Annotated in this window: 101 protein-coding genes, 4 tRNA genes and 2 other RNA genes (1 of these 107 running past the window's edge); 44 read left to right on the top strand and 63 right to left on the bottom strand. The window is 45.0% G+C overall.

Annotated features, from left to right (window positions below; translation table 11 throughout):
* From ACFOEE_RS15715 to fabB, 4 genes are all read right to left on the bottom strand, one after another.
* Positions 1 to 314 carry the 5' end (the start) of an aspartate-semialdehyde dehydrogenase gene (locus tag ACFOEE_RS15715; RefSeq protein ID WP_377126346.1) on the bottom strand. The gene continues 703 nt to the left of window position 1, outside the view, so the window shows 314 of its 1017 coding nt (coding positions 1-314); its start codon is at positions 312 to 314; its stop codon lies beyond the left edge, outside the window.
* A gap of 15 nt (positions 315 to 329) precedes the next feature.
* Positions 330 to 1457 carry a 4-phosphoerythronate dehydrogenase gene (locus tag ACFOEE_RS15710; protein ID WP_377126343.1) on the bottom strand — a complete coding sequence of 376 codons (1128 nt, stop codon included), beginning with the start codon at positions 1455 to 1457 and terminating at the stop codon, positions 330 to 332.
* A gap of 171 nt (positions 1458 to 1628) precedes the next feature.
* A complete protein-coding gene (locus tag ACFOEE_RS15705; protein ID WP_377126340.1) occupies positions 1629 to 3764 on the bottom strand; it encodes a TonB-dependent receptor in 2136 nt (711 codons plus the stop codon).
* A 237-nt stretch (positions 3765 to 4001) separates the two neighbouring features.
* Positions 4002 to 5216 (bottom strand): beta-ketoacyl-ACP synthase I, encoded by a 1215-nt coding sequence (gene fabB / locus ACFOEE_RS15700; RefSeq protein WP_377126337.1) that lies wholly within the window; start codon positions 5214 to 5216, stop codon positions 4002 to 4004.
* A gap of 192 nt (positions 5217 to 5408) precedes the next feature.
* Here fabB and mnmC point away from each other — a divergent pair, with 192 nt between their 5' ends.
* Entirely contained in the window at positions 5409 to 7394 is a 1986-nt protein-coding gene (gene mnmC, locus ACFOEE_RS15695) for a bifunctional tRNA (5-methylaminomethyl-2-thiouridine)(34)-methyltransferase MnmD/FAD-dependent 5-carboxymethylaminomethyl-2-thiouridine(34) oxidoreductase MnmC (RefSeq protein WP_377126334.1), read from the top strand.
* Between the two features lie 58 nt (positions 7395 to 7452).
* On the opposite strand, the gene ACFOEE_RS15690 is transcribed toward mnmC, so the two are convergent.
* On the bottom strand, positions 7453 to 8307 hold the full coding sequence (locus tag ACFOEE_RS15690) for a flagellar protein MotY (RefSeq protein WP_377126688.1): 855 nt from the start codon (positions 8305 to 8307) through the stop codon (positions 7453 to 7455).
* 254 nt (positions 8308 to 8561) lie between these two features.
* Here ACFOEE_RS15690 and rnt point away from each other — a divergent pair, with 254 nt between their 5' ends.
* Entirely contained in the window at positions 8562 to 9242 is a 681-nt protein-coding gene (gene rnt / locus ACFOEE_RS15685) for a ribonuclease T (RefSeq protein WP_377126331.1), read from the top strand.
* 39 nt (positions 9243 to 9281) lie between these two features.
* Here rnt and ACFOEE_RS15680 read toward each other — a convergent pair whose 3' ends face one another.
* Positions 9282 to 10913 carry a DUF342 domain-containing protein gene (locus ACFOEE_RS15680; protein ID WP_377126328.1) on the bottom strand — a complete coding sequence of 544 codons (1632 nt, stop codon included), beginning with the start codon at positions 10911 to 10913 and terminating at the stop codon, positions 9282 to 9284.
* Positions 10914 to 11157: 244 nt separating this feature from the next.
* Between ACFOEE_RS15680 and ssrA the strand changes: the two genes are divergently transcribed.
* Positions 11158 to 11514: a transfer-messenger RNA gene (ssrA, locus tag ACFOEE_RS15675) on the top strand.
* A 310-nt stretch (positions 11515 to 11824) separates the two neighbouring features.
* A complete protein-coding gene (locus tag ACFOEE_RS15670) occupies positions 11825 to 14563 on the top strand; it encodes an AAA domain-containing protein (protein WP_377126325.1) in 2739 nt (912 codons plus the stop codon).
* Between the two features lie 158 nt (positions 14564 to 14721).
* On the opposite strand, the gene ACFOEE_RS15665 is transcribed toward ACFOEE_RS15670, so the two are convergent.
* Both ACFOEE_RS15665 and ACFOEE_RS15660 read right to left on the bottom strand, forming a co-directional pair.
* Positions 14722 to 15786, bottom strand: a complete 1065-nt coding sequence (locus ACFOEE_RS15665) for a hypothetical protein (RefSeq protein ID WP_377126322.1) — start codon at positions 15784 to 15786, stop codon at positions 14722 to 14724.
* A 320-nt stretch (positions 15787 to 16106) separates the two neighbouring features.
* On the bottom strand, positions 16107 to 17027 hold the full coding sequence (locus tag ACFOEE_RS15660) for a LysR substrate-binding domain-containing protein (protein WP_377126319.1): 921 nt from the start codon (positions 17025 to 17027) through the stop codon (positions 16107 to 16109).
* 124 nt (positions 17028 to 17151) lie between these two features.
* Between ACFOEE_RS15660 and ACFOEE_RS15655 the strand changes: the two genes are divergently transcribed.
* Positions 17152 to 17589 carry a VOC family protein gene (locus ACFOEE_RS15655; protein WP_377126316.1) on the top strand — a complete coding sequence of 146 codons (438 nt, stop codon included), beginning with the start codon at positions 17152 to 17154 and terminating at the stop codon, positions 17587 to 17589.
* Positions 17586 to 18179, top strand: a complete 594-nt coding sequence (locus ACFOEE_RS15650; RefSeq protein WP_377126313.1) for a glutathione S-transferase family protein — start codon at positions 17586 to 17588, stop codon at positions 18177 to 18179. The genes ACFOEE_RS15655 and ACFOEE_RS15650 overlap by 4 nt, the downstream gene beginning before the upstream one ends.
* A gap of 112 nt (positions 18180 to 18291) precedes the next feature.
* Here the strand turns inward: ACFOEE_RS15650 and ACFOEE_RS15645 are convergent, their stop codons facing one another.
* Entirely contained in the window at positions 18292 to 19176 is an 885-nt protein-coding gene (locus ACFOEE_RS15645; protein ID WP_377126310.1) for a LysR substrate-binding domain-containing protein, read from the bottom strand.
* 169 nt (positions 19177 to 19345) lie between these two features.
* Here ACFOEE_RS15645 and ACFOEE_RS15640 point away from each other — a divergent pair, with 169 nt between their 5' ends.
* Entirely contained in the window at positions 19346 to 20515 is a 1170-nt protein-coding gene (locus ACFOEE_RS15640) for an MFS transporter (RefSeq protein WP_377126307.1), read from the top strand.
* 159 nt (positions 20516 to 20674) lie between these two features.
* Here ACFOEE_RS15640 and ACFOEE_RS15635 read toward each other — a convergent pair whose 3' ends face one another.
* Together ACFOEE_RS15635 and ACFOEE_RS15630 are read right to left on the bottom strand one after the other, a co-directional pair.
* Positions 20675 to 21289 carry a response regulator gene (locus tag ACFOEE_RS15635; protein WP_377126304.1) on the bottom strand — a complete coding sequence of 205 codons (615 nt, stop codon included), beginning with the start codon at positions 21287 to 21289 and terminating at the stop codon, positions 20675 to 20677.
* Positions 21289 to 22419, bottom strand: coding sequence for a sensor histidine kinase (locus ACFOEE_RS15630; protein ID WP_377126301.1), 1131 nt, complete (start codon positions 22417 to 22419; stop codon positions 21289 to 21291). The genes ACFOEE_RS15635 and ACFOEE_RS15630 overlap by 1 nt, the downstream gene beginning before the upstream one ends.
* A 171-nt stretch (positions 22420 to 22590) precedes the next feature.
* Between ACFOEE_RS15630 and ACFOEE_RS15625 the strand changes: the two genes are divergently transcribed.
* Positions 22591 to 22893, top strand: coding sequence for a hypothetical protein (locus tag ACFOEE_RS15625; RefSeq protein WP_377126298.1), 303 nt, complete (start codon positions 22591 to 22593; stop codon positions 22891 to 22893).
* 137 nt (positions 22894 to 23030) lie between these two features.
* Here the strand turns inward: ACFOEE_RS15625 and ACFOEE_RS15620 are convergent, their stop codons facing one another.
* The 5 genes from ACFOEE_RS15620 to ACFOEE_RS15600 all read right to left on the bottom strand — a co-directional run bounded on the left by ACFOEE_RS15620 (position 23031) and on the right by ACFOEE_RS15600 (position 26799).
* Positions 23031 to 23318 carry a helix-hairpin-helix domain-containing protein gene (locus ACFOEE_RS15620; RefSeq protein ID WP_377126295.1) on the bottom strand — a complete coding sequence of 96 codons (288 nt, stop codon included), beginning with the start codon at positions 23316 to 23318 and terminating at the stop codon, positions 23031 to 23033.
* Positions 23319 to 23323: 5 nt separating this feature from the next.
* A complete protein-coding gene (locus tag ACFOEE_RS15615) occupies positions 23324 to 23575 on the bottom strand; it encodes a hypothetical protein (RefSeq protein WP_377126292.1) in 252 nt (83 codons plus the stop codon).
* Between the two features lie 686 nt (positions 23576 to 24261).
* Complete coding sequence (locus ACFOEE_RS15610) at positions 24262 to 25119, bottom strand: hypothetical protein (protein WP_377126289.1); 858 nt, start codon at positions 25117 to 25119, stop codon at positions 24262 to 24264.
* A gap of 118 nt (positions 25120 to 25237) precedes the next feature.
* Complete coding sequence (locus tag ACFOEE_RS15605) at positions 25238 to 25924, bottom strand: hypothetical protein (protein ID WP_377126286.1); 687 nt, start codon at positions 25922 to 25924, stop codon at positions 25238 to 25240.
* 161 nt (positions 25925 to 26085) lie between these two features.
* On the bottom strand, positions 26086 to 26799 hold the full coding sequence (locus tag ACFOEE_RS15600; protein WP_377126283.1) for a hypothetical protein: 714 nt from the start codon (positions 26797 to 26799) through the stop codon (positions 26086 to 26088).
* Between the two features lie 159 nt (positions 26800 to 26958).
* On the opposite strand from ACFOEE_RS15600, the gene ACFOEE_RS15595 reads away from it, so the two are divergent.
* From ACFOEE_RS15595 to ACFOEE_RS15580, 4 genes are all read left to right on the top strand, one after another.
* A complete protein-coding gene (locus ACFOEE_RS15595; protein ID WP_377126280.1) occupies positions 26959 to 27516 on the top strand; it encodes a recombinase family protein in 558 nt (185 codons plus the stop codon).
* Positions 27517 to 27571: 55 nt separating this feature from the next.
* Positions 27572 to 28537: a hypothetical protein gene (locus ACFOEE_RS15590; protein WP_377126277.1), complete on the top strand. Its 966-nt coding sequence runs from the start codon at positions 27572 to 27574 to the stop codon at positions 28535 to 28537.
* Positions 28538 to 28547: 10 nt separating this feature from the next.
* On the top strand, positions 28548 to 29165 hold the full coding sequence (locus ACFOEE_RS15585) for a hypothetical protein (RefSeq protein ID WP_377126274.1): 618 nt from the start codon (positions 28548 to 28550) through the stop codon (positions 29163 to 29165).
* Between the two features lie 233 nt (positions 29166 to 29398).
* Positions 29399 to 30022 (top strand): hypothetical protein, encoded by a 624-nt coding sequence (locus ACFOEE_RS15580; RefSeq protein ID WP_377126271.1) that lies wholly within the window; start codon positions 29399 to 29401, stop codon positions 30020 to 30022.
* Between the two features lie 92 nt (positions 30023 to 30114).
* Here the strand turns inward: ACFOEE_RS15580 and gmtX are convergent, their stop codons facing one another.
* The 5 genes from gmtX to ACFOEE_RS15555 all read right to left on the bottom strand — a co-directional run bounded on the left by gmtX (position 30115) and on the right by ACFOEE_RS15555 (position 36084).
* On the bottom strand, positions 30115 to 30753 hold the full coding sequence (gene gmtX / locus ACFOEE_RS15575; RefSeq protein WP_377126268.1) for a gamma-mobile-trio protein GmtX: 639 nt from the start codon (positions 30751 to 30753) through the stop codon (positions 30115 to 30117).
* A complete protein-coding gene (gene gmtZ / locus ACFOEE_RS15570; RefSeq protein WP_377126265.1) occupies positions 30746 to 33334 on the bottom strand; it encodes a gamma-mobile-trio integrase GmtZ in 2589 nt (862 codons plus the stop codon). The genes gmtX and gmtZ overlap by 8 nt, the downstream gene beginning before the upstream one ends.
* The gene (gene gmtY / locus ACFOEE_RS15565) at positions 33331 to 34800 is read right to left on the bottom strand and encodes a gamma-mobile-trio recombinase GmtY (protein WP_377126262.1); all 1470 of its coding nucleotides are present in this window, start codon (positions 34798 to 34800) and stop codon (positions 33331 to 33333) included. The genes gmtZ and gmtY overlap by 4 nt, the downstream gene beginning before the upstream one ends.
* A gap of 187 nt (positions 34801 to 34987) precedes the next feature.
* Positions 34988 to 35084: signal recognition particle sRNA small type (gene ffs, locus ACFOEE_RS15560), an RNA gene on the bottom strand.
* A gap of 124 nt (positions 35085 to 35208) precedes the next feature.
* The gene (locus ACFOEE_RS15555; RefSeq protein ID WP_377126259.1) at positions 35209 to 36084 is read right to left on the bottom strand and encodes a DUF3014 domain-containing protein; all 876 of its coding nucleotides are present in this window, start codon (positions 36082 to 36084) and stop codon (positions 35209 to 35211) included.
* 278 nt (positions 36085 to 36362) lie between these two features.
* Here ACFOEE_RS15555 and ACFOEE_RS15550 point away from each other — a divergent pair, with 278 nt between their 5' ends.
* A complete protein-coding gene (locus tag ACFOEE_RS15550) occupies positions 36363 to 37508 on the top strand; it encodes a patatin-like phospholipase family protein (RefSeq protein WP_377126685.1) in 1146 nt (381 codons plus the stop codon).
* A 40-nt stretch (positions 37509 to 37548) separates the two neighbouring features.
* On the opposite strand, the gene ACFOEE_RS15545 is transcribed toward ACFOEE_RS15550, so the two are convergent.
* Entirely contained in the window at positions 37549 to 39522 is a 1974-nt protein-coding gene (locus ACFOEE_RS15545) for a cation:proton antiporter domain-containing protein (protein ID WP_377126256.1), read from the bottom strand.
* A 186-nt stretch (positions 39523 to 39708) separates the two neighbouring features.
* Between ACFOEE_RS15545 and ACFOEE_RS15540 the strand changes: the two genes are divergently transcribed.
* Positions 39709 to 40635, top strand: a complete 927-nt coding sequence (locus tag ACFOEE_RS15540) for a GGDEF domain-containing protein (RefSeq protein ID WP_377126682.1) — start codon at positions 39709 to 39711, stop codon at positions 40633 to 40635.
* Positions 40636 to 40667: 32 nt separating this feature from the next.
* Here ACFOEE_RS15540 and ACFOEE_RS15535 read toward each other — a convergent pair whose 3' ends face one another.
* The 19 genes from ACFOEE_RS15535 to rpsB form a co-directional block, all read right to left on the bottom strand.
* Positions 40668 to 41015: a hypothetical protein gene (locus tag ACFOEE_RS15535; RefSeq protein ID WP_377126253.1), complete on the bottom strand. Its 348-nt coding sequence runs from the start codon at positions 41013 to 41015 to the stop codon at positions 40668 to 40670.
* A gap of 51 nt (positions 41016 to 41066) precedes the next feature.
* Complete coding sequence (gene tilS, locus ACFOEE_RS15530; RefSeq protein WP_377126251.1) at positions 41067 to 42422, bottom strand: tRNA lysidine(34) synthetase TilS; 1356 nt, start codon at positions 42420 to 42422, stop codon at positions 41067 to 41069.
* A 99-nt stretch (positions 42423 to 42521) separates the two neighbouring features.
* Positions 42522 to 43478 (bottom strand): acetyl-CoA carboxylase carboxyl transferase subunit alpha, encoded by a 957-nt coding sequence (accA, locus tag ACFOEE_RS15525; protein WP_377126248.1) that lies wholly within the window; start codon positions 43476 to 43478, stop codon positions 42522 to 42524.
* A gap of 15 nt (positions 43479 to 43493) precedes the next feature.
* Positions 43494 to 46985, bottom strand: coding sequence for a DNA polymerase III subunit alpha (gene dnaE / locus ACFOEE_RS15520; RefSeq protein WP_377126245.1), 3492 nt, complete (start codon positions 46983 to 46985; stop codon positions 43494 to 43496).
* A 21-nt stretch (positions 46986 to 47006) separates the two neighbouring features.
* The gene (gene rnhB, locus ACFOEE_RS15515; RefSeq protein ID WP_377126242.1) at positions 47007 to 47606 is read right to left on the bottom strand and encodes a ribonuclease HII; all 600 of its coding nucleotides are present in this window, start codon (positions 47604 to 47606) and stop codon (positions 47007 to 47009) included.
* On the bottom strand, positions 47596 to 48750 hold the full coding sequence (gene lpxB, locus ACFOEE_RS15510) for a lipid-A-disaccharide synthase (RefSeq protein WP_377126679.1): 1155 nt from the start codon (positions 48748 to 48750) through the stop codon (positions 47596 to 47598). The genes rnhB and lpxB overlap by 11 nt, the downstream gene beginning before the upstream one ends.
* Before the next feature lie 77 nt (positions 48751 to 48827).
* The gene (gene lpxA / locus ACFOEE_RS15505) at positions 48828 to 49598 is read right to left on the bottom strand and encodes an acyl-ACP--UDP-N-acetylglucosamine O-acyltransferase (protein WP_377126677.1); all 771 of its coding nucleotides are present in this window, start codon (positions 49596 to 49598) and stop codon (positions 48828 to 48830) included.
* Between the two features lies 1 nt (position 49599).
* A complete protein-coding gene (gene fabZ, locus ACFOEE_RS15500; RefSeq protein ID WP_377126239.1) occupies positions 49600 to 50052 on the bottom strand; it encodes a 3-hydroxyacyl-ACP dehydratase FabZ in 453 nt (150 codons plus the stop codon).
* A gap of 12 nt (positions 50053 to 50064) precedes the next feature.
* Entirely contained in the window at positions 50065 to 51102 is a 1038-nt protein-coding gene (gene lpxD / locus ACFOEE_RS15495; protein WP_377126236.1) for a UDP-3-O-(3-hydroxymyristoyl)glucosamine N-acyltransferase, read from the bottom strand.
* Positions 51102 to 51620, bottom strand: a complete 519-nt coding sequence (locus ACFOEE_RS15490; protein WP_377126233.1) for an OmpH family outer membrane protein — start codon at positions 51618 to 51620, stop codon at positions 51102 to 51104. The genes lpxD and ACFOEE_RS15490 overlap by 1 nt, the downstream gene beginning before the upstream one ends.
* A gap of 11 nt (positions 51621 to 51631) precedes the next feature.
* Positions 51632 to 54103, bottom strand: a complete 2472-nt coding sequence (gene bamA / locus ACFOEE_RS15485; protein ID WP_377126230.1) for an outer membrane protein assembly factor BamA — start codon at positions 54101 to 54103, stop codon at positions 51632 to 51634.
* Between the two features lie 69 nt (positions 54104 to 54172).
* Positions 54173 to 55525, bottom strand: a complete 1353-nt coding sequence (gene rseP / locus ACFOEE_RS15480; protein WP_377126226.1) for a sigma E protease regulator RseP — start codon at positions 55523 to 55525, stop codon at positions 54173 to 54175.
* A gap of 3 nt (positions 55526 to 55528) precedes the next feature.
* The gene (gene ispC, locus ACFOEE_RS15475) at positions 55529 to 56728 is read right to left on the bottom strand and encodes a 1-deoxy-D-xylulose-5-phosphate reductoisomerase (RefSeq protein WP_377126223.1); all 1200 of its coding nucleotides are present in this window, start codon (positions 56726 to 56728) and stop codon (positions 55529 to 55531) included.
* A complete protein-coding gene (locus ACFOEE_RS15470) occupies positions 56725 to 57594 on the bottom strand; it encodes a phosphatidate cytidylyltransferase (protein WP_377126220.1) in 870 nt (289 codons plus the stop codon). Before ACFOEE_RS15470 ends, ispC begins: the two co-directional genes overlap by 4 nt.
* A 21-nt stretch (positions 57595 to 57615) precedes the next feature.
* Complete coding sequence (locus ACFOEE_RS15465) at positions 57616 to 58377, bottom strand: isoprenyl transferase (protein WP_377126217.1); 762 nt, start codon at positions 58375 to 58377, stop codon at positions 57616 to 57618.
* A 100-nt stretch (positions 58378 to 58477) separates the two neighbouring features.
* Entirely contained in the window at positions 58478 to 59035 is a 558-nt protein-coding gene (gene frr, locus ACFOEE_RS15460; protein WP_377126214.1) for a ribosome recycling factor, read from the bottom strand.
* A gap of 18 nt (positions 59036 to 59053) precedes the next feature.
* Positions 59054 to 59791 carry a UMP kinase gene (gene pyrH, locus ACFOEE_RS15455; protein WP_377126211.1) on the bottom strand — a complete coding sequence of 246 codons (738 nt, stop codon included), beginning with the start codon at positions 59789 to 59791 and terminating at the stop codon, positions 59054 to 59056.
* Positions 59792 to 59935: 144 nt separating this feature from the next.
* The gene (tsf, locus tag ACFOEE_RS15450; RefSeq protein WP_377126208.1) at positions 59936 to 60787 is read right to left on the bottom strand and encodes a translation elongation factor Ts; all 852 of its coding nucleotides are present in this window, start codon (positions 60785 to 60787) and stop codon (positions 59936 to 59938) included.
* Positions 60788 to 60891: 104 nt separating this feature from the next.
* The gene (rpsB, locus tag ACFOEE_RS15445) at positions 60892 to 61620 is read right to left on the bottom strand and encodes a 30S ribosomal protein S2 (protein ID WP_377126205.1); all 729 of its coding nucleotides are present in this window, start codon (positions 61618 to 61620) and stop codon (positions 60892 to 60894) included.
* A gap of 280 nt (positions 61621 to 61900) precedes the next feature.
* Here rpsB and map point away from each other — a divergent pair, with 280 nt between their 5' ends.
* The 3 genes from map to dapD are packed head-to-tail and all read left to right on the top strand — an operon-like array spanning position 61901 to position 66150.
* On the top strand, positions 61901 to 62686 hold the full coding sequence (gene map / locus ACFOEE_RS15440; RefSeq protein ID WP_377126202.1) for a type I methionyl aminopeptidase: 786 nt from the start codon (positions 61901 to 61903) through the stop codon (positions 62684 to 62686).
* An 11-nt stretch (positions 62687 to 62697) separates the two neighbouring features.
* The gene (gene glnD, locus ACFOEE_RS15435; RefSeq protein ID WP_377126199.1) at positions 62698 to 65316 is read left to right on the top strand and encodes a [protein-PII] uridylyltransferase; all 2619 of its coding nucleotides are present in this window, start codon (positions 62698 to 62700) and stop codon (positions 65314 to 65316) included.
* Between the two features lie 9 nt (positions 65317 to 65325).
* On the top strand, positions 65326 to 66150 hold the full coding sequence (dapD, locus tag ACFOEE_RS15430; protein ID WP_377126196.1) for a 2,3,4,5-tetrahydropyridine-2,6-dicarboxylate N-succinyltransferase: 825 nt from the start codon (positions 65326 to 65328) through the stop codon (positions 66148 to 66150).
* A gap of 64 nt (positions 66151 to 66214) precedes the next feature.
* Here dapD and glnB read toward each other — a convergent pair whose 3' ends face one another.
* Positions 66215 to 66553, bottom strand: a complete 339-nt coding sequence (gene glnB / locus ACFOEE_RS15425) for a nitrogen regulatory protein P-II (protein WP_377126193.1) — start codon at positions 66551 to 66553, stop codon at positions 66215 to 66217.
* A 129-nt stretch (positions 66554 to 66682) separates the two neighbouring features.
* Here glnB and ACFOEE_RS15420 point away from each other — a divergent pair, with 129 nt between their 5' ends.
* Together ACFOEE_RS15420 and ACFOEE_RS15415 are read left to right on the top strand one after the other, a co-directional pair.
* A complete protein-coding gene (locus ACFOEE_RS15420; RefSeq protein ID WP_377126190.1) occupies positions 66683 to 67231 on the top strand; it encodes a GspH/FimT family pseudopilin in 549 nt (182 codons plus the stop codon).
* 78 nt (positions 67232 to 67309) lie between these two features.
* Positions 67310 to 67846, top strand: coding sequence for a GspH/FimT family pseudopilin (locus ACFOEE_RS15415; protein WP_377126187.1), 537 nt, complete (start codon positions 67310 to 67312; stop codon positions 67844 to 67846).
* A 210-nt stretch (positions 67847 to 68056) separates the two neighbouring features.
* Here ACFOEE_RS15415 and ACFOEE_RS15410 read toward each other — a convergent pair whose 3' ends face one another.
* The 13 genes from ACFOEE_RS15410 to murJ form a co-directional block, all read right to left on the bottom strand.
* Positions 68057 to 68473 carry a type IV pilin protein gene (locus tag ACFOEE_RS15410; protein ID WP_377126674.1) on the bottom strand — a complete coding sequence of 139 codons (417 nt, stop codon included), beginning with the start codon at positions 68471 to 68473 and terminating at the stop codon, positions 68057 to 68059.
* The gene (locus tag ACFOEE_RS15405; protein ID WP_377126184.1) at positions 68460 to 71513 is read right to left on the bottom strand and encodes a PilC/PilY family type IV pilus protein; all 3054 of its coding nucleotides are present in this window, start codon (positions 71511 to 71513) and stop codon (positions 68460 to 68462) included. Before ACFOEE_RS15405 ends, ACFOEE_RS15410 begins: the two co-directional genes overlap by 14 nt.
* Complete coding sequence (locus ACFOEE_RS15400) at positions 71514 to 71987, bottom strand: pilus assembly protein PilX (RefSeq protein ID WP_377126182.1); 474 nt, start codon at positions 71985 to 71987, stop codon at positions 71514 to 71516.
* Entirely contained in the window at positions 71975 to 72967 is a 993-nt protein-coding gene (locus ACFOEE_RS15395; protein ID WP_377126180.1) for a PilW family protein, read from the bottom strand. The genes ACFOEE_RS15400 and ACFOEE_RS15395 overlap by 13 nt, the downstream gene beginning before the upstream one ends.
* A 1-nt stretch (position 72968) precedes the next feature.
* Positions 72969 to 73520: a type IV pilus modification protein PilV gene (pilV, locus tag ACFOEE_RS15390; protein WP_377126177.1), complete on the bottom strand. Its 552-nt coding sequence runs from the start codon at positions 73518 to 73520 to the stop codon at positions 72969 to 72971.
* 97 nt (positions 73521 to 73617) lie between these two features.
* Positions 73618 to 74310, bottom strand: a complete 693-nt coding sequence (locus tag ACFOEE_RS15385) for a LytR/AlgR family response regulator transcription factor (RefSeq protein WP_377126174.1) — start codon at positions 74308 to 74310, stop codon at positions 73618 to 73620.
* Positions 74307 to 75326, bottom strand: coding sequence for a sensor histidine kinase (locus ACFOEE_RS15380; RefSeq protein WP_377126171.1), 1020 nt, complete (start codon positions 75324 to 75326; stop codon positions 74307 to 74309). The genes ACFOEE_RS15385 and ACFOEE_RS15380 overlap by 4 nt, the downstream gene beginning before the upstream one ends.
* 18 nt (positions 75327 to 75344) lie before the next feature.
* Positions 75345 to 76274 (bottom strand): 4-hydroxy-3-methylbut-2-enyl diphosphate reductase, encoded by a 930-nt coding sequence (ispH, locus tag ACFOEE_RS15375; RefSeq protein ID WP_377126168.1) that lies wholly within the window; start codon positions 76272 to 76274, stop codon positions 75345 to 75347.
* Complete coding sequence (gene fkpB, locus ACFOEE_RS15370) at positions 76274 to 76714, bottom strand: FKBP-type peptidyl-prolyl cis-trans isomerase (RefSeq protein WP_377126165.1); 441 nt, start codon at positions 76712 to 76714, stop codon at positions 76274 to 76276. Before fkpB ends, ispH begins: the two co-directional genes overlap by 1 nt.
* Positions 76711 to 77217, bottom strand: coding sequence for a signal peptidase II (gene lspA, locus ACFOEE_RS15365; RefSeq protein ID WP_377126162.1), 507 nt, complete (start codon positions 77215 to 77217; stop codon positions 76711 to 76713). The genes fkpB and lspA overlap by 4 nt, the downstream gene beginning before the upstream one ends.
* Positions 77218 to 77226: 9 nt before the next feature.
* Positions 77227 to 80052 (bottom strand): isoleucine--tRNA ligase, encoded by a 2826-nt coding sequence (gene ileS / locus ACFOEE_RS15360; protein WP_377126159.1) that lies wholly within the window; start codon positions 80050 to 80052, stop codon positions 77227 to 77229.
* A 44-nt stretch (positions 80053 to 80096) separates the two neighbouring features.
* Positions 80097 to 81023, bottom strand: coding sequence for a bifunctional riboflavin kinase/FAD synthetase (gene ribF / locus ACFOEE_RS15355; protein WP_377126156.1), 927 nt, complete (start codon positions 81021 to 81023; stop codon positions 80097 to 80099).
* A 74-nt stretch (positions 81024 to 81097) separates the two neighbouring features.
* Positions 81098 to 82675, bottom strand: coding sequence for a murein biosynthesis integral membrane protein MurJ (gene murJ / locus ACFOEE_RS15350; RefSeq protein WP_377126153.1), 1578 nt, complete (start codon positions 82673 to 82675; stop codon positions 81098 to 81100).
* Between the two features lie 480 nt (positions 82676 to 83155).
* On the opposite strand from murJ, the gene rpsT reads away from it, so the two are divergent.
* Positions 83156 to 83416 carry a 30S ribosomal protein S20 gene (gene rpsT / locus ACFOEE_RS15345; protein WP_377126151.1) on the top strand — a complete coding sequence of 87 codons (261 nt, stop codon included), beginning with the start codon at positions 83156 to 83158 and terminating at the stop codon, positions 83414 to 83416.
* A 66-nt stretch (positions 83417 to 83482) separates the two neighbouring features.
* Here the strand turns inward: rpsT and ACFOEE_RS15340 are convergent, their stop codons facing one another.
* Together ACFOEE_RS15340 and ACFOEE_RS15335 are read right to left on the bottom strand one after the other, a co-directional pair.
* Positions 83483 to 83635, bottom strand: coding sequence for a hypothetical protein (locus ACFOEE_RS15340; protein ID WP_377126148.1), 153 nt, complete (start codon positions 83633 to 83635; stop codon positions 83483 to 83485).
* Between the two features lie 234 nt (positions 83636 to 83869).
* Positions 83870 to 84253: a response regulator gene (locus ACFOEE_RS15335; RefSeq protein WP_377126145.1), complete on the bottom strand. Its 384-nt coding sequence runs from the start codon at positions 84251 to 84253 to the stop codon at positions 83870 to 83872.
* A gap of 93 nt (positions 84254 to 84346) precedes the next feature.
* Here ACFOEE_RS15335 and ACFOEE_RS15330 point away from each other — a divergent pair, with 93 nt between their 5' ends.
* The 3 genes from ACFOEE_RS15330 (at position 84347) to smrA (ending at position 85802) form a co-directional block, all read left to right on the top strand.
* Positions 84347 to 84808 (top strand): hypothetical protein, encoded by a 462-nt coding sequence (locus tag ACFOEE_RS15330; RefSeq protein ID WP_377126143.1) that lies wholly within the window; start codon positions 84347 to 84349, stop codon positions 84806 to 84808.
* Between the two features lie 96 nt (positions 84809 to 84904).
* Positions 84905 to 85153: a hypothetical protein gene (locus ACFOEE_RS15325; RefSeq protein WP_377126140.1), complete on the top strand. Its 249-nt coding sequence runs from the start codon at positions 84905 to 84907 to the stop codon at positions 85151 to 85153.
* 67 nt (positions 85154 to 85220) lie between these two features.
* On the top strand, positions 85221 to 85802 hold the full coding sequence (gene smrA / locus ACFOEE_RS15320; RefSeq protein ID WP_377126137.1) for a DNA endonuclease SmrA: 582 nt from the start codon (positions 85221 to 85223) through the stop codon (positions 85800 to 85802).
* Between the two features lie 74 nt (positions 85803 to 85876).
* Here smrA and ACFOEE_RS15315 read toward each other — a convergent pair whose 3' ends face one another.
* Both ACFOEE_RS15315 and ACFOEE_RS15310 read right to left on the bottom strand, forming a co-directional pair.
* Positions 85877 to 86014 carry a hypothetical protein gene (locus ACFOEE_RS15315; RefSeq protein ID WP_377126134.1) on the bottom strand — a complete coding sequence of 46 codons (138 nt, stop codon included), beginning with the start codon at positions 86012 to 86014 and terminating at the stop codon, positions 85877 to 85879.
* A 120-nt stretch (positions 86015 to 86134) separates the two neighbouring features.
* Positions 86135 to 87055: a 2-hydroxyacid dehydrogenase gene (locus ACFOEE_RS15310; protein WP_377126131.1), complete on the bottom strand. Its 921-nt coding sequence runs from the start codon at positions 87053 to 87055 to the stop codon at positions 86135 to 86137.
* A 127-nt stretch (positions 87056 to 87182) separates the two neighbouring features.
* Between ACFOEE_RS15310 and ACFOEE_RS15305 the strand changes: the two genes are divergently transcribed.
* The 5 genes from ACFOEE_RS15305 (at position 87183) to ACFOEE_RS15285 (ending at position 94049) form a co-directional block, all read left to right on the top strand.
* The gene (locus ACFOEE_RS15305) at positions 87183 to 88901 is read left to right on the top strand and encodes a lysophospholipid acyltransferase family protein (RefSeq protein WP_377126128.1); all 1719 of its coding nucleotides are present in this window, start codon (positions 87183 to 87185) and stop codon (positions 88899 to 88901) included.
* Between the two features lie 206 nt (positions 88902 to 89107).
* Complete coding sequence (locus tag ACFOEE_RS15300) at positions 89108 to 91198, top strand: TonB-dependent receptor plug domain-containing protein (RefSeq protein ID WP_377126125.1); 2091 nt, start codon at positions 89108 to 89110, stop codon at positions 91196 to 91198.
* 159 nt (positions 91199 to 91357) lie between these two features.
* A complete protein-coding gene (locus ACFOEE_RS15295; RefSeq protein ID WP_377126122.1) occupies positions 91358 to 91636 on the top strand; it encodes a peptidylprolyl isomerase in 279 nt (92 codons plus the stop codon).
* Between the two features lie 95 nt (positions 91637 to 91731).
* Positions 91732 to 91995, top strand: coding sequence for a GrxA family glutaredoxin (locus tag ACFOEE_RS15290; protein ID WP_377126119.1), 264 nt, complete (start codon positions 91732 to 91734; stop codon positions 91993 to 91995).
* A 140-nt stretch (positions 91996 to 92135) separates the two neighbouring features.
* Entirely contained in the window at positions 92136 to 94049 is a 1914-nt protein-coding gene (locus ACFOEE_RS15285; RefSeq protein ID WP_377126116.1) for a DEAD/DEAH box helicase, read from the top strand.
* A gap of 74 nt (positions 94050 to 94123) precedes the next feature.
* Here ACFOEE_RS15285 and ACFOEE_RS15280 read toward each other — a convergent pair whose 3' ends face one another.
* The gene (locus ACFOEE_RS15280) at positions 94124 to 95326 is read right to left on the bottom strand and encodes a M23 family metallopeptidase (RefSeq protein WP_377126113.1); all 1203 of its coding nucleotides are present in this window, start codon (positions 95324 to 95326) and stop codon (positions 94124 to 94126) included.
* A gap of 206 nt (positions 95327 to 95532) precedes the next feature.
* Positions 95533 to 97101, bottom strand: coding sequence for an AbgT family transporter (locus ACFOEE_RS15275; RefSeq protein WP_377126110.1), 1569 nt, complete (start codon positions 97099 to 97101; stop codon positions 95533 to 95535).
* A gap of 341 nt (positions 97102 to 97442) precedes the next feature.
* Here ACFOEE_RS15275 and ACFOEE_RS15270 point away from each other — a divergent pair, with 341 nt between their 5' ends.
* From ACFOEE_RS15270 to ACFOEE_RS15260, 3 genes are all read left to right on the top strand, one after another.
* Positions 97443 to 98288 carry an HDOD domain-containing protein gene (locus ACFOEE_RS15270; RefSeq protein WP_377126109.1) on the top strand — a complete coding sequence of 282 codons (846 nt, stop codon included), beginning with the start codon at positions 97443 to 97445 and terminating at the stop codon, positions 98286 to 98288.
* Positions 98289 to 98376: 88 nt separating this feature from the next.
* Positions 98377 to 98970 (top strand): hypothetical protein, encoded by a 594-nt coding sequence (locus ACFOEE_RS15265; protein WP_377126106.1) that lies wholly within the window; start codon positions 98377 to 98379, stop codon positions 98968 to 98970.
* A 313-nt stretch (positions 98971 to 99283) separates the two neighbouring features.
* Positions 99284 to 99862 carry a substrate-binding periplasmic protein gene (locus tag ACFOEE_RS15260; RefSeq protein WP_377126103.1) on the top strand — a complete coding sequence of 193 codons (579 nt, stop codon included), beginning with the start codon at positions 99284 to 99286 and terminating at the stop codon, positions 99860 to 99862.
* A gap of 7 nt (positions 99863 to 99869) precedes the next feature.
* On the opposite strand, the gene uvrB is transcribed toward ACFOEE_RS15260, so the two are convergent.
* Positions 99870 to 101867 carry an excinuclease ABC subunit UvrB gene (gene uvrB / locus ACFOEE_RS15255; protein WP_377126100.1) on the bottom strand — a complete coding sequence of 666 codons (1998 nt, stop codon included), beginning with the start codon at positions 101865 to 101867 and terminating at the stop codon, positions 99870 to 99872.
* A gap of 3 nt (positions 101868 to 101870) precedes the next feature.
* Positions 101871 to 103235 (bottom strand): MATE family efflux transporter, encoded by a 1365-nt coding sequence (locus ACFOEE_RS15250; RefSeq protein WP_377126097.1) that lies wholly within the window; start codon positions 103233 to 103235, stop codon positions 101871 to 101873.
* A 1102-nt stretch (positions 103236 to 104337) separates the two neighbouring features.
* Here ACFOEE_RS15250 and ACFOEE_RS15245 point away from each other — a divergent pair.
* The 13 genes from ACFOEE_RS15245 to ACFOEE_RS15185 all read left to right on the top strand — a co-directional run.
* Positions 104338 to 104414: transfer RNA gene (locus ACFOEE_RS15245), tRNA-Asn, on the top strand.
* A gap of 21 nt (positions 104415 to 104435) precedes the next feature.
* Positions 104436 to 104512: transfer RNA gene (locus ACFOEE_RS15240), tRNA-Asn, on the top strand.
* Positions 104513 to 104537: 25 nt separating this feature from the next.
* Positions 104538 to 104614 (top strand) — tRNA-Asn (locus ACFOEE_RS15235).
* Between the two features lie 22 nt (positions 104615 to 104636).
* Positions 104637 to 104713 (top strand) — tRNA-Asn (locus ACFOEE_RS15230).
* A 288-nt stretch (positions 104714 to 105001) separates the two neighbouring features.
* A complete protein-coding gene (locus tag ACFOEE_RS15225; RefSeq protein ID WP_377126094.1) occupies positions 105002 to 106945 on the top strand; it encodes an EAL domain-containing protein in 1944 nt (647 codons plus the stop codon).
* Positions 106946 to 107176: 231 nt separating this feature from the next.
* On the top strand, positions 107177 to 107758 hold the full coding sequence (gene rsxA / locus ACFOEE_RS15220) for an electron transport complex subunit RsxA (RefSeq protein ID WP_377126091.1): 582 nt from the start codon (positions 107177 to 107179) through the stop codon (positions 107756 to 107758).
* Entirely contained in the window at positions 107758 to 108312 is a 555-nt protein-coding gene (gene rsxB / locus ACFOEE_RS15215) for an electron transport complex subunit RsxB (protein ID WP_377126088.1), read from the top strand. The genes rsxA and rsxB overlap by 1 nt, the downstream gene beginning before the upstream one ends.
* 9 nt (positions 108313 to 108321) lie before the next feature.
* Positions 108322 to 110928 carry an electron transport complex subunit RsxC gene (rsxC, locus tag ACFOEE_RS15210; RefSeq protein WP_377126085.1) on the top strand — a complete coding sequence of 869 codons (2607 nt, stop codon included), beginning with the start codon at positions 108322 to 108324 and terminating at the stop codon, positions 110926 to 110928.
* Complete coding sequence (rsxD, locus tag ACFOEE_RS15205; RefSeq protein ID WP_377126082.1) at positions 110925 to 111983, top strand: electron transport complex subunit RsxD; 1059 nt, start codon at positions 110925 to 110927, stop codon at positions 111981 to 111983. Before rsxC ends, rsxD begins: the two co-directional genes overlap by 4 nt.
* Positions 111980 to 112618, top strand: a complete 639-nt coding sequence (gene rsxG / locus ACFOEE_RS15200) for an electron transport complex subunit RsxG (protein WP_377126079.1) — start codon at positions 111980 to 111982, stop codon at positions 112616 to 112618. Before rsxD ends, rsxG begins: the two co-directional genes overlap by 4 nt.
* On the top strand, positions 112615 to 113310 hold the full coding sequence (locus ACFOEE_RS15195; protein WP_377126076.1) for an electron transport complex subunit E: 696 nt from the start codon (positions 112615 to 112617) through the stop codon (positions 113308 to 113310). Before rsxG ends, ACFOEE_RS15195 begins: the two co-directional genes overlap by 4 nt.
* Positions 113311 to 113320: 10 nt before the next feature.
* Positions 113321 to 113953: an endonuclease III gene (gene nth / locus ACFOEE_RS15190; protein ID WP_377126073.1), complete on the top strand. Its 633-nt coding sequence runs from the start codon at positions 113321 to 113323 to the stop codon at positions 113951 to 113953.
* A 638-nt stretch (positions 113954 to 114591) separates the two neighbouring features.
* On the top strand, positions 114592 to 115343 hold a 752-nt coding region (locus tag ACFOEE_RS15185), incomplete at its 3' end, for a CHASE domain-containing protein (RefSeq protein WP_377126070.1).

The raw sequence follows: 115343 nt of genomic DNA, 5'->3' as shown, positions 1-115343 counted from the left end.
TCGTAGTCGTAACGAAATTGCGAGGTATTGTCGATTACCACACAGCCTGCTTCTGCGGCAATCGGTGCGTATTGCTCAGAAACACTCGCGCCTGCTGAAAACAACGCAATATGCGCATTGGCAAAATCAAACTCAGCCACATCCAACACGGTCAATTTTTTTCCGTTGAACTCAACTTCGTCGCCTGCGCTGCGGCTGCTTGCTAATGGATACAAGGTATCAACCGGAAAACGACGCTCTTGTAAAATTTCGATAATTTGTTTGCCTACCAGGCCAGTTGCACCTAAAACGGCAACATTGTATTTCTGTGACATGGATGTCCTCGTCGGTTAATGTGTTGCTACCACCGCAAAGCCGAGCTGCGCTAATACTGGCGCAAAATCGTTTGCATTGGTTATGGTCAACGTGCTGAATTCACGTCTAACAGGATAATTCTTTCTTAAATAATCAAAGCCATCTGCCGCTAAGCGGCTACGCAATAAGCCATCATCACGGCGCACATCGTAAATTAAATGCACCAAACGGCCTAAGTCGGCGTCTGTGAATGTTGCTTGCAACTGGCATGCAGTTACAGCTGGCTCAGGTAAAAACGCTGCCAATGCTTTATCTGCGTTTAACCCTTGTAATTGACACCAAGCTTGATAAAGCATTTGCGTGCCGCGAGCTTTGCCCTCTAAGGTGTGGCCAGCAATATGGACCGTAGCAAAACGCACATAAGCTAACAAATCGGTTAGGATATGCGGCTCGTTTTCCCACACATCAAGCGCCACTTGCCAGCCTGCACCACGCTGCAAATGTTGTAATAACGCTTGGTTATCTATCACATCACCTCGGCTGGCATTGATAAGCCAAGCATTTGGTTTCAGCCTTGCTAAACGCTGTGCATCTATTAAGTGCTTGGTGCAATGTGCACCGGTTTTCACTAACGGCACATGGCAAGTGACAATATCAGCCTCTGCCAATACCGTGTCCACATCCACGTGCTCTGGCAAAGAGCCAGCCTCATGACGTAACGGGTCGCATAACAACAATTTCATACCTAAGCTTGCGACTTTTTCACGTAAGCATTGGCCGATATTACCTACCCCAATAATACCTAAAGTTTTTCCCGCAAGTGGCGTGGCGTTTTCTTGGCTAAACGCCAACATCACGCTAATCACGTATTCCGCCACTGCAATGGCGTTACAACCCGGCGCACTGCTAAAAGCGATACCACGCTCGGCTAGATACACGCTATCAACATGATCCACACCAATGGTCGCGGTGCCAACAAATTTCAGTTTATTGGCATTTTGCAACATCGCGGCATTGACCTTAGTGACAGAGCGCACCAACAAGACATCAACGTCAATTAGTTGCTCAGGCGTGAGGCTACGGCCATCAAAACGGGTAACTTCACCAAATTCGGCGAAAAATGCTTCAACCAACGGCATATTCTGGTCGGCAAGGATTTTCATAAACGCTCTTTGTTATTTAGGGGCATGCTGTTAGATGGGTTATTGTAACCGAATAGCGAAAAAAAGGCAGGCGTTAAGCGATACAAATAAGAGGCATGGTAACTGGGAAAAAGTTGCAGATACGTGCCAGTAAAGCACACGTATCCACACTTAGGTTATCTAAAAATTAACTTAGAAGCGGGTTTTCACTCCCAAATTTACCGTGCTGCCGACACCTTTGACGTTATAGCTGCCATAGGCATACGATTGTGATTTTGCTGGATAATAGTCGAGGTTAAAGAGGTTATGTACCGCAAAGTAGCCTTGCCAATTGGCTGCAAATTGATAGCTGCCACTTAAGTTAGTCACAAAATAGCTGTCAACCGGCGCTTGATCCGCCACATACTTACCAGCACTATTTGGCGCAAAACGCTTACGATCACCGACATAAATGCTATCTAAATTTAGGGTGAGCGCATCGGTTGCTTGCCATTTTAGCGCTAACGTTGCCTTGGGTGCGCTTATCTGCCGCGCGCCTAAATAAGTGTCGGTATCGGTTTGTTTACCTTCCACATAGCTGTAGCTCGCCGTCATCGACAATGCTGGGGTAAATTTATGGCTTAACAGTGCCTCACCACCCCAGATTTCTTGTGGCGCACGTACTGGTTCGTAAATGCCAGTTTGCGCGTTAAATTTGTTGGAAGTGCCGAGCTCTGAGGTGCTACGAAATAGCGCCAACTCAAAGCGCGTGGTGCTGAATTGTGAACTAAAGCCCAGTTCATAGTTGTCGATAATAGCCGCTTCAGTTTGAATATCCGCGATATCGGTTACGGTTGCTGCGCGTAGCAACAAGCCTAGATCAGAAATATCGGCACCCTGTGAAATACTAATAAACGGACTAAAATACGCGTGCCAGTTATATTTAAGGCCAAGGTTATAGGTGGTCGCACGGTAATCTAAGGTGTCCCCTTTGACTTTTACTGCGGTTGAACATTGTGTTGGCGACGAGCAAAGTTTCAGGGTTTCATAATCATCAACCTCTAAGTCGATGTTTTCCTGCCTTACCCCAGCCTTTAACACTAAATCTTCGCCAAACAACCACTTAGATTGCACAAAGCCCGCCAAACTTTTCATGGCCATTTCTGGCACCCACATGCGGCCATCAACTAAAGGTTGCGAGCTGGTGTCTTCCAGCGCATCAATACCATAAATTAAAGTGGTGCTAAAGCCATCAAATTCAAAGCGCGAATTAAAGGTGGTACGCAAACCGGATTTTTCTGAGCGAATAATAGATTGGCCACCATCTAAACCTAAATCGGGATTAGCCAAACGCGGTGAGTAGAAGAACACGTTTTCAATGGTTTGCTGATAAACATCAATATTCAACTGGGTATTGTCAAAAAGCGCGTAATCAACGTACTTTAAGCTAAAGTTAGTGTTGCCATCGGGGCCTTGTGGCTTACCTTGTTTTTGTAGCTCCACTGGGACATGAATGGCATAGGTTTTTTCGCCACTATTGATGTCATTAACCACATCACCTAAATCGGTTTTTTGCTGCGAGCTATATTGGTTAAAGCTCACCGTTAGGCTTTTATCTTGGTCAAAATCGTACCCGACCTTAACAAAGACGTTTTCCGTTACCGCATCCGACAATCCATACTGCAAGCCTAAAATATCGCCTTCGGCGTCACGTTGTACGCCGTTTTCTTCATAACTAGCACTGACTAAGTAGTTGAACTGGTTGATTTGACCTTGCACTAACCCCGCAGCCCGCACACCTGCCGACTCAGCGGTTTTCACCGCACTAAAACGGCTGCTTAAACTTGCTTCGCCACTTAGCGCACTGCCAGCGCTGGCCTTTTTGGTAATAAAGTTGATAATCCCGCCCGCTGCGCCGTTACCATAAATCGACGTTGCCCCTTTGATGACTTCAATGCGCTCAATGGCACTGGGGTCAATGGTGCGTACATCCAAAGCACCGTTTCGTAGTGGTGTCGATTGCGGTACACCGTCTATCATCACTAACGGATTGCGGCCACGTAAGGTTTGCCCTGAGTTACTTGAAGAGCCCGTATCCGCTGCTAAACCCGGCACCAAATTCGCTAGTATGCTTTGCATTTCAGGATTAACGAGCATTTGCGCCTGAATATCCTGCTGAGTAATGATAGTAATGGACGCTGGGACTTCGTCCATACTTTCTGCCACACGTGAGCCTGTTACTACGATGCGCTCTGGAGGGATATCAGACTGCGAGTGAGTGTTATCAGCGTAAAGTGTGGTATGAACCATTAAGGCAAGTAAAGAGACAGAGGTAGTGCCAAGGCGCATGGCTGGTTTCCTTTTAACTATGATTGTTATTTGCGCGGGCATACTAAAACAGCAAGTTAATTATTGCAAATTGTTCTCATTGTTATTTTTACTGCAATATTTACCACGTACAGAAAACAACTACGTTGCAAGGTATTCAGGTGCCGATATTGCGGCGAAAAGACAGGAAAATCATGGATAAACAACAAACAAAAAAGCCAGGCTGAGCCTGGCTTTTTAGTGATTTTATCGCAACATTTATGCTTTGTACTTTTGCATCACCAACGTAGCGTTAGTACCACCGAAGCCAAAGCTGTTAGACATGACGATATTCAGCTCTGCGTCACGGCGCTCAGTTACGATATCTAAGCCTGCCGCTTCTGCGTCTAGCTCATCGATATTGATAGAGGGCGCCACAAAGTTATTTTCTAACATTAGCAATGAGAAAATCGCTTCATGCACACCAGCTGCACCTAATGCGTGGCCTGTCATCGACTTAGTTGAGCTGATGGCAGGTGAATTATTACCAAACAATTCTTTGATGGCGCCTAGCTCTTTCACATCACCAACAGGCGTTGAAGTGCCGTGGGTATTTAAGTAATCCACTTTACCATTCACGGTCGCCAATGCTTGCTTCATACAACGCACCGCACCTTCGCCTGATGGTGCAACCATGTCAAAACCGTCAGAGGTTGCACCGTAACCAACGATTTCTGCATAAATGTGCGCGCCGCGCGCTAACGCGTGCTCAAGCTCTTCAACTACCACGATACCGCCGCCGCCAGAAATAACAAAACCGTCACGGTTAGCATCATAAGTACGTGATGCCTTTTCTGGTGTTTCGTTATATTTGGTAGAAAGCGCGCCCATCGCGTCAAATTCCATGGCTAATGTCCAGTGTAGCTCTTCACCACCACCGGCAAAGATCACATCTTGTTTGCCAAGTTGAATTTGCTCAACTGCGTTACCGATACAGTGCGCAGAAGTCGCACAAGCTGAACTGATTGAGTAGTTTACGCCTTTGATTTTAAATGGCGTTGCCAAACATGCAGAAGTGGTACTCGCCATAGTACGTGGCACCATGTATGGTCCGACTTTCTTCACGCCTTTCTCACGTAAAATGTCTGCCGCTTCAACTTGGTACTTAGATGAACCACCACCTGAGCCAACGATGAGGCCAGTGCGCTCATTAGAGACTTGATCTTCTGCTAAACCTGAATCAGCAATAGCTTCTGCCATTGCGATATAAGCGAATGCCGCAGCATCGCCCATGAAACGGTGGGCTTTACGGTCAACAAACTCTTTCACATCGATATCAATTTTACCCGATACTGTGCTGCGTAAGTTGTATTCCACAAACTCAGGGTTGTGTGCAATACCGCTTTTGCCTGCTTTTAATGATTCTAGTACTTCTTGCTTGTTGTTACCGATGCTCGAAACCACACCGATCCCCGTAATAACGGCTCTTCTCATGGGAATTCCCTTAGAAATATACTTAATTGCAATTATTTTACGCTGAAACTCACTGCAAAGTGGTCAGCTTTCCAGCGTACAACCGTAAACTGAAATGCACTTTATAAATAACAACGGACGAAAGCAAAGAAAACTCGTAAAATAGTCGAACTCTTTGACTTAAATTAACCACTTTGGGGATAACTTGCGGCCATGATTGAACACGCCAAGATCCATTTTAACGAGCAAGGCACGCCTGTTGCTGATCTGTTTGACGACGTGTACTTCAGTAATGATGATGGCCTCGCCGAATCCCAATTTGTCTTTTTTACGCAAAATCGTATCGCAGAGCGATTACAAAACCATGACCGTGACCAATTTGTGATTGCGGAAACCGGATTTGGTACTGGTCTGAATTTTTTAATGGCTTGGCAACAGTTTAATGCACTTAAAGCCACTTGCCAGTTACCACGCCTACATTTTATTTCGTTTGAAAAATTTCCACTAACCCAAGCCGCCTTAGTACAAGCATTGCAAGCTTGGCCAGCTGTTGCGGAACTGGCTAACAAACTGTGTGCACAGTACCCGATGGCATTACAAGGTTGCCATCGCCTCGAATTTAATGACGGCGAAGTGGTACTTGATTTATGGTTTGGCGATGTAAAACAAAGCTTGCCGCAGCTTAGCTATGCGCGTGATGGTATCGTCGATGCGTGGTTTTTAGATGGTTTTGCGCCAAGTAAAAACCCCGAAATGTGGACAGCCGACCTGTTTACTGCCATGGCAAACTTAAGCCGCCACAGCGCCACTCTTGCCACTTTTACCGCTGCGGGTTTTGTTCGTCGTGGTTTGCAAGAGGCGGGTTTTACTATGCAGAAGCAAAAAGGCTACGGCAAAAAACGTGAAATGCTAGTTGGCAGCCTTAGTGCGCCTACTAGCAAAGGTACTGAGCGCCCGTATGCTGCCCACTCCCCTCGTAGCTTAGCCAATGTTGCCATTATAGGCGGTGGCATTGCCACCAGCAGCTTGCTCTATAGCCTGTGTAAGCGCGGCAAAAAGGTCAGTTTATTTTGTAAAGACAGCACCTTAGCACAAGGCGCCTCACACAATCGCCAAGGCGCGGTATATCCGCATTTACAAGCAGACTTTACCCTGCAAAGCGAAATGTATGCGCACAGCTTTTTATACGCCAAACGCCTGTACACGCAGCTTTTGACTGACGGCTTTCATTATGCCCATGATTGGTGCGGCGTGCTCATTCAAGCAGTCAGTTCAACCATTGCAGAGCGCCAAGCCAATATCATTGCCAAAGGCAGTTGGCCAAATGCGCTTATTCGCGCTGTAGACCTTGATGCGGCCGATAAGTTAGCAGGTGTACCCACAGGTTACAGTGGTCTTTTTATTGAACAAGCTGGTTGGGTAAGCCCTCCAGAACTCACCCAAGCCTTGTTTACCAAGGCTGCGAGTTTAAGCACCATTCATAGCCACTTTAACACTGAGATTAAGCGCCTTGAACAAACCACTGAAGGTTGGCTACTACATAGCAAAGACGCAAGCTTTGGCCCATTTAGCGATGTGATTGTTGCAATGGGCGAACATAGCGATGCTTTTATCCAAACCGCGCAATTGCCGCTTCATGGCGTGCGTGGGCAAGTCTCGCATATTGCTGCCAGCCCAAGTTCAAACCAGCTAAAAACTGTGCTGTGCCATAAAGGTTATTTTACTCCCGCACTAGATGGCCAACATTGCATGGGCGCCACTTTCGATAAACACAGTAAATCGCGCGCGGTGACTGAGGCTGACAACGACACCAATCGCAAACAGCTAGAAGGCTTTTACGGCACTGAACCTTGGTGCCAAGAATTAGGCGCTATAGTGAATGCCAAAGCTGCGGTGCGCTGCTGTTTTTACGACCATTTACCTATGTTAGGTGAAGTCATCGACGAGCAAGATTACGAGCACGCTTTTGCCAATTTACGTAAAGGTAAGCAGTTTGACTTTGCCCCGCTACAGCGACCACAGCAAGGACTCCATGTTTTTACTGGGCTAGGTGCGCGTGGTTTATGCTCAGCGCCTTTGCTCGCTGAACACTTAGTGGCAAGCTTGCTTGGTGAGCCTCGGCCATTGTCTCATCGCTTAAGCGAAGCGACCCACCCCGCCCGCTTTGTGATCCGCGCACTACTTAGAAAAGAACGTTAACCGCAAAAATAAACAGGGCTACCAATGCAGCCCTTTTATAGTTGTAAGTTCAATGTGATTAAGGGCGCGCGAGTTGAATAACCACGCGGCGGTTTTTACCACGGCCAATCACGGTCTCGTTGTCCGCGATATGGCGTTTTTCACCAAATCCTTCGGTATCGATGCGTTTTTCTTCCACTCCTAATGCCACCATATAATCTTTGATGGCTTTAGCGCGCTTTTTCGACAAGGTTAAGTTGGTTTCACGGCCACCGTAGCTGTCGGTATAGGCTGAGATCTCAATCATCGCAATTTCTGGGTCGTTTTTAAGATACTCGCCTATCATATCCAAGCGCTTTTGCGAGTCTTTGGTCAGCTCGCTAGAATTGGATTTATAATTCATCACGGTAAAGGCAATGTCTTCAAAGCTGTATGGCAGTAGCTCGTCACGGCATTGCAAAAACGCCCAATATGCTTGCTTAAAGTTGACCGACGACAAAGCGACGCTCACTTGGTCAACGCTATTTTGCCAATCTTTATAATAAAAGGTGGGGAAATTGCCCTTCTCTAACTCAGTGAGCATTTCCCAAGCGTTGGCATTGCCAAGCTCACCATCAAATTTTTTCAGTAACTTCATGGTGGCGAAGTCGCGCGCAGGTAAGCCGGCGCGCCATGCAGGCGGTACAGACTGGACACCGGCAAACTGATAGCTCTCGGGCCGCACAACCATATCAAGATTGAAGTTCAAATCTTTGTTTTTACTGGCTTTGACTGAGAATATCGCATCACCATAATAAGGCACTTCATGCTGAAGCTCGCAGGCTAAACGCTTGCTTTTATTGACGTTCCAATGCGAGGTGTCAGCAGTGGCGGAATATTGCCGCATTGCAGCAGCAGTATTTAAACTCACGCTGCCGACAAGCATACAGAGCATCGCGGAGATAACCTTTTTTGCTGCACGATTATTGAGAGTTTGCCGAATATACTGCACTTTTATCACCTATTTGTTTCACTATCTGCTCGTCAGAGAACTGCCAGATGTGCTCAGACACGCCTAACTATATCGTGATTATGCAATAGCTGTGCCTTGATTTTCAGTTATCTGACCAACTGGGGCTGGTCAATCACTGCATAACTTTGCGATAATACCGCGCTCTACTAAGCAAAAACTAGCAGCAACCAACAGTTATGACGCATACTGAGCCAACCACTACCCTTTTTGCCAAGCGCTTTCGCGGCTTCTTTCCTGTCGTTATCGACGTTGAAACCGCAGGCTTTAACAAAGATACTGATGCGCTGCTAGAAATTGCCGCCTCTACCTTAAAAATGGATGACAACGGCCTACTTAGTATAGATCAAACCATTCATTTCCATGTTGCACCATTTGAAGGCGCCAATATTGAGAAAGCCGCAATAGAATTTAACGGCATTGACCCGTTTTCACCACTGCGTGGAGCGGTTGACGAAGACGAAGCCATTAAAGAAATTTGCAAATTAGTGCGCAAAAAACAAAAAGACGCGGGCTGTAGCCGCGCGGTCGTCGTGGCGCACAATGCCGCGTTTGATCATGGTTTTTTAAATGCCGCAATAGAGCGCTGCCATATCAAGCGTACACCGTTTCACCCGTTTGTCAGCTTTGATACTACGTCGTTAGCTGGCCTTGCTTTGGGGCAAACAGTGCTGGCCAAAGCCTGCCTTGCTGCGGGGATTGAATTTGATAATAAACAAGCACATAGCGCACTATACGACACTGAACGTACCGCTGAATTATTCTGTTATATTGTAAATCGTTGGCAAGCATTAGGCGGTTGGCCTTTAGCCACAGTTGATGATGGCACTGAAAACGAAGCCGAAAGTTCAACTGAGTAAGCGAACTGATTTAGTCTAAATTGAGCGTACCCCACTGCGCTAGGTAGCAAATTGTTGGGTGATCTTACCCTCATCCAACTTCAGCATATGCGGTGGGTAAATGCGCGAAAACAGCATACAGTCCCGCGCAATTTTTAACTCCACCCCAGGGTGCATCAATTCGTTGACTTTCACTCGACTCATCGCCAACAAACGTTTGATTTTTTGCTGCACCAACTGAGTATTGCGACGATTACGCGCCATATGTAACGAGAGTTGCTTTTCACCAGCAGCCAACTTTTGCAAATACATATCGCGCTTGGTTGATTTAGGTGATTCATGCGCCTTTTGTTTAGCTTGCTGTAGCGCTACGGCTTTGGCTGCCAATAACTTTTCAAACTCTTTAAACTGCTGCTGCTTTTCACGCAGTGAATGCCAATCTTGCGCAATTGAAATACGCGTGCGAGTGCCAGATGGTGCGCCAATTTCACCGGTTTCAATACGCATCGCATCAAGGATATTGCCGCCGATGATTTTACCGCGTGGCGTTTCGCCTTTACCAACCCGAATAAGGCGCCGCGAGCTTAAGTCGCAGTGCAAAGCTTGCTTATCAATAAACAAGTCTTGCTCGCTGTGGATTTTACAATACTGAGCGTAACCAATAGAAACCGTGCGTTTGGCGTTAATCGAGCAAGAAAACGGCTCACCTTCCCCGCGCTTACGGCCTATGGCACCAAGTACCACAGTGATCGCACCATCACACTCAAGCGATGCCGATTCAACAAAACCAATTACCGTAATATCGCCGCTGGCTTTTACTTTCATCCCATCTTTAATATCACCGCTGACAATCACGCTACCATCAAACTCGACATGACCGGTGGTTACATCAATATTTTCATAGCACAGCACATCGTCAACCCGCATACCACGTGGCTGCGCCACCGGCACACCTTTGGCATCGGCAATTAATAAATTTGGATCACTGGGGTCGATGCGCGTACCGTCGAATACTTGAATTTCAAAATCGCGCCCAGGTTTTGGCGCTACGGTATCGCCAAACACTGTAAAACCTTCTTCGCCCGGTGTAGCTGGCACCCGTTTCATCAGGGGAGTACCCGGTTTAACCGTAATAATAGCGCCTAAGTCGCGCATATCGACTTTGCCACCATCGCGTTCTTGGGGACTGAGAATTCTGTCCTGCGCTGTCATACACAACCGCACAAAACGCGCATCACAACCATCTTTTGGCCGTTGTCCATGGGCAACAATCGCGCTATAGGTAGTGCCTGCTTCTAACTCTAACTGCTGGCCTAGGAATTTATCGAGCGCCTGCCGGTTAACACCGCGCACCACACCCGCTTGTTTGAGAATAGTTTGGGCTTGGTCGACATTGACCAGTTTGCCACCAAAAGCCGTGGTGATACGTGCTTCTGCAAGCATATTGTTATCGCTAACACGCACCGTCATTTGCGCATTCACTGCATTCGCGATAACCAAGGAGGTTTTGCTTTGGTCGTGACTAGGATTAAACAAACTACCAATATTGGCATGGATCAGCTCAAAATCGGCATAAGCAGACTGCTCCAGCAGCTCAACAAGCTGAGCACTGGTAACTGGAAACCCCGATTCCTTCGGATGACTAACTAGGCTTAATTGCCCTGATTGTTCATCGAAACTAAACAGCGACATGCACAAACTTCCGATCAAAGACTCGATTTTGTTATTGTTATATACTGCTTGGGCTATTTGAGCACAGATGTATGACATTGTTAAGCATTTGCAATTACACAATGATACAAAATATAAATGATTGTAAACAAGAGTAGCACACAAATTAGCCAAGTGACTCAAATAAAACAAATTACCGATAAACGTGCTTGAGTTGCGTCGCTAAACTCAGCTATACTTGCTTTACCAATCTGAACAAGATTCAGGGGCCGATTAGGATTCGACGGAATTCAAGAAGCCTGAGGTGCATGTCGAGGACGCGGTTGGCCTCGTAAAAAAGCCGCATTTAAAGTAATCGCAAACGACGATAACTACGCTCTAGCGGCATAATAGCCCGCTAGCACTCTCCCAAGCTCTCTTGTGGGCCTGGATTTTGAGTGTCACCCTACACAAGATCGCTACGGAAACCCTGGCCGGGGTTGAAGGGTTAAACTGAAGCGGCCTCGCCTTTATTAATCGTGTCTGCCCGAGTTTTAAAGGTTAACCAATAGGCAAGACTAAGCATGTAGGACCGAAGGTCGAGGCTTTTCGGACGGGGGTTCAAATCCCCCCGGCTCCACCAAATAAAAGCAAGTTAAAACAGCCAGTTAGAGAGAAATCTTTAACTGGCTTTTTTGTTTCTAGCATCATAGTGTCCACATCGTGCCCACATTTTTTTAGAGTGGCAGCAAAAAGAGAAGCGAGATTTAGGGTGATATTTATTACCCTTACGTAAAAACTTTACCGCGAATAACTTCAATGTTTTTGGTCATGCTACCGCCCAGCTGATATCCGACGATTTAGATCACAACTTTGAAAACCAAGTGTCATTTCCATTGTATTAACTTAACATACGCATCGCTAACACTTTACTTTCTAGGAATGCTATCAACATGGATGAATATCAGTATCTTATTCTCACTTCGTACCTCGGAAAGTGGATTGATAAAACGAATGAAATCAAATCCCTTACACCATATCGTTCTGGTTACAATGTCGAGTATAAGGACGGCATTTATAAATATGGCCACTCGAAGATAAAAGTCCTTACTAAACCTGAAATCGTTGCTGTTGGCGATCATGATATTTTTGTCTATGGCAAACCATTAAGAACAGGCACATACACAGTTTTAAAGTTTACAGATTACTTTTGTGTGTTTATTGACGGCAACAAAACGCACTATCCAATTGCAGCAGTTTCTTTTGTGAAAAATATTGCCCAAACACAAAAAACATTGGAAATAGTTAAGTACTATGCAAAGCTTGCTCATCTGAAAAAAGATGAAAAAGGCTCTCAACATTTACATTATTATTACTCCAATAAACTCCGACTTATATCTGATGATTCAATAGCGGCAAGATTTATAGACAGCTGTAGTCCCTGCTATATTACACACAACGAAACGCTTATTTTTCCATTTGGTATTAATCTTTCTCAACGTCAGGCATTGAAAAACGCTTTAAACTCACAATTAAGTTTAATTCAAGGGCCTCCAGGTACAGGTAAAACTCAAACTATCTTAAATCTTATTGCCAATTTGATCATGCAAGGTAAGTCTGTTGCTGTTGCTGCGGGTAACAATTCTGCCGTAGCTAACGTACATGAAAAACTTGAAAAGTCTAATCTTGGCTTTTTAGCTGCGGTGCTTGGCAGTAAAAAGAACGTCGATGCTTTTTTTGAGAACCTCCCTACAAGACCTGATATGTCTGAATGGCATATTCCACCCGCTCAACAATCGTCTATTAAAAAAATTTTGGCCGAGCTAGATACGCGGATAACAGAGCTGCTAGAAAGTAAAAATCTCCTCGCAAAAGAAAAGTCGTACTTAGATAAGTTGACTCTGGAGAAAAGATATTTCGACAAAAACTTTGGAAGTGTTCCCTTAGAGTTAGACAGATTGTCAATCTTTCAAAGGTGGCAAACTCCCGCAATACTCAATTTTATGGCGGACTTTGAATACCACTCTCAGTTTGACATCTTAACTTGGAAGACCAAACTTAAATGGCTATTCAAATATCGCATATATAAATTTAGTGAACTAAACGACTTCGAACAAGATGCATTCAAACGGCTCATTAGTAAATTTTATCAATCAAAAATAACGGAAACAGAGCAAGTTATATATTTACTTGAACAAAAACTTGACACTGAAGGCTTTGAAACTCTTTTAAAAAGACAGAGCGAACTATCCATGAGGCTTTTCAAATCATTCATTGCCAACAAGTATTATGGTAAAATTTTTAAATCAACCACGCCAGATAATTATAACAAACAAGGACATCAAGATTTTATAATACAGTTCCCTGTTACTTTGAGCACGACGGACTCCTTAATATCAAATAAACCAAACACGGCTTTGTTTGATTTTTTGATAGTAGATGAAGCTTCGCAGGTCAACCTACTCTCTGGTTTTTTGGCGATGTGCTGTGCTAAAAATATGGTTGTTGTAGGAGACATCAAACAGCTTCCGCATATAGCAGAAGAAGAGCTTAAGATAGATATCCACTGTGAGTTTGGGCAAACATCACCTTATGATTATAAAAGAAACAGTTTACTTGCTAGCCTAACCAAACTATTTCCCTCTAGCCCAACAACGCTCCTCAAGGAGCACTATCGTTGCCATCCAAGAATCATCGAATTTTGTAATCAGAAATACTATGGTGGTGAACTTGTCGTTATGACCGAAGGGCATTCCGAACCATTCAAAGTCATTAAGACTGAGAAGGGAAATCATGCAGCACCTGTTTTGGATAGCAAAGGATTGATTAACCAGAGAGAAATTGATGTTATTGAGCAAGAAGTCCTACCAATAGAATTGGCCCATACCTCGCCTGAAAATATTGGTGTGATCACCCCTTATCGTGCACAGGCGGATAAATGTAGCGCCCATTTCAATCAAATTGGTATAGACGCAAATACTGTACATAAATTTCAAGGTCGTGAAAAAGATGCAATTATTTTTACCACCACAGCAAATAAAATAAATCGACACATAGACCAATCTGAATTAATCAATGTTACAGTGTCCAGAGCAAAAAATCGTCTTACTTTTGTTTCATCACAAAATCTAATAAAAGAGCATGGCACCAATATTGGCGACTTAATGCGCTATATTGACTATCAATCGGAGAGCCAAACAATATACGAAAGTGAAGTTGTTTCAATATTCGACTGCTTGTACCGAGAGTATTCAGAAAAACTAAACACATTTATGAGCAAAGTAAAACGAAATTCAGAATTCCTTTCTCAAGACTTAATGTCAACATTGATTGATGAACTACTTAGTAGTGGGAATTATTCATGCTTAACATATAAAAAGGACTACTCGCTAGCATTCCTATTTAGTCGGTTCGACGTGTTTACAAATCAAGAAGCTCAGTTTATCCAACATCCTTCTAGCCATGTCGATTTTATCTTTTATAACACTATGGACATGCTGCCTGTGCTAGCAATAGAAGTTGATGGTTATAATTACCATGACCTCAACCCACTTCAACTAGATAGAGACGCGATTAAAAATAGCATTTTCAACAAAGCAAAAATACCGCTATATAGGTTTTCAACCAAAGGTAGCACAGAAAGAGAAAAGTTAGTTGAGTTACTATCTCCTTGGAAAGTGTCCACGGATTAAATACGACATTCATAGGTAAAGTCTAAAACTTGCTGTAGCACAACAACTATAATTCATAAAATTTTAATACAGTTTTACGCACACTTCGCCTCCAGTCATCTAGAAAATGCGATTAGGTTAGGGCCAAACATTAAAATTTGAAAAGTATCTGTCCAATCTTATAGTTTGGGCAATAAATAGCCTGCATCGTGGTCTGGCGCATAATATCTTAAAGTTCTGTGATAGCATATTATTAATGCTTGCTTTGTTTCGTAATAGTTCAGGTAAAGTTGTGCTTTAAGCTCTAATGTATCACATGATAACTCTTTCGTGGCTACAAGATTTGACCACGCACGAGCCACAGCGTTGGTAAGTTTGGGAAAGTAGTCAATCATCCGCTCTTTATTCAAAAGTCGATAGCTCTTTTCATCTTCAGACAATAATCTGTGAATCAAATCTGAAACTGAAGTTTCTGGATTGATTCGTAATATTTCGAACCCACCTTCTGCAGGCTCCAGCCAAATATACTCGCCATTTCGGAAACCTACTTTTCTAGTACTTGTAAGTGCTTTAGAAATTTTATTTTCGAATTCTTTTTTTTCCTCTATTGTCATTTCGCTAAGTAATAAAGTAGATTCATAACCTAAAAGAAAAAACAAAATTTCGTCCCTTGCCCGTAACGTTCTTGACGCTGACAAAACTGACATTGCAAAAACTTCCTTCTGATGCTCTCTCGGAATAACGTATATAAAGTATTGGAGAACTATTGCAGCAACTATCGAATAAGAAACATTTGTAAGAAAATTAGAAAAATCAAAGAAACAAACAAACAATGTTAAGTTAACACCCAATATCAATGAGTTTTGATTAATCTCATCATCTGTAAGAAAGGCACGAAGAAAGCGCCCAAAAGACCTCTTAACTCTAGCTAAAACTCCGCACTTTGGATTTGAACTTAAAACACAAACAAAATACTCACTAAAAAACCTCCTTGGATTTGCGATTAAATATTTTACAACAAAGTTAAAACAAAATAAAAACAACACATACAAGGCATATTTTAAATAACTCACTTCGCTTCCATCTATTAAATTGCCGAAAATATTAATAATGAAGCTTTCCAATTGTGGATGAGAAAGTATAAATTCTACCAAACCAATTAAGAAATATAGAATGGAAAATGTGATAGCCACAAATATAGTTGCAGCGATTTCAACTGTTACTGACCGGATATTAAACGACATAAGCTTGCAGATGGTAACGGAACATTAACCACATACTGCCCACATTCGTTATACCGAGCAAGGTACAAACAGATTACACCAGATTACAGGCCATTGATTTAATTGTAAGTTATTGTTTTTAAAAGGCAGGTAATATGAGCGAAGCATTTTCAAAAGGACGTCCCCCCGGCTCCACCAAATAGCACGACTGAAACCCCATTAAAACACTTGATTTTAATGGGGTTTTGTTTTTTGTGGTGTTTGAACAATGTCTCTATGAGAACTATAACGGGGCATGATATGTCCCGTTATAGTCCCGCATATTTGAAGGCTTAGCTTTGTCATATTTTAGCGTCACTCAATGCGCCCACACTCTCCCTTATCCTCGGTACGGCAAAATCTAAAAAACAACGCATTTTTAGTGGCATTATACGTTTTTCGCCATGCACTAGATGGATAGGAACGGGAGCAGGTTCGTATTCGGGTAAAATCAGCGTCAACGCGCTCGATTGTAACGCCGCATAAACTTGGTAATGCAATTGCTGGGTTACCCCAACACCGTCGATGGCGGCTTGTAGCGCGCATTCACCATTGGTGACCTCTAAACGTGAGGTAATAACAGGTGTTATGGTCTTTTGTGTTTCTGGGTGTTGGTACTGCCAATGCGGTGTTGGCATTGCACTTTTAATGGTAATACAAGGTAAATGTGGTAAATCAGCTGGGCTTACAGGTTGCACGTATTGGCTTAGCAACTGCGGGCTTGCACAGGTAACCGTGCGTATTGTACCTACCGCGGTGGCGTATAAACTGCTGTCGGGTAGTGCACCAATGCGCACCGCCATATCGATATGTTCATCAAGCAAATGCAAATTTCGGTCAGATAAATTGAGCTTAATATTGATATCAGGGTAAGCGGCTAAAAACTCGCTTACCACTGGCAATACATGTAGCCGACCAAACATCACTGGCGCGGTAATAACCAGCTCCCCTTTGGGAGTTTGATATTCTCCCAGTGCGTGCTGCTCAGCCTCGGCAACTTGTTCTAAGATGCGTTTGGCTGCTGCTAAATAACCCTCTCCCGCATGGGTTAAAGTAAGCGCTCGCGTAGTACGTTTTAACAGACTCACGCCAAGCTGCTTCTCAAGCTCAGCCACTTTACGGCTCAAGGTGGCAAGTGGTATATCCATTGCCTTGCTGGCCGCAGAAAAGCTCCCCTGTTCAATCACTTTGACCAACATCGCCATAGCAGCCAGTTTGTCCATTGATGCGCCCCGCTTTTATTATTCCAATTATTGAGAATATGATTCTTAATTTAGCTAGATTATCTTTAATTTTGTTGTATGTCATATTTCTGCATGTTGAAAACACCATATTATTGGAATTGTAATGACAGTAACGAATCCCATTCCTCACCCAGCCATGGCACTCAGTTATGACCATGTTGGGATCCGCGTCTCAGACCGTAAAGCCGCGCTCGCCTTTTATGAGCAATTGGGTTTTAAAGAAACGTTTCACTTTGCCGATGGCGAAGCGAATGAAATGGTTACCCCGGCTGGGGTGCGCATTAACCTTATTTTTAATGGTGCAAAGCAACCAAAGCAGCACAATGTGTTGTTAGACGCGCCAATCAAACTACCGGGCATCACCCACCCCGCCTTTATCGTGGCAGATCTCGCTCTGTTACAAACTTGGCTAGAAGCACAGCAAATTCACATCACCGAAGGGCCAAAACAACTTGGCCCACGCCGCATTACGCTGTTTATTCGCGACCCAGACGGTAACGTGCTGGAATTTAATCAATTATTAGAACAGGAACCAACATGAAACTCTATGACCTTACGCTTTCTGGCAATTGCTACAAAGTCCGGCTGTTTGCTGCCTTAGCCAATATAGATTTAACCTTAGTGGCGGTAGATTTTATGGCGGGCGAGCATAAATCAGCTGAGATGTTGGCTTTAAATCCGTTTGGTGAAATCCCCATTTTGGTAGACGATAAAATCGTCCTGCGTGATGCGCAAGCTATTTTAGTGTACCTTGCCCATCGTTATGGTGGCGAAGCATGGTGGCTAGGTGAGGCACATTTACAAGGGGAAGTAGTGCAATGGCTGAGTGTGGCCGCCAATGAAATTCAGCACGGCCCCAATACTGCCCGTTTAATTGAAAAATTCAACGCGCCAAAAGATAAACACCGCGCCATCGCGCAAAGTAAGCAAATACTGACGTTACTTGAGCAGCATTTGTCAGCTAACTCGTGGTTAGCAGCTGGTCGCCCTACCATAGCTGAATGTGCCGTATTCCCTTATGTGGCATTAGCTGAGGAGGGCCGCATCAGCCTTGCTGCCTACCCAAAAGTGAATGAGTGGCTGTTGCGCGTCAAGCAACTACCTAATTTTGTCGCCATGCCGGGAGTGTAATCGGCGCTTAGATGGCAACGCACAACAATTGTCATTTCAAAGCCAGCCAAGTTTAAACTTGGCTTGCTTTACCCTCTGCCGAGGTTGATTAAATCTAGCGTGGACACTCAGGTTACAAACTGAATTTATCCGCAAAGAAATCAATAAATGCCTTGATGCGAGAAGCAACTGCAGAGTTTTTGTAATACACCGCATGGATCTCTTCCCTTGGATTTGGGCTCATCACGCTATTTGGCAAGACTTCCACCAGCCGATTGTTGTCTAGATCTTTGCGGATCATAAAATTAGATAACAGTGCAATGCCGTTACCGTTTAGCGCCAACTGCCTGATGGCCTCGCCATTACTTGCGCACAACGTGGCTTTCATTGCAATATCTTGTTTTAAATACCAATTATTTAATTTTGGCGCGTCAGCAAAACCGATCAATTGATGCTCCTGTAACTCATCAAGCTGTTTAGGAGTGCCATATTTAGCGAGGTACCGCGGGCTTGCGACCATATGCAGTGTGCTGCGGCCTAGTTTTCTGGCGTATAAATTGGAGTCCGCCAACTTGCCAATGCGAATGGCCACATCGGTTTTCTTTTCAATCAAGTCCACAATATTTTCATTGGAGATCAAATCCAATTGTAACTTTGGGTAGTGACGTTGAAAGTCTTCAACATAGGGTATAACTTGGTGAAACAAAAATGGACTGGCGGCATCAACGCGCAATTTGCCTTGCGGCTTACCTTTAAGATTATTTAGCGCTTCCTCGCCACGGTGCAGTAAATCTAGGCTGTCTTTTGCATAATGTAAAAAGACATGCCCAGCCTCAGTTAGCTCTACGCGTCTGGTACTGCGGTTAAATAACACTACCCCTAACTCTCGCTCAAGCCGCGCGATAGCCCGAGATACCGTCGCCACTTGGCTATTCAGTAAATTTGCCGCACCACTAAAGCTACCGCAGTCCACCACAGTGATAAAATGTTGTAGATCTTCAGTTTTAGATTTAGCCATAACCACACGTTTCACTTTAGTTGATTTAATGCAGTCTATCGCAAGAAATGAAATAAACTAAAGCCGATTATTACACTTTTAACAAAATTGTTTTGTCTCTGCAGCCATTTTTCACCCTGCCGGTTTGCCACACAATTTGCCTTACTTTAACCTTGTGAGGAATTAAATTATGCCGCTGGCATTACTTGCGCTGACCTTAAGCGCCTTTGCAATAGGAACCACTGAATTTGTAATTGTTGGGCTGGTGCCAACAATCGCAGCAGACTTGGGGGTTTCTTTACCTTCGGCTGGCCTTTTGGTCAGTCTATACGCTTTGGGCGTCGCCATTGGTGCGCCTGTTCTGACCGCTTTAACTGGGCGTTGGCAACGTAAATCCGTGCTAATCACCCTAATGGCGTTATTTGTGCTTGGCAATCTCTTGGCTTGGTATGCCCCGAGCTATGAAATGCTGGTGCTGGCACGCGTTATCACTGGGCTTGCACATGGCGTATTCTTTTCTATTGGTTCAACCATCGCCACCAGCTTAGTGGCAAAAGACAAAGAAGCCAGCGCAATTGCCACTATGTTCACAGGTTTAACTGTTGCGCTGGTCACGGGTGTACCACTCGGTACTTGGATAGGCCAAGAGCTAGGCTGGCGCGCGACCTTTTTAGTGGTGTCATTACTTGGCCTTATTGCACTGATTGGTAGCGCACTGTTGGTGCCAAATAATTTAAAACAAGCAACCCCAGCGAAAATTTCTGAGCAGCTTAAGGTATTAACCCAGCCAAGGCTACTTTTAGTGTACGCCATGACTGCGGTCGGTTACGGCGGCACTTTTGTCGCTTTTACTTACCTTGCGCCTATCTTAGAACAAGTGTCAGGCTTTGCTTCAGGCTCCATTGCTTTGATCATGCTAGTGTATGGCGTATCGGTCGCTTTTGGGAATATTTGGGGCGGTAAACTGGCTGATAGGCTAGGTCCAATAAAAGCATTACGGTTTATATTTTCAGCACTTGCGCTGGTATTGCTGACTTTTACCTTTACTGCCAGCAACCAAATTGGTGCGGTGTTAACGGTATTGGTTTGGGGGGCTTTTGCCTTTGGTAATGTACCGGGCTTGCAAGTATATGTGGTGCAATTGGCAGAAAAACATACACCAAATGCGGTGGATGTCGCATCAGGGTTAAACATCGCCGCATTTAACGTGGGTATTGCATTTGGTGCCGTCGTAGGTGGGGTCATTGTTGAAGGCATGTCGTTGACTGACACGCCTTGGATAGGCGCCATCATCGTGGTTATCGCCTTACTGCTAACCAAACTCTCAGGCGCATTGGATGCCAAAGCCCAACTCGCGTGATTGAAACGGATGGGGCTCTGCCCCATCACCGACGTAGTCTTTGTCGCTTGGCTTTTAACTTACCTGTAAATACTTAAACTGAATGCTGCTCGCAATTAAACGCTAACTGATTTAAAACCCATCGCACCAGTCTAGGCCAATACAGTGCCTTAAATCTGCCTACACCAAAGATTCATTAATGGCTTTGATCACCGCTTGCGTGCGATCAGCGACCTCTAACTTAGCCAAAATGGTTGAAACATGATTGCGAATAGTTCCTTCCGAATTGTTTAACGTGCTCGCAATGGCACGGTTTGATAACCCTAGCGACATACACTTCAGCACTTCAATTTCTTTTTCGGTTAGTAACGTCGGCTGTGGCTTTTTGGCTTGTAATAAATAGCGGGTTAATGCTGGTTGCAATACTTGTTGCCCATTGCACACCGCTTTTATCGCACTAAGTAAATGTTCGAGTTCGGCATTTTTTAAGATATAACCCATTGCCCCTAAATTAATGGCCTCGACCAACACATCGCAATCTTCAAACGTAGTTAGGATAAGCACAGGCGTTGAGTTGTTTTCGCTGCGCATCGCCTTAAGTACTTGCAAACCATTCATATTTGGCATGCGCATATCTAACAGCACTAAATCAAAGCTTTGTTGGGCCAAATAGTTTAAACAAGCAACACCGTCTTCCGCCATGGCAGTAACACGCACTTGCGCGTCCAATTCCAATAAGTTTTTTAAGCCAAGTCGCACCAAGGTTTGGTCTTCTACCAATAAACACTGGATCATTATGCCGACTCCAGTGGAGTTTTGGTCAAAGGCATGCGTATCTCACTGAGTAATTTGTCATCAACCAGCTGCTGACGAAAAGTGCCTTGTAGCATATTTAAACGCTCACTTAACCCTTTTAAACCATTACCAAATTTCGGCAAAGTTTGCTCTTTGTGGTTATGTACGGCAGTTGCGACGATTTCCTGCTGACCATCGTTATGCGCTAGGCTGAGAGAAAAGGTGATCTGCGTTGCTTGGGTATGTTTTAGGGTGTTGCTGAGCATTTCTTGGCAAAAACGGATTAAACATAACGCCTGCTCTTGTCCTACATGCTCAAGTTCAGGTGCTAAGTTTAGTTGCGCTTGCAAATTTGGCACGGCAGTTAAAATTGGCTGCAAGCTGCTCTTTAATAGCCCAATATCTTGACGCTGGGCCGTAACAATTTGCCGCACCTCAGCCAATATTTCCTGACTCAACGCATGGCAATTGGCCACATTTGACTGCAAGTCTGCAGGCGCTGTGCGTTTTAAAAAATCAAAGTTAATTGCCAACGCCGTCAGTTTATGGCCGAGAGAATCGTGTAGCTCTCTAGAAATGGCTAACCGCTCTTGCTCTGCGCTCATTGCTGCCATCATACTTTGAGTAGCTTTAAGTTCTTTGTAGTTTTGTCGCGATTGGTAATGCATATTAAGGCTTTCAACAAAACGTCGGCTGACAATGCCATTTACCAATGCAAAGCCGCCCCAAATGCCAAGCGTTAACCAAGGGATATTGCCCTGCCAGTAACTCAAGTTTATTGCGCTATATAATCCAAGCATTAGCGCCACACTCAAAACCATCATCAATGGCCGAAAATGCACGCTAAATAGCGAGGTAAACATCACTAAATGGATCAGCACTAAGCTGGTTTGCGTAAGAGGTAATAACCCCGCAATTAAGACAAAATACCCTATGGCAGCAGGCACTATGTATTGATTAGGGGCTTTAATGACCCACCACAATAACCCCAAGATGAGTAAATGAAGGGGTACTTGTAACGCAGTTAATACATCTAAGGAGCTAAAAAATAAACAGGCAATTGTCACAACAAGCCATGAAGCTAAAGTTGATAAACGCCAATCCATTGTGTGTTGTACAGCTTGTTGCATGGTGATGATTTAATTATTATTTTCTTTGTTACACAAAAGTATGGCAAATTTGAGCCGGTGCGAACAGTGCCAAATGTCATAGCGACTCATGACCTTACACACTGTTGTTAAGCGTACACTTCACGTACTCTAACATAAAACTGCTAGTCAAATTAACCTAGGAATAAGTTTATGGCCACAACCGACCTGTATTCTTCAACGGCCACGATTCAAATTGGCGCTGCCAAGGCGGATGGTAAACTATCTTTAACTACAACTTATTTGCAGTTTGAGCCTTTCAACAAACAATTGCCATTAGGCCCCTACCAGTTTGCACGTAGTAATATTATTAATGCTGAGAAATGTTTAGGTAAAGGCGCTGGTTTTTTACCGTTAACCACCGATGCATTTAGAGTGACTTTTCAAGATGGGAAAACCATTGAGTTTATTGTTGCCGACGCACAAAGTTGGTTAAAGCAACTAAGTCAAAAATAAGCTAGTAACAGCACTTAACTCTAGAGAAGTTATCGCTTTATTGGCCTGCACAAAGGTAAGCTTGCTATGTTGAGTCTTGCCCTTAACAATGATTGCTAAAATCAGCGCGACATAAAGTCGCGCCCACAGCGGCAAGATCACGCTTTTAAGCGCATTTTTCGCTCATCGGTGTAGTACCACCATGGCTTTGGATCTTCCCCTGCCATAAAGCGGGTGACTGACATATAAACGTCGATAACACAAGGGTCGTGTACCGCTGCGGTTATTTCACAAAGCTGTTCATACATTGCAAACGGGCATTTATCGATTAGCTGCTCTGGCTTATGAATACCTAATAGTTCAAGGTCTCCTGCTCCGGCTTTGCCAATATTAGGCAAATCAGTGAGTTTAACTAAGCGATTGCGGTCTACTTTGCTCGGGTTCATATCATTTACTTAACTGGAATTGAGTGATGTGTACCCACACCTAGCGTCAAAGTTGGCGTAAGCAAAAATGTATCGGTTAGCTTGTACTTTTTAGCCAGCTCAGCACTTAAAACCGTATTTTTTGCTGTTACTGCTCGCCCACGCAGCTCGATATCTTGCTGCCAATTATTAATACTGAATCCTACACTGACTTCAGCAGCCGCAGGCAATGCGGCTAATAACGCAAACAAGGCCACGCACGTTAGTACATTTTTCATCTTAAATTATTCCTTTAAAATTTTGATGTTGTATAAAACAATAAAGTTACTGATATAGCAACAACTTAGTGAACAGTGCAATTATTTTCTATGCAACCATATCTAGTCCTTCTTGGGCTAGAAGTAACGACTATGCCGATAGACCTTAACTGGCTAGGCTGAATGCTGAGGAGTGGGTGGATTACCAATCAATAAGCCTGAATTATCTGTTTTAACCTGCGCAAGAACTTTGACTAACACGGTAACTAAACCAATTAGTGCTGAAGAGTTTTAGTAGATTAGTATAAGAAGTGCTATTGATCTAATGAACTAAGAATTAGTTTTTTACTTTAAAAAGATAGGAATTAGTACAGATTAGTATACTTTTGGAAGCTATTAATAAGGATTACACTTCAAACAACAGCTGTAGTTTGAAGTGACTTACAAATTTATAGTGGAAAGTGTACCAAACTCACAACAACCATATAAAACAATAATATATGGTAGTAGAAAATTAGTTACCTAAAAACGAGGCCAGAAGAATGACAGTTCAAGATTATTTGGCATTTTGACGTACTATGTGCCAGAATCGAACTGTGGGAACGATGTATCGAGATGTGAGCAACGCCCCCACAAAACCTGACCATACCACCTTAAACACAAAGCTCAACGATGGAATGAAAAAGACTAAGCGTTAGGCATCCCTCTTAACCGCGTTTAAATGGCTGACCATCTAACCAACAATTCCAGTTCAGATAACCATCATCAAATTTAATGAACTTGATTAAAACCAATTGTAAGAGCATACGCAAAGGGGATAAATAATCTACTAACTTGAAGACATCGCCATTTTTAGCAACTTTTTCAAGCTGCCCATTATGGAACAAGCCGTTTCTTAAATGTACATATGTCATGATTGATTTATAGGGAGAGTCGAGATTTTCCTGCTTTACGTCAAAACCATAACCAACCAAAACACGAGTTATCGGTGTCGCACAATTTTTAGAACTATAATCATCTTCAATTGCTCGGCAAAATGATTCAAGCCCCGAAAACAGAAGATAATAAGATACATCAATAAAGCTAGCACGCCCTCTAAAGACCTCAATACACCGAAAAAAGGCACCTCTGAAAGCTATATTTTCCGGTGTAGTTTCAGATAACAAAACATTTAAGGACTTGTTTATGAATACCTCACGTGAATTTTCACCAGATGCATCACTCATAATTACGCAACCACCACCATTTCGCCTAAAGTGCCCTCGCACTTCCTTGGCGAAATCATCACCAAGACGTTCATAAGTTTCGTTACTTTGTAACTGATTTGTGATTATCACGTCCCTTTGATCGATGAAAGACAATACTGCTTCTAAATTAAAGATCAATAACCTTAACTCATATGGGCACTTGTCAGATATTTCTAAGAATGCCGTTAAATGATAACAATGCTGATCCGATGCTAACTTCCTAACTAGGGTGGACTGACTGTATAAGGGGACTATTCTACTTCCATAAAGCTCATAAATTTTCTTACATTCATAGCCATAAATCCCGATTCTGATCATTTTATTACTCCATAGTTAGAGAATACTACTAACGCATGATTCAGAGGCAAATGATTATTGGCTACAACCGCGACGCAGGAGCAAAGCCAACTGTTATTTTACCTGCTGAAATGACTTATTAGGTATTAAATGCACCTTTACCAAGCTCAGCCAGAACAACCACATTATTTCTTAAACCTAAGATATTACTTAAGACCATCGCTGCTAAGGATACATAAAGAAGAAGTTTGTTTATTGCCTTTTCTCGACCAAAATTGTCAGCTTCGTTTCCTCCGACATAACCTATACTTTCATCGTTTGGATCCAATACGTTAGGCTTAGTTGAAGGAGTTACATGCGTAGCCAATTCACATAACTCTGAGTACGCTTCTCGGGAAACTGGACAAGGTATATTTAAACCTTCTAAAGCTTTTCTTACTGCCGCTGGACCAAAACTATTAATCCTATCAGATTTGGATGAGCGCACCCACTTTTCATAGATCTCTTCAGATTCATTTAACAAAAACATTAGATTAACTATTTCAGCAATACTACGAGTTAAATTCAAAGATTCATCATAAAGATGATCCGAGATCAATCGAAAGGAAGCTAGGCCGTGATTAAAACACCTACCAGCGATAGATTTAACGATATATTTACTATTCCCATAATTTTTTTCATTTGTGGCAATTTGACTAAGGATATAAAGACTATTTTCGAATAAAGTAGATTTGTTCACTCCGAAAACGTCTCGATAAATTATTTTTCGTCCATTCATCTCTGTTTCTATGTGTTCATAGAAGCTTGGTGCAAGATTATTTTCCATGATTATACCTAACAAATTATTAGTAAGACCGTGTAAGGTTGAATACCTTGCAAGGTAGCTATTTTTCAAAGACTACTTCACCTTAACATATTGAAAAGATAGTAAAAGGAAAATGAATGGATTGCTTTTGAAAGACTATAATTCGCTCTTTCACGTTACCTCTATCTATTCTGAAGCCTATTCACTATCCACCTATAGCTGCATGGCTTTAGCTCAACTAAATCAGCCTCACGCCTTTCAGAATTAAGCCCATCAAGTTGCTCAAGAAACAGGTCATAGACCTTCTGATACCTCACCACCGTGTGCGTGCGCAAGTATTCGTTTATCACGTCATCAATGAGGTCATGCACTTCTTGAGGCAATTGCTTAGTGCGATTACCTTTGGCTTTATGCCGTGGCATTAGTGCATGTTTATCCCAGCCGCTTTCCACAAAGGTTTTGTTCCAATGGGCTAGCGTGCGCCATGACGGTGGGCTGCTGTCGTTTATTTCAACCGCTCTTTGGGCAATATACGGGGTTAACCATTTCTCGGTATAGGCTGGAACGCTTCGCTCAGTTGCGCCTTGCACATACTTATAACGTCGCTCCATTTCTTTTTTGGATGCAAGGTCTTCGACTGCTTCCGCTTTAGGCTTTTTGACGTTACTGAGTGGTTTAAAGGTTAGCTTGGTGGGCAGTTCTCGCCGTGCGATGGTTCTGAGCTGACCGTTTGACACCAGTTGCTCAAGCCTTGGCTTTTCAAAATTAAACCGCCCACCGCTTTCAATATCCGTCAACACCACATCGGTACCCGCAATACTTTCAATTGCAAAGTAAGAGCATGAATGCTCTGATAGGCGTTTTACTAAAATCAGGTCGGGGTTTTGCAAGTCCATTGTGGTGGCATTTCCTAAAACGACGGCAAAGCATAAGTTCAAATAGCGTATACCCTAATTGAACACCACCAAAACAGGCTAAAAGTGTTCATTTAGGGTGGTTTAAAGCGTTAGTACGCACTATGTTTATTTAGTCTAGATGCTAAATGAACAATTGCCATGAGTAAGATTGGATATGCGCGAGTTTCGACCACAGATCAGTCTTTAGATTTACAAGTAGCCAAACTCGAGGAAACTGGTTGTGACAAGGTGTTTACCGATATGGCATCAGCGTCGAATACCAAACGCGATGGGTTTCAAGCCCTGCTTGGCTACCTTCGTGCTGGTGACACCTTAATTGTGACTCGAGTCGACCGTATCGCCCGTTCCGTACTCGACTTACAAACCTTAGTAAACCACCTAAAATCCAACGATATTCAGCTACAAGCGCTAGAGCAGCCCATCTCAACCGACTCTGCCTCAGGCAAAGCCTTTTTAGATATGCTTGCCGTGTTCGCAGAGTTTGAACTCAATATCAGAAAAGAGCGACAGCTCGAGGGCATTGCAGCCGCTAAAAAAGCGGGTAAATACAAAGGCCGCAAGCCAATATCCGACAACACCAAACAAAGCATTTTATCGCTACGCGCAAAATCTACACCAGTCAGCCAAATAGCAAGCTCTGTAAAGGTTTCAAGAAATACGGTTTATAAAGTCATCAATCAAGATATTAACAAATGAATTAACTAGGTATAACATATTGAACTTTGCTATCTGCTTGTGAAAAGGAATAACAGTGGAAGTATTGATACCATTTGCTAAAGATAAAAATGGCTCGCTCGCGTTTGTTGATGAAGTAGAAAGCGGTTTAGAGTGCAATTGTTTTTGCATCAGCTGCAATATGCCTCTTTCCGCGCACAAGTATAAAACGAACATAAGACGCGATCACTTCAAACATGCACCGAAGGTAAACTCCAAAGATAAGCCATGTGAGATAAGTTATAAACGCGCTATTTTTTGGTTGTGCCGTAATATACTTGCTACAAATACTAGCATTCGTCTTCCTAGATATATCGGTTATCCAAACAGCGATAAATCCGATGAAGGCGTGCTGATCACTGGTGAAAAGGTATACGAATATCAATCTAAAGTAACATTTAACCCAGCCATTGAAAGCGCGCAAAACGAAATTGCTGTCCTACACACCAATGACTTCGACATCACCCTTGTTTTAACACTAGAAAGTAGTGCTTACCAATTTAGCTCAACATACAACCAAAAGTCCGCCATTGTAGTTGTCGACGTTGAGGATTTTAGAAAGTATGTTGAAGGCAAAGTAAATGGCTACAGAAATCAAGTTGAATCTGAATTACTTGAGAAGCTAAGCATCAAGCATTGGCATTTCCACCCACAGCAAACACAAAGGTTTACAGAGTTTTATCGTAGTAAAAATCAAAAAATACAACTCGCTAAAAAGGAACAAGCACAACGTAAGTGGGAGGAACAACAGCAATTGGCAGAAGAGACCGAGCCGTTATATGACCCAGTTTATGGATTTCAGCAAAACCCCCGCTATAAAAGAAAACCGACACGGGCTTTTAGGGATATTATTGACCTAAACCCCGCGCCAAAACAATACGAAACAAGGTGGTTTAGGTGTGGCTACTGTACGAATATTTGGCAAAGCTCAAGTATAGATATTCCTTATTCTGTTGATGAAACACCGTGCCCATCTTGCGATCACCTAATCAGAATAGGTTAAGGCAAACGACATGATTAACGACAAATCAAAAGCCCTACTTGAGCAAATGAGAATTGACGCTGATGAATACTTTAAAAGCTTACGTAAAAAGTTTGGTAGTGACTATAGGGTATTCGCAGACGTTTTAGATAGCTTTGATTGCAAGTCAAAAACGGAGCCAAAATCCGCTTTTAGAGATTTTTGGCAGCAAAAGTACACTTCTTACCCCATAGAATCAGAACTGTGTAATTCGGCTTTTGAGCTTTTTAACAATTTAAAACGGTTTTACTCCGGAAGTGTATTTGAACTATTCAAAACCAAGCAAGTTGAGTGGGGAGCACCACCAATCAGAATTAAACGCGAAGATGTACCTCCTAACTCAGATATTGAGCAGCTTGAAGACGAAGTAACGATATACCGTGGTTTATCACCCGACGAGTTTGCAAGTAAAAACTTCGCACAGTCTTGGACTATAGACTATGAAATAGCTAGACGCTTTGCTCATGAAATATATAAAGATAAGATTCAAGGCATAGTTGTTAAAGCGGTTGTACCAAGAAGCAAAGTTATCTATTTTGATGCGAAGGATAATGAACAAGAAGTGATTATTGAATATGGTGCAGTAAGAACGGTTAAGAAAATGGGTTGAACACAAGTTACCACTGAGAACTATAAATTCTGACGTCAAATGGCTGAACTTTGTTTAAAGTAAATTTAACAACCCCCCTTGACTAGAAAACAAAATTTGTTAGGCTTAGTTTAGCTGAGAGAACAGCTGACCTAGCCACGTTGGTGAAAAAAACACATACATACATTTTTATTTTAATTTCTATTAACTTAGAGTTTAGTGGCGAACTGTAAATAAATATAATAGGAATTATTATGTCATTTCATGACCTACCTATAATTGCTAATGTTAAACTTCAAAGTAGTATAGTCCGTTTTTCATTGAGAAACTTTTCTAATAGCCACTTACCGACGTGTACAAATTTTCAGGAAATTTGGGTAAAATGCATAGGTAATTTTCATAGTTGGCAAGACTTCATCAGAAAGATAAAAGGCTACTCGGATGACCGCTCTGAAATTGTTCTGGCGAACAAAGATAACTTTTACGCTATCGTTAATCGCTTACAAGCAGAACTCCCGAATTATGGTATAGCTCAACTTAAATGGGCTGTAGCCTCCTCATTCGTGAACAAGCAAAAAGTACATACTAGCTTGATAGAACAAGCCATAATGAGGAAGTCTATACGAGATCTTAATATGCTTGAAGAACATGTAGAGTTGGGTTTTTTAGAACCGAGCAGTGACAATGTAGCTATTATATCTCAGCACCTATTTACCCCAACTGAGTTAGGAAAATATGCAGCAGGTATAAGTTTAGAAATAACACAAAAGCGACCCCTATCTCATGTTCAGTTAGCACGCCTTGGACTTTCCTCCACACTTTGCCGACTTGAAACTATCAGTTCTTCGGTAACTATCAGTTGGGGATACGAAGCGTAGCATTAAGTTATGAGGTTTATGCTCTCCGGCATAAACCTCATATTATGACTCTGCGTTAATGATCCGAATGAAAAATTGTTCGCTATTTTAATTTAAACCACCTTCCTCAACCCATTCACATATCCACGCTTATAAATTTCGTTCCCATCAGCATCTTTGACTTGCCCTGTGGGCATAACTTCCCAGCCTTGTTTATTGAAAAACGCATCAGAAATTGCTGCTTTTATTGCTTCAATTTCCAGCGGTACCAATTGTTTGTTTTCAAGTGTGGTGTTGGTTTTATCGCCTTTGGTTCTGTCTATAAACAAGTCTGAGTTGGCTTTTAATGTGTTGAGCTGGTCACGGTATTTGTTACGTTCTGCAATCAGTGAGCCTACAACAGCTCTAATCACTGGATCGTCGATAGCATCGAGAATATGTTGGTCGTTGCTGTTCAATAACTGCTTTTGGCGCACTGAGAGTGGCTTTTTACACGTTGTGCCTGCATAGGCTGCCCAAGCCTCAATTAATTGCTGAAAATGCTTTCCTGTGCGATTACGGATGGTTTGTGTTGATGGACCCCCTTGTTCTTTTGACAACCGCCCGACCGTTGCCATAGAAAAGTCAAGAGGCGTTATCTTACTTTGTTGCTCAAGCACAGCATTCAATACCGTTAAAGCATTGGCGGTTCTTGTGGTGGCACTTGCGCATAGCTCTTGCAGCACTAGGGTTGGGTCAACTGGATTAGCCATTTTTCTTCACTCCTAAAGTGGCTGTTGCCATGTTTGCTAATGTTCTGATGCTAATGCCTGTGTTACTTTCAATCGCTTGTACACCTTGCTCTAGTAGGCCTGCGTCTTTCAAGTAAGCTTCAGTATCAAGGTAAGTTGAAAGCATTGTCATGGCTTTGCTTTTGTCTGGCTCTTTAGTGGCATTTAGCATGGCATTGACCATCATATTGCCAAGCTTAAGCTGTGCTTCGTCGTCAAGCTGCATCAGGATTGGTTGGTAGCCCATACGCATTAGCATGGTGTTTAGCATGTTTGATCTGTGATTAATGGCCGTGGTTTTCTTTAAATCGTCTTTTAAGTCTGCAAATACTTCTGCGTCATCGCAGATTTGGATCAGCTGCCGAAATTCAGATTTCGTGTCTAAAAAGCTGAAAAATGGTGATATGTCTTGTGCCGAGCCAAGCGCAATCACTTTGTCTTTGTGGTCGTGCTCTTCACGGTTTTGCTCAATGCTTAGCACCTTACGGATCACCTGAAAACACGCTACTAAGTCTTTGCAGTATTCATCGGCTTCGGTTTTGTGTCGCTCAATACGCCTGTCTATGCTGTTTAGCTGGTCACGCTTGCTAAATGGAGTGCTGTTTACCTCGCAAAAGTATTCTTCATCCAATAAGCTCGCTTGCTCGCCCTCAAGTTCCGCAGCAATTTTGGCCGCTTCCGTGGCGTGATAACTTAGGTTGTTAAAATGGGCCGTAAGCGATTGAATATAGCGGATGCTGGTAATAAACCAGCGGCAGCGAATACAGTTCTCAATGCCATGGGGCACTTGCGCGTGTAAATCGGCTTGGTTTCGATTCGCTTTTTTTAGTTTATCGCCGCCATTCCAACACCCTGCAATAGAGGCATGTTCAACCAAGGGCGAGGTGTTGCCTCCCGCTAAACAAATGCCTATCGACTTTTCTTGCCACCCAGCAGGATTGCGCACTCTCAATGCAGTTTGTAGCGATTCAATATCTTTGAATGCGGCTTGCAAGCCGATTTCTTCAATGGATTTATTGGCCAAGAATGACTGCAAGCTATCGTCTTCTTTGTCGATTATTTTGCCTTCAGCCTCACGCATTTTCTTGGCCATCATCACAGGCGTGAGTTTGGTGTAGTGCAAAGTCATGATCAAACGACTGTGGCCAACCAACAGCTTTGACAATATCGGTGTGGGTATTTCCCCCTCAATGGCGTAGCAAGTGATCAAAGAAACGCGTAATGCATGCAAAGGAAATAGCGGCCTTCTGGCATTTTTAGGGTCAACAAAATGCACTTTGGCACCATCTCTTAAAGTATGCTCTTTTTTCGCCACATCGTGCTCGAGTTGGGCAAGCAAAGCCACCCAAAGTGCGTTAACATAACCATCTGTAATTGGCATGCGCCGTTCGCGCTTACGATACGCAGCGGCATTGCGAAATAAAAAGCAAATATCACCAATTTCACTGCGCTGAATTTTGGTTTTAGTGCTACCAAAGTGTTTGTAGTCTAAGTCGTAAATAGAGGTAGGTTTGCTGATTGGGTTGTACTTTTCTTGCCAGTTTCTTAGCTTTTCTAACCAATACAACACCTCTTCGTGTTGCCATGGGATCACGTATCCCCGAGTTAATTCGTCTTTGTTCCTATCTGCGGTTTTATTGGTATTGATATACATGCCCGCCATTACATCACCAATATCTGGTGTAATAATACGGTGAAACACGCCCTTTTGCCACGGGCGCTTATCACTACCTTCAGCAAAAGGGTGTTCCGTATTCATTTGCCATTCGCCATTGCTGTACCGCCATGTATCAGCCTCACCCGAATCCAGCATTCGCACCTGAAAGGTTCGCAAAGGTAACTGCAATTTAAGGTATAAAGCCATAGCACGAACGGGCGACCAAATTAAGTAAATGCTGTCACCCTTTTCTAGGGTTCTAAGTGCACCATCTATTCTTACTTGTCGCCTTTTATCTAAAATTCGTTTTTGCCAAACACAATCAGGGTCTGCTTTATCTATCGCCGACTCATTAACCAAAATCCAGTCTTTGAGATGATGGGCATTAGTGAAGAAAATCTCACTGTAATTTATAGCCCATAGCCATTGTTTAAAGTGACCTCGAGGCGCGGGGCATAATATGCTGCGCAGTTGTTTAATGTAGGCATAGGGTAAGGCGTTATAGACTGTCTCCTGTCGTCTTACAGGGTTTTGCTCTTTATCAAATGGGTTTTGGAATAGTGGCACAGGATCGCCATTATCATCTGGCTCTGAGTAGTAAGTGTCAATAATCCAATCAATAAAGCGGCATACTTCGTTATTTTGCCTAACACGATAGCCTTCATTCAGCTCAAACGGCATAAGGAACTTGTTGTAGTCTTGATCTGTTAGCGTAAAAAGCTCAATGGGGTCGGTAATAAATCGCGGTACTAGGTACTCATCTAAAAAGCGTGCGATAGCTGCGCGTGAATGGTCAATGCCATATTGCTTTTGTTCAAGCCAAGTAGAGGCCAGCTCCCGCCATGTTTCCCAGCCTGAGCCATTTTTCTTAATAAACCAATTAAACTCATAATCCTGTGTTTTCATGGTTTATATCTCCTTAATTTAGGGTACTTACCGCTAAATAACCCGTCAGGGTCAATATCTTCAAAGCCAGATTCCATCACGTTTTGCCAGCTCACGCTGACGTCTTCTTTAAACTCGGCATAGTGTTGGCCATCAAGGTTTTTTGACGCTCTTTCACATGCCAACGTCACATCTCTAATACTAGGTTGGGTATATACAGCTTGTGATAACAACGAAGCATGGTGGAGTGCCTTTTTGATCAGCCTTGGATCAATGCCCGCGCTCGACATACGTCTGCCATAAGCATGACGGTGGGCATGTGGAGTTCGTCCTTCAGGTTTTGACACGACAAGGTTGATACGAGCCATGGCCGCTTTATAACTTTGGTTAAACGCGTTTAAGGTGAGCGATTGACCTTCGTGTGTTTGTGAAAAAGACACAAATGCGTATGGGTGCATTCTTGGCAACGGTAATAGGTAAAGTAAGTATTGCTGCCACAACTTGGCAAATAGCTCACCGTAAAAGGCAGGAAACCAGTGCAGTTGAATGTAGTTTTCGTCATCATCAACTACTTTGGTTTTCCAGCCAATTCGGGCGGTACCCGTCATGCGGTTACGAGGAATTAAGTTAAAGTTCTCAGACAAATACGCTGCGCGTGTTTTTTGTCGTTTGCGGCCAGTCCAATTATTTGGTGCTCTGCCATCTTCAGGATGATATAAGCGTACTATTACACCGCTTGGATTTTCTGGGTCGTAAAACACATCATCTACCCAAAGGTGCAAAGCATCACTTTCTCGTACACCGGTGCCATGCATCAGCAGCACAATAAGCTGATCACGCAGTGCCACACGCTTATCTCTGGCTTTGCCTAAACCTTGAATAAAAAAGGGTTTAAACAGCTTTTCGGGAAATGAAATGGCATCACCGTCAACCTTTAGCACATCCTTTTTGCCACGTACTTTACGCACGGTTTTTAGCACACTGGGTAAAGGGTTGCTTTTGATATGGCCTAAAAAGTTGTACTGGTTACGTTTGTACCATGCAGCATAGTTAAGGCGTTCTTGATGAGAGCTGGCTTGTTCAAACGGGTTTAAGCTAGTTGTATTTCTGTTATTGGCGAGCCAATCCGTTAAGCCATTTAGCGCCGATAAAAGTTGATTTACGTTTGCTGTAGAGCGAGGTAGCCAATATAAACCCGATGGATCATTCCCCTCTGGGCTAATAGTACCCAACGATAAACGCATTACAAATGATTGAAATAACTTGCTGGCGTCTGAAAATAATCCTGTGTTGGCTTCCATGTACTCGAGCAACAGTTGGCAAGCAAACGTAATGCGATTCATCCATGGCAAACTTTTAATGTGCGACTGACTTATAACGTAATCAAGTAAGGGATCGAATACACCATATTCGCTAAGCAACACAGGTACTTCAATCAATAAACCTGAATTATCTGTTTTAACTTGCGCAAGAACTTTGACTAACACGGTAACTAAACCAATTAGCGCTGAAGAGTTTTAGTAGATTAGTATAAGAAGTGCTATTGATCTAATGAACTGAGATCTAGTTTTTTACTTTAAAAGAATGGGAATTAGTATGTTTTAGTATAGTTTTGAGTGCTATAAATAAAACTTATACTTCAAACAACAACAGCAATGAGGATTTGGGTGGCAGTCTTACCAGCCACATCCCGGCACACAAGTCATACGCTGTGGCTGCTTCGTTCCCGACCTGACCAGGTTCACGTACTATTGTTGCGAGAGGACCAATAAGACTACCATTGAGAGCCATCTTTGGCGCGGTGGACATTATCGCGAGTTTCACGCTGAGATTCAAGGAAAAACATGATTAAAAAGGCTAATTGCCGAAATATCCGCCAGTTAGCCTTTTTGCTGTTATTGTTCTAGTGCTTGTTGCATGGCTTTTAGCGTGGTTTTTAGCTTGGTCATATTCTCAGGGCCCATGCGTAAAAATTGCTTTTGTGCCGCTGACAATTGTTCCCACTCAGGGTATGCATATTTGTAGGTGACCGAGTCTTTAATCAATGGTACTGGTGTTTTTGGAATTGGCGTGTCCAGTAATTCCTTAATGGCTTCGTTCAGTGTTGGGCGGAATTTATCACCTTCGTAGCCAATTTCTTCATAGGCGGTGATAAATAGCGGTTCGTATTCTTCGTACAAACGCACCAACTGGGCGCCACTCATACCAGTAAGCATATTCACGTAAGGTGTATAGCGCTCATAGCTGTTTGGGTCGATAATCACAATATCACCATCAAGAGCTGTGAATTTACCTAAGGGCTCAACTACTGGGCTATGCTTTTTAGCCACATCGCCTTTGGCAAGGTTATCAACGAAAACCACAGTTCTGCGGATCACATCATCAACTGCGACAAGTTTTATCGCTTGCTCCGTAAGGCGCTGTTTCACTTCTGCGAGTATGGTGGTATCGCTGTTATCCAACGTCGGTAATGGTGGCTTGACTGGTGCTTCTGGCTCACGCTGCGGTAGCGGTTCACTTGGCGTTGGCTCTGGCAAGGTTGGAGTCGGCTCATTCGTTGTGGGCAAGCTTGGTTCCGTGGGCTCTGCGACGGGTTCTGTTACTTTATTTACCACATCTTCTAGCACAGCTGATTGGTTAACAACGGGTTCGCTTTGTTTGGATAAAACATAAGCAATAACGACAGCCAAAACGACAAGCACCATGGCGGCAAAAAATAATTGTGTTTTTTTGGCGTTCGCTGCATTCGAGTTGGATTGGTGTTGAGACATGAAAACTCCCTAAATTTGGACTAAAGACCGACGAAAGTGCGCTGGAGGTTCTGCTTCTCTTAGCATAAACTAAAATTAAATCATAAGGTAAAGATAGATAACAAAACTGTCTTGCGTTAGTTTAGTGTATATCATTGGATTTTTAACGTACGCTTAATTACCACCTAATTTGTAATTAAATTGCACTATCAGTGCCTTTGCTATACCGCCACACAAGCGCAAGTATGACAGTGGTGCTAGGTTACGATAATTCAGTTCACTCTCATTACATGGTATCTATGGGTAGAAAGCAACTAAACCAAGATAAACCCACCATCGCGTTATTATTAACTGGTGGTGGCGCTCGGGCGGCATATCAAGTTGGGGTACTCAAAGCATTAGCTCTCAGTATGGCTCGTACCGCTCCTATTCCATTTCAAATCATTAATGGCACCTCAGCTGGGGCAATCAACTCTTGCGCACTCGCTTGTTATGCGTCTTGTATGCATTTAGCTGTGCGAAAAATCGAGTGGGTATGGAAAAGCTTTCATACGGCTATGGTTTATCGCAGTGATTTCTGGGGGGTGTATCGCCATATTACCCGCAACATGTTGCGCAGCTTTCAGTCGGAGCATTTAAACCACCCACCCGCGAGTTTACTCGACAACGCACCGCTACGCCGTTTGTTATCGGAGGTGCTCGATTTAGCAAGAATAGAACGTAATATTCATCGTAACTTTCTTGATGCGATTTCTGTGACGGCTTCCAGTTATTCCACTGGCGAATCCGTGGCGTTTTTTCAAGCAAACAGCGCTGAGCCTTGGCAACGTGCGCGTCGTAAAGGCCAGCAAATGCCGCTGACAATTGACCATTTGATGGCATCAAGCGCCATTCCTATGGTGTTCCCAAGTGTTCGAGTTAAGCATCATTATTACGGTGATGGTTCTATCCACCAGCTCTCGCCTCTTAGCCCTTCAATTCATTTAGGGGCAGAGAAAATCTTTATTATTGGCGTCGACCAACCCAAACCCACCACACCAGTTGGCTATGAGCCGCATTTTCCTGGTATGTCGGCAGTTGCAGGCCATTTGCTCGACACTATTTTTAGCGACACATTGCAGTCTGATTTAGAACGACTGGAACGTATAAACCGCACTATAGATAAACAACCAACACAACAAGGTAGCAGCGAGCTGAAAAAAATCGAGACTTTGGTGATAAACCCGTCAGCCAATTTTAACCAACTGGCGTTGGATTATTTTGATGATATGCCTTTGGCGATTCGCTCATTACTGCGTTTAATCGGCGTGAAAAATACCACTCAATCAAGCTTACCGAGCTATTTGCTGTTTGAGAAAACCTATACCCAACAATTAATCGAGATAGGTTATCAAGATGGATTAGCTAAATTGCCTGAAATTAGGGCTTTTTTAGAGCTTGATTAACATTAGGGCCTGTTAACCTTTGCCGTTTGTTTTTATAGCCCTAGGGCAAGCCGTCTAGCAGGAACTGTTCAGCGCGCTCTACCCGCCGTGGTTTGCCTTTCAAAAGCACAATGTCGTTCGCTAAAATTTGCGTATCGTCACTCGGCTGTGCGATTTCTTCGCCATTGCGCCGTAATGCAGAGATCTCGACACGGCGCTGCTCTAGCGCTAATTCAGCTATGGTTTTATTGACCGCATAGGCATGTTCAGGTAACGCAATGGCATGCAAAAACTCCAGCCGCTCTTGTTGGTCAATCTTGAGTTCGTCTGCGTCGCCAGCAAAAAAGCCATGTAAAAAGGCATAGCGGTTTTGCCGCTCTTTACTGACTCGGCGCAAGATCCGCTTCATTGGTACACCAGACATAAACAATACATGCGAAACCAGCATCAAGCTGGCTTCGAGTGTTTCTGGCACCACCTCAGTGACACCCGCTTGTTTTAATTGTTCAAGCTGGCTGTCGTCGCGCATCCTTACTAAAATTTTTACCTCGGGCGCAACACGGCGAACGGCATCAATGATCTCAAGGCTCTTTTCATAATCAACAAAAGTGATGATCACCAAACGTGCTCGTTCGATGCCTGCTGACTTTAAAATCGCTTGCTGCCCTGCATGACCAAATAACACAGTTTCACCACCCGCTTTGGCTTCTTGTACCAAGTGCGGATTAAGTTCTACGGCCACATAAGGAATGGCTTCGGGTTTTAAAAAGCGCGCTACGGTTTGCCCAACACGCCCAAAACCGCAGATAAGCACATGGTTGGCAAAGGTTTTTGCGCCCATATTTTGTGGCAGCTCGGCTTCTTCTTTATTGCTAGGCTGGATGAGCCAATCCAAAATAATGTCGAGCTTACTTATCAAATGAGGTGTACCCGCCATCGACAGTACCCCTAAGGCTATCAGGAATGAAGCAGTATCTGGGTCAAGGAGATTGTGTTTGCTGGCCAAGGCTACTAGGACAAAACCAAACTCGCCCATTTGCCAAAGCTTAAAGCCAGCTGCCAACGCATCACGGCGGCGCTCTCCCATTAGCTGAGCCGCTGCTGCTAAAATCACGACCTTGCAGAAGAATAACGTTAAGAGGGCAAGCAGCACATAAGGCCACACCTGCGCGACGTATGTTAAATCCAGCTGCATGCCTACGGTGACAAAAAATAGCCCCATCAAAATATCGCGAAATGGCCTGATTTCAGCTTCAAGCTGATGACGATAATGACTTTCGCCTAACATCATCCCAGCTAAAAATGCCCCAAGTGCCATCGATAAACCAAACGAGTAAGTGAGCACACCTGCGCACAATGCCACTAAAATAGTGGTTAACACAAATAACTCATCAGAGCGAGCTAGCGCTATTTCACTGAATACTTTAGGTAGTAACCACTTACCTACAGCGAGCAGAAAAACACAAATCGCGGCGCCTTTTGCGAACGCAAACAACAGCGCACCGACTATATCTTGGCCATTGGTCTTTGCCAGCAGCGGCAATGCAATGAGTAAAGGCACTACTGCAATATCTTGAAACAGCAATACCCCAACAGCGAGCTGCCCACGGCGTAAATTCAGCGATCCCGACTCTTTTAGTAGCTTTACCACCACCGCAGTGGAAGACAGCGCCATTAAACTGGCGATGGTAAAGGCCGTAAGGAGGTTGTAGCCCAACATGGTTAAAATCAGCATGCCAAGCAAAGTGGTAGTCACAACTTGTAAGGTGCCTAGGCCAAACACAATATTGCGCATTGCCATTAAGCGCGGCAGCGAAAATTCAAGGCCAAGGCTGAACAACAAAAATACGATGCCAAGTTCTGCGATTAAGTGAATTTCATCGCTGCTGGTCATCCAACCAATACCGTGGCTACCAGCAATAAGCCCGGTAACCAAATATGCGAGGATGGCAGGTAAGCCGATACGTTTGAATAACCATACCAAGAATACCGCAGCGCCAAGCAAGGCGAACACTTGCGTAAACACACTTTGCAAACCGCTTTCCCCCGTCAAATGCACGTCACTTTATTGGCAGCCATAAGCGTGTTTTTTCAAGATTGCCGCGCTGCAACTGCAAGCCTTGTCTTTAACTATAGCAAGCAACTGTTTTATATCCAGTTTAAAAAACTGGCACGTTATTCGCTTAAAACCATACGAAAGTTGTACTTAGGGGGTTATTCTATGGAGAACGTCCATATTCTGGCACAGCGTATGTCAACACGTGGCGATTTCTTGCCGTTTACGGCAACACCGTACTTGCCGCACAAGCAAGAAGGGCATCACGCTGGCCATCAATTTACCGAACAGCATAAACTGGTTGAGCGTCTGCAAACTTCGCTTGATCTTAATGAGCTGATCACCATTTTTGCCGAGTTTGCCGCTAAAGTGATCCACTTTACTGGCATGCAGTTTCATTGTTCGATTGGTGTATATCAGATGCGCGATGCCAAACTCGACACTACACCGGTGTCGTTTGAGTTGCATCTCAACAACAATGAACACTTAGGACAGCTGGTGTATTTTAGCCAGTATCCTATCAGCGCAGGTGTTGCAGATAAACTTGGCAAGTTACATAGTTGCTTGTTGTATCCACTGCGTAATGCGCTGATGTATAACCGCGTGTTAAAACTGGCGACCAAAGACTCCTTAACTGGATTAAATAATCGCAGTCAATTTAACGATATGTTAGCGCAAAAAATCGAGCGTACGCGTCGTCAACACCGACCTTTTAGTTTGATGTTGTTGGACTTAGATAACTTTAAACAAGTGAATGATGTACATGGTCACAAAGCGGGAGATGAGGTATTGGTCGAGTTTGCTGAGCTACTCCAAGCTAGCATTCGTGCCACCGACTCAGTGTTCCGTTTTGGTGGTGACGAGTTTGCGATTCTCATCGACGACCCATCACTGACAACCAATAAAGTCGTCGCAAAACGTATTATGCGTGCGGTTGAACATTCTGCCTTGTTGCAACGCTTTGGTGTCACCAGCAGTATTGGTTATACCTTGGCAGGCAGCCAAGATTGCGAAAATGACCTGTTTGCTCGCGCAGACAAAGGCTTGTACCAAGCTAAGGCTGCGGGTCGCAACTGCGCTCGCGGGGTATAATGAAAGGCAGTCCGGTAACCCCCCGGGCTGTTTTAGGCTTGGCTTTTAAGCTTACCGTAACCTGCTAAAGTGAGTGTAATACCAAGGAAGAAACCGCACACTCCATAAGCCAGGGCTAAAAACGAGGGCAAATGCGCGAAAATCACGAAAATCAGTGGCATCAGTAAGGCTAAGATAAAAAATACCCCTCCTTTACCACGCCAATAAGCCAATAATGTCAAAGCCGCTAAACCACCAAACCCAAGCCCTTGTAATGCTACACCGTAATGTTGTGCCAAAGCTGCGCGGTCAATCAGTATGACGATTAACATTAACACCAGCATCAGGGCAACGCCCTGTGGTGCTTGTCGAATAAGCCCAAAACCTACCTGAGCATGCATGAATTACCCCTAGATTCTATATCTGGTTTGGCTCGTCGAATACAAGCCAAACTATGTTGATGCTATACAGCGCCATTGTACACCATCTAGCCGAGCATGCGCATGGCTAAAGCCGACTCCGATAATTTGCACCGGTGTCTCGTTATAAAACACCACAGGTACCCGAGGTCGCAACCAAGGCGCTACACCAGCGTCCTTTAACCAGTGTTTAATAGTGTTACTGCCCGGTTTGTGCGCTAAGTGGATACGCAAAAGCGGCACATCAAAACGAATTGAGACTATCTCATCGTCCTGTGGCAAGCGCATGCCAGTGCCCTGCTCACGCTGTAACGTCCGTCCATCAGGCAAGGTATAGCTCGGCATGTCAGGCCAATTGAAATCCGCCAAATCTGCTTGCGGCTTTACCACAAATAGACTTTGCCGATAGCGCCTAAGCATAATGGCTTGCTCGGCAAACTCACTGGCACGGCCGACTTGAATTGCCAATTCCGCATCGGCCTTTGCGCCTAAGGCTTGATCCAGAATTTGATTAAGCACAGCTTGCGAAGGCATTTTAAGACCATGAAATGCCAAAAAAGCCCGCACTACATTCGCTTGTCGCGCTCTGCTCATTGCAGCTAACGGCGAGAGCCGTAAATGCTGCTGTTGCAAACACTGTTGTAAATCAAGCTGACTATACTCAGCCAATAGTTCACTTTGTTCACGCAGTAATGCCGCAGCGCGGGTCACAGATGTCAGTAAGCCCGGTTGCACACTTTGCCACAATGGAATAACCCGATTGCGCAAAAAGTTACGGCTGTAGCTATCGTCTTGATTCGACTCATCTTCAATATGCGCGATATTGGCTAACGCAAGCAGTTGTTCAATTTCGCTACGCGTTACCTCAAGCAAAGGGCGAAAACAGAGACGGCCACTGGCTAAACGCCTTTTGCTTGCCATGGCGGCTAAGCCGTCTAAACCTGCGCCACGCTGCAGTCGCAGTAAAAAAGTTTCTAACTGATCGTTGGCATGATGACCAAAGACTAACGCATGATTTGGGCTGGCATTGGTGTCGAGTGCCTGGTAGCGCAGCTCACGCGCTTGCTCTTCTAAGCTTTGCCGTGGCACTTTATGTACAGTGACTGATACAGCTTGAAAAGGCACTTGTAGCGTTTGGCATGCCGCTGCACAGTGCGCTTGCCAAGCACTAGCATTGGGCGATAAGCCATGGTGCACATAAATAGCCTCAAATGCGATCCCGTGACTTTGGCATAGCGCACCATAGAGATTGAGCAACAACATCGAATCAGCACCACCCGATAAAGCTAAGGTTAAACCTTGGCAATCGGTTTCTTGCTGCATAAAACGGATTAACTCGACCTCTAAGGCACGATAGATTGCAGATTGAGTAAGTGCGCTTGATACCATGAACAATAAAACAAAAAAGCCGCTATTAGGCGGCTTTTTCTCATGTTTTAGGCTTTGGTGCAACTAAACTGTGTCAGCGAAGTGCACAGCGCTTGTCGATTAGCAATAACCAAAAGACATCAAACGCTTGTAACGTGCATCGAGCATTTCTTCAGTGCTAAGTGCATCTAAATCCGCTAAATCACGCTTCAGCTGTGCTTTTAGGTTTTTCGCCATTGCATCATAGTTGCGATGCGCGCCACCTAAAGGCTCATCAATAATGTTATTGATAAGGTCTAATTCTTTCACACGGCTTGCCGAAACCCCCATGGCCTCTGCAGCTAGTGGTGCTTTCTCAGCGCTTTTCCAAAGGATTGAGGCACAACCTTCTGGCGAAATGACCGAGTAAGTGCTGTATTGCAACATGTTCACGCGGTCACCCACGCCAATTGCCAATGCGCCACCTGAACCACCTTCACCAATGACGGTACAAATCGTTGGCACTTTAAGTGCAGCCATAACTTTTAAGTTACGCGCAATTGCTTCACTTTGACCGCGTTCTTCAGCGCCTACACCTGGGTATGCACCTGGCGTGTCGATAAAAGTGATGATAGGCATTTTAAAACGCTCTGCCATTTCCATTAAGCGTAATGCTTTACGGTAGCCTTCTGGCTTTGGCATACCAAAGTTACGTTTGATTTTCTCAGCCGTGTCACGGCCTTTTTGTTGACCAATGATCATCACAGGACGGCCGTCTAAACGCGCCACACCACCTAAAATAGCCGGATCATTAGCAAATAAGCGATCGCCTGCGAATTCATCAAACTCAGTGAATATACGCTCGATGTAATCACGCGTATAAGGGCGAAGTGGATGACGGGCTAATTGAGAAACCTGCCAAGCACCTAAACCTGCGAATATTTTCTTAGTAAGCTCAACATTTTTCTCTTTTAGTTTGCTGATCTCTTCTTCAAGGCTTAGATCTAAGTCACCCACACGGCTGACACTTTGTAACTCTTTAATCTTTGCTTCTAGCTCCGCAATTGGAAGCTCAAAATCAAGATAATTGAGGCTCATGCTCGAAACTACCTTTTAGTTAAATTCTAATTCTATTTCTTGTGCCGCCAATCTAGATAAGCGATGGATCAAATCATCGCTGGGCGTCACACACCATTCTGTACCGAGTGTTAACTCAGCCCACGCATCGGGGCGTTGGTAACCAATTTTTATTGGACAAGTGCCAAACTTGTAGGGTTCCAGCACTTTCTTTAAATTTTCAATGAAATTCGCGTTTATTTGCGTCATATTCAGCGTCATTCTTAACGCTTTAATCCGCTTTTCGCGCGCTGTTGCCAAAGTACAGACGTCTCTGGCGGTCATTGTAATGCCACCAGAGAAGTTATCAAAGCTGACCTGTCCTGATATTACCAAGATTTGGTTAATTTGCAGCAAATCTTGGTACATTTCGAACTGTTCTGGGAATAAGCGTACATCAAGTCGGGCGCTCTTGTCATCCAAAGTGATCAATCCCCATCGATTTCCTTTCTTATTTATCAAGGTTCTGGCATTGATCACTAAGCCTGCCGCCGTCGCTTGCACGTCACGCGCGGTGGGCTGCAAGTCAACCAAGCGCCCAGAGGTATAGTATTTTAACTCTTTGCGATATTGATTGATGGGGTGCCCGGTAAGATAAAGCCCTAATGTTTCTTTTTCGCCTTCCAACCATTCATTGTCCGACATTTTCGGCACTATCACGAAGGCGTTTGCCACTTCTTCTGGCTCCACCGCCAAGAGCCCAAACAAATCACTTTGTCCTAACGCTTCGGCTTTATGGTGCTGCTCGGCGGACTTCATCGCATCCATTAGACTTGCCAGCAAAATGGCTCTACCACCTTGGGTTTTATCTGGCCCAAGTTGGTCAAGTGCACCGGAGTAAATCAGCTTTTCTATCACGCGGCGGTTCATTTTTTTCAAATCAACCCGCGCACAGAAATCAAATAAATCTTTAAACGCCCCGCCACTTTGTCGCGCTTCTAAAATTGCTTCGACTGGGCCTTCACCAACGCCTTTGATAGCGCCAATGCCATAGACTATCTCGCCTTGCTCGTTCACTGCGAACTTGTACGCACCAGTGTTGACGTCCGGCGGCAACAGAGTGAGTTTCATGTTCTCACACTCGTCCACCAAGGTGACGATTTTGTCGGTATTGTCCATATCCGCAGACATTACCGCGGCCATAAACTCCGCTGGGAAATGGGTTTTCATCCACAGCGTTTGATAAGACACCAGAGCGTAGGCTGCCGAGTGCGATTTGTTGAAACCATAACCTGCGAACTTTTCTACCAAGTCGAAAATTTTCATCGCCAGTTCGCCATCAACGCCGTTTTTCACCGAGCCCTCTTCGAAGGTCGAGCGTTGCTTCGCCATTTCTTCAGGTTTTTTCTTACCCATAGCACGGCGTAATAAGTCAGCGCCACCGAGACTATAGCCCGCCAGTACCTGCGCAATCTGCATAACCTGTTCTTGATACAGGATAATACCGTAGGTAGGCTCAAGAATTGGCGCTAAGCTTTCGTGCTGATATTGCGCATCCGGATAAGAGATCTCTTCGCGACCGTGCTTACGGTCGATAAAGTTATCTACCATGCCTGATTGCAGTGGCCCCGGACGGAACAAGGCTACCAAAGCTATCATATCTTCAAAACAGTCTGGCTTTAGGCGCCTAATTAAGTCTTTCATACCGCGCGATTCCAGCTGGAATACCGCGGTGGTTTCCGCGCGCAGTAACACTTCAAAACTTGCCTTGTCATTCAGTGGAATGGCGGCAATATCCACCGACTTTTTGCCTTCACGCGCTAAGCGCGCATTAGCCATATCCAGTGCCCACTGCAAAATGGTTAAGGTACGTAGGCCTAAGAAGTCAAACTTAACTAGACCTGCGGTTTCTACATCGTTTTTATCGAACTGGGTAACTGGGAATTTACCTTCTTCATCGCAGTAAATAGCGGCAAAGTCGGTAATGGTCGTTGGCGAAATAACCACACCACCGGCATGTTTACCGGCATTACGTGTACAACCTTCCAATTTGCGACACATATCAATCAGGTCGCGGACTTCTTCGTCGTTATCGTAGGCTTCTGGCAGGCGTGGTTCAACTTCAAACGCTTTGGCGAGTGTCATACCCGGGTCGCCCGGCACTAATTTTGAAATTCGGTCAACGAAACCATAAGGGTGACCAAGTACCCGGCCTACGTCTCGAATAACCGCTTTGGCGGCCATAGTACCAAAGGTGATGATCTGCGATACCGCATCACGACCATACAGCGCCGATACGTGGTCGATTACTTCGTCACGGCGGTCCATACAGAAGTCGATATCAAAGTCCGGCATCGAAACCCGCTCAGGGTTTAGGAAACGTTCGAAAAGTAAGTCAAATTCGAGCGGATCTAAGTCAGTGATTTTTAGCGCATAAGCCACTAACGAGCCCGCACCAGAACCCCGCCCAGGTCCTACTGGGATATTGTTGTCCTTACTCCACTGAATGAACTCCATAACGATCAAGAAGTAGCCGGGGAACCCCATCTGGTTGATACAGTTAAGTTCAATTTCCAGCCGCTCATCGTATTCACCGCGGCGCTCTTTGCGCACCGCTTCGTCAGGGAACAAGAACTGTAACCGCTCTTCCAAACCATCGCGGGAAACTTTAACTAAGAAATCTTCAATTTTTAGGTCGCCGGTCGGGTAATCCGGCAGGAAGTATTTACCAAGCTGTACTGTCACGTTACAGCGCTTGGCAATTTCCACGCTATTTTGCAGTGCTTCAGGAATGTCGCTAAACAACTCTGCCATTTGTTCAGCGCTTTTAAAATATTGTTCCGCAGAGAAACGTTTTGGACGTTTTGGGTCATCGAGCGCATAACCATCATGGATAGCCACGCGAATTTCATGCGCTTCGAAATCTTCCGCCTTTAAAAACACCACTTCATTGGTCGCAACCACTGGTACCCCAGTTGCACTGGCTAATGCAACGGCACTATGGAGATATTCTTCTTCTTGCGCGCGGCCAGTGCGGTGTAATTCTAAAAAGTAGTGGTCGGCAAAGTGAGTTTGGTAAAACGCGAGCGTTTCTTGTACCAGCGCTTCGTTGCCTTTGAGTAGTGCTTTACCGACATCGCCATCTTTGGCGCCGGAAAGTAAAATCAGCCCGTCTTTGTATTCTTCTAGCCAAGCTTTATCCACCATAGGACGATGCATTACATAGCCGCGGCGATACGCTTTGGAGATCAATAACGTGAGGTTTTGATAGCCAGTATTATTTTTTGCCAGCACCACAATACGGCATGCTTCTTCTGGAAACTGCTCAGAGCGCAACCATAAATCAGCGCCAATTATGGGCTTAATACCAGCGCCATGCGCTGCGCCATAAAAACGTACCAAACCGCACAAGTTCATTTGGTCTGTGATGGCAAATGCAGGCATTTGCAGTTGTTGTGCGTGGCCGACGATTGGCTTGGTCTTTGCCAAGCCATCTACCATTGAGAAATCACTGTGGACCCGTAGATGCACAAACTTTGGTTCAGCCATTATCTCTCCTGGTCAAACAAATTAGCCATTAGCCTGCGCAGCCAGCACCTGCTGCACAGGTTTAAAACTGCGACGATGATGCGGTGTTGCACCATACTTAGCCAAGGCTTCAAAATGTGCTTTAGTTGGATAGCCCTTGTGCCCTGCAAAACCGTATTCAGGATAAGCGCTATCCAGCTCTAACATTTCTTGGTCGCGAGCCACTTTGGCAAGGATAGACGCAGCACTTATTTCAGCCACTAAACTATCCCCTTTTACCACAGCTTGCGCTGGCACAGTTAAGCTTGGCAGGCGATTGCCATCGACAAACACAAATTCTGCTGGAATATGCAGTCCTGCAACAGCACGGGTCATTGCCAACATAGTGGCGTGGAGAATATTGAGCTCATCAATCTCAGCCACTGTCGCTCGGGCAATACAATAGCTTAACGCTTTGGCTTTGATCTCTTCTGCTAGTTGCAGACGCTTTTTCTCACTAAGCTTTTTCGAGTCAGTCAGACCCACAATCGGCTTAGTGGGGTCCAAAATTACCGCAGCGGTGACCACATCTCCCACCAGCGGACCACGGCCAACTTCATCCACGCCTGCAATTAGGCGCACATTGGGTCGTTCAATTTGCATCTATAAGCTCCTTTACCGCTAAGGCGGCTTGTTGGCTGGCGTTACAACGAATACTATCGTGAATGGCAAGGAACTTGGCTTTTAACGCCGCATTGTCACCGCGTAATAAAGGCAACAGCGCATCAGCCAATGCATCTGGGTTGCAATCATCTTGTAAAAACTCTGCCACCAAGGCACTGTCAGCCAACAAGTTCGGCAACGAGAAATACTTGATATTGAATTTAAAGAAAGTGGTAAAAATCCAATAACTCAGTGGTTTAAAGCGATATCCCACCACCATAGGCTTTTTGTAAAGCATAGCTTCTAAAGTGGCCGTACCTGATGCCAGTAAAATCGCATCCGCCGCTTGCATCGCCAAGTCGGATTGCCCCTCCAACAACAGCGGCTTAAAACTCGGTAATTCCGCCGCCAACGCTTGGCAAAATTGCTCGCGTCGTGCCGCATTAACTAACGGTACCACTACTTTCAAATTAGGTAGGTGGATCAGCAACTTTTTCACCGTTTGCAAATACGGCGTGCTTAATAGGCCCACTTCTGAACCTCGGCTGCCGGGCAGTAACGCCAGTACGGTGTCTTCTTGCTTTAATCCTAATGCGTCACGCGCCGCTTGAGTATCGTTATGGAGAGGAATTTCGTCAGCTAAGGTATGACCAACGAAAGTACAAGGCACTTGATGCTTATCGTAAAAGGCTTTTTCAAACGGCAGTAGTGACAACACTAAATTGGTGGCTTCAGCGATAGTAAAAATACGTTTTTCCCGCCATGCCCACACTGACGGGCTGACATATTGAACAGTTTTGATCCCCGCAGCTTTAAGCGGTTTTTCTACCCGCAGGTTAAAATCGGGCGCATCAATGCCGATAAACACCGCGGGGGGATGATCAATAAAGTATTGTACTAATTGTTTACGGATCTTGAGTAAACGCGGCAAGCGCCCTAACACTTCAATCAGCCCCATGACCGCGAGTTCTTCCATATCGAACAAGCTTTCACAGCCTTCGGCCTGCATTTTAGGGCCTGCGATACCGACAAATTTGGCGTTAGGATAATGCTGCTTGAGTGCGCGGATAAGGCCTGCACCTAAAATATCACCTGAATGTTCCCCGGCTACAAGGCCAATAGTAAGCGGTGCTGTTGTCGTCATCATGTTGTGGTGTCTGTATCTATAAACAAAAACGCCATACGAACTCTGGTATGGCGTTGTGGTGTCGGGACTTGAGATTAACGTATGATCCCACGTTCCGAGGTCGCCAGAAAGTCCAGCATCAATTTCACACTTGGGAATTGTGCTGCCTCGGCCTGTAATTCTACGCTCGCTTGTTCTAAGGTCAAACCTTTACGGTATAAGGACTTATAAGCGCGGCGAGTTGCCATGATCTCTTCCGAAGAGAAACCACGACGCTTCATCCCTTCAGTATTGATAGCGGCTGGTTGCGCTGGCGTACCTGTTGTGGTTACAAACGGTGGTACGTCTTTGTTTACCCCAGAGTACATACCGATAAAGGCATGCGCACCAATTTTACAAAACTGATGAACACCGGTATTACCTGCCAGAATAACCCAGTCACCGACGTGAACGTGGCCTGCTACACTGGCATTGTTAGCAAAAATAACATTACTGCCAATCACCGCATCGTGCGCAACGTGGGTATAGGCCATAAATAGGTTGTTTGAGCCAATGCGCGTAATACCTTGGTCTTGAATGGTACCACGATGGATAGTGGCGCACTCACGGATGATATTGTTATCACCTATGATAAGCTGTGTTGGTTCATCCTTGTACTTCTTATCTTGGCAGGCTTCCCCTACCGAAGCAAACTGATAAATATGGTTGCCAGAGCCAATCGTCGACGGGCCTTTGATCACCACGTGTGATTCGATGATACAGTTATCACCTATCACCACATCATTACCAATATAACTGTAAGGGCCAACTTTGACGTTGGCACCCAGCTTCGCGCCTGACTCAATAATTGCGGTAGGATGGATCACGCTATAGCTCTCTTCTTGCACACATTAATTCTGCGCTACACACTATTTTGCCATCGACTTTCGCTTCGGTAGCAAATTTCCACATGTTGCGGCGCTCCTTCAAGAACTGCACATGAAGATGCATGGTATCACCCGGTGTTACTGGGTGTTTAAAACGTGCATCATCAATCGCTGCGAACAAGTATAGTTCATTGTCGCCACGATTCTCGACTGTTTTAAAGCCAAGCAAACCCGTTGCCTGTGCCAATGCTTCAAGAATTAAAACACCTGGGAAAATTGGCTGTTCCGGGAAGTGGCCGGTAAAAATTGGCTCATTGGCCGTCACGTTTTTAATCGCGTGCAGGTATTCGCCCGGTTTGTAATCCAACACACGGTCTACCAATAGCATTGGGTAGCGGTGTGGCAATAATTTCAAGATTTCTTGAATATCAAAGCTATTTAATTCGTTAGCCAAAATAGCATCCTTTTATTCAGGGTGTTTAAGTTGCTCAACTTGGTTTTCAAGTGCCTTAATACGGGCCTTGAAATCCGATAAATTGCGTAAGTGAGCCATGCTTTTGCGCCATTCCAAGTTCGTGCTGTGCGGCACACCGGAAGAATAAACGCCTGGCTCAGTGATGGAACTAATCACCATACTCATACCTGTGATAATCACTTTATCACAAATCTCATTATGGCCATTAATGGCAACCATACCGCCGATTTGACAAAACTTGCCTATTTTCACACTGCCAGCGAGCACAGTTGCTCCCGCAATCGCGGTGCCTGAGCCAATTTCGACGTTGTGTGCAATTTGGCATAGATTATCTATGATCACGTTGTCGTGCACGATAGTATCGTCAATTGCGCCACGATCAATCACGGTATTGGCACCCACTTCTACATGATTGCCAATGATCACTCGGCCGACCTGAGGAATTTTAATCCACTGGCCTTTTTGGTTGGCATAACCAAAACCATCACTACCTATCACCGCCCCAGATTGAAATAAGCAGTCACTGCCAATTTCAACTTCATGGTATACGGTCACATTTGCCCACAGTTTCGTGCGGGCGGCTATTTTGGCATACTTTCCGACAAAGCAGTTAGCACCAATCTCAACCTCATCACCAATTTCTGCACCAGATTCAATGACAGCGTTAGCACCAATGTGTGCGCTTGGGCTGATTTTCGCATCGGCTGCAATACTGGCACTGGGGTGCACACCACTGGCAGCAACCGGAGTAGTATCAAGCTTTTGAGCGAGCAATGCATAAGCGGTATAAGGGTCTTTCGTCACTAGCTTATTGCCGGTGAAATATTCCGCTTCATCAGGCGAGAGGATCACCGCACCGGCTTGCGTGGTAGCAAGCTGACCGCGGTATTTTTTATTGGCCAAAAACGCAATCTCTTGCGCGGTTGCTTTTGCGAGTGTCGCGATACGGCAGATGACGGCATTACCGTCACCTTGCACTTGAGCATCAATCCACTCTGCGAGTTGAGCTAGGGTGTACTGCTTGGTCATTATTTCTTGCTTACTACTTCTACAACTTGCTCAGAAAGATCGGTTACTTTCTCTGGGTTGAAGTAAATTGTTGCGTCTTTTAATTTTACTTCGTCAAACTTACCTTTTTTCGCTACTTCATCAACAGCGTCAAGGATAAGCTTTTGTACTTTAGTCAATTCTTGACCTTGGCGAGTTTTCATTTCTTGCTCAAGTGGACGACCTTTTTCAGCCAGTGTCTTTTGCATATCCTGAATTTTGTCGCGCAACTTGTCTTTTTGGTCGTCGCTCATGGTGGCAGATTCACGTTTGAACTTTTCTGCTTCAAAACGAATATCGCCTTGGATTTTTTCTAACTCCTGACGACGCTCTGCAAACTCAGTTTGCAATGCTTGCTCAATTTTCGCCATTTGTGGAATTTGTTGATACACCTTTTGCATATCTACAATGCCGACTTTGTGTGCAAGTGCACTTGCCGAAGTTCCCATTAGTAAGGTTGCCATCAAGGCCAAAGCTGAGGTTTTAGCTAATTTGTTCACGTAAAGACTCCTTAGAAAGTGTTACTAATGTTAAAGCTAATCGTTTTGGTGTCATCATCTTCTTCTTTTTTAAGCGGATAAGCAAAACTGATTAGCATCGGACCCATTGGAGAGATCCATTGAATAGATAAACCGGTCGACGCACGGTAGCGTGATGGGTCTGAGTAGTCATCAATTTTCGCGAGCTGATCGCGTTGTAATTCGGTATAACGGCTTAAGTCGAACTCAGTGTCCCAAACGTTTGCTACGTCCACAAAGAAACTGGTGCGTACTGAACCTGATTTGTCGTCATCAAGGAATGGCGTCGGTACTATCATTTCGACGCCAGCCACCGCTTTAGCGTTACCACCGATACGACCTGACGGCAACAATACATCAAATTGCTCATCGCCACCTAATCCACTTGTACTACCGCCATCGGGCTGAGGAGTCCCAGGGATAAGATTCGGCCGACGAATAATTGCTCGCGGTAAAATGGTGTTACGGTCAAAGCCACGCAGTTCCATTTCCGTAATACGGAAAAACTCTTGGAACGGTAGGGTTTGATCTGCGCCATTGGTGCTGCCATAACCATTACCATAACCCAGTGCTGCTCGCGCTGAGAATACCCAGCGATGGTCGTTACTGATTGGCCAATAGAAACGCGAATCGTAATTGAGCTTGAAAAAATTCAAATCTGAGTTAGGTGTCGTAGCCATCAATGACAAGCTTTGGCGCGAACCATCGGTTGGGAACATCCCGCGGTTAACCGTCACACGTGACCAACCCACGCTCAACTCATATTTGGTAAACTCAAATGGCGCATCTGGGTTGTTAGGATCGGTAAAGCTTTCACGAAGTACACGGTTTTGTTCAAACTCTGTGATGTTATCAAGCTCTTCTTCTAACCAACGCACACCGAAGTTGATGCGGTTGATGGCATCAATTGGGAAACCTAGGTTGGTACCAAGGCCATAAGTTTTAGAGTTATAGCCAACGATACCAAACTTGCTACCGTCAAATTCGTTATAGAAAATACTGCTACCTTGCGACACGCCGTCTGGCGTGAAATACGGATCGGTATACGACACGCTGTAGCTGCGCGAGCCGCGTGAAGTATTAATATTAAAACCAACTTGGTTACCCGTACCAAGGAAGTTAGACTCACTTACGCCAATGTTAAATTGCAGACCCGCGTACGAGCCATAAGCAAGACCGGCTTGGAAACTACCCGCAGGTTGCTCTTTCACTTTAAAGTCAACGTCGACTAAATCGTCTTGGCCCGGCACAGGCTTGACATTAAATTCCACGTTTTCCATATACGGCAAACGTTGAATTTGTAATTTCGAGCGCTCAAGTTGCTGGTTTGACAGCCACGCACCTTCAAGCTGCGTCATTTCGCGGCGTACTACTTCATCTGCAGTATTGTGGTTACCTTCTACCACAATACGACGCACATATACGCGCTTGCCTGGATTCACCGACAGCGTAAGCTGAACTTCTTTGTTTTCGTCGTCAATGTCAGGGATGGTACGTACTTCGGCGTTAGCATAACCAAAACGCGCTAAATACCCTTTGATGAATTCTTCTGAAGCCGTGACGATTGAACCGTTGTAAAGCTCACCTTCACGCAGTGGCACGATAGCGCGAATTAAATCTTCACGGCCAAGCAAGTCACCGATAAAGTCAAAGCCTTTTACTTTGTACTTTTCGCCTTCAGTTAAGTTTGCGGTAACGTACACGGCGTCACGCTCTGGGCTCACCGATACTTGCGTTGAATCGATATTAAAGCGTAAATAACCACGGTCTAAATAGTAACTCTTGATTTTCTCAAGGTCACCTTCAATGGTTTTCTTTTGATAACGGTCATTAGACAGGAATTTCCACCAAGGTAAATCCTGTTGCGATTCAAACAGCGCTAACAACTCTTCGTCACTGAATAACTCATTACCCACTAAGTTAATTTGGCGTACTGAGGCCGCATCGCCTTCTTCAAACTTCAATTTAAGTTTGACGCGATTACGTGGCAACTCAGTGACTTCAATATTTACTTTAGCATTGTATTTACCAATGCTGTGGAAGAACTCCGTTAGGCCTTTTTCGATGTTGTCTAACACCGTTTTATCTAACGGCTCGCCTTGGCGAATATTTTGTTGCTCTAAACTTTCAGTCAGCTGCTCATCTTTGATGTCTTTGTTGCCATCAAATTCAATAGAGCTAATGGTAGGACGCTCAGTGACTTTGAAAACCAGTAAGCTGCCTTCACGATAGACTTGGATGTTGTCGAAATGCCCTGATTTATATAGCGCTTTAATGGTTTTTGCGACTGTATAGTCGTCAATATTATCGCCCACGTTAATCGGGATATGAGTCAACGCAGCACCTAAAGCAACGCGTTGTAAACCTTCAACTTTTAAATCTTCAACAATAAAGGAGTTTTGCCCCAAGGCCGCAAAACTTGCGCCAAGTAAACCGGTAACTGCTATGTGTTTTTTTATAGGCATCTTATTATCTTTATCCTTTACAACTTTCTAGCGTTATTGCGCTTAACCTTATCCAAATCTGGCTTACGGCTACAATCTGGCAACGTCATTCATTAACGCAAAACAGGTTAATGCCAATAACAGCATCGCACCTAGTTTAAAACCTAACTCTTGTGTCTTTTCAGAGACTGGCTTTTTGCGAATTAGTTCAATTATGTAATACATTAAATGCCCGCCATCTAAGACCGGCAGCGGCAATAAGTTGAAAACACCAAGGTTTACACTGATAAGCGCTAAGAAGCTTAAAAACGCTACCAAACCATAACTGACACTGTTGCCTGCACCGACTGCGATGCCTACTGGGCCGCTTAAATTCTTGACCGACACCTGCCCCGTTAACAGGTTGCCTATCATATCAAAACTGAGGGTGATAAGTTCCCAGGTTTTCTGCCCGCCGAGCACGATACTATCCAAAGGGCCATAATGTCTAGTTTCTATGTATTCAGTTGGCCAATTTTCCATCCGTGGCGCAACGCCAAGTACACCGATGCGGTTGCCGTCATTGTCGGTTTGAGCGCTTGGTGTCGCGACTAAGTCTAAGGTTTGGTTGTTACGTGCAACTTGCAGCGTTAGAGGTTGTTCCGGTGAGTTTTTGATAACCTTAACAAAATCAAACCAATCGCTAAACGCTTCGCCATTCACTGCGAGCAAGCGGTCGCCTACCATAATCCCAGCTTGTTCTGCCGCAGATTGGCTGCCGACTTGAGCTACTTCGGTGGTGATAGCAGGACGAAAAGGTGTGATACCAAGCGACTGTAAAGGCGGCACATCTTGTTGATCTAATTTCCAGCCCTGAATATAAACTTGGCGTATTTGTAGCGCATTGTGCGCATCTTTCACTTTCAACACCAATTGTGACTCACCAAGCGCCGCCATCAAAGCAAAATTGACATCCTGCCAATCCGTCACCACTTGCTCGTTGACGCTTAAGATTAAATCTTGGCTGCTAAGATTGGCTGCGGCGGCGCGACTAGCTGGAGTAACTTCACCTACCACAGGTTTAACACTTTGCACCCCAATCATATACATTGCAGCAAGAGCGATAATAGCAAACAAAAAGTTGGCAATGGGACCTGCCGCAACAATGGCTATCCGACGCGATACGGGCTTATTGTTAAACGCCAAATGGTGCTCTTGGGCACTCACCTCTTCAACCCGCCCATCAAGCATTTTGACGTAACCGCCAAGTGGGATAAGCGCAATCACGTACTCAGTGCCGAGTTTGTCGTACCATTTAATTAATGGCTTGCCAAAACCGATAGAAAACCGCAGCACTTTAACGCCAGCTTTTCTTGCTACCCAGAAATGTCCATATTCATGCACTGTTACTAAAATACCCAAAGCGAGTATAAATGCACCGAGATTCCATAAAAACGCCAGCATAGCTTACCTCAAGGATTGAATTCGTTGATACGCCATTTCCCGCGCGACACCATCGACTGCCAAAATGTCATCAAGGCAGTGTGTCGCAGGCAGGTCTGCTTGTTCTAATACCGCCGCATTGACACGGTAAATATCCGTAAAGCCAATTTCACCGCACAAAAACGCGGCCACAGCAACCTCATTCGAGGCGTTAACTGTGGTGGTTGCAGCTTGACCACTACGACACGCCGCAATTGCCAACTGCAAGTTAGGATAACGCGCAAAGTCAGGCTTAGTGAATGAAAAGTTCACCATTTTAGCAAAATCTAGTGGTGCCACACCGGCATCAATTCGCTCTGGATAAGCAAGCCCATACGCAATTGGCGTGCGCATATCAGGCTGGCCTAGCTGCGCGATAACCGAGCCGTCGCGGTACTGTACCATAGAGTGGATCATGCTTTGCGGATGAATGACGACTTCAATGTCGTCAGCACTGCAATTGAATAGCCATTTGGCTTCGATAAATTCCAGCCCTTTGTTCATCATGGTGGCCGAATCAACAGAAATTTTCTGCCCCATTGACCAATTGGGATGGGCCACCGCCTCTGCCACCGTCACGGCATCAAGCGTGTCTAGTGGCCGCTGCAAGAATGGCCCACCTGAGCCAGTTAAAAGGATTTTGCTCACACCATGATGAGCTAGGTGTGCGGTTTGGTCTTGCTGGAAGGCATACGGAAGGCTTTGATAAATGGCATTATGCTCACTGTCTATCGGTAACAAAGTGGCTCTATGTTTTATCACTTTGTCCATAAACAACTGACCCGACATCACTAAGGCTTCTTTGTTGGCCAGCAACACTTTCTTACCTGCTTCTACCGCGCTTAAAGTTGGCAAGAGACCCGCAGCCCCAACAATCGCCGCCATGACGATATCCGCCTCAGGATGGGCGGCAATCTCTTGCATCGCTTTAGTGCCAGCAAGCACTTCAGGTAGCGGTCTAAGTGCTGTTGTTTGTAGCGCAGCGCGAAGCGTCTGTGCGGCTTGTTCAGAAGCCATCACCACAAAACGCGGCTTAAATTGCAGACACTGTGCAACCATAGTGTCGACACCTTGCCCCGCCACTAACGCTAACACTTGATAGCGTTGGTGATTACGCGCAATAACATCTAAAGTGGACTGTCCAATAGACCCAGTCGAGCCAAGCACGACCACGTTTTGCATCATAAAGTGACCGTCCATGCGTAACATAGCGCAAATATAGGTGCAGCTGCCGTGAGGCTGTCAATACGGTCTAAAATACCGCCATGTCCAGGTAAACACGAGCCAGAGTCTTTCAAGCCAACTTCGCGCTTAAACATACTTTCAAGTAAGTCACCAACCGCTGAAAACAGCGCGATAAAGACGGTCATCACACCATAAACTGCCCACTTTTCACTTGGTACCGCAGCGTAATAGCAAAACGCTACGACAAAAATAACTGCTGCAACTAAGCCGCCAATAAGGCCTTCAATGGTTTTATTCGGACTGACTTTAGGCATAAGCTTATGTTTACCAAAGTTTTTGCCAGCAAAATAAGCGCCGATATCTGCCGCCCAGACAATACCGAGCACCACCATAATCAAGGTCGAGCCGAAATGATGTTGCTCAGCATAGTGCGCGCTACGTAGGGTATTAAGCGCCAACCACAGTGGCACTAAGGTTAACAGACCAGCAATCGCGCGCAGCACAATACCTTCCCGCCAGACACTCGACATACCGGGGTATTTGCACACCAAAATGGTTGCCACTAACCACCAAGCAAACGCCAAAGTGAAGACATAATTCGCATCGGCGATAAGCGTGCCATTGGCTAGCCACAGTGTCTCTATCGGCCAATGCCAATGTAATACCGCGAGAATAGTAGCAACCAGCAAAGTAAAACCGCTGCGCGCGCGCTTGGTGGTAAAGCCGATAAAAGCAGACCACTCCCAAGCACCCAGTAACACGATAAGGCCCGCAATTAAGCTAAATTGTGCTAGAGGTGTATAAAACACCAATAGCAGCGCGGCTGGTGCCAACACCGCAGACGTCATAATACGTTGTTTTAACAAATTCTAACCCTTCAACTGTGGTTATTTAGAAGCGAGTAATTGTTTTATTTGTTCGCCAGTACAGCCAAATCGACGCTCACGCGCGACATAACTGGCAATCGCTTCTGCAAAGGCGGCTTCATCGAAGTCCGGCCATAAAGTTTGAGTAAAATACAGCTCCGCGTACGCAGCCTGCCACAGCAAAAAGTTGCTGATGCGCAAATCACCACCGGTGCGGATAAGTAAATCCAACTCAGGTTGACCTGCCATAGATAAATGCTGGCTAATCGCGTCTTCTGTAATATCACTGGCTTGCAGCTTACCCTCAGCCACTTGTTTTGCCAACTGCTGCGTAGCGTGAGTAATGTCCCAGCGCCCACCATAGTTGGCTGCCACATTAAGCTGTAGTCCGGTATTGCTGGCAGTCAAGTCTTGTGCCGCGAAAATACGCTCCTGTAATGCCAGAGGAAACTTGGAGATATCGCCTATGATGCTAAGCTTGACATTGTTTTTGTTCAGCCGTTTGACTTCCTTGGTGAGCACATAAAGAAAGAGCTCCATCAAAGTACTGACTTCATCTTCTGGGCGGCGCCAGTTTTCGCTGCTAAAGGCAAACAGCGTCAACGATTGGACGCCGAGTCTTGAACAGAATTGTACAGCGCTGCGTACCGCATCGACCCCTTTTTTATGCCCAAAAACGCGCGGACGATTGCGCGCCTGCGCCCATCTGCCATTACCGTCCATGATAATTGCCACGTGACGGGGTAAAGACTGCTGAGAAATTGTTTCGGCGTTCAGAACCATACTAATTCGTAAGTAAAAAAAAACGCCGCCTAGTATACCCTAGGCGGCGTAGCAAACCTACTAAATTTCGGATTACTGCATAGAGGCGGATAACCTCAGCTTAGATTTCCATCAACTCTGCTTCTTTTGCAGCCAGTTGGTTATCCATTTCTTTGATGAACTTATCGGTCAGCTTTTGAATTTCTTCTTCGCCTTGACGCGCTTCATCTTCAGAAATACCTTTGTCCTTTAGTAACGATTTGATATCGCCATTAGCGTCACGGCGAATATTACGTACTGCAACACGGCCCGCTTCAACTTCACCACGTACTACTTTGATCAGGTCTTTACGACGCTCTTCTGTAAGCGGAGGTAACGGCACACGAATGATAGAACCCGCTGACATTGGGTTTAAACCCAGATCAGAAGCCATAATCGCCTTCTCTACTGCTTGCGTTAAAGAACGGTCAAACACGCTGATAGCCAAGGTACGCGCATCTTCAATTGACACGTTCGCTACTTGGTTAAGTGGTGTATCGGCACCGTAGTAAGATACTGAAATACCGTCTAATAGCGCAGGATGTGCACGACCAGTACGGATCTTTGACAATTGGCTCGCTAGTGCTGCCACACTTTTTTGCATACGCTCTTGCGCGTCTTTTTTAATATCGTTAATCACAATGCTTTCCTAGTCCATTTATTCAGAAGGTTGCGAGGAAATAAGCGTACCTTCTTCCTCACCCATGATAACGCGCTTAAGCGCGCCTGGTTTATTCATATTGAATACGCTGATGGGCATATCGTGGTCACGCGCAAGCGTAAATGCCGCGAGGTCCATCACCTTCAATTCTTGATCAATCACTTCATCATAGCTCAAATGACGGTAAAGTGTCGCTGCTGGATTTTTTACTGGGTCGTCGCTGTACACGCCGTCCACTTTAGTTGCTTTAATTACGGTGTCTGCTTCGATTTCAATACCGCGTAAACACGCTGCAGAGTCAGTAGTAAAGAATGGGTTACCTGTACCTGCAGCGAAAATCACTACACGGCCAGATTTCAGCAGGCTGATTGCCTCTGCCCAATTATACGCATCGCACACACCATTTAACGGGATAGCCGACATCAAACGCGCATTGACAAATGCACGGTGCAACGCATCACGCATCGCCAGACCATTCATTACCGTTGCCAACATCCCCATGTGGTCACCCACCACACGGTTCATACCTGCTTTGGCAAGTGAGCCACCACGCAGGAAGTTGCCGCCGCCAATAACCAAACCCACTTCTACGTCGAGTTCTACTAGTTCTTTGATTTCTTGAGCCATGCGATCCAAAATTTTCGGATCGATACCAAAGCCTTCGTCTCCCATTAAAGCTTCACCGCTTAATTTGAGAAGAACGCGTCTAAAAACAGGTTTTCGATTGATAGTCATACAGTCCGGGCCAATTTAAAAGTGAGGTAAAAAAAACCGCGCTTATGTCTACACACAAGCGCGGCTATTCTAAAGAATTTTCGCGTTTGACGCAAAGCAAACTGCGGTGGTCTCACCAGCCTTGCTCCACGTCAAGCTAAGCGATTAGTTGCCTTTTGCAGCAGCTACTTGTGCAGCAACTTCAGCAGCGAAGTCATCTACTTTCTTCTCGATGCCTTCACCTACTTCTAGGCGAACGAATGCGCTTACAGCGATGCCTTTCTCTTTCAGGAACTCACCAACTGTTTTCTTTGGTTCCATGATGAATGGTTGACCAGTTAAAGACACTTCACCAGTGAACTTCTTCATACGGCCTTCAACCATTTTCTCAGCGATTTCAGCTGGCTTGCCTTCGTTCATAGCGATTTCGATTTGCACTTCACGCTCTTTCGCTACTACGTCAGCTGGTACGTCTTCAGGGTTTACATACTCTGGACGTGATGCAGCAACGTGCATAGCTACTTGCTTAAGTGTTTCTTCGTCAGCAGAACCTGCAACAACAACACCGATACGGTCGCCGTGACGGTATGCAGCTAGTGCAGCACCTTGGATGTACTGAACGCGACGTACGTTGATGTTTTCGCCAATTTTAGCAACTAGAGCAACACGCTTCTCTTCGAATTGTGCTTGTAGCTCTTCAACAGTTACAGTTGCAGCGATTGCAGCGTCAGCTACTTCGTTAGCGAATGCTAGGAAGTTTGCATCTTTAGCAACGAAGTCTGTTTGACAGTTAACTTCAACTAGTGCAGCAACACCGTCAGCTTGCTTGATAAGGATTGTACCTTCAGCAGCGATGTTACCTGCTTTCTTAGCAGCTTTAGCAGCACCGCTCTTACGCATGTTCTCAATCGCAAGTTCGATGTCACCGTTAGTTTCAGTTAGCGCTTTTTTACAATCCATCATGCCAGCGCCAGTGCGGTCGCGTAGCTCTTTAACTAGGGCAGCAGTTACAGCCATTTGAATATCCTCAAATCTGAATTCGGTTTACTTTAAGCGGAAGGTCCGCTTGTAAAGAATATCAAGTCTTCATCAGAACAAGATGAAGACTTGATGACAGCTTATTACTCAGCTTCTACGAAGTCGTCTTTCTCAGCTTGAGCAACGATGTTGCGCTCACGGCCTTCAGTAATTGCTTGAGCTACTGCGCCAGTGTAAAGCTGGATAGCACGGATAGCGTCGTCGTTACCAGGAACAACAAAGTCAACGCCATCTGGGTTTGAGTTAGTATCAACGATAGATACTACTGGAATACCTAGGTTGTTTGCTTCGCGAATTGCGATGTGCTCGTGATCAGCGTCGATAACGAAGATAGCGTCTGGTAAACCGCCCATCTCTTTGATACCGCCAAGGCTCTTCTCAAGCTTTTCCATTTCACGAGTAAGCATTAACGCTTCTTTCTTAGTCAACTTCTCGAAAGTACCGTCTTGGCTTTGTACTTCAAGGTCTTTAAGACGCTTGATTGATTGACGAACTGTTTTCCAGTTAGTCAACATACCACCTAACCAACGGTGATTTACGTAAAATTGGTCACAACCAGAAGCTGCTTCTTTAACTGCTTCGCTTGCAGCGCGCTTAGTACCTACGAAAAGGATTTTGCCTTTGTTAGATGCTACGTTCGTAAGGAACTTAAGTGCATCGTTGAACATAGGAACAGTTTTTTCTAGGTTGATGATATGTACGCGGTTACGAGCACCGAAGATGAACGGCTTCATCTTTGGGTTCCAGTAACGAGCTTGGTGACCGAAGTGTACGCCAGCTTGTAGCATATCGCGCATTGAAACGTTTGCCATTTGTATTTTCCTCAAAGTAAGGGTTAGGCCTCCACATATCCCATAGCACCAACATGTTTAAAAATGTTTTAAACTTGCACCCAAGTGTATGTGTCGATATGTGTGTGTGTTAAAATTAAAGTTTAGTGCCTTAGTTACAAATAATCCTTGTGACGCAAACTGGCTGAAACAAGAATTTATTTGTAAAAAGACGGCGCGCTTTATACCATATAAAACGCGTCGACTCAATGATACGTATAAAATTTATACCACAAAACTGTAAACTGAAATGGGAGCTTGAATGAGCGCAGTGATTAAAACCCCTGATGAAATTGAAAAAATGCGCGTTGCCGGACGTCTTGCCGCCGAAGTGTTGGAAATGATCGAGCCGTATGTCAAACCTGGGGTGACCACTGACGAACTCAACAGCATTTGTCACGACTATATTGTTAACGTGCAAAACGCCATCCCGGCACCGTTAAACTATCATGGCTTTCCGAAATCGATTTGTACTTCGGTAAACCAAGTGATTTGTCACGGTATTCCCAATGACAAACCACTCAAAGACGGTGACATCATCAATATCGATATTACCGTGATTAAAGATGGTTACCACGGCGATACCTCAAAAATGTTTTACGTTGGCACCCCTTCAATTCAAGGAAAGCGCCTAAGCGAAGTGACTCAAGAGAGCCTTTACCTTGCCATTCGTATGGTTAAACCTGGCGTGCGTTTAGGGGATATTGGTGCCGCGATTCAAAAATATGCTGAAGGCTTTAACTACTCAATCGTACGCGAATATTGTGGTCATGGTATTGGGGCTGAGTTCCACGAAGAACCACAAGTGATGCACTATGGCAAACCTGGTACTGGTGAATTGCTTAAAGCCGGTATGTGCTTGACCATTGAGCCTATGGTGAACGCCGGACAACGTCATTGTAAACTGTTGAAAGACAACTGGACTGTAGTGACGAAAGACCGTAGTCTATCTGCTCAATGGGAGCATACATTACTGGTTACTGACAATGGCGTGGAGATCCTTACACACCGTAAAGACGACACCATTGAGAGGATCATCGAACACTAGGAGCCAATCACTTGGCCTTGCCAAATAAATTAAAACAGTTGCTCGACGCTGCCGAGCAACTGCAAGACTACAAAGACTGTTCCGCCTACTTCTACAAGTGGCTGCAAAATGAATTCGCCAAGCAGCCGGTGCGTAATCTCATCAATGCCCGCGCTGAGTTTGTTGACCGTTTGCTCATCAAGCTCTACACCAGTTGTGGGCTGGCTAATCAACCTGATATGGCGTTAATTGCCATTGGCGGTTATGGTCGCGGTGAACTCCACCCCTACTCTGACATTGATTTTCTGTTATTAGTTAACGAACTGCCCAGCGATGCGATAAAAGAACAACTCGAACAATTTATCACTTTGCTTTGGGATCTCAATCTTGAAATCGGCCACAGCGTCCGCACCCCAGAAGAAGTGCTGGAGCAAAAAGAGCACGATGTACACTTCACCACCAGCTTGCTTGAAAGCCGGCTTATCTGTGGCAACCACGTCGCTTATGAGGCGTTAAAACGCCATATTCAAGAAAGCCCTTTGTGGCGCTCTGATGATTTCTTTATCGCCAAAGTCAACGAACAGCATTTACGTCACAAAAAATGCCACGGCACCGCTTACAACCTTGAACCTAATATCAAAGAAAACCCGGGTGGGCTGCGTGACATTCAAACTATTTTTTGGGTTGCGAAAAAGCACTTCCAAGCTGAAACATTAGAAGAGCTGATCAATCATGGTTATCTCACCCATGAAGAATCGCAAGAATTGCTGGAGTGTTTAGAAAACCTTTGGAATATTCGTTTTGCCCTACACTTAGCTGCGGGGCGCTCAGAAAACCGTTTGTTATTTGATTATCAACCACATGCGGCTGAATTACTTGGTTTTGGTGCCGAAGGTAAAGCCTCCGTTGAGCGCATGATGAAGCGCCTGTTCCGGATCATGAGTCGAGTGCGGGAAATGAACGAAATGCTGCTGGCTTATTTTGAGCAAAGTATTTTGCCTGAACAAGCTGAGCTGCCGGTTATTCCGCTCGACCGTAATTTTGAACGAGTTGGTCATAAAATTCGGGTTAAAGACCCTTCAGTGTTCTTCCGTCGTGAACAACTCTTTACCTTGTTCGAGCATATCGCTGATAATCCAGATATTACCCATATCGAACCCAACACCATTCGTACCATGCGACAAGTAAGGCGGCGTTTGCTCGGCGACTTGCAAGACTATGCCGCGTGTCGTGATGCGTTTTTACGCTTATTGAAACACCCCAATGGTATGGGTCGCGCGTTTACCTTAATGCACAAACACGGCATCATCGCCGCATATTTACCGCAGTGGCGCAACATTTTCGGGCAAATGCAGTTTGATTTGTTCCACGCTTATACCGTGGACGAGCACACTCATAAACTGGTCAATAATATCTACCATTATTTTGAGCGCAGCCGCATGGCGGAATTTCCGCTATGTACGGAAATTGTCACCCGCATGGATAAGCCTGAGCTGCTGTACCTAGCGGCAATTTTCCACGATATCGCCAAAGGCCGGGGCGGCGACCACTCTGAGCTCGGCGCAGTTGACGCGCAAGCATTTTGTAAAATGCACGGTTTTACCAATTCAGACTCGCGTTTAGTGGCGTGGCTGGTCGAAAATCATTTGCTGATGTCAGTCACTGCACAGCGTAAAGACATTAACGACCCAGATGTCATAAGCGAGTTTGCCTCGCGAATCAAAAACGAGCGCCAGCTCGATTACCTCTATTGCTTGACAGTTGCCGATATTCGCGCCACCAACGACAATCTTTGGAATGATTGGAAAAACACCTTGCTACGCGAGCTGTATCTACACACGCAGCGGGCTTTGCGTCTGGGCCTTGAAAATCCTATGGACATGCGCGACCAAATTCGCGACAAAAAGCAACAAGCGAAGCAAAGGCTGGTGTTAGATGGCTTCCGCGATGACTTAATTGATTTGATCTGGAGCCGCTTTAAAGCCAATTACTTTACCGCCTTTAGTGAAGAACAGATCTCTTGGCATACTGAGCATATGCTGCAATCTAAAGACTTGAGCCAACCGAGTGTGACCGTGTCGGAACGACCGCTGCACGGTGGCACTCAGGTATTTGTTTACAGCCCTTATGAATCCAGCTTATTTGTTAAACTGGTGAGTGTCATTGGCTCGAAAAAAGCACAAATTCAACACGCGCAAGTGATGACCACCAAAGACGGTTATGTGGTATTTAACTTCGTTATTTTGGAAGTTAACGGCGATGCTATTGCTTCTAGCCGTGCTCATTCAATTCACCGCGGCATTGAGCAAGTGCTGCGCGATCCGACTAAGAACGTACGGATTAAGAAAAATCGCTCACGACGGTTTAAAGATTTCAACATCAAACCGCAAGTGGTGGTGCGCCCCCACGCCCGTGAAGACCGTAATCTGATTGAGATCCAAGCCATCGATATTCAGGGCCTGCTCACTAAGATTGCGGAAGTATTTGAAGAACAAGAACTTCATATTCATGCTGCACGAATCACTACAGTCGGTGAACGCGCAGAAGACTTCTTCGTGGTGTCGAATAAAGCTTATCTGGCATTATCAGACGATGAGCAAGTAAAAGTACACCGCGCACTTTTAAAGAAATTACATGCAGAATCCGCATAAGAGGAAGCTATGGCAGATTTAAAAACCATTATCGAGCAGGCATGGGAAGACCGCGCCAGCATTACACCAGCAACCGTAAGCAAAGAAGTGTTTGCCGCTATTACCCAAGCCTTGTCTTTGCTTGACTCAGGCGCAGCACGGGTTGCAGAAAAAATCAGTGGTGAGTGGGTTGTTCATCAATGGTTGAAAAAGGCAGTATTGCTGTCGTTTCGTATTCGTGACAACCAAGCACTGAATGATGGCGTTACCCAATATTATGATAAAGTGCCGCTTAAATTCAGCGACTATACGCCTGAGCAGTTTAAACAAGAAGGCATGCGTGTAGTGCCTAACGCAGTAGCGCGCCAAGGTAGCTTTATTGGCAAAAACGTGGTGCTAATGCCGTCTTATGTCAATATCGGTGCTTACGTCGATGAAGGCACTATGGTGGATACCTGGGCAACCGTGGGTTCTTGTGCGCAAATTGGTAAAAACGTTCACCTTTCTGGTGGTGTTGGTATCGGCGGGGTATTAGAGCCATTACAAGCCAATCCAACCATTATTGAAGACAACTGCTTTATCGGCGCGCGCTCTGAAATTGTTGAGGGTGTTATCGTTGAAGAAGGCGCAGTGATCTCCATGGGTGTGTATATTTCACAAAGCACGCGTATTTATGACCGCGAAACGGGCGAAATTCACTATGGCCGAGTGCCAGCAGGCGCGGTCGTGGTGCCAGGCTCACTACCAAGTAAAGACGGTACGCATAATCTTTATGCCGCTATCATAGTGAAAAAAGTCGACAAACAAACTCGCGAAAAAGTGGGTATTAATGCCCTACTGCGTTCTGTAGAGTAAGCTCTGTTATTAGCCCTGAAACTAAAACAGCACCCTTAGGTGCTGTTTTTGCAGGATAAAAAGCTTAAATCGCTTCTTCGTCTTCTTCACCTGTACGGATACGAATAACGCGTTCAACATCAGTGACGAAAATCTTACCATCGCCGATTTTACCGGTTTGTGCTGTTTTCACTATCACTTCAATAGCGCGTTCAACGTCTTCGTCTGCAAGTACGATGTCGAGTTTTACCTTTGGTAAAAAATCAACCATGTACTCAGCACCGCGATACAATTCAGTGTGGCCTTTTTGACGCCCAAAGCCTTTCACTTCACACACTGTCATACCGGTAATACCAATATCAGACAAGGCTTCGCGCACGTCATCTAACTTGAAGGGTTTGATAATTGCTTCTATTTTTTTCATGGTAAACGTATTGGTTTCCTTTGGTTGCGTCGATTTTAGTCAATCTGCTAGCGCTTCGCAAACAAACTCATTGAATACTTACCAAAAAAAGCGCCATAATGAAACAATCGCAATAACTCGGATTTAAGTATGAAATATCGCGAGCGAGCTTTTACGTTGCTTGAAGTCATGATCACCATTGCTATTTTGGCAATCATCGCTATGTTTGCGTTAAGCAGTAATAAAAACCTCAGTGAATCAAACCGTGCCGAAAGCTTTTTACAGGAACTGAAGCGTAACTTTATGTTTGCTCGTGCAAAAGCGACAACCGCCGATGATTTTGTGGTGATTTGTGCAGCTCCAGAGGCTGCAATCGCCGCAAGAACCAGTTTTACCTGTGCTAACGACTGGGTCGCCAACCAAGTTGTGGTGTTTGTGGATATTAATGGTGACTTGAGCTTTGATGCTGCAACCGACACGATTTATCGTGTTATGGAAAAATTACCGAATCAGGATAAGCTCGCCCTCTCTCCTAACTCAAGTGGCTTTCGTTTTGACACCAGTGGCCTACTCAATAACGCACAGGCAACTGCTTTCGTTTATTGTCCAAACACAGACAATAGCAACAACCGTGAACTAAATTTAACTTTAGGTGGCACAGTTCTCTACCGCGGGTCTACCACCGCAACCTGTGGTTGATATTTTTTCATAGCCTTTGCAATTGTCCCACTAACAGCTAAATTTCAAAACAACAACTAGCTTCAATGGATGAAGATTATGCTCAGCAAAGGAATGCAGTGGGGTTTTACACTATTTGAATTATTAGTCTCTGTAAGTATTTGTGCCATTTTATTGATGCTCGCTATTCCCAGTAGCCGTGACTTTTTGGTGCAATACAAAATGGAGCTAACTATCTCTGAATACAAACGTTTGACCGCGTTAGCGCGACTCTATGCCGTCAATCATACGGCCGTTGTGACATTATGCCCTCTCATTGAAAATACCTGTAGCCATGCCGATTGGGGTGGGCCAGCTAGCGTGTTCGTTGATTTTGACAGCAATGGTCAACTGGATCCTGAAGATGTCACCCTTCACCATGTCAGCCAAATAGACACTGCGATTAGGCTGAGTTATCCACGCAGCGCCATTTCATTTCGGCCCGATGGCAGTGTGATGGCTTTACACAATGGCACCTTTCGTAGCTGTGCTAAATTGAGTGATGGCCGCGCAATAGGACGCGCTCTAGCAATTAACTTTAGCGGGAAAGGCAGTCTCAAAGATGCCAGTGACTGCGAAGATTATTTACCTGAGTAAAGCAATTTAGCGTATCAAACGTAAAACTCGCCGAATAAAGTGAGCAATGCGTGAAGCAAGCCTTAAAGTTCTCTAAGACCGAGCCGCAGACGCATGCTAAGGAAGTAAAAAGAGTAAAAACAAAAGGGACAGCAGCGCTGCAGCATACTATCCCTTTCTTACTGGTATGATAATGACACAGCATCTGTTACAGGGTCGCACACGCCAGTTTTAACGCTCCCAACAGTCGTTTTTACTACCTGTGCCAGTTGAGTTTTTCGCACCAGTCTCATCTATGGTCAGGGTAGTGCACACAGTATCCCCTTTAACCGGACCTGCGGCTGCAGTTGCGGTGAGGATAAAACCACCTGTGTACAATTTTGCCGCCAGCGTAAAATAGCCATTTTCAGTGGCAGTAGGCACCCCTAACGCGGCTAAATCTGCGGTATAAACTCGGTTATCAACAAAGTACTGCTCTTGTTTGTTCGCCGCATCAAGCAGTACCGCCATCGCTTCAGCTCTCGCGCCGCGTTTCACATAATTGGTATAGGAGGGATACGCAACAGAGGCCAAGATCCCAACAATTGCAATGGTTATCATCAGCTCTATCAAGGTAAAGCCACGTGAATGGATATTATTTTTTCTCATCATGCTGTTCTTTCTTGTAAATATAAGATTGAATGGTTCTTAGTCCAAAGCCGATTGGCACAGCGTCATCCAAAAGCTTAACTTTACCATTTTCAAATACGGGTTCAGGTGAATCTAACAATTTTTTACTCGCCCACGGAGTGCCTGCTTGAGGCCCTGCTTGTGACGCATCTGAGTTAGGCCCTTTTTTAATCGCCGGGCCAACCATACGTATGGTGTTAGTACAACGGTTATCGTCTGTTGCCCCCTCACAGCCAAAATACAGTTTTGGAGTATCCGGAACTTCGTAACTGGTTTCATACTTAAGTTGTTCATAGACCTGAGTCCCATAATGCAAATGGAACGCATAGAGCTGACCTTTACCACCAGTCAAACTGCACTGGTTAGAGGATAATTCGGCTGGCGTAAAGGTCGTAAAGTAGGCTATTCCACCTGCAACTGTGGCACTTGCCAACGACTTCTCACCCACACCTAATTGATATTTCCAGCCCTTAAACTTAGCAAGCTCCACTTCTACATCGACAAACTTATCATAGTCTGTTAGTACTTGCTTAAATGGGTCGCCATTCATCGACATTAAATCACTCAGCACAATCGGCTTTGGCGTTTTACTACTAGTGAACGACTGCGTGACTGTATTTTCATCTCGTAACACAAACAGGTATTCTGTAGTCCCTGTGCCTGTTGGTTTAGAGCGGTTACCAGTGCCAATAACGATGGCCTCATAGGGTGTGTCACGACGCGTTTTGACCGATGTATTGCCTGATACTGATTCTTTAACCTTACTAAAAACGGTTCTTGCTGCTAACGGGCGATAGAAAAAACGACGGTCTTGACTGGTAATGTCACCGGCCAGATCCGCAAGCTGGAAATGTGTCCAAGGCGCGCTACTACTGTTAGGAGTGGCGCTAGGCAAATCAAATCGCCAGATCCCTCCCCCAGTATCAGATGCATAAATTCTGTCGGTATAGCCGTCGTAATCCGAGTCCATAATGAACACATCCGCTGGCATACTGTGGTTACCTTTAAAACCGTTTGACTTGACAGAAGACCATACCAAACGGCCTGTTAAGGCATTTACAATATAAATCCCACGCCCTTTCGAGTCGGCTGATTTAGTGACATTATCTTTGTTGGTATCGTAACCTGCGGCAAAAATAGCGACCGGTGTTTTCCCCGAATACAAAATATTCGTTACTAATGGCCGAGACCAAGTTTGCCCTAACTCAGTAAAGTCTCCGCGCCCCCCTTCAATGGTCCACTTTAATGAGGGCGCATCAGGGTTAGTGATATCAATTGCATAATAACTGTTACCACCACGGCGCATACCGGCAATCAAAATCACTGTGTCGCCAGATTCAACGATGCCGTTTTTGTTTTTATCGTCAAAATATACGGTAAGCGGTCCATCCATACCATATACTTTCACATCCGCAGTTTTGTTCATTTGCGGCTTAATATTGCTCAATAGTTCCCCTGGAATAAAAGCCCAGCTTTCTTCTACTGTGTCACCTTTATCTTTAAACATGTGAAGAAACCCGGCATTGGTGCCCACTATCACCCGAATGTCGTCATTCCCATAATCCATAGTGACAGGCTTTGAATGGAGCGGATCGCCAAATATGTCTTTTCGACGGTCATAAGTTGAACCATTGTCATTTTCATCGAACACATCGAAACCATATGCCCAATTCATGGCATAGATCACCTGTGACTTATCTAAAGCAAAGGCGGTGGCTAAACTGCTCTGTGAACCGTAACTACTCAATGCAGTGGAGTAATTAAATGCCTTTAAACTTGAGCCATTGTAATTAGAATAGAGGGTCCGCTGAGATTGTTTATATAGTACGTCCGCTACCCCGCCACTTTTAACTTGGTTACCGTCTCTGGCATTCACGCCTGACCAATAGGTGCTGGCAGAAGAATCGATAAGCCCGTTTTCGTCCAACGCGGGCTTATTTGCCATATCAACGATTTGCGCATTTTTTACTTTAAGTTTCTTGAGATTGCCTTGCCACCTTGCGTGGGTTTCGGGGTAAAACATTGTAAAATAAAGCGAATCTTTGCTTTGGGTTTGATCTGTACTACTCACCGCTACGGAAGGTGACGAAAAACTACCACTGATAGCTCGTATCGAATTGATCTGCTCATCTAAGGCCTCACGTAACTTCTGGGCATTATCAGCCTTCAAGTATTGACCCCCGCCATCTGCTGCCGTTTTCTCTAACAGTAGTTCACCATCTGCCGACATACCATTCCCAAACCCTATGGTGTAGACTCGTGCGAAATCTCGTACATTGCGAGTTGCTGGATACAAATCCGGCTGGTTCGTTTTACTGCCATACAGAACAGTGGCTAACGAACTCAGATAACTGCCCGAAGTTCTACGCGGGTAACCATTAAAAAATTCATAATACTTGTAAAAGATATTAGATTCTTGCTCAGTGTCGCTACTGGGGTCACCATCTGTCATATAAATAATGTTGACCGAGTTGTCGCAGCGGTCTAAGGCTGTAAATGGGGAAAGATATACCCCTCGACTCTCAACGTTAAGATCCCTATCTTTGAATTTAAATTTGTTGGCATAATAAGTTGAGCTGCCACTTAAATATAAATAAGCTTCCCATAGCGCTTCACTTAATGGCGTCGCACCGTTTGCCTCTAGCCGACTGATTTTTGTGCGCACTGTGCTTTGATCTGAGCCAATACCCGCCATCACGTAACCGCCATCGTCGTCATATAAACGCATCAAGCCGAAGTCAATATCGGGGTTTTTTACCACTAGATCGTCAATCGCCTTTTTCGCCGCTTCTAAACGACTATCGGGACAAACAACCCAACGCCCGGTATTATAGTTATATCCACAGTTGTACCCCGTTTCACTGGAAAACGCCATACTGCCCGAGGTATCAAATATAATCAGGACACGAAACTTTTCCTGTGTATTAACCCGATGCTTCACATATAACTCAATGTCTTCCGCATTTGCCTGCAACACAAAACCACTTAGTAGTAATGACCATAAACGTATATACTTCATTTAATTGGCCTCTCTAGGGTCTAAAATTTCTTGAGAAACGCCCGTCACTATGGTGACTTTGTGACGGCTTTTACTACCATATTCAATGGTGGTTTCTAACTGGGTGAAATTACATACCACCCCTTCGGTATAACCGTATTGACGCGGGCAACGTAAATCTAACGGGCCATTATTAAGGCTAGTTAACACATTCTGTGAGCCATTTTGCCCAGCAAATGAAACGCCTTGCGGAATTTGCTCTTTTTTACGTAAAAATAAGCTCGCCTGACCTTGCGCTGCTTGTTCAGCAATCACCCTTTGCACTTCACCTATTAGCAGCAAATCTGCCGCTTCACGTTCTTGCGCTGCATTGGTGATCTTCAAATCAATACTACTGCTACTCATCAAAGTCACTGCCACCGCAGTAACAGCCACCAGCATGACCATAGCAACCACTAACACCACGCCTCGTTGTTTGCTCATCATAAGCGCCATTGATTTGCTCCCATATTGTTTAACCGTATCGTGGTCGAGAACACTGTACGTCGATAACTGTCTTTAAAGGTCAAAGTACGTTTTTGCGGATCATGACCTAGTGAATAAGTCTGATTAGTCAGGCTAAGACCAGCATCGGGTTCTAATGCGCGAACAAGTATAAACAGTTGCACTGTCAAAATTGCGTCTTCATTTTCCCAATCCGTTGCTTGCATACTTGAAAGTGGTCGATACAAGTTAACTCGACCATCTGCGGTTGTATCTAAGCCAAATAACAAACGTATATCTTCAACGCCCTCCATAACTGGCTCGTCAATCATGCCTCCACTTACGGTTAAGCGTCTGCGGTACAGCACTGGCACAGAGACATTTTGGTCATTCAAGACATAGTTAATCTCTTTGATGTAGTATACGTGGTGGCTATATGGCCAAAGCGTAGCATTGACATTTAAGGCCATTGTTCTTGCTGTGTTACCTGGCACGAATTGTCCTTTTTCTTGCTCTGCGACAAAATAATAACGATTGGTATTGGCTGTTGCTTGAGCTAAAACTTGAAACCCTTCAAGAAACTTGAGCTGCAACACCTCGGTGTTGGCTTTTGCGTTTGTAATGCAGCCTAAAGCTCTACCAGATGTAATGGTGCTACCATAAATTGCTCTAAAGTTGGCAGGATCAGCGTTAGGAAAAGAACCGTTATTAAAACCATCAGTACAATCATTGCCTGGGTTTGCAGGAGAGCTAAGGTTAGTTTCGGTAAAGCCAGCATCATAAAACGTGCCCCAAAAACCTATTTGCTCGATATCGCGCTGCAGTATAGATAACACTAACCGCCCGGATTCCTGTAACTCGCCAATTGTTAACGTATCGCGAGTGGTGGTTTTCATACTAAGGTACGTCAGCATAACACCGCCAAGGATTAAGCCTCCCACAAACAGCGAGATCATTAATTCAAGTAAAGTAAACCCTCTTACTGACCGCATTTTAGTTCCTCGCTAACAGGTAACTCTTTACGCTCACCGCACGCAGCTTCTCTGAGCCTGTACCACATTTGAGATTTTTGACTGCATCCGTATGGTTCAATTCTTGACGCCCTTCCCAAGTCACAATAACTTCTATATTAAAACCATTGCCTTTAGTGCCCGCCACTGCTGTTGGGATAATACACACTATGGTATTGTCCAAAGAGCCGGTATTTTCTCTGGCACGAATCGCCAGCTTCCACTGTTCAATGTCCATTGCCGCTACTGCGCCGCGGGAACAAGAGGTTGAAAAACACGTATTCACTTGCGATTTTGCTGTGTTACTGGTGAAAGCGACCCTATAGAGGTTGATTAGGTTGTTATAATCGTTCACTCGGATGCGCTGCACTATGTCATTAGCCAGTGCAATAGCTGCCGCACGCTGCATCGAATCAAAACTCGCCTGCTTGGCTTTGGCTTGTAATGCAACCGCGCCGAGTAATCCAAAACTCAGCACAAAAAATGCTACTAGCACTTCGACTAATGTGAATCCTCGTTGGCATGGTTGGATCATAGTGTTTCCTTAGTTCTTGCCCACGTTAACTTTAAACCATCACAAACACGAAACAAGTGATCTCTGACTAACGGTCAATTGGCGTGACAAACGGCACTTATTTGGCCTTAAGTTGTGAATAAGCTCGTCGACTCACGGGGAAAAGCGGGGTGATACCACGCACTTTAATGTTGTGCTGGCCGTCCTTACTTTGTACAAATTCAATAGCATGTTGTGCCACTAAGGTTTGTCTGTGTACTTGTATAAAATGATGTGGATAGTCTTGCAGTAAAGATTTTAGGCTGTTATCGACTAACATTTGGTTAGTTTGGGTATATATACGGGTGTATTTATCTTCCGCTTGCGCAACCAAGATGTCTGCCACCGCAACCCAAGTAAGTACGCCCCCTTGCTGCACTTTAATACTGGCTGACAGTTTGGCTTGCGTTTGCTGCTCTTTTGCACTCAATTGTAAGAGCACAGCAGCAAGCTTTTCTTCACTTAGCGGTTTGACCAAATAACCTGCAGCAAACACATCAAATGCGGCAAGAGCAAATTGTGGGTGCGCAGTCACAAATACAATATGTAGTGAAGGCAGCTTTGCCCGCAATTCAGTCGCGAGCTCAAGCCCGGAGTGCCCCGGCAAGTTGATATCGACAAACACCACTTGTGGATTAAGCGTCACACTGAGCTGCAAGGCTTGCTGAGCGTTACTCGCCTCACCGAGCTTATGCCAGTGCGGATGGTTTTGCAGCAGTCGCTGCAAGCGTGCTCTTGCTAGTGGCTCATCATCAACAATCAAATAGTTCATGTTTTTACCGGTAAAGTGATCACCACCTTAAACCGCTCGGCGGATTTTTCCGTTGCCAAACTGGCCTTATGATTAAAATACAGCTCTAGCCGGGCGCGAATATTGGTAAGCGCGATGCCGCTACCAACCAGTGTATTACTCATAGCCTGCCATGGATTTTCAACTGTAATGATAATCGCCCGCTTCGTTGTCGCCACATTAACCACTATGGCGCCACCCTCTGCTAGGGATTGCACACCATACTTCACTGCATTTTCTAATAGCGGCTGCAAGGTCATAGGAGGCAAGCGCACTTCTGGTATTTCTGCTGGTAACTGCCAAGTGACTTTTAAACGCTCGCCAAAGCGCCACTTCTCAATCGCAAGATAAGCCTCAGCAGTCACAATTTCAGCGCTCAGGCTCACCGCTTCTCGGGTATCTAATGCCGATTGCGCTAAATGCGCCAAATCCAATAGCATTTTTTCCGCCGCTTGGCTGTCGATTTGTGTGAGTTCCGCAGCCGCATTGAGACTGTTGTATAGAAAATGAGGATGGATCCGTGCTTGTAACGCCTGCAACTGTGCTTGGCTAAGGTGTGCGATTTTTGCCAGATTCTCAGCATAAATAGCCAGTACATTTAAAAAAATCACCAGCACCAGTACACAGAGAAAGACATTGTTAGCTGCAAATAGCCACATCTCATCTGACTCTAAACCTGCCGTATCAAACTGTGCAGCGAGTAAGCTCATCACTAGCGTAGTGGCTATAAATGCCACGGCTATTGCACTACATTGTTTTAAAATAGATAACCGTACCAGTTGATGTTGTGCAAAGTACAGCACACACAGGGCGATAAGGCTGATAAACTGTACAAACAGCGAAGTCAGGCCAAGATTTACCCATACATCTATTTGCTTGGTAGGGCTAAATGTCAGCAGGAAGCTTAGGATTTGACCAAGCACGAGCGTTGCGAGTACCCCTCGGGCACTGAATAAGGCGGGCAAGAATTGACGCTGCAGATGAGGTGACGACTGCATACTCTTGCCCTCCGAGGATTAACGTAGTTCGAGCGGGACCGCAAACACTACGTTTTCTTTTTCACCTGGGTTTTCAACCACAGTTTGACCACCCAGTTCTTTGAGTCGTGCGATTACTTGTTGCACCAAAATTTCTGGTGCAGACGCACCAGCTGTCACACCCACGCGTTTAACATCGTTAAACCAGTTAGCATCAACACAACTAGCATCATCAATCAAATGGGCTTGAGTACCCATTTTTTCGGCAAGTTCGCGCAGACGATTCGAATTCGAGCTGTTTTTTGCACCCACAACCAAAATCAATTCGACTTTACTGGCTAAATCCCGTACCGCATCCTGACGGTTTTGCGTGGCGTAACAGATATCATCTTTACGCGGACCGTGAATGTTTGGAAACTTTTCACGCAGTGCATCAATGACATCTGAAGTATCATCGACTGACAAAGTAGTCTGACTACAGTAAAACAAGTTGTCTGGATTTTTGACACTTAATCCCGCAACATCTTCTGGGGTTTCTACTAAGTAAATACCGCCATTTGGATTGTCATACTGACCCATAGTGCCTTCCACTTCTGGATGACCGTGGTGGCCGATAAGTACACACTCAGTACCTTTACGGCTAGCTCGTGTCACTTCCATATGCACTTTAGTGACCAGAGGGCAAGTGGCATCAAACACTTTCAACGCGCGGCGCTTGGCTTCGTTACGTACCGCTTGCGACACACCGTGTGCGCTGAAAATCACAATACTGTCGTCCGGAACTTGGTCGAGCTCCTCAACAAACACCGCACCACGTGAACGTAAGCCTTCGACCACGTACTTGTTGTGTACCACTTCGTGACGCACATAAATAGGTTTTTCAAAGATATCTAACGCACGTTCCACTATGCTGATTGCTCGGTCAACTCCAGCACAAAATCCACGCGGATTTGCCAGTAGGATTTCCATTAGTTACGCACCTCTAAAATATCGACTTCAAAAGTGATACGTTGTCCGGCCAGCGGATGGTTAAAATCGACCGTCACTGAATCCCCTGCGACATCGCGGATCACTCCAGGTAATTCAGTGCCGTCTGGCTGAGTAAAAGCAATGATGGCACCCACTTGTGGTGGCACGTCTACACTGAATTTACTACGCTCAACATAATAGATATTGTCAGGATTTGGCATGCCAAAAGCGTCTTGGGGTGCCAGCTCAAATGATTTACTGTCACCAGCAGCAAGTCCAAACAGACATTTTTCAAAGTTCTCAGTCAGACTACCATCGCCCATCACCAGTTTCGCTGGTTTATTGTGGACTTTGGTGGAGTCCGCCGCAGATCCATCAGCGAGTTTAATTGAAAAATGGAAGATCACTTGCGAATTCGCGCCGATCACTTGCTCACTCATGCCTGCTTACCTTCTTTTTTATCTGAACTGGTGAATGCATCAAAAATTAATAACCCAGCACCACCGACAATCGCCATATCCGCTACATTAAACGCAGGGTAATGCCAATTTTGGTAGTAAAAATGTAGAAAATCAATTACATAACCATGGATCAAGCGATCTAGCAAATTCCCAACGGCACCACCTAGCACCATTGCATAGGCTAAACATAACACCCACTGGTTGGCCGCTAGGCGCTTGAGCCAAAACGTCAGCAGCACACTAATTGCGATGGCAATAAAACTTAAGAAATAACGCTGCCAGCCACCCGCTTCGCTCAAAAAGCTAAATGCGGCGCCGTAGTTGTGCATATAGGTAAAATTAAACACCGGCAAAATCGCTATCGATTCACCCAGCTGCATATTGTTCATCACTACGTATTTAGTGAGCATGTCTACTGCTAATAGCAGTAGACTTAGCCATAGCCACACTAAACCACTCGGTGTTTTTTGGCTGTCGGTCACTCTTAGCTCCTACGCGAACTGACGCACTTCACCTGCGCCTTCTACGTTACTCACACAACGGCCACAAATGGTTTCGTGGCCAGCATGGCTACCAACGTCGTCACAATAGTGCCAACAACGCTCACACTTTTCTGCGGTAGTTGCCGCAACTGCGATAAACAAACCGTCGATTTCAGAACCAACTGCGTGTTCAGGTTTATGCTGTACCACTTCAACCGTCGCTTTCGAGGTAAGTAATACAAAGCGTAGCTCATCACCCAGAGACTGAAGAGCTTCGGCTAACTCACCACCGGTGTAAAGCGTCACTTCCGCTTGTAAAGTCGCACCAATTAGTTCTTCTTTACGTGCGTTTTCTAGCACACGGTTCACTTCATCGCGCACTTGTAGCACAGTTTGCCATACGTCATCACCGAGCTTACCTTCGCTCACATTAGCAAAACCGTCATACCAAGTTTGGGTGAAGACAAATGGGTCACGTTTGCCTGGTAATACTTCCCAAATCTCCTGTGCTGTAAAGCTCAGGATTGGCGCCATCCAACGTGTCATTGCTTCGGCGATGTGGAACAAGGCGGTTTGGCACGAACGGCGCGCATGGCTGTCGCTTTTCGCGGTGTATTGGCGGTCTTTAATCACGTCCAGATAGAACGAGCCAAGTTCACCAGTACAGAAGTTCATTAGCTTTTGTGTTACCACTAACATTTGGTAGTTGTCGTAGGCTTGGATAAGCTCTGCTTGTAACGCTGCTGCGCGTGCTAAAATCCAGCGGTCTAGCTCAACAAGTTCATCCACCGCAACTAAGTCAGTTTCCGGATTAAACCCATTCAAGTTTGAAAGTAAGTAACGGCCCGTGTTACGAATACGACGGTAACGGTCAGCTGCGCGGTTAAAAATCTCATCAGACACTGTCATTTCCGCAGTGTAATCTGTTGATGCTACCCATAAACGCAGAATGTCAGCACCGAGCTTGTTCATTACATCTTGTGGTGAAATAACGTTACCCAAAGATTTAGACATCTTGCGGCCGTTTTCATCTACCGTGAAACCGTGCGTCAACACTTGTTTGTAAGGGGCATGACCTTTAATCGCCACCCCAGTCATCATAGATGACATAAACCAACCACGGTGTTGATCTGAACCTTCAAGGTAAAGATCAGCAGGGCCAGTTAGATCTGGGCGCGCGTCCACCACGCAAGCATGGGTTACACCAGAGTCAAACCATACGTCCAAGGTGTCTAATACCTTGACGTATTGCTCTGCGTCCGCACCAATCAGCTCAGCGGCTTCTAAATCGTACCATGCTTGAATGCCACCTTTTTCAACGCGCTCCGCAACTGCTGCGATCAAAGCGTCTGTATTTGGGTGTAAGGCACCTGTGTCTTTATCAACAAATAACGCAATTGGCACACCCCAAGTACGCTGGCGTGAGATACACCAATCTGGACGGCCTTCAACCATGTTAGCGATACGGCTTTCGCCCCACTCAGGTAACCACTGAGTCTTCTTGATTTCAGACAATGAATCTTGACGCAAATTTGCCTGATCCATGCTCACAAACCATTGTGGCGTGGCACGGAAGATAATTGGCGTTTTGTGGCGCCAACAGTGTGGATAGCTGTGCTTAAGTGCTTTGTGGCGTAACAAAGCACCTTTTTCTTTCAGTAGCTCTATCACACTGTCATTGGCTTTAAATACATGTTGGCCAGCAAATACTGGCGTATCTGGTAGATACACGCCATTGGCACCCACTGGGTTTGCCACTTCTAAGCCGTAGGCTTGACCCGCTGTAAAGTCTTCTTGACCATGACCTGGTGCAGTATGCACGATACCCGTACCTGAATCAGTGGTAACGTGGTCGCCTAAAATCACAGGCACATCGAAGTCATAGAATGGGTGATTTACACGTAAATGTTCAAGCGCCGCGCCTTTAACGTAACCCAACACGTGGTATTGTTGGAAGCCATAGCGATCCATAGCTGCGTTGACTAGCTCTGCACCTAAAATCAAACGTTGTTGCTGACCTTCGTCATCTACTTGTACTAGCGCATACTCAAGACCGCCATGTACAGCAACTGCACGGTTAGCTGGTAAAGTCCAAGGTGTTGTAGTCCAAATTACTGTGCTGACTAAGCCTTGACCTTCATGGCCGGCAGCCATCGCAAACGCAGCAACCACAGCGGCTTGGTCAACAAAACTAAAACGCACGTCAATCGCTGGCGATTGCTTATCTTGGTATTCCACCTCAGCTTCAGCCAGAGCTGAGCCACAATCTGTACACCAATGTACTGGCTTAGCGCCTTTGTGTAGGTGACCATTTTTAATGATACGACCCAGCGCACGAATCGCATTGGCTTCAAAATCAAAGCTCATCGTAAGGTATGGATTGTTCCAATCACCCAATACACCTAGACGTTTAAAATCAGTTTTCTGACCTTCTACTTGCTTCGCTGCGTACTTACGACATTCTTCACGAAACTCCGCTGCAGAAACTTTCACACCTGGCTTGCCAACCTTTTTCTCAACCTGTAACTCAATTGGCAGACCGTGACAGTCCCAACCAGGTACATAAGGTGCGTCAAAGTCAGACAGCGTCTTAGACTTAACAATGATGTCTTTAAGAATTTTGTTTACTGCGTGGCCTAAGTGAATATCACCATTCGCATACGGTGGGCCATCGTGCAGAATAAATGGCGTTTTACCTTTTTTTGCGTTACGGATAGCGCCGTATAAGTCTTGCTCATACCAAGCTTGCAGCATCTTTGGTTCGCGCTGCGCCAAATTGCCACGCATTGGAAACTCAGTTTCCGGTAAATTTAAAGTATGTTTGTAGTCGCTCATTTATCCTACTTTCCGTATCGGCTACTAAGGTCTTAAGACCCTAATCAATTAACACTAAACCAATGTCGCGCGGCTGCTACATCTTGCTCAATTTGAGCAATTAGCTGCGCTAAACTTGAAAACTTTTGTTCATCGCGAAGCTTATTAACCAGCTCCACCTGAATAAACTGACCGTAAATGTCGTTATTAAAATCGAAAATATGAACTTCCAACAAGGCTTTGGTGCCATTTAATGTTGGTTTGGTGCCAATATTGGCAACCCCTTGAAAATATTGGCCTGCAATATTCACACGCACCGCAAAAACGCCCTGCACAGGGCTTACAGCACGCTTTAAAGCAATATTTGCGGTACGAAAACCCAGTTCTCGACCTTTCTTCCAGCCGTGGATCACCCGCCCAGCAATACTATAATTGTGACCCAACATCGCATTTGCACGTTCAATGTCACCAAATGATAGCGCTTCACGGATAAGTGTACTACTGACACGAATATCAAGTTGACGATAGCTGGCGGTACTTTTTACTGTCATGCCAAGCGGCTCTCCGAGCTGCTGCAATAACGCAAAATCGCCAGTACGCTTATGACCAAAACGAAAATCATCACCAACGGTGAGTGCTCGCACGCCAAGTTTATTCACCAGTACATCGGTAATGAACTCCTCTGCGGCTAAGTTTGCGAACTTCGCGTTGAAACTGACGCAGATTACCCGTTCAATACCGAACTTTTCCAGTAATACTAATTTATCACGCAAGCGAGTCAGCCGTGCGGGGGCTTTGTCTTTGGCAAAAAACTCTTGTGGCTGGGGTTCAAACAGCATCACCGTACTTGGCAAACCAAGTTGTCCAGCATCACGTTGTAACCCAGCTAAAACAGCAGCATGACCCAAATGCACACCGTCAAAGTTCCCTATCGTCAACACACAGCCATGGTGCGCTGCACGAATATTGTGGATCCCTCTGATCAGTTGCATTGATACCCTACTTGCTTGCATTAAAGTCACTAAAGTGCTCGATTATACCCAAGTTATGCGCGTTTGCACACACGCTAGTGGTCAGAAATTGCAACCTCTTTAATGGTGCGAAAACGTATTCCCAACGCCCATAAAATTACAAAATAACTGGCCCCAGCGAGTGCCAGCAAACCACATAGCAACACGCTCTGATGCCAAAACGACCAATCACGCCACGCGAATTGCATTGCGCACCAATAAGTAACCGCTGCCATAACGACACTGGCAAATACACATTTAGCAGTAAAGCCAAGCGTAAAACGGGACACTTGGTACACCCCTTGTGCACTTAAATGCCGATACAACAGCCACGCATTGCAACTGGCCGACAGCGAAGTAGCCAACGCAAGCCCGATATAACCCATAAACGGCGCCAGCATTACATTGAAGCCCATATTCAAAACCAGCGCAATAATACCAATCCGTACTGGGGTTTTGGTGTCTTGACGGGCATAAAAACCAGGCGCCAGCACTTTTATCAACATAAAGCTGGCAAGCCCAACCGCGTAAGCCATCACCCCGTATGTCACCGCTTGGACGTGATCAATTTGACTGTCGCTAAACGCGCCATGATCAAATAGCACTGTAATAATCAGTGGTGCAATCACTGCCAAGCCAAACATGGCAGGGATACCCAGCAGTAATACAAAGCGCACTCCCCAATCTAAGGTATGCTGAAAGTCTTGTAATTTATCGCCAGCATGAAGCTTAGAAAGTGCCGGTAAAATCACCGTTGCGATACCTATGCCAAACAATCCTAGTGGGAACTCAATTAACCTGTCTGAGTAATATAACCACGCGATTGAACCTGTGGTCAGTAATGACGCAATCACAGTATCTAACAGCAGATTGATTTGGCTGACCGATACACCGAAAATAGCGGGCAACATCAGCTTGCGTACTTTAACAATAGGCTCTGCGCGCCATGCAAAAGTGGGCTTTACAAGCATGCCTGCCTTGGCTAAAAACGGCAGTTGAAATAATAGCTGCACTACGCCGCCCACAAACACCCCTATGGCTAACGCATATGCGCTCACCGCAAATTTATCGTGCAGCAACAAGGCGCAAGCGATGATCGCAACATTAAGCAGTACTGGCGTAAAGGCGGCGACGGCAAAACGATTGTAGATATTTAGTACCGCACCACTCAGTGCGACCAAACTGATAAAAAATAAATAGGGGAAGGTTAATTTTAACATGCTGCTGGCGAGCACAAACTTTTCTGCACTTTCTCCGCCCTGCCACCAATCGATAAACCAACCTGTACCAAAGAGCGCGGCAATAACCGGAGAGCCCACCACACCTAAAAGTGTGACGCAGAGTAAAATGGTGCCCAATGTCCCAGCGGCTTGAGCAACGAATAAACGGACTTTATCATCCCCTTGTTGCTCTTTAATTTCCGCAAGCACTGGTACAAAGGCTTGCGCAAAGGCGCCTTCGGCAAATAAGCGACGTAAAAAGTTCGGAATACGATTAGCAAATAAAAATACATCAGCCGCCGCACCCGCACCCAATAAATTGGCGACAACCGCATCACGAACTAAGCCCAATACTCTTGAAATCATAGTCATGGCACTGACAATCATACCTGACCGAAACAACCCCTTTGCCACTACAATCGCTCTCCCGAAACAAAAACCGCACGATTATGCCATAGCTTTTCTAGATGACAGATGAAAAACCGCAATAAACTGAGAAATTGCACTAGGCGCCTAGTCGATGCTTTGTTACAATGCGCGCCAATAACTGCTTAAGCGGCCTTAAGGTGTTCGTGCTAAGGAGCAGTTCATGTGCCTGAGTGACTGACATTTCATTGCCAATTGGTTATACCTTTACGGCTTTTAGATGCGGCAGGTTTACTGCGTTCACTCATCCCCAGTGGTTTAGTTTGTCTAAGCGCGCAGGGTTCGATGCGCTTACCACCAGCCTGTAACTTCAAATTGTGATGGTATAGAGAGTAAGTACGCTTCAGGCCAATTAGATGAAATAGATGAGGCGCGTGTTGGTCAATTTATCGTTGACTTTCACGGTGAAAACGGGCATAGTCCTCGGCCTTTAAATTAAGCTTATTTTAAGATTGTTAGGAGCATACCTTGGCTAACATCAAGTCTGCAAAAAAACGCGCTGTAACCAGCGAAAAACGCCGCAAGCACAATGCAAGCCGTCGTTCAATGATGCGTACTTTCACTAAGAAAGTTATCGCTGCTATTCAAGCTGGTGACAAAGAAGCTGCAACTCAAGCACTAGCTGTAGCTACACCAATCCTTGATCGCTACGCGACTAAAGGTCTTATCCACAAAAACAAAGCTGCTCGTCATAAGAGCCGTTTAGTTGCTAAGATCAAAGCACTATAATTGTTTTTGTAAGACTTAAAAAACCGGCTTATGGCCGGTTTTTTACTTTCTACGTATTAGTAAGCGTTAAACTTCGCAGAATCTGCCAGATTCTTCGCAGTAATAAGTCCAAGGCCTAGTTGTATAGCCACCAGCCACTTGTGGTGTCTTTGCCGCAGGTAATGCCGCAGTATGCGCAACCAGTTTCTTTATACTTTTCTTCTTTAATTGTAATTTCATTTTTTGTTTTCCTTACATTGAGTTGTTTTCTCATGCCTTGATTGTATTGGCACACTACCAAAGTAGTACAACAAGTAAGCTTCCACAACAAAAAGCACACAAATAAAAAACAACTTAGAAACACAACTTGGTTTAGGTGATTGCTACCCGCCAAGTCAGCAAGGAAAAACTAAGGTAAGTGGAAAGAAAAACAGACTGACAATGGGGTCTAAGTCACCCCACTTGGGAGAGAATTTATGCTAATTCCAAATCTGGATAGAACTTTTTCAGCATGGCAGCAATTTTCTTCGGTGAAAAAGGTTTCACCACAAATCCTTTGGCGCCACGTTCGATAGCATCTTTAACGTTTTCGACTGTAGAATGGGCCGACACCATCACCACATTCACTTCTGGGTTAATTTCCGCCAAACGCGCGATAAGCTCTTTGCCATCGCCATCAGGCAATTCAATGTCTAAAAACACGATATCAAACAGCTTTTCTTCACAAGCTTTTATACATTGCGTCGCGGTAGATGCTTCACGGACATTGTCTATGCCCAGATGCGTCAGCGTCTGATGTAAAAAACTCCTTACCGTACCTACATCATCGACTATTAAAATTGAGATTGATTGTTCCATATTCCTTTTCCGTAGGCTGACTTAGCAAAATGAGCTATGATAGAAAGCATAGATGTATTATAGAGTCCTGCAACAAAAGGCGACAAGCTTCTCATGGCAAATCAACAAAAAAAGCAAGCGTTGCTTGGTAAAGTACCAGCTCAACAAAAATCCAAACGCCCTGTCAACAAACAACAGGCACAGCAATTACAGCGCCAAATGCAAATTCAGCGCAACAAAGAAATGACAGCTCGAGAAAACACTCAACCAGATAAAAAACTTAACGTAAAACGTTGGTCTGTGGGCTTGATAGTATTATTAGTTGCGATCATTTTTCCAAAACCCCAGCTTATTAGTTACGAGAAGTTGGGTTTAGTTGCTGAGAGCGTCTATTGGCCAGGGTTACCTGGGGTTGATCCAGTATTATTCGACTCAAACCTCCACCCAAGACCAGCTCTGGAGCGCAATACCTTGTATTTGTGCGTGAACAAGAACGACCCAGATAGCTGTCAAAAGTATAATATCGTTTCTAAACAAGGCTTTTTTGCAGCGCTGAAAAAGCTCATAATGGATTAATTTTTCTAATCCGAAAGAAAGAAAAATACTCGTTTGAAAGGTGGTCAAAGGATAATCATAATAGCGCTCCTTACTGACCACCCAAAACATGAGAAAATGCTCAACGAACTTCACTGGCTTGTAAACATCATCCTATTAGTACTAGGCTTAGGTGCGTTTTTTATCACCCAAGTCCGCCTATTGCGCGTGGCTGCCAGCGCCGCATGTGCTATGTTGTTTCTTTCTTTTACTTTTGACTTGATGAGTACCAGTGTGGTGTCTAACCTGAGCCTTATTTTGATAAATACATTTTATTTATTCAAAGTGTTCACTTATGGACCACTTAAACTAGGTGAGCACGCCTAACTATTGCATCCTCAGCCTGCTCGGCTAAAATCAGGCCATCCTTTGCTGTGTTTTCTAGGAGCTTTGTATGGCCATGACTGACGAAGAACTTTTTTTGGCATCCATGGGCGATGTGGTGCCGCTGGCAAAATCCAACATTGTCACCTTAAGTAAAGCTCAACACGACCCAAGTATTGCACAACTACAACGCCGCCTTGCCGCAGAGCAAGAGTTAGAATTCGATCCGAATTACTTATCCACTGAGTTTGTTGATTTACTCGACCCACATGATCAGCTAAGTTATAAAAAGTCTGGTGTGCAAGATGGTGTATTCAAGAACCTTCGCCTTGGTAAGTACCAAGTGGATGCGACGCTAGATTTACTTGGCCGCCCCTTTCGTGAAGCGCGTAGTGCGCTGTTTGAATTTATTCAGGACTGTCATAAGAGGAATATTCGGGTGATATTGCTGCGTCATGGCAAAGGCCTCAATAGTAAACCTTTCCCTGCAATCTTAAAAAGTTATTGCAATAAATGGTTACGAGAAATGCCGGAAATCCTCGCTTTTCATAGCGCTTTGAGTTGTCATGGCGGCTCAGGCGCCAGTTATGTGTTACTGAAAAAGAGTGACGAGAAGAAAGCTGAAAATCGCGAATTACATGCCAAGCGTTAGTTAATTTGCTTGAGACATAAATAGCAAGCGAGCCTCATCAACTCGCTTTGTATTTTATGGTTACAAGAGAGTCGTTACTCTCCTTGAACTTGCTGGCAGGTATATGAGCCCACTTCTGCCGCTTGCGCCTGAGTAAACCAAGCCGAAACCCCGAGGAGAATGACTGAAATAAGGACTACCCCAAACTTTGCACCGCCTTGACTGTTTCTCATGAGCTTACCTGACTTTTATTATTGTTGTTATGTGTAATAAGTTACTGAAAAGTTACACCCACAACAAGGTGTTTTTTTATACAGTAATTCATTTTCATTATACATAACAAACTGATTTTATTAGTATCCTTTGTTCTTATCGATAATATTAAGATAATTTTGTCCATCCTTGACGCGACGCACATTATCAACAATTTGCTCAATAGCCGTATTGAGCGAAGTCAAAGCTGCGGCATGTGGTGTCATGATAATTTTGTTGTGGTACCAAAAAGGATGTTCTGGTGGTAATGGCTCAACATTGAACACATCTAAACTCGCACCGCGCAATTGCCCATTATCCAGAGCATTCAATAAGTCCGCTTCATTTAGATGTGCGCCTCTAGCGACATTAATGATCACGGCATGCTCTTGCATTACCGAAAACAAATGGGTATTTAAAATGCCTTTCGTTTCATCCGTCAGAGGTAATAAACACACTAAATAATCACTCTGTGCCGCCATTTCCATGAGCCCAGTTGGTCCTAAATAAAGTTTCACCTGCTGCGCAGCTTTGGCAGAGCGACTCCAAGCGCTCACTCGAAATCCGTTGGCTAACAAACGTGCACTCACCGCTTGACCTAATTCGCCAAATCCTAAAATGCCGACACGGTTGTGATCATAGCTACGATTAGGCTTCCAAATTTTCTGCTGCTGTTGGGCGATGTATTGAGGCACACGCAGTTTGTGTAGTAGCACTTGTGTCAATACATATTCCGACATATCGAGCCCCAGTTGTGGGTCAACAATCCTCGCCACGGCCACTGACTCAGGTAATAACGCGAGGTTGATACTATCAACCCCAGCGCCAAAAGACTGTACCAACTTTAAATTGGGTAACTGTGCCCACAGCGCATCTGGCGCTTTCCACGCCAGTACCACTTCAACGGTAGCAAAATCATCACATTGCGGCCATAGCTGAATTTTCACATCAGGAAGCGCTACTTGAAGTTGTGCCAATAGTTTGCTGCAATCTCGGTCAGGTATACAAATCATTAGTGACATATATTTCCTCTAACAACATAGTTGCTCGCCTCAAGTGAAAAGACAAAAAATGCCATAAATCTGCAACAGGCTTGTCACACACACTCCTTACGCTGACTGCAATCAACTAGCGTGCACTGAGGTTATTATGTTGAGCGTAGATAAAGTAATTGCGGCCAACTTACCACAACTGGAAAATTCTCCAAAAATAAAAAGTTTAGTAAAAAAAGGCTTAGGTTATTTATTACATGAACAAGAGTTTGTGGCATTTGCAGACACCTATCCGCATTTACAAGGGTTAGAGTTTGTTGAACAGGTTTTGGAAGAACTAGATTTTGACGCCCGCTTTAAACCCAAACAAATAGAACATATCCCAAGCGAAGGCAAAGTGGTGATTGTTGCCAATCATCCCATAGGTTCGTTAGACGCACTGGCCTTAGTGCGCATGATTGCGCAAGTGCGCCCCGACATTAAAGTGGTCGCCAACCGTATGCTGATGACGCTCACACCAATGCACGCGCTATTGTTGCCTGTTGATAATTTATCTGGCACCAGCCGTAAGCAAGAATTAGCCAATATCCAAGCACACTTGAAAAATGACGGCGCATTACTGATTTTCCCTGCCGGTGAAGTGTCGCGCTTAAGCCCAACAGGGGTGAAAGATTGCAAATGGAATACCGGCTTTTTGCGGATGGCGAAAAAGGCCAACAGCCCTATTCTACCGATTTTAGTCAAAGCCAAAAACAGCCCGCTATTTTATGGCACTTCAATGATTTACAAACCCTTAGCCAGCTTACTGCTGGTCAAAGAAATGTTTAAGCAGCGGCAGAAGTCATTAGAGTTTGAAATTGGCGCTTGTATCCCACCTGAGTCCTACCAGTTAGGAAATTTGGCCGACAAAGAAACCGCTAACCTTATCCGTAAACAACTCTATCGTCTTGGCAGTAAAAAAACTCTACCGCTGAAAACGCAAACGCCCATCGCCGCGCCTGAGTGTCGTAAAGAACTGAAAAAGGCCATCGAAAGTTGTGAACGCCTTGGTCAAACCCAAGATGGTATGCACATTTATTTATACCAATATCAAGGCAGTTCAACTTTGTTTCGCGAATTGGGGCGTTTACGTGAAGTGGCCTTTCGCGCTGTTGGTGAAGGTAGCGGTAAACGCCGTGATAGCGATAAATACGATATGCATTACATCCATTTGTTACTGTGGGATGCCAATCAACTTGAATTGGTCGGTGCATATCGCTTTGCCAGCAGTGCCAAGATAATTAAAGAGCAAGGCCGCACTGGTTTATATACCGACTCTTTATTTAATTACAGTAAAGAGATGGAGCCTTATTTTGAGGCAGGTTTGGAGCTAGGTCGCAGTTTTGTGCAACCTAAATACTGGGGGCGCAAAAGCTTAGATTATCTCTGGTATGGCATTGGCGCATTTATAAAACGTTACCCTGAACACCGTTATTTATTTGGAGCAGTGAGCTTATCCAATGCCTTACCAGATGACGCCAAAGCATTACTGGTTTACTACTACCAACATTACTATACCAAGCTCAGTGGTTTGGCGACCCCGCATCATGAATATAAGTTATCACCACAGCAACGTGAATATTGCGAGCAAGTGTTTGTTGGCAACGATAGCAAAGAAGACTTTGCGGAGCTCAAGCATTTGCTCGGTAATTTAGGTGTGCAAGTACCCACTTTATTTAAGCAGTACACTGAGCTGTGCGAAGGCGATACCGTGAATTTTTTAAGTTTTAGTATCGACCCAAAATTTAATAACTGTATTGATGGCCTTGTGATGGTTGATTTAACCGGCATCAAAGCCAGTAAAGCCAAGCGCTACTTAGGTGAGGAACGCGCTTAGCAACGGCTTAAACACGCGCTCAAGTAATCTTCTCAATTCACTTGCAACAACCAAGCGCTGTGATCTTATCGCAGCGCTTTTTCGTATTCAGCCCATAATTGTCAAAAAGTGTTGGCGCCATTCACAGTTCTCAACAACTTATAGCAATATTTGAACGTAACTTGCGCGTTACACTAGCTGCACGCTCGACATTTAAGGAAAAAGCCATGTACACCAACCGTTTTACCCTACATCCTTTGCTTATTGCTCTGCCGCTCGCCGCGCCCCTTTTTACCCTCGCCGACGAAGCTAAGACCCTCACACCAGAACAGCATATTGAACGCGTCGAAGTAGTTTATAAACGCAGCAGTGTGACCAGTGAAATTACCGAAGACGCTGAAAAGCTGATGGCGATGCCAGGCGCCATGGGCGACCCACTGCGTGCGGCATTTGCGCTACCAGGTGTCGTTGCCGCGGGCGGCTCAATGAGTGCGCCTGCGGTGCGCGGCTCTTCACCAGATGACAACATCTTTGAAGTCGACTTTATGCCTGCAGGCTATATCTTCCATGATTTTGGCAGCTCGATTTTCAATCGCCACTTAATTCAGGATTTCCAGCTCTATTCCGCAGGTTATGGCGCCAGCTATAGCAATGTCACCGGTGCGGTGTTTGATGTGTCACTGCGTAACCCAAAATACCAGCCAATCAAAACCACCATTGACCTCACTATGTTTAATGCTGGTGTCTTTGCCGAAGGTCAAGCGACTGAAAACAGTGCATTTTACTTTTCAGCACGGAAAAGCACCTTGCCACTCTTTTTTAAAGAGGGTGAAGAGCTTGAGGATGAAGATGGCGAATTAAGCGGTATTATCGTTAACGAAGCGCCAGACGACCATGATTATCAGGGCAAATGGGTATGGGATATCAACGATAATAATACCCTATCAGTGAATTTTACCGGTGCTGAAGACTCAGCGGCGGCGGGGTTTAACGAGCGCGCAGATTTAGCACAAAAAACGCCTGAGTTTCAGGGCGATGCTCGCTTTACCAAAAAATTTAACAGCCAAAGTGTGATCTGGGACCATTACGGGCGCTCCCTGTATCTTAAAGCGGGGATTGGTGTGCTCAATAACAATGAAAAGCTCTCTTATGGCAAACGCGCAACGCTAAGCGACGGTTACTTTGAAGAGGCAGATATCCAACAGCTGAGTTTCAAAACCCACGCCAGCTATCGCTTCAATCCAGAACATAGGGTTTTAGCCGATTTCGCCTATTACGACAAAGAAACCCAATACCGTTACGATACATTCTTATATGTCTGTACTGAGCTGGATGCAGATTGCGATTTAACTAAACGTGAACGCATCACTGGGGTGCAAAGTATTGAGCACGATAGCGCCGTCGCAGCCCTCGCCCACGTTTGGACACCAAACTCAAGTTGGCAAACTGAAATTGGCGCACAATTCCATTACCTTGACTACAGCGACGAAAGCCTAGTCACGCCAAGAGTTGCGGTAGATTATTTTGTCACACCACAAAGCACCGTCAGTTTTAAAGTCGGTCGCTATAATCGTGAGCAAGATGCGGGCGACATCATGCCACAAGTAGGCAATCCTAAGCTTAAACCGCAGCAGGCTGACCATATTACCCTCGGTTTTGAACAACAATTGGCTGATGAATGGTCTTGGTCTGTGGAAACCTATTATAAAACCATGCGTGATTTACCCTTAGCCATTGCCGAAAATGCGACGGATGCAGCGCTACTTTATAGCAATGATGTGGAAGGCAAAGCCTATGGTATCGATATTTTGGTGAATAAAAACAAAACCACCAACTGGTATGGCTGGATTGCCTTAAGTGCTGCCAAAAGTGAGCGTACCGACTTGCGTCAGCAAGTGACGCGCGATTACTTTGCAGACACGCCACTGGTCTTTAATGCCGTATTACAATATGAAATTAACGAATTATGGCAAATCGGCGTTAATTTTACCGCACGCAGTGGTCAGGCTTATACGCCTATCATTGGGGTGCGGGAAAACCCGGATTTTGCAGGGCGCTTTTTGCCCGTTTACGGAGAGCCGTTCTCAAAACGTCACGATTTATACCATCGCTTAGACATTCGCGCAGAGCGCAAAACCGATTGGTTTGGCTTGGACGGCAAAGTGATCATCGAGTTGATGAACGCCTACAATCAAAAGAACACGGCCTCTATTGATTTAGATTACGACAAAGTTAAATCGGTGCAAGATCTCTATATTAAAGAAGATGAGGACGATTTTGGTCTACGCCCTTCGATTGGTTATAGTTTTAGTTTCTAACCCTTATCCCCTTGTGACTTAACGTTGCAGCGCGGTTGGCGGTGTTCACTTGCGCCTCGCTGCAACACTAAGTAATGCGGGTACAGCACACTACGGCGAACTTGCATTTTGCCCCACGAACTCGCAAGATCGCCCTTTTGCAACTCTGCTGGAGCTATTATGCCACGCGCCTGTGCCTACCATATCTTAGTTAAAACTGAAAAAGAGTGTTTGGAGATCAAAGAGAAACTCGCCAAAGGTGGAGATTTCAATAAACTCGCCAAACAATATTCAACCTGCCCTTCTCGCGAACGTGGTGGTGACTTAGGTGAGTTCAATCAAGGCGATATGGTTAAAGCGTTCGACGACGTCGTATTCAAAAAGCCCCTATTCGAAGTACATGGTCCGGTGAAAACCCAGTTTGGCTATCACTTAATTAAAACGGTATATCGAAACTAATTCATTTTTTAGATTACTTGTATCGTTTTTATCCACTTTGCACTGCAACGCTCGTTAGTTACACTGCTGGCAGTTAAAAAATACCGGAGAAATCAATGTTTACAGTAATTTTTGGCCGTGAAGGCTGCCCATTTTGTGTCCGTGCGAAAGACTTAGCAGAGCGTTTGAAAAGTGAGCGTGACGATTTTAACTATCGTTATGTTGATATTATCGCCGAAGGGATCAGCAAAGCTGATTTAGAAAAGTCCGCGGGCAAACCTTGCCCAACCGTACCACAAATCTTTTTAGACCAAACTCATATTGGCGGATTTACCGATTTTGAAGCCTACGCCAAAGCGAATTTAGGCTTATACCAATAGATTTGACTTGAACACTTAATAGCCAACTGACTAAATTTCAACCAATAACAGCAACATACAAAATAATGCTAATTTATACAAGCTTTTGTTGTTGCTTTACAGTACAATGCGCGCCTCTTTAAAATCGTTGAGGCGCATTAATGTCAGAACCAGTTACGTTTGAATCTTTGAATCTTTCTCCTGCAATTTTAAAAGCAGTTGAAGAGTTAGGATATAAGACGCCATCTGAAATCCAAGCTCAATGTATACCGTTATTGCTAGAAAGAAAGGACGTACTGGGACTAGCGCAGACGGGTACCGGAAAAACGGCAGCATTTGCTCTACCGTTATTGAATAATATCGACGCATCCGTCAAGCAGCCACAAATATTAGTGTTAACGCCAACTCGTGAGTTGGCTATCCAAGTTGCAGAGGCATTTGAATCATTTGCTAAGTTCACTAAAGGCGTAGAAGTACTCGCGCTATACGGTGGCCAAAGCTATAGCATTCAATTAAGTGCACTACGTCGTGGTGCACAGATCATCGTGGCAACACCTGGACGCTTGATTGACCATATCAACCGTAAGACCATCAATTTATCGGGTCTGAGCGCTTTGGTATTGGACGAAGCGGACGAAATGCTACGTATGGGCTTTATTGAAGATGTTGAAAACATCATGGAACAAACGCCAGAAGACAAGCAAACATGTTTGTTCTCTGCAACCATGCCAAAACAAATTCAGTCAATCTGTTCAAAGTATCTCGATAATGCTGAACAGGTACGTATTTCGCCACGTAATTCAACTGTTGCGACTGTTGAACAAGTTTATTGGCAGGCGGATGTACACAAAAACAAAGCTATCGTACGTTTCTTAGAAGCCGAAGAATATGATGGCGCTATCGTGTTCGTTAGAACACGTAACGACACCGTACAACTTGCTGAACTATTGGAACATGAAGGCTTTAACGCTGCACCATTAAACGGTGACATGAACCAACAAGCTCGTGAGCGTACTATTGAGCGTTTGAAAGCAGGTTTAGTTGATATCGTCATCGCAACAGACGTTGCGGCACGTGGTTTGGACGTTGACCGTTTAAGCCTAGTAATTAATTACGATATTCCACAAGACTGTGAAGCTTATGTTCACCGTATTGGTCGTACAGGCCGTGCGGGTCGTAGCGGTAAAGCAATTTTGTTCGTGAAGAACTCTGAGCGTTACTTGTTAAAGAACATTGTTCGCCACACTAAATCGGATATCGCTCAAGTTGATTTACCATCAGCTAAAGTGGTTGAGACTAAGCGTAAGCAAGCGCTGCAAACTAAGTTAGCAGCTGCACTTGAGCACAAAGACATTGAGTTCTTCAATGGCGTTGCGGCTGAGCTTGCACAAAATCTTGAGCTCGATATCACTGATTTAGCTGGTGCGCTGTTATGTCTTGCACAGCACGCTACTCCTTTGAAAGTAGAAGAACTTAGCGTGAAGCGTGAGCGTAGCCGTGAAGGTCGTGAGCGTGGTGAGCGTGGTGAGCGCAGCGAGCGTCGTGAAGGACGAGAAGGCCGCGAGCGTGGTGAACGCCGTGAACGTGGCGACCGTGCTGAACGCGGTGAGCGTAGCGAGCGCGCAGAACGTCGTCCACGTAACAGCGATACACCAATGGATACTTACCGTATCGAAATTGGTCGCGAGCACGGCATTCAAGTTAAAAACATCGTTGGTGCGATTGCTAACGAAGCAGACATTTCAAGCAAGTTTATCGGTGATATCCGTTTGTTTGATGAACACAGTACCGTTCAGTTACCACAAGATATGCCAGCAGACATGCTAGCGCATTTCCAAAATGTGATGGTATGTCAACGCCCAATGCGTATGACTAAGAGCACTCACCCAGCAGACAGCGGTGATGCGAAGCGTAGCTTTAAAGCTCCGCGTGGTGAAGGCCGTGGCGAAGGTCGTAACGAATCTCGTAACGAATCTCGTAGCGAGTCTCGCGGTGCACGTGGTTCACGCGATGATCGTGGCGCACGTCCAGAGAAACGTGTTCGTAAAGAGCGTCGTTCAGTAAGCTTTAGCTAAGCTTCAAGCTTTAGTCGAATAAATAAAAACCCAAGCAATCGCTTGGGTTTTTTTATTGCTAAAGCAGAGTGGTATTAGTTATTGTAAAGTGGCGACCAAGCACATGTCTTACGGCCGTTCTTTTCAAAGTAGAAGTTGTTACAGTTGCTGTCGTAGTTGCTATTGCCGACATCAACACGATAGCCGCTGATGTATTGATTCTGCAACGTCACGAAATAACCGTTATAGAGCAATGAGAAATGTACGTGCGGACCGCTAGATTGACCACCTTGGCAGAGTGCTTGATTGAGGTTATTCGCATAACGACCGATCCACGCCCCACCGTTAACGTATGCATTCGTATTATATTGCAGTGAATCCATATGATAGTACTGAGTTGCATAACCACTAGAATGTGTAATACGCATGTTGCAAGATGAGTAGCGTGTTACTGTACCACTGTGCGACGCTTGTACCCAAGGCGTGTTACTTCCCCACCCACCTGAACCATTGTTAAAATCAAGCGATGAATAAGGGTAGCCAGAGCCGGTATTGGAGTGCGCACCGCCGCTATACCAGTAATTGCCGTAAGGCCAAGGTAGCGACATGCTAAAGCTCGCAAAATTATTGACCGCTTGCTCAGCCACTAAGCCTTCAGCTTGCATTTTTTGCGGATCTCGCAGCAATGTTTGTTGTTGTTTAGCAAAATGTAGTTGGTATTGGGTGACAACGTCTGCCAGCGATGTATCAGTGTGTCCATGATTTAGCAAACTTTGCACTGCCACCGTCGCAGCGGTATGTTGAAACCGTGCAGCAAGACCTTTACTAGTAGGTTTTTTCAGCTGCTCAGCAAACTCTCGGTAAGCGTAAAAACGTTGATAGAGTAATGCCGCTACATCTTCAACTTGCGCAGCAAAACCACTTGCCTCAGACAAATCGCCAAAGGGTGCGGCTAGTTTCTCTTCGCTGAAATCAGACAGCAAGCCGGAGCCAACTTCCATTAAAGTCAGTAGTAAATGCGGGTTAATGCTGTAGTGACCAGCAAAGTTCATGATCACTTGTTGCTGCTCGAGCGTAAATGGTGCGCTGCCAGCTAATTCTTGCTGCCAATCTAACCCTTGTAGCTGATTATTAAACACGAACTGATCAGAATCTAATTGCAGCAAGCTGCTTAGTTTTAATTCTGCCACAGCGTTATCGTTAAATTGGAATCCTGCGTAATGGCTATGCTGGCCTTCAGCTAAAGCTGCGCTGGAGAGTACACTAGCAGCAAAGAGTAGCGGTGTAACTTTGTTCATTATTTTTTCCTTACATGTTGTGATATGACAGTTACCACGGCAAAGCTCAGTTTGTGGCAACTAATAATAGCTATATCGCATCACGCTCAAAATGTGAACAAAGTGTAATATTAATGAAAAATAAAAAGATCTAACTTTGTACAGTATCGTTTACAGAAACAGAAAGGGACAAAAATGGCCCTGTTAAGGGCCATTGCCGAAAGGAATTATTTAGCTGGGTAGACGTAACTTGCTTGTAAGCCTAAGTCGATACCAAGGGCCCAATAACCGAGCAAGAATAAAGTCCATCCAATTAAGAAGGCGATTGAATAAGGCAGCATTAACGCGATCAGCGTGCCAATACCTGTGTTTTTCACATATTTTTGGCAGTACACCACCACTAATGGGAAGTAAGGCATCAGCGGCGTAATAATGTTAGAACCAGAATCCCCCACTCGATACGCTGCCTGAGTTAGATCAGGTGAGATCCCAAGTTGCATTAGCATAGGAACAAAAATGGGTCCGAGTAGTGCCCATTTTGCAGACGCTGAACCAACAAACAAGTTCACAAATGCGGTTAGGAAAATGATCCCCACAATAGTTACCGCACTCGGTAAAGCTAATGCTTTCAGCACTTCGGCGCCTTCGATGGCAAGCAATGCACCAAGGTTAGACTGAGCAAACGCAGCAATAAATAAGGCGCAGAAAAAGGCCATAACGATGTAGTACGCCATGCTAGACATTGACTTACTCATGGCGTCTATCATGTCTTTACTACTCTTGAAGGTGCCAACCATAAAACCAAATACAGCACCTGGGATCCAAAATAGTAAGAAGATCAAAGGAACAATTGATTGCATCAAAGGGGCTTTAAAATCAGATAATTCACCATTTGGGCTACGTAGTGGTGAATCTGCTGGACTTGCCGCCAAATAGAGCAGCACTAAACCGGCTATCATCACGGCGCTTGCAACAAAAAATGCACGGCGCTCTTTACCAGTGATCTCTGAGAAACTGGGTAATGATTGCGTATCGCCATCGACTGGTGACTGTTTTAAGCGCGGCTCAATGATTTTATCTGTGATATACCAACCCAATAGCACAATAAATAAGCTTGAGGCTGAGGTGAAATACCAATTATTTAATGGGTTAATGGCAATCTCAGGGTCGATGATCTGTGCCGCACTTTGGGTAAAGCTTTGTAGTAAAGGGTCAATACCGGATGGGATAAAATTGGCACTAAAACCACCGCTGACACCGGCAAACGCGGCTGCAATACCCGCCAATGGATGTCGGCCCATAGCATAGAAAATCACCCCAGCCAGTGGGATCACTAATACATAGCCGGCATCAGTCGCAGTATGGCTGACTATAGCAATTAAGATAATTGAAGGTGTTAATAAAGCTTGAGGGGTACGCTTTAACATCAGCTTTAAACCCGCATTAATATAGCCGGAGTGTTCAGCAACACCAACCCCAAGCATGGCGACCAGCACCACGCCGAGTGGCGCAAAACCGGTAAAGGTTTTTACCATGCCAGCTAAAAACCCAGCCATACTGTCACCATTTAACAGATTGTGTACCACAATCCCTTGGCCTGTACGCGGGTCAATCGCATCAAAACTGAACGAAGAAAATATCCAAGACAAGAACCAAATTAAGATCATTGCCATTAAAAAGATAATGGCCGGATCTGGCAATTTATTCCCTACCCGCTCAATACCATTTAGAAAACGGGCCAATACACCCGAACCATAATCTGTGTTTTGCTGCCCAGTCTGGCTTTCCTGGCTCATAGCAACCTCAATGAAAAATTAAACAGTTAACCTTAACTTAATGTTTCATCATGACGCAAGCGCACGTTCCCTTTTTGGTGCACGAATGCTGGATTTTTCAGCAAAATATAAGCATATATCACCAAACTATTTGGCATCGCGGGTAGACGGCTAGTAAGTGAATCCCCATGAGTATCATAAACTATATGATTGGAGTGAACGAACATAGTAACACCGCTGCAGCTTTAGGTAGGGTATAAAAGCAATGATACTAAAGTTTGTCGTATCTCAAGTCCCTGCTATTTTTTATCAGTACACTTACGCCAACGATAGAATTATCAGCACCAATTTTGGTAAGAGATATGATAGACATTGATGATAGAATCCTCTCGGATGTTAAGCATGGCTTTAACATTCCACCTAAACCTGAATTGTTGAGCGCGCTGCAAACTGAGTTAAAAAGCCCAGAGCCCGACCTCAATCAAGTTGCCAAACTTATCGCGAGTGACGTTGCGACTGCCGCCGCAGTCTTAAAAGTTATCAATTCTCCCAGTTACGGTTTAGCCCGAACTATTACCGATATTCGCCAAGCTGTGATGTTTTTAGGCCTAAGTAGTATCGCTAAGCTAGTTACGGGGTTTTTAATTAAACAAGCTTTTGATCAGAAAAAGTGCTGCATTAAACTTGAGAGATTTTGGGATACGGCGAGTGATATAGCCAATGTCGCAACCTTGATTGGCCAGAAGCTCAAATCTAAAGTACCGATTGAAAACTTACACTTGCTGGGATTGTTCCATGACGCTGGGATCCCTGCAATGGCGCTCAACTACCCTGATTATATTAAAGTGTTAAGCGCAGCTAATCGCAACTACGACACCTTATTAGTTGCCCATGAAGAAATGCATTACCGTACCAATCATGCAGTGGTTGGCTATTACCTCGCCAGTCAATGGCATTTGCCAAAAGCGACATGCCAACTGATTTTACGTCATCATGATGCCACTCTTTTTGAAGAAACCATGGAGCAAGAACACTTGCTGACTTTTGCAGCGCTGAAAATGGCAGAAAACATAGTCCATAGTCATAAACGTTTTGTCGCAGCACCAGATTGGCCGTTTATGAAGGCGCAAGTACTCTTAGCACTGGAGCTAGACGAGGACGATTATCAAGATATTAAAGATGATGCAGAGGAACTGTTGATGGTGTAATGATACACATCAAGTACGAAAGTTAAGTTGCATCTGCTGCTATTTTGTGTACAAAATGCGTTATCGTGCATCTTAACTTATTAAAACTATGACATTTTATTTAGTTGCAACGCTCCTAGCCACCTTAGTGGGGGCGTTAGTATTCATACCTAAACTACAGCCTTGGGTGATGCGGCAACAACAAGGAGTGAATTTTGTATTGACGCTGTTGGCAACCCTCATCGGGGTGTTGCTGGCCATAGCAGCGGCAGAATATGAAAATGAGCGTAAAGAGCGCGAAGACTTACAAAAAATGCTCCGCAGTGCCGTCAATTCACTTGCCTCATCAAGTAATTACACTGAGCATTTAATGCACTACGCAAATACACTAGAACCGGAACAACAAACCCAGTTAATTGCAAAAAACCCTCCGCCAAGCGCTGATTTTTTGAAAGCCATTATTTATCAACCACAGATCAGCAAAAATATGTCTGAACAATCGCTTTCTGATCTCACTGAATTGTTAACTAATTTGGAGCGTTCACAAACTAAGAATTATGCTATATATCTTGGCTTTTTAACCCAAGCAGTGAAAACTTTAGAAGTCGAAATACAATATCAAAGTGGCGAAATCTCGGCCTTTGAGCTTGCCGATGAGCTCAAAAAGTTTGAATATATTCCTGCTGCTTTACCAGAGAACTAACCAAAAAAAGTGCGCTATGATCAGTTTTGATGATGGTGCTAGTTGCAGTTGAATTATTTCATTTATCGCAAAAGTGAGACAAACAACAAAATAATAACTAAGCTTAAATAACGACTAAGCAGTAACAGACTTGTAAATTATGGTATTAAGGTTGTTGATAGGCTCTTGGTTTTTGTCTTGCCCTACGCTATGCCTGGCACACCTGAGCGAACCACTCCAAGTTTACACCGAACACTTTGCTCCCTATCAAATAGTTCATCCATCAGGAAACGTGGGAGGGGTAGCCACTCAAAAAGTTAAAGCGCTGATAAAAATGGCGCACCTATCCGCCAACATTCATGTATTGCCTTGGTATCGCAGCCAACAGATAGTGGAACAAACTCCCAACACCTTAATTTATTCTTTAGTTCGTACGCCAGAACGGGAGTCGCAGTTTATTTGGCTACTGCCACTGTGTCGGCTCGACATTTCTTTTTATCGCCTTAAATCCCGTACCGACATCCATATCAACACGCTCAGCGATGCTCGCCGTTATGTCGTTGCAGTGGCGTCAGGACAACCCTCAGAGGCGTTTTTACGCCAACATGATTTTAGTAGTGAAGACAACTTAGTGCCTTTAACGAGTCTTGAACAAAGTGCTGGCATGATGGAAAAGTCCAGAGTGGATTTGGTCTTTGGTGCATCCCAGTTTTTAGAAAATCTCGTGTCGCAAAACCAAGCGCAAAATGAATGGATCAAAGTATTAACCGTTAACGAGTTAAGCAAACAAACCTATTTAGCCGCCAACAAAGACAGTCGCGGGGATGTGCTCAATGCCTTACAGGCTGCAGTCCAGCTGTTCGTTGAGTCTGAGCCCAACGATACAGAATGCAGCACAACTGAGCAACCTTAAGCGTCAATTAGCTGTTGATCAGTTGTTGTTGTAAAACTTGGATCTGGTCGCGAACTTGCGCCGCTTTTTCAAACTCTAGTTCACGGGCATGTTTCATCATCTGTGCCTCTAGTGTTTTGATTTGCTGCGCTAAGGTTTTCGCATCGTGCAATACGGTGACTATCTTCTCTGGCGTTTTCGCTTTTGCTGTATTACTGACCGACTCACCAGTATCCATCACGTCGGTAATTTTCTTCACCAACGCGGTTGGCGTGATGCCATGCTTAACGTTATAAGCATGCTGAATGGCGCGGCGACGCTCAGTTTCATCAATGGCGGCTCGCATAGATTTGGTTATCACATCACCATATAAAATGGCCTTACCGTTAAGGTGACGTGCAGCGCGGCCGATGGTTTGAATAAGCGAGCGCGTCGAGCGTAAAAATCCTTCTTTATCGGCATCTAGGATGGCAACCAAAGACACTTCTGGCATATCCAAACCTTCACGCAGTAAGTTAATACCCACTAACACATCAAATACCCCAGCACGGAGGTCGCGAATAATTTCCATGCGCTCAACAGTATCAATGTCGGAGTGCAAATAGCGTACTTTTACATCATGATCATTAAGGTAGTCGGTTAAATCTTCTGACATACGTTTGGTTAACGTCGTCACTAGCACGCGTTCATTTACTGCCACTCGTTTATAAATTTCCGAGAGTAAATCGTCGACCTGAGTGCTCACCGGACGCACCTCTAGCTGTGGGTCTAGCAGCCCTGTCGGCCTAATTACTTGTTCAGCGACTTCTCCATTAGAGCGGCTCAACTCATAGTCGCCTGGGGTTGCCGAAACATAAATGGTTTGTGGCGCAATCGCTTCAAACTCTTCAAATTTTAGCGGGCGATTATCCAGCGCTGAAGGTAAGCGAAAACCGTATTCGACTAAGTTCTCTTTGCGGCTGCGATCGCCTTTGTACATAGCACCGATTTGCGACACAGTGACGTGCGACTCATCGATGATCATCAAAGAATCATCGGGCAAATAGTCTAATAATGTTGGCGGTGGTTCACCAGGCGCACGCCCCGACAGATACCGGCTGTAATTTTCTATCCCAGAGCAATAACCAAGTTCTACCATCATTTCAATGTCATACTGAGTACGCTGCGCAAGACGCTGCTCTTCTACCAACTTATTGGCAGCTAACAGCTGTGCACGGCGGGCTTTGAGCTCTGTTTTGACATCTTCAATGGCAGCAAGGATCTTCTCCCGCGGGGTAACATAGTGTGTTTTTGGATAGATAGTGGCGCGTACTAAGTTTTTCTCAACGCTACCAGTCAGCGGGTCAAACAAACTAATACGCTCAATCTCATCGTCAAACATTTCTACCCGTACCGCATAGGAGTCCGATTCGGCCGGGAAAATATCTAGCACTTCACCACGGACACGATACGTACCGCGGCTAAAATCCATATCATTTCGGGTATATTGTAATTCGGCAAGGCGGCGCAAAATCGCACGTTGGTCAACGGTATCGCCCACTTTTAACAATAGCATCATTTGCATGTAAGAGTCAGGGTCGCCCAAACCGTAAATCGCCGATACTGAAGCGACAATAATAGTGTCGCGACGTTCCAGTAAGGCTTTAGTCGCCGATAGACGCATTTGTTCAATATGCTCATTGATAGACGCGTCTTTCTCGATAAAAGTGTCGCTCGCGACCACGTAGGCTTCGGGTTGGTAATAGTCATAATAAGAGACAAAATACTCAACCGCGTTGTCTGGGAAGAACTCTTTCATTTCCCCATATAACTGCGCTGCGAGGGTTTTGTTATGCGCCATAATGATGGTGGGACGATTAAGGTTGGCGATAATGTTGGCCATGGTAAAGGTTTTACCTGTCCCAGTGGCTCCAAGTAAGGTTTGGTGCGCTAGACCCGCTTCTAAACCATCACATAGCTGCGCGATAGCAGTAGGTTGGTCGCCATTAGGGCTAAACTCAGATCTCAACTTAAACGCATCACTCATGAATTACGCTTCCTTCACATCATTATTCGCTAATTGTTTTAAAGTACGACTAAACCACGAAAAGGCAATAGCCGCAGTAAACAAATTACCAATCGCCGCCCCCACAAATAGCCCTTGAATATCTGCCAAGAGGCTACCGAGGTAAGCACAAGGCAAATAAAACATAAATAACCGTACAATGCTCAGTAGTAGCGCGTTCATTGGTTTATGCAGGGCATTAAATGAAGAGTTAGTAAGGATGATAACGCCTTGCAAACCATAACTGAGCGGTAAAGTGAAAATAAATAACTCAATGATCTGCTGAACTTTAGCTTCGGTTGCAAAAGTATGGCTGATAAGTCCAGACGCTAACACCAACAGCACATAAATCACCAATTGCCAGCCGAGAACAAATTTCAACGAAGTCCGATATGCGCTCGACACACGCGCAATTTGCCCCGCGCCGAAATTTTGACTAACAAAAGGTGGTAAGGTCATAGATAAAGCTAATATGACTAAGCTCGCAATAGATTCAATACGGCTTCCAACGCCATACGCAGCCACGGCCTCCGGCCCATAGCTGGCGATTATTGCCGTCATCACGGCCATCGCAATAGGCGTCAGCATATTTGCTCCAGCGGCTGGAATACCAATCTTCAGAATTTTCCTGACCGCATTCGCCAGCGATTGATTACCTGCTTTATGGCTAATAAGCTGCTTTTTCACCGCCAACAAGTGCAGGATAATCACCACCGCAACACTCCAAGAAATCACGCTGGCGACCGCCGCGCCAGTTACACCCAAAGCTGGAATAGGACCAAAGCCAAAAATAAGCACGGGGTCCAAAATCGCATTAATAATACCGGAACCTGCCATTACAATACTGGGAGTTTTCGTGTCGCCATTAGCACGTAGCACTGAGTTACCAATCATAGGGGTTATCAGTAACACACTGCCTAAAAACCACACCTGCATATATTCGTGGATATACGGCATAACTTCGCTGGTTGCACCGAGTAAATAAAAGATCGGGTCAACTAGCAAAAAACCTACCACAGATAAGGCAAATACCATCGCCGCTGACAGCCAAATCGCGATAAACGCGTCAAACCGCGCTTCGTCTAATTTCTGTGCCCCTAATGCTTTAGCTATCACCGCCGAGGTGCCTATGCCAAGCCCAATCGCAAGGCTTATCACAGTAAAAGTCACCGGAAAGGTAAAACTAATCGCGGCCAATTGCTCAGTGCCTAACATACTGATGAAGAACGTATCAACTAAGTTGAACATCATCAAAGTGATCATGCCGAAAATCATCGGGACGGTCATATCTTTGAGCGTTTTGCCGATGTCATCGTGCAAAATACGGTTATGGGTAGAATTGTGAGTCATATTCACTTAATGCTTTTGACTTTGGCTCGGCATTCTAATCCATCACATGCAATGAGGCTACGAATTAAGATAGGTTATCACTCAGTCTAGAAATCGCTAAAACGGTCAATTATTTTATAAAGTCGGTTATTGCCGTAACTGCAAATGTTGTAAAATGGAGCTTTTCCTAGGGATCAGCAGGCTTAGCTGGTTATCTTCCCTATATGTCAATTTGTTTACAAAACCACCGCGCCTTAGACGTTTTTTTGCACAAAGGCGGTGCAAATTTGCCACATTTCGGTCATCTTTACCGCAACTGAACACATAAGCAAATGAAAAATGTAAACCATTGATTTTAATAACAATAGAAAAATACAAAAAAATCCTTGCATCGCCGCTGAGCCAGTCAAACTGCAGCCTGCCACACTTTCTCAAAAATTAATAAACAAGGTTATCCACAGAAATAGTGGATAACTCTTTACAAGTCAGAAAACTAAAGGCTTTGCGCTGGATCAGTAGATCAATCCGCGCCGTTTTCTGTGATCAAGAACACAACTAGACGCAAATTACTCTGGTAATTTAGACTGAGTTTATCTTGTTCAACTCACTAAAAAGACAATCTAATGAAAAATACATGTCAGTTTATAACTTTATAACTACATGTTTTTTAATGATTTAAACTTATTAATGACATGAATAATGCGAATTTATGGCAAATGACGGGGTAACAATCAGCCTCCCCATGGGAAAACTTGGCTATAAATTACCCATAAATATGCTTGTAAAATCGGTAATTCGTGTTCACAAGCTAGCTTCATCTCTGATCATAAGATTAAATTTTAATTTATACGGCATTGGTGCTGTTTTTTGATACAACACTTCAAAAAAGAAAGTTTTCTTAAGCTTTCGTTATCCTATTGCAAAAATTTTAAACACAATCAGACTCATCACGCTCAGCAACAGCAATAAGCGGGCAACTGAAATACCAGATATCCGATATTTAAATGAACAAATCGAACACAAAACCAGCGAACAACGCATTTTTTTAATTTCTGTGAACTTTTATTGTTGACAGCGCATAGTGCGGTCATTAATATTTCGCCCCGTTGAGAGACAACACGCTTCCCCCTTAGCTCAGTCGGTTAGAGCGACGGACTGTTAATCCGCAGGTCCCCTGTTCGAGTCAGGGAGGGGGAGCCAAACTTTCAATATACAAACGATTCCCCCTTAGCTCAGTCGGTTAGAGCGACGGACTGTTAATCCGCAGGTCCCCTGTTCGAGTCAGGGAGGGGGAGCCACTCGTTTGTTCTGATTTTTTGAAGTTCCCCCTTAGCTCAGTCGGTTAGAGCGACGGACTGTTAATCCGCAGGTCCCCTGTTCGAGTCAGGGAGGGGGAGCCACTTCAAACATTCAATCCTTAGATCCCCCTTAGCTCAGTCGGTTAGAGCGACGGACTGTTAATCCGCAGGTCCCCTGTTCGAGTCAGGGAGGGGGAGCCACTCTCAAGTTCCATTAGACTTTTCCTTGTAATTCCACTACCCTACTGACGTTTAAACAGAACTGTGCAACAACGATAAGTTCTCGCTTTACGTGTCGATTTTAACAACTATTAAGCACCAACTTAGTTAATCCAACTAAGCTTGCCTTTTACACTTGTTAAGATCCTTACCTTGATCGCTTTGCAGCCACCTCAGTGACTGAAGTAAAGCACGTTTAGTCAGCATAATATAAAAACGAGTACGATTGTTGCATCCCTATTCTCGGTTCGAGTTTACAAGACGGACAATATGACAGGCTTTAAAAAACTAATCTTTTTACAACTACTTTCTTGGTTGATCTTTTCAGCTCTGGGTACTTATTTTGTTGCGCTCAGCTTCGATTCCGCCGTTGGTAATGCTCAAGTTGGTGCGCAGTCAATGGTGACGCGTTATATCGAAAATAAAACCCTGCAAGACGTGACGCCAGAGCACATTGAGCAAGCGCTAAACAATGGCCAAGTATTTGCCACTTTTGTAATTCGCGATTATGACGGTAAAACTGTCATGCAAGTGGCAAATAACGCACAACTTCCTTTTGGCGTAGATATAGTCGAGTCTCTATTCAACTCCATCCGCCCGCAATTTGCCGTCAATAAAAGCAAAGATATCAAAATAGAATTTGTGATCAATGCCAACAGCCAAGCCGAATTATTTCAGCAAGCACTACTGCTAATGTATGTGATTTCGGCTCTAGTGGCATTTATTCCTGTTTTATATATGCAAACTATTTACCGTCGCCTCAATCGCAATGTCAGCACTACGGTCGCAGACGTGGTGGAGCTGTATATTGCGCAAAACCAGCAAGGCAATAGTATTGAAGCGGATTTCAGCACTGTTCGATTGGAAGAGTTAGGATCTGAGCTTGCTCCCTCATTTAACCGTTTGGCGCATTTCTTAAAAGCAAAACAAGAAGATATTCAAAACGCAGCACAAAGCATCAAGCAAGAGGCTTATAAAGATGTGGTGACCGGACTTGGTAACCGTAATATGTTTGTGGAATATTATGAACGCCATATTGAGTCAGCTGCTAAGAAAAGTTTTGGCAGCCTTGCGATGGTGCGCTGTAGCGAATTGCAAATAATCAATCAAACCCGTGGCTATCAAAAAGGCGATGACTATATCCGTGCGGTGTCTGAAATCATTCGACATGTCAGTGGTACTTACACCGCAAGTCAAGTGTTCCGCGTCAACAGCTCAGATTTCGCGGTGGTACTGCCTAATGTACCGACAAAAGAAGCTGAACAGTTTGGTGAAACGCTGCAAGCACGATTTACGCAGTTCCAACAAAATCAGGAACTCAGTTCTGTTGCCAATACTGGTATTGTCTCCTATGAAACGGGTAAACCATTGGGCGAACTGCTTTCTGTGGTCGATAACGCGCTCAGTATGGCACAAAGTAAGCAGGCCAATGCTTGGCATCTACAACGCGACTCAGACTTAGTGAATAATGTCAGCGCAGGCTTTGGTAACCAAAACTGGCGCCGCGTGATCCGCGAAGTTATCGACAGTAAACGTGTCAAACTTATGATGCAAAACATCATGCCCGTGGGTAAGAACGTTAAAGCCTATGCGGAGATCCAATCTCGTTTTACCACGGAAGATGGGCAAATGCTGCCAACCGCTTCATTTTTGGCTATGGCTGAAAAGCTCGATATGGCGGTTGATATTGATAAATTAATCATCGAGACTTCTCTAGAGCTAATCAAAACCCGTAATTTCAATGAGAAATTCTTTGGAATGAACGTCACCGCATCGAGTGCTCATAACGATCAATTTGTGATCTGGCTGGAGCGCCGTTTACTTAAAGAAGTGAATTTATCGGCTAAATTGATCTTTGAAGTCAGTGAATTTGGTTTACAACAAAATATTAAAGCCAGCCGTCGCTTTATTGATATGGTGCACCGTGTTGGCGCCCGTATTACGGTTGAGCGTTTTGGCGTGGGTTTAACCTCGTTTAAATTCTTCAGAGATTTAAAACCTGACTTTATTAAAATGGATGCCAGCTACACTCGTGGTCTAGAAGAAGATAAGAACAACCAATACTTTATGCGTTTAATGGTCGACCTCGCCCATCGTATTGGTGTCAGCGTATTTGCTGAAGGTGTTGAAAGCCAAGAAGAAAAGCATATTGTCGAGACACTTTGTCTTGATGGGGTGCAAGGCTATTACATCGAAAAGCCCAAAGAGATCTAACCACTCCAATAATACAGGTAAAAAAGCTGTTTAATGTCGAGCATTAAGCAGCTTTTTATTTATAAGCTAGCCTTGCCCACTCGAGCACTCACAACTTGTAAAGAATTTGTTGCACAACCTGTAAAATCATTCACTCTGAAATCGTCTCTTCGCTATGAAGCACAACACAATTGTTGTTAAACTTGAGCGAAAACGTGATAATACAGCGATTTTGGGACGCTTGGGGCTGGAATGACTGAATATCTACTGTTGCTGGTCGGCACTGTGCTGGTCAATAACTTTGTGCTAGTACAATTTCTCGGATTATGTCCATTTATGGGTGTGTCTGGCAAACTCGACACCGCTATCGGTATGTCCTTAGCCACCACCTTTGTACTGACGCTTGCTTCTGTCAGCAGCTATCTGGTCAATCAATATATTCTTTTACCTTTAGACCTCGGCTTTTTGCGTACCATGAGCTTTATTTTGGTGATTGCCGTTGTCGTACAGTTCACTGAAATGGTGGTACGTAAAACCAGCCCAACTTTGTATCGACTACTTGGGATCTTTTTACCGCTCATTACTACCAACTGTGCAGTACTTGGCGTTGCCCTCTTAAATATCAAAAAAGATCACAGCTTCATTGAATCCGCTTTGTATGGCTTTGGCGCCGCAGTCGGGTTTTCCTTGGTACTGGTGCTGTTTGCCGCATTGCGTGAACGTTTAGCCGTAGCCGATGTACCAACCCCGTTTAAAGGTGCATCGATTGCGATGATAACCGCAGGCTTAATGTCGCTGGCATTTATGGGCTTTTCTGGCTTGGTGAAATTCTAATGACCTTAATGTACGCACTTATTGCCCTAGGTTTATTGGCCTTAGTGTTTGGTATTGTGCTTGGCTTTGCCGCAGTAAAATATCACGTCGAAAGCAGCCCGATTGTTGAGCAAATTGATGCTATCTTGCCACAAACCCAATGTGGTCAATGTGGTTATCCTGGTTGCCGCCCTTACGCTGAAGCCATAGCCAATGGCGACGAAGTCAATAAATGCCCACCCGGTGGTGAAGCCACAGTCAAAAAGCTGGCTGATTTAATGGGTGTGGAAGCAAAACCGCTGGCTGGTGGCGAAGAAGCTGAACCCATTAAAAAAGTCGCCTACATTCGCGAAGATGAATGTATCGGCTGTACCAAATGTATTCAGGCTTGCCCAGTTGATGCCATTGTGGGTGCAACGCGGCAAATGCACACGGTACTTGCTGATGAGTGCACGGGCTGCGATTTATGCGTTGAGCCGTGTCCGGTTGATTGTATTGATATGATCCCGGTTGCAGAAACTAAACAAAACTGGAAATGGCAGCTCAATGCCATTGCCGTAACTCAGATAGACTAAGAGGTTTAAGTGGTATCATTACTTGAACAAATCGAGCGTGGCACGCTTTGGCAATTCCCAGGCGGGATCCATCCACCAGAATGCAAGTCTATCTCGAATCACAGCCCGATTACGCGTTTACCGCTGCCAGAAAAACTGGTGATCCCGATTAAGCAACACATTGGTGCCAATGGCCGTTTATTGGTCGCTAAAGGCGATTTAGTATTAAAAGGCCAACCTTTAACTGTTCCTAATGCCAACTGGTCATTACCTGTGCATGCGCCAACGTCGGGTGAAATTGTTGATATTTGCAGTTTACCCAGTGCGCATCCTTCGGCCTTACCTGAACTCAGCATAGTGCTTAAGCCTGACGGCAAAGATGTGTGGCAAGCTCGCTCACCGCGTGAAGACTACCGTCAACTCGACAAAAAAGCGCTGGTAGATATTATTCACAATGCTGGTATTGCAGGTATGGGCGGCGCGGGCTTCCCAACATATATCAAAGCCGACTCTCACCAGCCTATCGAATACTTGGTGGTTAATGGTGTCGAGTGTGAGCCTTATATCACTGCCGATGATTGTTTAATGCGTGAAAAAGCCGCTGAAATCATTCAGGGCATTGAGATAATGCAATACTTGCTCAATCCAGCTCGAGTTATAATTGGCATTGAAGACAACAAACCAGAAGCGCTCAGCGCCATGCGCGAAGCAGCAGCACACAATGACGCGATTCTGGTGCGCAGTATTCCAACTAAATATCCTTCAGGTGGCGAAAAGCAGCTGATCCGCGTGCTGACTTCAAAGGAAGTGCCAAGCCAAGGGATCCCCGCCGATATTGGCGTATTAGTACAAAACGTTGGGACTTTGTTTGCGGTTTATGAAGCCGTTATGCTCGACAAACCGTTAATTGAGCGGGTCGTTACCGTTACTGGCAATACCATTACTCGCCCTGCCAATGTATGGGCGCTACTAGGCACGGAAGTAAAACATTTATTGGATTGCCAAGGCTTTACGCCAGTTGAGGCGCAGCGTGTGGTAATGGGTGGGCCGATGATGGGCTTTACCTTACCAACTGTGCGTATTCCTGTGGTTAAAACCACTAACTGTATTTTGGCGCCAGACAATCAAGAGTTGGCCGAACCTGGTGATGAAAAAGCCTGTATTCGCTGCAGTGCTTGCGCCGATGCCTGTCCACAAAGCTTATTACCACAGCAATTACAATGGTTTGCTAAAGGCAAAGAATACGATAAGTTAGAAACGTACAACCTCTTTGACTGTATCGAGTGTGGTGCTTGCTCTTATGTGTGCCCGAGTGAAATTCCCCTCGTGCAATATTACCGTGTTGCTAAAGCCGAGATCCGCGAACAAAAACTCGATAAAGTCAAAGCGGAACGCGCTAAAGTACGCTTTGAAGCACGTAAAGAACGCTTAGAAAAAGACATGGCTGAGCGCCAAAACCGCCACAAACGTGCGGCAGAGGAAACCACCGCCAGTGCCGAAGAGCAAGCCAAAATCGCAGCTGCTGCCGCTCGCGTACAAAGCAAGCAACCGGATAAATCCGCAGTACAAGCCGCGATTGAACGCGCTAAAGCGAAAAAAGCCCAAGAAGGTGGTGAGTTAGTACCTGATAATAGCCAAGTTGCGTTAGAGCGCGAAAAACGTAAAGCGCAAGCACGTCAGTACAAAGCTGAAAAAGCGGCGACAGAGGATGATGAAGTAACATCAGGTGAAGACAAAAAAGCCGCGGTAGCCGCTGCAATTGCTCGCGCCAAAGCGAAAAAAGCTGCGCTAAATGAGTCGGTTGATACGACCGATGCAGCGTCAAACGCGCTACAGCCTGAAGCTCAGGCAATAGCTGAACCAACTACGCCAACTGCAGAGCCTGAAGATAAACGTAAAACCGCGGTAGCCGCAGCGATTGCTCGAGCCAAAGCGAAAAAGGCTGCGCTAAATGAGTCGGTTGATACGACCGATGCAGCGTCAAACGCGCTACAGCCTGAAGCTCAGGCAACAGCTGAACCAACTACGCCAACCGCAGAGCCGGAAGATAAACGCAAAGCCGCAGTAGCCGCAGCGATTGCTCGAGCCAAAGCGAAAAAGGCTGCGCTAAATGAATCGGTTGATATGACCGATGCAGCGTCAAACGCGCTACAGCCTGAAGCTCAGGCAACAGCTACGCCAACCGCAGAGCCGGAAGATAAACGCAAAGCCGCAGTAGCCGCAGCGATTGCTCGAGCTAAAGCAAAAAAAGCTGCACTAAATGAGTCGGTTGATATGGCCGATGCAGCGTCAAACGCGCTACAACCTGAAGCTCAGGCAACAGCTGAGCCAACTGCGCCAACCGCAGAGCCAGAAGATAAACGTAAAGCCGCAGTAGCCGCAGCGATTGCTCGAGCCAAAGCGAAAAAGGCTGCGCAAGCGCAGCAAGAGCAAACTGTCGAAACACCAACTGTAAACGTGGATGAGCCAACCGCCCTAGCAGCTGAAGATAACGTACCAGAAGTTTGCGAGCCTGCTGCTACAAGCGCAGAAGATAAACGCAAAGCGGCGGTGGCTGCGGCCATTGCCCGCGCTAAAGCGAAAAAAGCCGCGCAACAAGCCCAATCTGATCAGCCAGAAGGAAACGATCCGTCATGAAGTTAACTATGGCTTCGTCGCCGCATAATCACAGTCATAAGTCACTGTCGAAACTGATGCTAACCGTTGCTGCTGCCTGTATTCCTGGGGTTATCGCGCAAATTTACTTTTTTGGTTTCGGTGTACTGATACAAATTATATTAGCACTGGTTACTGTCAGCCTCGCCGAAGCTTTAATGATGAAAGCGCGTAATCGTCCGATTTGGCCAGCCCTCAGTGACGGCAGCGCGTGGCTAACAGGCTTATTATTGGCCATTAGTATTCCGCCTTTAGCACCGTGGTGGATAGTCGTAATTGGCTGCTTTTTTGCCATTGTAATGGTTAAGCAATTATACGGCGGCTTAGGGTTTAACCTCTTTAATCCAGCCATGGCAGCCTATGTGCTATTGCTCATTTCCTTCCCAGTACAAATGACAGGCTGGCTCCCGCCGTTAGATATCCAAGCTAACCCAGCTTCATTTAGCGATATTTTAAGCTTAGTGTTATTTGAGCAAAGCAGCCAAGGTCTTGGCCTTGAAGTGTTCCGTCATGGCGTCGATGGCACCACTATGGCCACCCCGCTTGATACCGTAAAACACGGCGTAGACGCAGGCCTTACCGTACCTGAAGCAATGCGCTCAGCGGTGTTTGATGACTACGCAGGCCATGGCTGGCAATGGGTTAACCTTGCATTTCTGGCCGGTGGTTTGCTGCTGCTACAACAACGTATTATTAACTGGCATATTCCAGTGGCAATATTAACCACCCTAGCCGTGTGCAGTGCGTTAGGCTATGTGCTTTCTCCTGGCCAAGAACCAGGGACGTTATTTCACTTACTCAGCGGCGCGACTATGCTTGGTGCATTTTTTATTGCCACCGATCCTGTTTCTGCCTCAACCACCAATCGTGGCCGTTTGATTTTTGGCTGCGGCATTGGCTTGCTGGTTTATATTATTCGCAGCCATGGCGGCTACCCTGACGCCTTTGCCTTTGCTGTGCTGATTATGAATATGGCGGTGCCGCTAATTGACCACTACACCCAACCTCGGGTCTACGGCCATGGAGACAAAGCATGATATTTCGTTCGATGTCAAAAAACGGCTTCATTTTAATGGTATTTGCACTTGGCACCACCGGCGCCGTCGCGTTGGTGCAACAACTGACTAAAACCCGTATTGCTGACCAAAGCCAGCAGCAATTACTGCAACAACTAGGCGAGGTATTGCCAGCTCAGTACTTTGATAACCGCCTTGATAAAGACTGTATGCTCAGTAATGCAGCTGAACTTGGCCCTAACGGCCCGCACCTTATTTATCGCGCACGCTTAAATGGCGAACCGAGTGCGTTGATAGTGCGCCATATCACCCCACGTGGTTACAGCGGTAACATCGACCTTATTACCGCCATTGATAAATCTGGCACCGTACAAGGCTCGCGCGTTACACGCCATGAGGAAACCCCAGGCCTTGGTGACAAAGTAGAGGTCGCCAAATCACCGTGGATTTTATCTTTTGCGGGCACTCAACCAAGCGCAGCAAAAGACCCAGCCTTTCGTGTTAAACGTGACGGCGGCCAGTTTGACCAGTTTACCGGAGCCACCATTACGCCACGTGCTGTGGTGCATAGCGTCAACGATGCAGCTTGGTATGCAACACAAAACTTTAACGCCATTTTTGCCGCAGCAAATGCTTGCGAGGAGGCTGCACAATGAGCGACGTCAATACCGTTATTCGTGAAGGCTTATGGAAAAATAACCCAGCTTTAGTGCAGTTGCTTGGCTTATGTCCCTTGTTGGCCGTCACCTCTACCATCACCAATGCCATTGGACTGGGCCTTGCCACCACCTTTGTATTGATTGGTTCTAACTTAACCGTGTCACTGGTGCGTAACTGGGTGCCAAAAGATATCCGTATCCCGGTTTTTGTGATGATCATTGCGGCGTTTGTCACTGTGATCCAACTTCTGATGAATGCTTATACGTTTGGCCTTTATCAATCACTGGGGATTTTTATTCCGCTTATCGTGACAAACTGCGCCATTATCGGCCGCGCCGAAGCATTCGCCTCGAAAAACACCGCACCACTTTCAGCCCTCGACGGCTTAATGATGGGCAGCGGCTTTACGGCTGTGCTGATGGTGCTCGGCGCCATGCGTGAATTACTCGGCCAAGGTACTTTATTTGCTGGCGCCGATTTATTGCTTGGCGAATGGGCGGCGGTACTACGCATTGAGGTATTCCACTTTGACAGCCAACTGTTAGTAGCAATATTACCCCCCGGTGCGTTCCTTGGCTTGGGTTTGCTTATTGCACTGAAGAACAGCTTTGACGCCAAGCAGAAGCAGCGCCAAGCCGTAGCTGAACCAGCAAAGGCCCCACGCGCTCGTGTAACCAGTTTAAATTAAGGAGTAACGGGTGAATAAAGATAAACGCATCGAGATTTTAACCCGCCTGCGTGAGGCGAATCCGCACCCACAAACTGAGCTGGAATATAGCTCACCGTTTGAGTTATTGGTTGCTGTTACTCTCTCTGCGCAAGCGACCGATGTCAGTGTCAATAAAGCCACCCGTTTACTATTCCCAGTTGCCAATACCCCAGAAGCTATTGTTGCGCTCGGTGTAGACGGCTTAAAAGAATATATCAAAACCATCGGCTTATTTAATTCTAAAGCCAATAACGTGGTAAAACTTTCCGAGATTTTGGTCGAAAAACACCAATCACAAGTCCCAGAAAACCGCGAAGCGTTAGAAGCCCTGCCCGGCGTTGGCCGCAAAACCGCTAACGTGGTCTTAAATACCGCCTTCGGCTGGCCAACCATAGCCGTCGACACCCATATCTTCCGTGTTTCAAACCGCACCAAATTCGCCCCCGGCAAAGATGTGGTCGAAGTGGAAAAGAAACTCGATAAAGTCGTGCCCAAAGAGTTTAAAGTAGATGTCCACCACTGGCTGATATTACACGGCCGCTATGTGTGTACTGCGCGCAAGCCAAAGTGCGGTAGTTGTATGATTGAAGATTTATGTGAGTTTAAGGAAAAGACTGAGTAATATTTTCCCGCTTTGAGCGAAAAGCAGAAATTTCTCTCCGCATCATAGTACTCATGCGAAAGTATGCTTTGCTTGATAGAGCGGACATTAACGCCTGAAGTTGGACGGACTTTTAACCGCAAAATGGCATGTGTCTCAACCACAGTGTCCAGCATCCATTCGTCGAGTTGATTGTCACTCGGATCGTGCTTCTCAGTAAGGCAAGCTAACTTTTTACTACAACAATCATCTTCAAAGCGATCTGCTTCTATTGATTTCCGTAGATCACGCAATTAAGTTGGATTGACAATGTTAGGGGGCGCTAATTTGTCCTTGCTCTGTAGATTAAATATGACTATTCATATCGACATAAGCTCAATGCAACTTGAAAGTTTTGCTTTTTGAGCTTAGAGTGATATTTTTAATAAGTTTCTAATTTACTGGTTGGTTCAACTTGTTTTAAAAACACGGCGCGCTGGTTCGACTGTTTCATAATGAGCGAGTCCTACAGGCCAATCAGTTGCTGGATTGTTTCTGAATTTGATTTTGGTTTTCCATCTAAATTATCGGCCCTACCCTTTTTATATCAATCGGAGCCTCCTGAGCATTAAATGAAGTCACTTATCTCTGTTCCCCAATTTTCATTACGCAGTTGGTTAATGTCATTATGGCTACCGTTAGGGTTATTAGTTATTGGCTACTTTGTGGCAACATCCATGGTAGATCAGCAACAACAAACCCAAGCAAAGCGAATTAGTGATGCGGTTACTGTCAGGTTAAATCTAATTGCAGAAGGGGTTAAGGAAAAGGTCACGCTGTATCAATATGGTTTGCGCGGCACCCGTGGTGCAGTAATGTCGCTATCCCCTGAGCATTTTGATTACAACGATATGCAGGCCTATACGCAAGTGCGAGACTATAAAAGGGAGTTTCCAGGGGCTCGTGGTTTTGGTTTAATCATCAAAGTTGAACCAAACCAAACTGCGGCATTTCTAGACCGGATGGCTGCCGAGCGACCAAGCTACAACTTCCAAATCAGGCAGCTTACGCCACACCAAGATAGCCTTTTTGTGATCACCTATATTGAACCTGAGCAAAACAACCGAGAGGCCTTGGGGCTTGATATTGGTTCCGAAGCAATGCGCCGCAAGGCAGCATTAGATGCGGCGTTCAATAACGATGTGAGGTTAACAGCGCCCATTACCTTAGTACAAGCAAATGAGCGAGCTCAACAGGGTTTTTTAATATTAATGCCGGTATATAAAACAACAACCGTGCCACAAGATAGTCGGCAACGGCTTGAACATTTATTTGGCTGGAGTTACGCCCCAATCCTGATTAACGAAGTCCTTAATTCAGTTGCAGGTCTGGAAAACGATGTCTTTCTGCAAATCAGTGACATTACCGAACA

The organism is Pseudoalteromonas fenneropenaei, assembly GCF_042643375.1.
Classification (GTDB): domain Bacteria; phylum Pseudomonadota; class Gammaproteobacteria; order Enterobacterales; family Alteromonadaceae; genus Pseudoalteromonas; species Pseudoalteromonas fenneropenaei.
Note: the sequence above shows the minus strand (reverse complement) of the source record. Positions and strands in the feature narration are given on the sequence as shown.

Coding starts and splice junctions, on each gene's coding strand:
- ACFOEE_RS15710 (WP_377126343.1), bottom strand. CDS start 1,457: ATGAAAATCCTTGCCGACCAGAATATGCCGTTGGTTGAAGCATTTTTC.
- ACFOEE_RS15705 (WP_377126340.1), bottom strand. CDS start 3,764: ATGCGCCTTGGCACTACCTCTGTCTCTTTACTTGCCTTAATGGTTCAT.
- fabB (WP_377126337.1), bottom strand. CDS start 5,216: ATGAGAAGAGCCGTTATTACGGGGATCGGTGTGGTTTCGAGCATCGGT.
- mnmC (WP_377126334.1), top strand. CDS start 5,409: ATGATTGAACACGCCAAGATCCATTTTAACGAGCAAGGCACGCCTGTT.
- ACFOEE_RS15690 (WP_377126688.1), bottom strand. CDS start 8,307: ATGCTCTGTATGCTTGTCGGCAGCGTGAGTTTAAATACTGCTGCTGCA.
- rnt (WP_377126331.1), top strand. CDS start 8,562: ATGACGCATACTGAGCCAACCACTACCCTTTTTGCCAAGCGCTTTCGC.
- ACFOEE_RS15680 (WP_377126328.1), bottom strand. CDS start 10,913: ATGTCGCTGTTTAGTTTCGATGAACAATCAGGGCAATTAAGCCTAGTT.
- ACFOEE_RS15670 (WP_377126325.1), top strand. CDS start 11,825: ATGGATGAATATCAGTATCTTATTCTCACTTCGTACCTCGGAAAGTGG.
- ACFOEE_RS15665 (WP_377126322.1), bottom strand. CDS start 15,786: ATGTCGTTTAATATCCGGTCAGTAACAGTTGAAATCGCTGCAACTATA.
- ACFOEE_RS15660 (WP_377126319.1), bottom strand. CDS start 17,027: ATGGACAAACTGGCTGCTATGGCGATGTTGGTCAAAGTGATTGAACAG.
- ACFOEE_RS15655 (WP_377126316.1), top strand. CDS start 17,152: ATGACAGTAACGAATCCCATTCCTCACCCAGCCATGGCACTCAGTTAT.
- ACFOEE_RS15650 (WP_377126313.1), top strand. CDS start 17,586: ATGAAACTCTATGACCTTACGCTTTCTGGCAATTGCTACAAAGTCCGG.
- ACFOEE_RS15645 (WP_377126310.1), bottom strand. CDS start 19,176: ATGGCTAAATCTAAAACTGAAGATCTACAACATTTTATCACTGTGGTG.
- ACFOEE_RS15640 (WP_377126307.1), top strand. CDS start 19,346: ATGCCGCTGGCATTACTTGCGCTGACCTTAAGCGCCTTTGCAATAGGA.
- ACFOEE_RS15635 (WP_377126304.1), bottom strand. CDS start 21,289: ATGATCCAGTGTTTATTGGTAGAAGACCAAACCTTGGTGCGACTTGGC.
- ACFOEE_RS15630 (WP_377126301.1), bottom strand. CDS start 22,419: ATGCAACAAGCTGTACAACACACAATGGATTGGCGTTTATCAACTTTA.
- ACFOEE_RS15625 (WP_377126298.1), top strand. CDS start 22,591: ATGGCCACAACCGACCTGTATTCTTCAACGGCCACGATTCAAATTGGC.
- ACFOEE_RS15620 (WP_377126295.1), bottom strand. CDS start 23,318: ATGAACCCGAGCAAAGTAGACCGCAATCGCTTAGTTAAACTCACTGAT.
- ACFOEE_RS15615 (WP_377126292.1), bottom strand. CDS start 23,575: ATGAAAAATGTACTAACGTGCGTGGCCTTGTTTGCGTTATTAGCCGCA.
- ACFOEE_RS15610 (WP_377126289.1), bottom strand. CDS start 25,119: ATGATCAGAATCGGGATTTATGGCTATGAATGTAAGAAAATTTATGAG.
- ACFOEE_RS15605 (WP_377126286.1), bottom strand. CDS start 25,924: ATGGAAAATAATCTTGCACCAAGCTTCTATGAACACATAGAAACAGAG.
- ACFOEE_RS15600 (WP_377126283.1), bottom strand. CDS start 26,799: ATGGACTTGCAAAACCCCGACCTGATTTTAGTAAAACGCCTATCAGAG.
- ACFOEE_RS15595 (WP_377126280.1), top strand. CDS start 26,959: ATGAGTAAGATTGGATATGCGCGAGTTTCGACCACAGATCAGTCTTTA.
- ACFOEE_RS15585 (WP_377126274.1), top strand. CDS start 28,548: ATGATTAACGACAAATCAAAAGCCCTACTTGAGCAAATGAGAATTGAC.
- ACFOEE_RS15580 (WP_377126271.1), top strand. CDS start 29,399: ATGTCATTTCATGACCTACCTATAATTGCTAATGTTAAACTTCAAAGT.
- gmtX (WP_377126268.1), bottom strand. CDS start 30,753: ATGGCTAATCCAGTTGACCCAACCCTAGTGCTGCAAGAGCTATGCGCA.
- gmtZ (WP_377126265.1), bottom strand. CDS start 33,334: ATGAAAACACAGGATTATGAGTTTAATTGGTTTATTAAGAAAAATGGC.
- ACFOEE_RS15555 (WP_377126259.1), bottom strand. CDS start 36,084: ATGTCTCAACACCAATCCAACTCGAATGCAGCGAACGCCAAAAAAACA.
- ACFOEE_RS15550 (WP_377126685.1), top strand. CDS start 36,363: ATGGGTAGAAAGCAACTAAACCAAGATAAACCCACCATCGCGTTATTA.
- ACFOEE_RS15540 (WP_377126682.1), top strand. CDS start 39,709: ATGGAGAACGTCCATATTCTGGCACAGCGTATGTCAACACGTGGCGAT.
- ACFOEE_RS15535 (WP_377126253.1), bottom strand. CDS start 41,015: ATGCATGCTCAGGTAGGTTTTGGGCTTATTCGACAAGCACCACAGGGC.
- tilS (WP_377126251.1), bottom strand. CDS start 42,422: ATGGTATCAAGCGCACTTACTCAATCTGCAATCTATCGTGCCTTAGAG.
- accA (WP_377126248.1), bottom strand. CDS start 43,478: ATGAGCCTCAATTATCTTGATTTTGAGCTTCCAATTGCGGAGCTAGAA.
- dnaE (WP_377126245.1), bottom strand. CDS start 46,985: ATGGCTGAACCAAAGTTTGTGCATCTACGGGTCCACAGTGATTTCTCA.
- rnhB (WP_377126242.1), bottom strand. CDS start 47,606: ATGCAAATTGAACGACCCAATGTGCGCCTAATTGCAGGCGTGGATGAA.
- lpxB (WP_377126679.1), bottom strand. CDS start 48,750: ATGACGACAACAGCACCGCTTACTATTGGCCTTGTAGCCGGGGAACAT.
- lpxD (WP_377126236.1), bottom strand. CDS start 51,102: ATGACCAAGCAGTACACCCTAGCTCAACTCGCAGAGTGGATTGATGCT.
- bamA (WP_377126230.1), bottom strand. CDS start 54,103: ATGCCTATAAAAAAACACATAGCAGTTACCGGTTTACTTGGCGCAAGT.
- rseP (WP_377126226.1), bottom strand. CDS start 55,525: ATGCTGGCGTTTTTATGGAATCTCGGTGCATTTATACTCGCTTTGGGT.
- ispC (WP_377126223.1), bottom strand. CDS start 56,728: ATGATGCAAAACGTGGTCGTGCTTGGCTCGACTGGGTCTATTGGACAG.
- ACFOEE_RS15465 (WP_377126217.1), bottom strand. CDS start 58,377: ATGGTTCTGAACGCCGAAACAATTTCTCAGCAGTCTTTACCCCGTCAC.
- pyrH (WP_377126211.1), bottom strand. CDS start 59,791: ATGACTATCAATCGAAAACCTGTTTTTAGACGCGTTCTTCTCAAATTA.
- tsf (WP_377126208.1), bottom strand. CDS start 60,787: ATGGCTGTAACTGCTGCCCTAGTTAAAGAGCTACGCGACCGCACTGGC.
- rpsB (WP_377126205.1), bottom strand. CDS start 61,620: ATGGCAAACGTTTCAATGCGCGATATGCTACAAGCTGGCGTACACTTC.
- map (WP_377126202.1), top strand. CDS start 61,901: ATGAGCGCAGTGATTAAAACCCCTGATGAAATTGAAAAAATGCGCGTT.
- dapD (WP_377126196.1), top strand. CDS start 65,326: ATGGCAGATTTAAAAACCATTATCGAGCAGGCATGGGAAGACCGCGCC.
- glnB (WP_377126193.1), bottom strand. CDS start 66,553: ATGAAAAAAATAGAAGCAATTATCAAACCCTTCAAGTTAGATGACGTG.
- ACFOEE_RS15420 (WP_377126190.1), top strand. CDS start 66,683: ATGAAATATCGCGAGCGAGCTTTTACGTTGCTTGAAGTCATGATCACC.
- ACFOEE_RS15415 (WP_377126187.1), top strand. CDS start 67,310: ATGCTCAGCAAAGGAATGCAGTGGGGTTTTACACTATTTGAATTATTA.
- ACFOEE_RS15410 (WP_377126674.1), bottom strand. CDS start 68,473: ATGAGAAAAAATAATATCCATTCACGTGGCTTTACCTTGATAGAGCTG.
- ACFOEE_RS15405 (WP_377126184.1), bottom strand. CDS start 71,513: ATGAAGTATATACGTTTATGGTCATTACTACTAAGTGGTTTTGTGTTG.
- ACFOEE_RS15400 (WP_377126182.1), bottom strand. CDS start 71,987: ATGGCGCTTATGATGAGCAAACAACGAGGCGTGGTGTTAGTGGTTGCT.
- ACFOEE_RS15395 (WP_377126180.1), bottom strand. CDS start 72,967: ATGCGGTCAGTAAGAGGGTTTACTTTACTTGAATTAATGATCTCGCTG.
- pilV (WP_377126177.1), bottom strand. CDS start 73,520: ATGATCCAACCATGCCAACGAGGATTCACATTAGTCGAAGTGCTAGTA.
- ACFOEE_RS15385 (WP_377126174.1), bottom strand. CDS start 74,310: ATGAACTATTTGATTGTTGATGATGAGCCACTAGCAAGAGCACGCTTG.
- ACFOEE_RS15380 (WP_377126171.1), bottom strand. CDS start 75,326: ATGCAGTCGTCACCTCATCTGCAGCGTCAATTCTTGCCCGCCTTATTC.
- ispH (WP_377126168.1), bottom strand. CDS start 76,274: ATGGAAATCCTACTGGCAAATCCGCGTGGATTTTGTGCTGGAGTTGAC.
- fkpB (WP_377126165.1), bottom strand. CDS start 76,714: ATGAGTGAGCAAGTGATCGGCGCGAATTCGCAAGTGATCTTCCATTTT.
- ileS (WP_377126159.1), bottom strand. CDS start 80,052: ATGAGCGACTACAAACATACTTTAAATTTACCGGAAACTGAGTTTCCA.
- ribF (WP_377126156.1), bottom strand. CDS start 81,023: ATGCAACTGATCAGAGGGATCCACAATATTCGTGCAGCGCACCATGGC.
- ACFOEE_RS15340 (WP_377126148.1), bottom strand. CDS start 83,635: ATGAAATTACAATTAAAGAAGAAAAGTATAAAGAAACTGGTTGCGCAT.
- ACFOEE_RS15335 (WP_377126145.1), bottom strand. CDS start 84,253: ATGGAACAATCAATCTCAATTTTAATAGTCGATGATGTAGGTACGGTA.
- ACFOEE_RS15330 (WP_377126143.1), top strand. CDS start 84,347: ATGGCAAATCAACAAAAAAAGCAAGCGTTGCTTGGTAAAGTACCAGCT.
- ACFOEE_RS15325 (WP_377126140.1), top strand. CDS start 84,905: ATGCTCAACGAACTTCACTGGCTTGTAAACATCATCCTATTAGTACTA.
- smrA (WP_377126137.1), top strand. CDS start 85,221: ATGGCCATGACTGACGAAGAACTTTTTTTGGCATCCATGGGCGATGTG.
- ACFOEE_RS15315 (WP_377126134.1), bottom strand. CDS start 86,014: ATGAGAAACAGTCAAGGCGGTGCAAAGTTTGGGGTAGTCCTTATTTCA.
- ACFOEE_RS15310 (WP_377126131.1), bottom strand. CDS start 87,055: ATGTCACTAATGATTTGTATACCTGACCGAGATTGCAGCAAACTATTG.
- ACFOEE_RS15305 (WP_377126128.1), top strand. CDS start 87,183: ATGTTGAGCGTAGATAAAGTAATTGCGGCCAACTTACCACAACTGGAA.
- ACFOEE_RS15300 (WP_377126125.1), top strand. CDS start 89,108: ATGTACACCAACCGTTTTACCCTACATCCTTTGCTTATTGCTCTGCCG.
- ACFOEE_RS15295 (WP_377126122.1), top strand. CDS start 91,358: ATGCCACGCGCCTGTGCCTACCATATCTTAGTTAAAACTGAAAAAGAG.
- ACFOEE_RS15290 (WP_377126119.1), top strand. CDS start 91,732: ATGTTTACAGTAATTTTTGGCCGTGAAGGCTGCCCATTTTGTGTCCGT.
- ACFOEE_RS15285 (WP_377126116.1), top strand. CDS start 92,136: ATGTCAGAACCAGTTACGTTTGAATCTTTGAATCTTTCTCCTGCAATT.
- ACFOEE_RS15280 (WP_377126113.1), bottom strand. CDS start 95,326: ATGAACAAAGTTACACCGCTACTCTTTGCTGCTAGTGTACTCTCCAGC.
- ACFOEE_RS15275 (WP_377126110.1), bottom strand. CDS start 97,101: ATGAGCCAGGAAAGCCAGACTGGGCAGCAAAACACAGATTATGGTTCG.
- ACFOEE_RS15270 (WP_377126109.1), top strand. CDS start 97,443: ATGATAGACATTGATGATAGAATCCTCTCGGATGTTAAGCATGGCTTT.
- ACFOEE_RS15265 (WP_377126106.1), top strand. CDS start 98,377: ATGACATTTTATTTAGTTGCAACGCTCCTAGCCACCTTAGTGGGGGCG.
- ACFOEE_RS15260 (WP_377126103.1), top strand. CDS start 99,284: ATGGCGCACCTATCCGCCAACATTCATGTATTGCCTTGGTATCGCAGC.
- uvrB (WP_377126100.1), bottom strand. CDS start 101,867: ATGAGTGATGCGTTTAAGTTGAGATCTGAGTTTAGCCCTAATGGCGAC.
- ACFOEE_RS15250 (WP_377126097.1), bottom strand. CDS start 103,235: ATGACTCACAATTCTACCCATAACCGTATTTTGCACGATGACATCGGC.
- ACFOEE_RS15225 (WP_377126094.1), top strand. CDS start 105,002: ATGACAGGCTTTAAAAAACTAATCTTTTTACAACTACTTTCTTGGTTG.
- rsxA (WP_377126091.1), top strand. CDS start 107,177: ATGACTGAATATCTACTGTTGCTGGTCGGCACTGTGCTGGTCAATAAC.
- rsxB (WP_377126088.1), top strand. CDS start 107,758: ATGACCTTAATGTACGCACTTATTGCCCTAGGTTTATTGGCCTTAGTG.
- rsxD (WP_377126082.1), top strand. CDS start 110,925: ATGAAGTTAACTATGGCTTCGTCGCCGCATAATCACAGTCATAAGTCA.
- rsxG (WP_377126079.1), top strand. CDS start 111,980: ATGATATTTCGTTCGATGTCAAAAAACGGCTTCATTTTAATGGTATTT.
- ACFOEE_RS15195 (WP_377126076.1), top strand. CDS start 112,615: ATGAGCGACGTCAATACCGTTATTCGTGAAGGCTTATGGAAAAATAAC.